The 115,343-nt window shown below is 72.7% G+C and carries 94 protein-coding genes, 1 tRNA gene, 1 rRNA gene, 3 pseudogenes and 3 riboswitches (1 of these 102 running past the window's edge); of the genes and pseudogenes, 60 read left to right on the top strand and 39 right to left on the bottom strand.

Annotated features, from left to right (window positions below; genetic code table 11):
- On the bottom strand, positions 1-155 hold the 5' portion of the coding sequence (locus HS99_RS06535; RefSeq protein ID WP_046387291.1) for an SRPBCC family protein. It extends 340 nt beyond the left edge of the window; the window shows 155 of its 495 coding nt (coding positions 1-155); its start codon is at positions 153-155; the stop codon falls past the left edge of the window.
- Between the two features lie 235 nt (positions 156-390).
- Here HS99_RS06535 and HS99_RS06530 point away from each other — a divergent pair, with 235 nt between their 5' ends.
- The 3 genes from HS99_RS06530 to HS99_RS06520 all read left to right on the top strand — a co-directional run bounded on the left by HS99_RS06530 (position 391) and on the right by HS99_RS06520 (position 7,061).
- Positions 391-1,197, top strand: a complete 807-nt coding sequence (locus HS99_RS06530) for an SAM-dependent methyltransferase (protein WP_030281169.1) — start codon at positions 391-393, stop codon at positions 1,195-1,197.
- A 172-nt stretch (positions 1,198-1,369) separates the two neighbouring features.
- Positions 1,370-3,490 (top strand): putative bifunctional diguanylate cyclase/phosphodiesterase, encoded by a 2,121-nt coding sequence (locus HS99_RS47675; RefSeq protein WP_050366434.1) that lies wholly within the window; start codon positions 1,370-1,372, stop codon positions 3,488-3,490.
- Positions 3,491-3,710: 220 nt separating this feature from the next.
- Entirely contained in the window at positions 3,711-7,061 is a 3,351-nt protein-coding gene (locus HS99_RS06520) for a protein kinase domain-containing protein (RefSeq protein WP_063737799.1), read from the top strand.
- 109 nt (positions 7,062-7,170) lie between these two features.
- On the opposite strand, the gene HS99_RS06515 is transcribed toward HS99_RS06520, so the two are convergent.
- Positions 7,171-7,836, bottom strand: coding sequence for a GTP cyclohydrolase II (locus tag HS99_RS06515; protein WP_030551449.1), 666 nt, complete (start codon positions 7,834-7,836; stop codon positions 7,171-7,173).
- A gap of 321 nt (positions 7,837-8,157) precedes the next feature.
- On the opposite strand from HS99_RS06515, the gene gdhA reads away from it, so the two are divergent.
- The 4 genes from gdhA (at position 8,158) to HS99_RS06495 (ending at position 12,652) form a co-directional block, all read left to right on the top strand.
- Entirely contained in the window at positions 8,158-9,555 is a 1,398-nt protein-coding gene (gene gdhA / locus HS99_RS06510) for an NADP-specific glutamate dehydrogenase (RefSeq protein ID WP_030551451.1), read from the top strand.
- A 181-nt stretch (positions 9,556-9,736) separates the two neighbouring features.
- Positions 9,737-10,612: an AraC family transcriptional regulator gene (locus HS99_RS06505; protein ID WP_030551453.1), complete on the top strand. Its 876-nt coding sequence runs from the start codon at positions 9,737-9,739 to the stop codon at positions 10,610-10,612.
- A gap of 217 nt (positions 10,613-10,829) precedes the next feature.
- Positions 10,830-11,738, top strand: coding sequence for an NADP-dependent oxidoreductase (locus HS99_RS06500; RefSeq protein WP_030551455.1), 909 nt, complete (start codon positions 10,830-10,832; stop codon positions 11,736-11,738).
- A gap of 149 nt (positions 11,739-11,887) precedes the next feature.
- On the top strand, positions 11,888-12,652 hold the full coding sequence (locus tag HS99_RS06495; RefSeq protein WP_030551457.1) for a VOC family protein: 765 nt from the start codon (positions 11,888-11,890) through the stop codon (positions 12,650-12,652).
- Positions 12,653-12,673: 21 nt separating this feature from the next.
- Here the strand turns inward: HS99_RS06495 and lnt are convergent, their stop codons facing one another.
- Both lnt and cobN read right to left on the bottom strand, forming a co-directional pair.
- On the bottom strand, positions 12,674-14,278 hold the full coding sequence (lnt, locus tag HS99_RS06490; RefSeq protein ID WP_078938482.1) for an apolipoprotein N-acyltransferase: 1,605 nt from the start codon (positions 14,276-14,278) through the stop codon (positions 12,674-12,676).
- A 75-nt stretch (positions 14,279-14,353) separates the two neighbouring features.
- Positions 14,354-17,983, bottom strand: a complete 3,630-nt coding sequence (gene cobN / locus HS99_RS06485; protein ID WP_030551461.1) for a cobaltochelatase subunit CobN — start codon at positions 17,981-17,983, stop codon at positions 14,354-14,356.
- Positions 17,984-18,140: 157 nt separating this feature from the next.
- A riboswitch (cobalamin riboswitch) is annotated at positions 18,141-18,226 on the bottom strand.
- 200 nt (positions 18,227-18,426) lie between these two features.
- Between cobN and HS99_RS06480 the strand changes: the two genes are divergently transcribed.
- From HS99_RS06480 to HS99_RS06470, 3 genes are read left to right on the top strand one after another with little or no spacing between them, the layout of a single operon-like run.
- On the top strand, positions 18,427-19,713 hold the full coding sequence (locus tag HS99_RS06480; RefSeq protein WP_191898842.1) for a ferredoxin-like domain-containing protein: 1,287 nt from the start codon (positions 18,427-18,429) through the stop codon (positions 19,711-19,713).
- A complete protein-coding gene (locus HS99_RS06475) occupies positions 19,710-20,336 on the top strand; it encodes a precorrin-8X methylmutase (protein WP_030551464.1) in 627 nt (208 codons plus the stop codon). The genes HS99_RS06480 and HS99_RS06475 overlap by 4 nt, the downstream gene beginning before the upstream one ends.
- Positions 20,333-21,850 (top strand): precorrin-2 C(20)-methyltransferase, encoded by a 1,518-nt coding sequence (locus tag HS99_RS06470; protein ID WP_030551466.1) that lies wholly within the window; start codon positions 20,333-20,335, stop codon positions 21,848-21,850. Before HS99_RS06475 ends, HS99_RS06470 begins: the two co-directional genes overlap by 4 nt.
- Before the next feature lie 114 nt (positions 21,851-21,964).
- Here HS99_RS06470 and HS99_RS06465 read toward each other — a convergent pair whose 3' ends face one another.
- The gene (locus HS99_RS06465) at positions 21,965-23,704 is read right to left on the bottom strand and encodes a TIGR03767 family metallophosphoesterase (protein WP_030551467.1); all 1,740 of its coding nucleotides are present in this window, start codon (positions 23,702-23,704) and stop codon (positions 21,965-21,967) included.
- A 326-nt stretch (positions 23,705-24,030) separates the two neighbouring features.
- Here HS99_RS06465 and HS99_RS06460 point away from each other — a divergent pair, with 326 nt between their 5' ends.
- A complete protein-coding gene (locus HS99_RS06460; protein WP_030281199.1) occupies positions 24,031-25,176 on the top strand; it encodes a cobalt-precorrin-5B (C(1))-methyltransferase in 1,146 nt (381 codons plus the stop codon).
- Between the two features lie 227 nt (positions 25,177-25,403).
- Positions 25,404-26,933 carry a UDP-N-acetylglucosamine 1-carboxyvinyltransferase gene (locus HS99_RS06455; protein WP_094742883.1) on the top strand — a complete coding sequence of 510 codons (1,530 nt, stop codon included), beginning with the start codon at positions 25,404-25,406 and terminating at the stop codon, positions 26,931-26,933.
- 19 nt (positions 26,934-26,952) lie between these two features.
- Here HS99_RS06455 and HS99_RS06450 read toward each other — a convergent pair.
- The 6 genes and pseudogenes from HS99_RS06450 to HS99_RS06425 all read right to left on the bottom strand — a co-directional run.
- A pseudogene (locus HS99_RS06450) lies at positions 26,953-27,183 on the bottom strand (dual specificity protein phosphatase family protein); the annotation flags it as partial.
- Positions 27,184-27,202: 19 nt separating this feature from the next.
- Entirely contained in the window at positions 27,203-27,589 is a 387-nt protein-coding gene (locus HS99_RS06445; protein WP_305953099.1) for a DinB family protein, read from the bottom strand.
- A 246-nt stretch (positions 27,590-27,835) separates the two neighbouring features.
- Positions 27,836-28,588: a cobalt-precorrin-6A reductase gene (locus HS99_RS06440; RefSeq protein ID WP_030281210.1), complete on the bottom strand. Its 753-nt coding sequence runs from the start codon at positions 28,586-28,588 to the stop codon at positions 27,836-27,838.
- Positions 28,585-29,346, bottom strand: coding sequence for a precorrin-4 C(11)-methyltransferase (cobM, locus tag HS99_RS06435; protein WP_030281213.1), 762 nt, complete (start codon positions 29,344-29,346; stop codon positions 28,585-28,587). The genes HS99_RS06440 and cobM overlap by 4 nt, the downstream gene beginning before the upstream one ends.
- Positions 29,343-30,581, bottom strand: a complete 1,239-nt coding sequence (locus HS99_RS06430) for a bifunctional cobalt-precorrin-7 (C(5))-methyltransferase/cobalt-precorrin-6B (C(15))-methyltransferase (RefSeq protein WP_030281215.1) — start codon at positions 30,579-30,581, stop codon at positions 29,343-29,345. Before HS99_RS06430 ends, cobM begins: the two co-directional genes overlap by 4 nt.
- A gap of 76 nt (positions 30,582-30,657) precedes the next feature.
- Positions 30,658-31,101 (bottom strand): gamma-glutamylcyclotransferase family protein, encoded by a 444-nt coding sequence (locus tag HS99_RS06425; RefSeq protein WP_232543104.1) that lies wholly within the window; start codon positions 31,099-31,101, stop codon positions 30,658-30,660.
- Positions 31,102-31,233: 132 nt separating this feature from the next.
- On the opposite strand from HS99_RS06425, the gene HS99_RS06420 reads away from it, so the two are divergent.
- A complete protein-coding gene (locus HS99_RS06420; protein ID WP_050366431.1) occupies positions 31,234-32,247 on the top strand; it encodes an EamA family transporter in 1,014 nt (337 codons plus the stop codon).
- A gap of 134 nt (positions 32,248-32,381) precedes the next feature.
- Here the strand turns inward: HS99_RS06420 and HS99_RS06415 are convergent, their stop codons facing one another.
- On the bottom strand, positions 32,382-32,945 hold the full coding sequence (locus HS99_RS06415; RefSeq protein ID WP_030551479.1) for an EF-hand domain-containing protein: 564 nt from the start codon (positions 32,943-32,945) through the stop codon (positions 32,382-32,384).
- A gap of 75 nt (positions 32,946-33,020) precedes the next feature.
- Positions 33,021-33,755 (bottom strand): annotated as a pseudogene (locus HS99_RS06410) (ATP-binding cassette domain-containing protein); the annotation flags it as partial.
- A gap of 209 nt (positions 33,756-33,964) precedes the next feature.
- Positions 33,965-34,059, top strand: a riboswitch (ZMP/ZTP riboswitch).
- A gap of 20 nt (positions 34,060-34,079) precedes the next feature.
- Here HS99_RS06410 and HS99_RS06405 point away from each other — a divergent pair.
- A complete protein-coding gene (locus HS99_RS06405; RefSeq protein ID WP_030551483.1) occupies positions 34,080-35,564 on the top strand; it encodes a glycine hydroxymethyltransferase in 1,485 nt (494 codons plus the stop codon).
- A 32-nt stretch (positions 35,565-35,596) separates the two neighbouring features.
- Here the strand turns inward: HS99_RS06405 and HS99_RS46320 are convergent, their stop codons facing one another.
- Both HS99_RS46320 and HS99_RS06395 read right to left on the bottom strand, forming a co-directional pair.
- The gene (locus HS99_RS46320) at positions 35,597-35,836 is read right to left on the bottom strand and encodes an aldehyde dehydrogenase family protein (protein WP_030551484.1); all 240 of its coding nucleotides are present in this window, start codon (positions 35,834-35,836) and stop codon (positions 35,597-35,599) included.
- 77 nt (positions 35,837-35,913) lie between these two features.
- Positions 35,914-36,444 carry a DUF6624 domain-containing protein gene (locus HS99_RS06395; protein WP_046385646.1) on the bottom strand — a complete coding sequence of 177 codons (531 nt, stop codon included), beginning with the start codon at positions 36,442-36,444 and terminating at the stop codon, positions 35,914-35,916.
- Between the two features lie 386 nt (positions 36,445-36,830).
- Here HS99_RS06395 and HS99_RS06390 point away from each other — a divergent pair, with 386 nt between their 5' ends.
- Entirely contained in the window at positions 36,831-37,805 is a 975-nt protein-coding gene (locus tag HS99_RS06390) for a class I SAM-dependent methyltransferase (protein ID WP_037828738.1), read from the top strand.
- Between the two features lie 196 nt (positions 37,806-38,001).
- Here HS99_RS06390 and HS99_RS06385 read toward each other — a convergent pair whose 3' ends face one another.
- Positions 38,002-39,660 carry an APC family permease gene (locus tag HS99_RS06385; protein WP_037828739.1) on the bottom strand — a complete coding sequence of 553 codons (1,659 nt, stop codon included), beginning with the start codon at positions 39,658-39,660 and terminating at the stop codon, positions 38,002-38,004.
- Positions 39,661-39,954: 294 nt separating this feature from the next.
- Positions 39,955-40,039 (bottom strand) — tRNA-Leu (locus HS99_RS06380).
- A gap of 454 nt (positions 40,040-40,493) precedes the next feature.
- Between HS99_RS06380 and HS99_RS06375 the strand changes: the two genes are divergently transcribed.
- Positions 40,494-41,003, top strand: coding sequence for an ATP-binding protein (locus HS99_RS06375; protein ID WP_030281232.1), 510 nt, complete (start codon positions 40,494-40,496; stop codon positions 41,001-41,003).
- A 92-nt stretch (positions 41,004-41,095) separates the two neighbouring features.
- On the opposite strand, the gene idi is transcribed toward HS99_RS06375, so the two are convergent.
- A complete protein-coding gene (gene idi / locus HS99_RS06370; protein WP_078656438.1) occupies positions 41,096-41,746 on the bottom strand; it encodes an isopentenyl-diphosphate Delta-isomerase in 651 nt (216 codons plus the stop codon).
- A gap of 486 nt (positions 41,747-42,232) precedes the next feature.
- Between idi and HS99_RS06365 the strand changes: the two genes are divergently transcribed.
- From HS99_RS06365 to HS99_RS06295, 15 genes are all read left to right on the top strand, one after another.
- Complete coding sequence (locus HS99_RS06365) at positions 42,233-42,988, top strand: phosphocholine cytidylyltransferase family protein (RefSeq protein ID WP_030281235.1); 756 nt, start codon at positions 42,233-42,235, stop codon at positions 42,986-42,988.
- On the top strand, positions 42,976-44,037 hold the full coding sequence (locus HS99_RS06360) for an iron-containing alcohol dehydrogenase family protein (protein ID WP_030281237.1): 1,062 nt from the start codon (positions 42,976-42,978) through the stop codon (positions 44,035-44,037). The genes HS99_RS06365 and HS99_RS06360 overlap by 13 nt, the downstream gene beginning before the upstream one ends.
- Positions 44,038-44,128: 91 nt before the next feature.
- Positions 44,129-44,866, top strand: coding sequence for a CDP-alcohol phosphatidyltransferase family protein (locus tag HS99_RS06355; RefSeq protein WP_167344914.1), 738 nt, complete (start codon positions 44,129-44,131; stop codon positions 44,864-44,866).
- On the top strand, positions 44,863-45,765 hold the full coding sequence (locus tag HS99_RS06350) for a glycosyltransferase family 2 protein (protein ID WP_030281241.1): 903 nt from the start codon (positions 44,863-44,865) through the stop codon (positions 45,763-45,765). The genes HS99_RS06355 and HS99_RS06350 overlap by 4 nt, the downstream gene beginning before the upstream one ends.
- A gap of 144 nt (positions 45,766-45,909) precedes the next feature.
- A complete protein-coding gene (locus HS99_RS06345) occupies positions 45,910-46,851 on the top strand; it encodes an ABC transporter permease (RefSeq protein ID WP_030551489.1) in 942 nt (313 codons plus the stop codon).
- A complete protein-coding gene (locus tag HS99_RS06340) occupies positions 46,844-47,653 on the top strand; it encodes an ABC transporter ATP-binding protein (protein WP_167344913.1) in 810 nt (269 codons plus the stop codon). The genes HS99_RS06345 and HS99_RS06340 overlap by 8 nt, the downstream gene beginning before the upstream one ends.
- 329 nt (positions 47,654-47,982) lie before the next feature.
- Positions 47,983-48,930: a squalene synthase HpnC gene (gene hpnC, locus HS99_RS06335; protein ID WP_037828741.1), complete on the top strand. Its 948-nt coding sequence runs from the start codon at positions 47,983-47,985 to the stop codon at positions 48,928-48,930.
- Between the two features lie 41 nt (positions 48,931-48,971).
- Entirely contained in the window at positions 48,972-49,829 is an 858-nt protein-coding gene (gene hpnD / locus HS99_RS06330; RefSeq protein ID WP_046385645.1) for a presqualene diphosphate synthase HpnD, read from the top strand.
- Positions 49,830-49,977: 148 nt separating this feature from the next.
- On the top strand, positions 49,978-51,411 hold the full coding sequence (gene hpnE, locus HS99_RS06325) for a hydroxysqualene dehydroxylase HpnE (protein WP_043387976.1): 1,434 nt from the start codon (positions 49,978-49,980) through the stop codon (positions 51,409-51,411).
- A 197-nt stretch (positions 51,412-51,608) separates the two neighbouring features.
- Complete coding sequence (locus tag HS99_RS06320; RefSeq protein WP_030281253.1) at positions 51,609-52,697, top strand: polyprenyl synthetase family protein; 1,089 nt, start codon at positions 51,609-51,611, stop codon at positions 52,695-52,697.
- Between the two features lie 7 nt (positions 52,698-52,704).
- Positions 52,705-54,786: a squalene--hopene cyclase gene (gene shc / locus HS99_RS06315; RefSeq protein WP_232543105.1), complete on the top strand. Its 2,082-nt coding sequence runs from the start codon at positions 52,705-52,707 to the stop codon at positions 54,784-54,786.
- Positions 54,783-55,463, top strand: coding sequence for a 5'-methylthioadenosine/S-adenosylhomocysteine nucleosidase family protein (locus HS99_RS06310; protein ID WP_063737800.1), 681 nt, complete (start codon positions 54,783-54,785; stop codon positions 55,461-55,463). Before shc ends, HS99_RS06310 begins: the two co-directional genes overlap by 4 nt.
- Positions 55,464-55,465: 2 nt before the next feature.
- Positions 55,466-56,494 (top strand): adenosyl-hopene transferase HpnH, encoded by a 1,029-nt coding sequence (hpnH, locus tag HS99_RS06305; RefSeq protein ID WP_030281258.1) that lies wholly within the window; start codon positions 55,466-55,468, stop codon positions 56,492-56,494.
- 138 nt (positions 56,495-56,632) lie between these two features.
- On the top strand, positions 56,633-58,543 hold the full coding sequence (gene dxs, locus HS99_RS06300; RefSeq protein ID WP_030551495.1) for a 1-deoxy-D-xylulose-5-phosphate synthase: 1,911 nt from the start codon (positions 56,633-56,635) through the stop codon (positions 58,541-58,543).
- On the top strand, positions 58,533-59,933 hold the full coding sequence (locus tag HS99_RS06295; RefSeq protein ID WP_030281260.1) for an aspartate aminotransferase family protein: 1,401 nt from the start codon (positions 58,533-58,535) through the stop codon (positions 59,931-59,933). Before dxs ends, HS99_RS06295 begins: the two co-directional genes overlap by 11 nt.
- Positions 59,934-59,991: 58 nt before the next feature.
- Here the strand turns inward: HS99_RS06295 and HS99_RS06290 are convergent, their stop codons facing one another.
- Positions 59,992-60,264: a DUF6343 family protein gene (locus HS99_RS06290; RefSeq protein ID WP_033348395.1), complete on the bottom strand. Its 273-nt coding sequence runs from the start codon at positions 60,262-60,264 to the stop codon at positions 59,992-59,994.
- Positions 60,265-60,340: 76 nt separating this feature from the next.
- On the opposite strand from HS99_RS06290, the gene HS99_RS06285 reads away from it, so the two are divergent.
- Positions 60,341-60,544: an I78 family peptidase inhibitor gene (locus HS99_RS06285; protein ID WP_030281262.1), complete on the top strand. Its 204-nt coding sequence runs from the start codon at positions 60,341-60,343 to the stop codon at positions 60,542-60,544.
- Positions 60,545-60,564: 20 nt separating this feature from the next.
- Here the strand turns inward: HS99_RS06285 and HS99_RS06280 are convergent, their stop codons facing one another.
- The gene (locus HS99_RS06280; protein ID WP_223885910.1) at positions 60,565-61,407 is read right to left on the bottom strand and encodes a phosphatase PAP2 family protein; all 843 of its coding nucleotides are present in this window, start codon (positions 61,405-61,407) and stop codon (positions 60,565-60,567) included.
- Between the two features lie 232 nt (positions 61,408-61,639).
- A complete protein-coding gene (fabG, locus tag HS99_RS06275) occupies positions 61,640-62,407 on the bottom strand; it encodes a 3-oxoacyl-ACP reductase FabG (protein WP_030551498.1) in 768 nt (255 codons plus the stop codon).
- Positions 62,408-62,809: 402 nt separating this feature from the next.
- On the opposite strand from fabG, the gene HS99_RS06270 reads away from it, so the two are divergent.
- Positions 62,810-63,676 (top strand): MarR family winged helix-turn-helix transcriptional regulator, encoded by an 867-nt coding sequence (locus tag HS99_RS06270; protein WP_158714003.1) that lies wholly within the window; start codon positions 62,810-62,812, stop codon positions 63,674-63,676.
- Between the two features lie 223 nt (positions 63,677-63,899).
- On the opposite strand, the gene HS99_RS06265 is transcribed toward HS99_RS06270, so the two are convergent.
- The gene (locus tag HS99_RS06265) at positions 63,900-64,763 is read right to left on the bottom strand and encodes an aldo/keto reductase (RefSeq protein ID WP_030281266.1); all 864 of its coding nucleotides are present in this window, start codon (positions 64,761-64,763) and stop codon (positions 63,900-63,902) included.
- 449 nt (positions 64,764-65,212) lie between these two features.
- Between HS99_RS06265 and HS99_RS06260 the strand changes: the two genes are divergently transcribed.
- The 12 genes from HS99_RS06260 to HS99_RS06205 all read left to right on the top strand — a co-directional run bounded on the left by HS99_RS06260 (position 65,213) and on the right by HS99_RS06205 (position 77,320).
- Entirely contained in the window at positions 65,213-66,973 is a 1,761-nt protein-coding gene (locus HS99_RS06260) for an ABC transporter transmembrane domain-containing protein (protein WP_043387979.1), read from the top strand.
- A gap of 43 nt (positions 66,974-67,016) precedes the next feature.
- Positions 67,017-68,789 (top strand): ABC transporter ATP-binding protein, encoded by a 1,773-nt coding sequence (locus tag HS99_RS06255; RefSeq protein WP_030281268.1) that lies wholly within the window; start codon positions 67,017-67,019, stop codon positions 68,787-68,789.
- A 141-nt stretch (positions 68,790-68,930) separates the two neighbouring features.
- A complete protein-coding gene (locus HS99_RS06250) occupies positions 68,931-69,176 on the top strand; it encodes a LapA family protein (protein ID WP_030281269.1) in 246 nt (81 codons plus the stop codon).
- A gap of 47 nt (positions 69,177-69,223) precedes the next feature.
- Complete coding sequence (locus HS99_RS06245) at positions 69,224-69,952, top strand: amino acid ABC transporter ATP-binding protein (protein ID WP_206267854.1); 729 nt, start codon at positions 69,224-69,226, stop codon at positions 69,950-69,952.
- A gap of 10 nt (positions 69,953-69,962) precedes the next feature.
- Complete coding sequence (locus tag HS99_RS06240) at positions 69,963-70,886, top strand: glutamate ABC transporter substrate-binding protein (RefSeq protein WP_063737801.1); 924 nt, start codon at positions 69,963-69,965, stop codon at positions 70,884-70,886.
- Positions 70,887-70,898: 12 nt separating this feature from the next.
- Entirely contained in the window at positions 70,899-71,543 is a 645-nt protein-coding gene (locus HS99_RS06235) for an amino acid ABC transporter permease (RefSeq protein WP_030281275.1), read from the top strand.
- A complete protein-coding gene (locus HS99_RS06230; protein WP_033348401.1) occupies positions 71,540-72,406 on the top strand; it encodes an amino acid ABC transporter permease in 867 nt (288 codons plus the stop codon). Before HS99_RS06235 ends, HS99_RS06230 begins: the two co-directional genes overlap by 4 nt.
- Positions 72,407-72,572: 166 nt before the next feature.
- Entirely contained in the window at positions 72,573-73,478 is a 906-nt protein-coding gene (locus HS99_RS06225; protein WP_030281279.1) for a LysR family transcriptional regulator, read from the top strand.
- Positions 73,479-73,587: 109 nt separating this feature from the next.
- Entirely contained in the window at positions 73,588-74,169 is a 582-nt protein-coding gene (locus HS99_RS06220; RefSeq protein WP_030551505.1) for a cysteine dioxygenase family protein, read from the top strand.
- Positions 74,170-74,183: 14 nt separating this feature from the next.
- The gene (locus tag HS99_RS06215) at positions 74,184-75,257 is read left to right on the top strand and encodes a YeiH family protein (protein WP_046386504.1); all 1,074 of its coding nucleotides are present in this window, start codon (positions 74,184-74,186) and stop codon (positions 75,255-75,257) included.
- Between the two features lie 158 nt (positions 75,258-75,415).
- Positions 75,416-76,126 (top strand): spermidine synthase family protein, encoded by a 711-nt coding sequence (locus HS99_RS06210; RefSeq protein ID WP_033348403.1) that lies wholly within the window; start codon positions 75,416-75,418, stop codon positions 76,124-76,126.
- Between the two features lie 129 nt (positions 76,127-76,255).
- A complete protein-coding gene (locus tag HS99_RS06205; RefSeq protein ID WP_232543106.1) occupies positions 76,256-77,320 on the top strand; it encodes a TetR/AcrR family transcriptional regulator C-terminal domain-containing protein in 1,065 nt (354 codons plus the stop codon).
- Between the two features lie 109 nt (positions 77,321-77,429).
- Here HS99_RS06205 and HS99_RS06200 read toward each other — a convergent pair whose 3' ends face one another.
- The 3 genes from HS99_RS06200 to HS99_RS06190 form a co-directional block, all read right to left on the bottom strand.
- Positions 77,430-79,343: a hypothetical protein gene (locus HS99_RS06200; protein WP_030551514.1), complete on the bottom strand. Its 1,914-nt coding sequence runs from the start codon at positions 79,341-79,343 to the stop codon at positions 77,430-77,432.
- Positions 79,344-79,482: 139 nt separating this feature from the next.
- Positions 79,483-80,370 carry a TetR/AcrR family transcriptional regulator gene (locus HS99_RS06195; protein WP_078867172.1) on the bottom strand — a complete coding sequence of 296 codons (888 nt, stop codon included), beginning with the start codon at positions 80,368-80,370 and terminating at the stop codon, positions 79,483-79,485.
- Positions 80,371-80,433: 63 nt separating this feature from the next.
- Entirely contained in the window at positions 80,434-80,997 is a 564-nt protein-coding gene (locus HS99_RS06190; RefSeq protein WP_046386334.1) for an NUDIX hydrolase, read from the bottom strand.
- Positions 80,998-81,082: 85 nt separating this feature from the next.
- Here HS99_RS06190 and HS99_RS06185 point away from each other — a divergent pair, with 85 nt between their 5' ends.
- The gene (locus HS99_RS06185; RefSeq protein WP_030281300.1) at positions 81,083-82,303 is read left to right on the top strand and encodes a serine hydrolase domain-containing protein; all 1,221 of its coding nucleotides are present in this window, start codon (positions 81,083-81,085) and stop codon (positions 82,301-82,303) included.
- A gap of 18 nt (positions 82,304-82,321) precedes the next feature.
- Here the strand turns inward: HS99_RS06185 and HS99_RS06180 are convergent, their stop codons facing one another.
- From HS99_RS06180 to HS99_RS06170, 3 genes are all read right to left on the bottom strand, one after another.
- On the bottom strand, positions 82,322-82,645 hold the full coding sequence (locus HS99_RS06180) for a nuclear transport factor 2-like protein (protein WP_030281302.1): 324 nt from the start codon (positions 82,643-82,645) through the stop codon (positions 82,322-82,324).
- A 263-nt stretch (positions 82,646-82,908) separates the two neighbouring features.
- A complete protein-coding gene (gene exaC, locus HS99_RS06175) occupies positions 82,909-84,432 on the bottom strand; it encodes an acetaldehyde dehydrogenase ExaC (protein ID WP_030551516.1) in 1,524 nt (507 codons plus the stop codon).
- A 269-nt stretch (positions 84,433-84,701) separates the two neighbouring features.
- Positions 84,702-85,649 (bottom strand): terpene synthase family protein, encoded by a 948-nt coding sequence (locus HS99_RS06170; RefSeq protein ID WP_046386335.1) that lies wholly within the window; start codon positions 85,647-85,649, stop codon positions 84,702-84,704.
- A 335-nt stretch (positions 85,650-85,984) separates the two neighbouring features.
- On the opposite strand from HS99_RS06170, the gene HS99_RS06165 reads away from it, so the two are divergent.
- Entirely contained in the window at positions 85,985-88,984 is a 3,000-nt protein-coding gene (locus HS99_RS06165; protein WP_078938802.1) for an ATP-binding protein, read from the top strand.
- A 259-nt stretch (positions 88,985-89,243) separates the two neighbouring features.
- Positions 89,244-90,320: an aldose epimerase family protein gene (locus HS99_RS06160; protein ID WP_030281310.1), complete on the top strand. Its 1,077-nt coding sequence runs from the start codon at positions 89,244-89,246 to the stop codon at positions 90,318-90,320.
- Here the strand turns inward: HS99_RS06160 and HS99_RS06155 are convergent.
- The gene (locus HS99_RS06155) at positions 90,313-90,825 is read right to left on the bottom strand and encodes a GNAT family N-acetyltransferase (RefSeq protein WP_030551520.1); all 513 of its coding nucleotides are present in this window, start codon (positions 90,823-90,825) and stop codon (positions 90,313-90,315) included. The two genes, HS99_RS06160 and HS99_RS06155, sit on opposite strands and share 8 nt — an antisense overlap.
- 310 nt (positions 90,826-91,135) lie before the next feature.
- Between HS99_RS06155 and HS99_RS06150 the strand changes: the two genes are divergently transcribed.
- The 5 genes from HS99_RS06150 to HS99_RS06130 all read left to right on the top strand — a co-directional run bounded on the left by HS99_RS06150 (position 91,136) and on the right by HS99_RS06130 (position 97,258).
- The gene (locus HS99_RS06150) at positions 91,136-92,416 is read left to right on the top strand and encodes an extracellular solute-binding protein (RefSeq protein WP_030281315.1); all 1,281 of its coding nucleotides are present in this window, start codon (positions 91,136-91,138) and stop codon (positions 92,414-92,416) included.
- A gap of 79 nt (positions 92,417-92,495) precedes the next feature.
- Positions 92,496-93,497, top strand: a complete 1,002-nt coding sequence (locus HS99_RS06145; RefSeq protein ID WP_030281317.1) for a carbohydrate ABC transporter permease — start codon at positions 92,496-92,498, stop codon at positions 93,495-93,497.
- A gap of 39 nt (positions 93,498-93,536) precedes the next feature.
- Positions 93,537-94,442, top strand: a complete 906-nt coding sequence (locus HS99_RS06140) for a sugar ABC transporter permease (protein WP_030281319.1) — start codon at positions 93,537-93,539, stop codon at positions 94,440-94,442.
- A gap of 55 nt (positions 94,443-94,497) precedes the next feature.
- A complete protein-coding gene (locus HS99_RS06135) occupies positions 94,498-96,213 on the top strand; it encodes a glycoside hydrolase family 13 protein (RefSeq protein WP_030551522.1) in 1,716 nt (571 codons plus the stop codon).
- A 25-nt stretch (positions 96,214-96,238) separates the two neighbouring features.
- The gene (locus HS99_RS06130) at positions 96,239-97,258 is read left to right on the top strand and encodes a LacI family DNA-binding transcriptional regulator (RefSeq protein ID WP_191093550.1); all 1,020 of its coding nucleotides are present in this window, start codon (positions 96,239-96,241) and stop codon (positions 97,256-97,258) included.
- A gap of 249 nt (positions 97,259-97,507) precedes the next feature.
- Here the strand turns inward: HS99_RS06130 and HS99_RS47670 are convergent, their stop codons facing one another.
- Both HS99_RS47670 and HS99_RS06120 read right to left on the bottom strand, forming a co-directional pair.
- Positions 97,508-98,779 (bottom strand): transglycosylase family protein, encoded by a 1,272-nt coding sequence (locus HS99_RS47670; RefSeq protein WP_050366428.1) that lies wholly within the window; start codon positions 98,777-98,779, stop codon positions 97,508-97,510.
- Between the two features lie 7 nt (positions 98,780-98,786).
- Positions 98,787-98,949: riboswitch (cyclic di-AMP (ydaO/yuaA leader) on the bottom strand.
- Between the two features lie 461 nt (positions 98,950-99,410).
- Positions 99,411-100,361 carry a sirohydrochlorin chelatase family protein gene (locus tag HS99_RS06120; protein ID WP_063737802.1) on the bottom strand — a complete coding sequence of 317 codons (951 nt, stop codon included), beginning with the start codon at positions 100,359-100,361 and terminating at the stop codon, positions 99,411-99,413.
- Positions 100,362-100,920: 559 nt separating this feature from the next.
- Between HS99_RS06120 and HS99_RS06115 the strand changes: the two genes are divergently transcribed.
- Positions 100,921-101,184 (top strand): DUF397 domain-containing protein, encoded by a 264-nt coding sequence (locus tag HS99_RS06115; protein WP_030281329.1) that lies wholly within the window; start codon positions 100,921-100,923, stop codon positions 101,182-101,184.
- A gap of 316 nt (positions 101,185-101,500) precedes the next feature.
- On the opposite strand, the gene HS99_RS06110 is transcribed toward HS99_RS06115, so the two are convergent.
- Positions 101,501-102,064, bottom strand: a complete 564-nt coding sequence (locus HS99_RS06110) for an ATP-binding protein (RefSeq protein WP_232543107.1) — start codon at positions 102,062-102,064, stop codon at positions 101,501-101,503.
- A 448-nt stretch (positions 102,065-102,512) separates the two neighbouring features.
- Between HS99_RS06110 and HS99_RS06105 the strand changes: the two are divergent.
- Positions 102,513-103,350: pseudogene (locus HS99_RS06105) on the top strand (Sco1979 family transcriptional regulator).
- 68 nt (positions 103,351-103,418) lie between these two features.
- Here the strand turns inward: HS99_RS06105 and HS99_RS06100 are convergent.
- Positions 103,419-103,997 carry a TetR/AcrR family transcriptional regulator gene (locus HS99_RS06100; RefSeq protein ID WP_223885907.1) on the bottom strand — a complete coding sequence of 193 codons (579 nt, stop codon included), beginning with the start codon at positions 103,995-103,997 and terminating at the stop codon, positions 103,419-103,421.
- A 256-nt stretch (positions 103,998-104,253) separates the two neighbouring features.
- Complete coding sequence (locus HS99_RS06095; RefSeq protein ID WP_030551530.1) at positions 104,254-105,768, bottom strand: MFS transporter; 1,515 nt, start codon at positions 105,766-105,768, stop codon at positions 104,254-104,256.
- A gap of 87 nt (positions 105,769-105,855) precedes the next feature.
- Here HS99_RS06095 and HS99_RS06090 point away from each other — a divergent pair, with 87 nt between their 5' ends.
- On the top strand, positions 105,856-106,302 hold the full coding sequence (locus HS99_RS06090) for a MarR family winged helix-turn-helix transcriptional regulator (protein ID WP_046386823.1): 447 nt from the start codon (positions 105,856-105,858) through the stop codon (positions 106,300-106,302).
- A gap of 49 nt (positions 106,303-106,351) precedes the next feature.
- On the opposite strand, the gene HS99_RS06085 is transcribed toward HS99_RS06090, so the two are convergent.
- The 5 genes from HS99_RS06085 to HS99_RS06065 form a co-directional block, all read right to left on the bottom strand.
- On the bottom strand, positions 106,352-107,299 hold the full coding sequence (locus tag HS99_RS06085; protein ID WP_030281341.1) for a M56 family metallopeptidase: 948 nt from the start codon (positions 107,297-107,299) through the stop codon (positions 106,352-106,354).
- A 226-nt stretch (positions 107,300-107,525) separates the two neighbouring features.
- Positions 107,526-108,092 (bottom strand): DUF5134 domain-containing protein, encoded by a 567-nt coding sequence (locus tag HS99_RS06080; RefSeq protein WP_030551532.1) that lies wholly within the window; start codon positions 108,090-108,092, stop codon positions 107,526-107,528.
- A gap of 339 nt (positions 108,093-108,431) precedes the next feature.
- Positions 108,432-109,190 carry an amino acid ABC transporter ATP-binding protein gene (locus tag HS99_RS06075; protein ID WP_030281345.1) on the bottom strand — a complete coding sequence of 253 codons (759 nt, stop codon included), beginning with the start codon at positions 109,188-109,190 and terminating at the stop codon, positions 108,432-108,434.
- Positions 109,187-110,065: an amino acid ABC transporter permease gene (locus tag HS99_RS06070; RefSeq protein ID WP_030281347.1), complete on the bottom strand. Its 879-nt coding sequence runs from the start codon at positions 110,063-110,065 to the stop codon at positions 109,187-109,189. Before HS99_RS06070 ends, HS99_RS06075 begins: the two co-directional genes overlap by 4 nt.
- Positions 110,066-110,172: 107 nt before the next feature.
- On the bottom strand, positions 110,173-111,066 hold the full coding sequence (locus HS99_RS06065; protein WP_030551534.1) for an ABC transporter substrate-binding protein: 894 nt from the start codon (positions 111,064-111,066) through the stop codon (positions 110,173-110,175).
- A gap of 548 nt (positions 111,067-111,614) precedes the next feature.
- On the opposite strand from HS99_RS06065, the gene HS99_RS06060 reads away from it, so the two are divergent.
- The 4 genes from HS99_RS06060 to HS99_RS06045 all read left to right on the top strand — a co-directional run.
- A complete protein-coding gene (locus HS99_RS06060; RefSeq protein ID WP_030551536.1) occupies positions 111,615-113,015 on the top strand; it encodes a DUF6421 family protein in 1,401 nt (466 codons plus the stop codon).
- Positions 113,012-113,773 carry an SDR family NAD(P)-dependent oxidoreductase gene (locus tag HS99_RS06055; protein ID WP_030551538.1) on the top strand — a complete coding sequence of 254 codons (762 nt, stop codon included), beginning with the start codon at positions 113,012-113,014 and terminating at the stop codon, positions 113,771-113,773. The genes HS99_RS06060 and HS99_RS06055 overlap by 4 nt, the downstream gene beginning before the upstream one ends.
- Positions 113,770-114,846, top strand: coding sequence for a threonine aldolase family protein (locus tag HS99_RS06050; protein ID WP_030281354.1), 1,077 nt, complete (start codon positions 113,770-113,772; stop codon positions 114,844-114,846). Before HS99_RS06055 ends, HS99_RS06050 begins: the two co-directional genes overlap by 4 nt.
- Before the next feature lie 430 nt (positions 114,847-115,276).
- Positions 115,277-115,343: ribosomal RNA gene (locus HS99_RS06045) — 16S ribosomal RNA — on the top strand; the annotation flags it as partial.

Below are 115,343 nucleotides of genomic sequence, written 5' to 3'. Positions count from 1 at the left end.
ACCACCTCCCCGCTGTCGGGGCCGGTCTCCCGGGTCTCGCGGATCTCGGGCCACCACAGCGGGTAGCCCCGGACGTCCTCCAGCGCCGCGTACACCGCCGACGCGGGCGCCGCGAGCCGCCACACGCCCCGGAAGCGGTAGTGGTTGGGATCCACGCGCCCACCCTAGTCGGGCACCCGCCGCCCGAGGGGTGAACGAGGGCGAGCGGGCGCGAACCGCGGAGCGAACGCCCGGTGATTCCGGGCAGAGAGCGCGGACCCCGGGGAAGTGCGCACTCCGCTTGCACCCGTTCGGGGTGCGGGGGAGGATCTGCTGGGCTTGTAGTCTCATCAGTCACGGCAGCATCTCCAGGCGCTGCACCCCCGGAACCGGAGTGAAGGAGTCACAGGCATGCGGCGACCGAGCTGGGTACCGGAAGGTACGGACCTGGACAAGCCGAACGCCGCGCGGGTGTACGACTACTACCTCGGGGGCTCCCACAACTTCGAGGTCGACCGCGAGATGGCCCGCAAGGCGCTCGCCCTGTGGCCCGAGCTGCCCCAGATCATGCGCTCCAACCGCGCCTTCCTGCGCCGTGCCGTGACCTTCCTCGCCGAGCAGGGCATCACCCGCTTCCTGGACATCGGCTCCGGCATCCCCACCTTCGGCGCCGTGCACGAGATCGCCCGCGCGATCCGCCCCGGGGCGAAGGTCGTCTACGTGGACCGCGACCCGGTCGCCGTCGCCCACAGCCGCCTGCTGCTGGAGGACGACCCGGACAGCGCCGTCGTCCAGGCCGACCTGCGCGACGTCGAGGACCTGCTGGACCGCTCCGAGGTGGCCGCACTGCTGGCCGAGGGCGAGCCGGTGGCCGTCCTGCTGGTGGCCGTCGCCCACTTCGTCAGCGACGACGAGAACCCGTCGAAGCTGATCGCCACGATCCGCGACCGGCTCCCGGCGGGCAGCGCGCTGGCCCTCTCGCACGCCTCCCTGGAGGCCCGCCCCGACCAGGCCGAGGACCACCAGAAGCTCTACCGGATGACCCCGACCCCGCTGACCATGCGCACCAACCAGCAGGTCACCGCCATGTTCGCCGGCTTCGAGCTGGTCGAGCCGGGCGTGGTCCCGCTGCCGCGGTGGCGCCCGGACCAGCCGGGTACCGTCGGCGAGCACCCCGAGCGGATCGCCGGGGTGGCGGGCGTGGGGTTCCGTTCTTGAACGGTCGCACCGGGCGCGCAACCGACGGCCGTACGCCCCGTGGGACGGCCGCCGGACGCCCGGGCCTGCGCACCACCGGGCGACCGGGCCCGCGCACCACCGGGCGACCGGGCCCGCGCACCACCGGACCCGGCACGGCCCGAAGCACGCGACACAGAACCGGGGCGGCCGGATGAGCGGCACGACCCCGGTGAACGGCAGCGCCGAGCGGTTCCACGAGGACTGGTCCCGGCTGCTCTCCGCCGACCACGGCATCGCCGTCCACCCCGGACTGCTCGGCCGGCTGGTCGCGCGGACCGCCGCGCTGCTGCACCGCGCCCAACTGGACGAGCCCTTCCAGCCCCGGCTGGCCGCCCAGGCCGGCGCCGAGCTGGTCGACGCGCACTTCACCGACCCCGTCCTGCTCGCCCGCGCGGTCGAACTGCTGCAGTCCCAGCCGATCGGCGACGACCGCGGCCCCGCTCTCACCGGCGCCTTCGCGGCCGGCTGGGCGAACGCCCTGCGCGAGCGCACCCTGAGCGAGCAGGAGGCCATCCGCACCGCCGCCGACGCCGCCCGCAAGGAGGCCGAGCGCGCGCTGCGCGCCTCCGAGGCCAGGTTCCGCGCCCTGTTCGAGAGCGCCGCGATCGGCATCGGCATCGGCGACACCGACGGCAACATCCTGGCCGTCAACAAGGCCCTCCAGGAGCTGTTCGGCGCGGCCCCGGCGGACATGGTCGGCCGCCGGGTCGGCGATCTCGTCCACCCCGAGGACACCCCGGGCGTCTGGGAGGCGTACGAGGAGCTGATCAGCGGCAAGCGGGAGTACTTCCAGTTCGACAAGCCGTACTACCGCCAGGACGGCGAGATCATCTGGACCCACCTGACCGTCTCGCTGATCCGCGACGACGACGGCGTCCCGCAGTACCAGGTCGCGATGCTGGAGGACGTCACCGACCGTTACCGGCTCCAGGAGCGGCTGCGCCACCAGGCCACCCACGACCCGCTGACCGGCCTGCCCAACCGCGCCGCCTTCTTCGAACGGCTGGAGAAGCTGTTCGAGAACCCGGAGCCGGGCGCCCGCTTCGGCCTGTGCTACGTCGACCTCGACGGCTTCAAGGTGGTCAACGACAGCCTCGGCCACGACATGGGCGACCAGCTGCTGTCCGCCGTCGCCGCCCGGCTGAAGGCCGCCCTCACCCCGCTCGGCCACCTGGTCGCCAGGCTCGGCGGCGACGAGTTTGTCGTCCTGCTGGAGAACTGCCGCGGCGAGCAGGAGGCGGTGGCCGCCGCCAAGACGGTGCTCAAGGCGCTGGCCGGGCCGGTGCTGATCGGCGACCACAAGCTCGCCGTCGGCGCCAGCGTCGGCGTGCTGGAACGGCGGGTGTCCACCACCACCCCCGGCGCCGCCGTCCGGGCCGCCGACCTGACGCTGTACCGCGCCAAGGAGGCCGGCCGCGGCCGCTGGACGCTGTTCGACCCCAAGGAGAACGCCCGCGCGGTCAGCCGCTACGCGGTGTCGGTCCGGATGCCGGCCGCCCTGGACCGCGGCGAGTTCTTCATCGACTACCAGCCGCTCTACCGCCTCGCCGACGGCCGGATGACCGCCGTCGAGGCGCTGGTGCGCTGGCGCCACCCGCAGCTCGGCGTGCTCGGCCCGGACGAGTTCGTCACCACCGCCGAGGAGACCGGGCTGATCATGCCGCTCGGCCGCTGGGTGCTGGAGCAGGCCTGCGGCCAGGCCGCCGAGTGGATCAAGCAGTACGGCGACGCCGCACCGCAGTTGAACGTCAACCTGGCGGTACGGCAGGCGCGCAGCGCCGCGCTGGTCACCGACCTCGGCCGGATCCTGGACAGCACCGGCCTGGACCCGGCCCGGCTGCAGCTGGAGATCACCGAGTCGACCGTGGTCGGCCCCGAGGACGAGGCGCTGCGCACCCTGCACGGGCTGGTCGACCAAGGGGTGTCGCTGGCGGTGGACGACTTCGGCACCGGCTGGTCCAACCTCGCCTACCTGCGCGACCTTCCGGTCTCCGGGCTGAAGATCGCCGGCTCCTTCGTCGGCGACCTCCACGACCCGGCGAAGGACGGGGCCACCGGGTGGCGGATCGTCAGCGGCCTGGTGTCGATGGCGCACACGCTCGGACTGAACGTCACCGCCGAGGGCGTGGAGACCCGCAAGGACGCCGAGCGGCTGCGCGAGATGGGCTGCGACTGGGCGCAGGGCTGGCACTTCGGCCGCCCGGTGCGGCCCGCCGAGATCGCCCGCCGGATCGTCGAGGAGCCGAAGGGGCGCCCGGTCGAGGAGCGGTGACCCCCGGGCCGCGTTCCCGGCCGTCCCTGGTCTCACTCCCGGCTGTTGTTCCGGTCCGGCAACCGTTCCGGAAGCGTTGCGGAAAGCCCCTCCGGTCCTGACCGGTATGCGGGATGATGACGCGTCAAAATCACCACCCGGCACCGGTGCGCCCGCAGTCAAGGCCCTCGCAGTCACGGCCCTCGCACCGGCCCCGGGGCACGGGGAGGGGAACGCCGCCATGGGCGCAACGGAGGACGCCGGGCCGGTCGGGGAGGACCGACGCCAGGGGACGCCGGGGGAGCCGCCGCGGACCAGGGTGGACTGGGGGTCGCGGGAACGGGGCTCGCGGTTCCGGGGGTCGTGGGACCGGCGGCGCGGTGCGCGGGCCGGTACGGAGGCGGGCGCGGACGGGGCGTCCCGGCTCGGCGCCCAGCAGACCGCCGCGGTGGACCCGGAGGCCGCCACCCGGCGGATGCCCGGCCCCCGCCACGACCCGGAGGCCGCGACCAGGGTCCGGCCCGGCACACCGGGCCGGTACGACCCGGACGCCGACACCGAGGTGGTGCGGCCCCGGGCCGCGCAGGGACCGTCCTGGCAGGACAGCATCGGCCCCGGCCCCAGCCCGAACGGCGGCCCCGGGCCCGTGGGCGCCGCCGCCCCGGACGGGGCCGCCGCGCACGGCGGCCCGTGCGAGGGCGGGGACCCGTCCGAGGACGGCTTCCCCGACGCCCTGCGCGCCCGCTTCACCCCGCTCGGCAAGGCGGGCGCCGGCGCGGAGGGCACCGTCTGGTACGTCCGGCGCACCGACGGCGGCGCCGACGCCGCGGTCAAGGTGTCCGTCGTCGGCCAGCCGATGGACCACGAGCTGCTCGCCCACCTGCGCAACGACGGCTTCCGGCGGCACGTACCGCACCTGATCGACTTCGGGCGGGTGCGCCACCACGGCGCGCTGGTCGACTGGGTGGCGATGGAGTACCTGCCGGTCACCCTCTCCGCGCACGTCGCCGAACTGCGCCGCAGCGGCGCCCACACCGACCCGCGGACCGCCGAGCAGATCGTCTACGAGCTGGTCTCGCTGCTGGAGTTCTGGCAGCGGCGGATCCAGCGCAACCCACTGGACTTCAAGCCCGCCAACATCCTGGTTCGGCCCGGCCGGGGGCCCGGGGAGTTCGTGATCGCCGACTTCGGCGGCGTCGACCGGCTCACCGACAGCCGCCGCTTCACCTCCGCGATGATGGTCACCGTCGCCTACATGGCCCCCGAGCAACTGGCCGGCAAGAACCATGAGGCCGGGCCCTGGTGGGGGCTCGGCAACGTGCTGTACGAGCTGTTCGTCGGCCGCCCCCGGTTCGTCGGGCCGGACGGCCGGCGGGCCGCCGACCACGACCTGGAGCTGGAACTGGTCATGGGCGAGGAGGTGGACCTCGCCGCCGTCACCGACCAGCGCCAACTCCTCCTGCTTCAGGGCCTGTTCACCAAGAAGCCGGAGGACCGCTGGACCGCCCCGGAGGTCCGCAGCTGGCTGGCCGGCGGCAGCCCGGAGGTGGTCCGGCGCCGCCCGCAGGCCCGTCGGCCGATCACCTTCCTCGGCGACCCGTTCACCGACCCGGTCCGGCTCACCGAGGTGCTGCTGCGCAACTCCGGTGCGGCGGCGCGGTGGTTGGCGGCGGTGGGGGCGGAGCGGCTGCGGGACTGGCTGCGCGACGATGTCAAGGACTCCGTGTTCGACCTGCACTACCTCACGGACGTGGTCCGCGCACCCGGCCCCCGGCGCGAGGCGGTGGCCGGCGTCGCCGTGCTCGCCCTCGGCGCGGCCTACGCGCCGTCCGCCGTCCCGCACTACCGCGACCGTCCGATCGACCCGGCCGGACTGGAGCGGATCGCCACCGAACCGGACGGCGCCGCCTTCGTCGACGAACTGGTCCGCGGCGGCGCCCCGGCCGTCGCCGCGCGCTACGACTGCTTCCATCCCGAGTGCTCCGGCGAGCACTGTTCGCGGCTGCTCGCCCTCGCGGCGCTCCCGGACGTGCTCGCCGAGGTGGAGCGCACGGCCCGTACGGTCGGCGGCGGGCGCCGCGGTGGCGGCGGGCTCAGCCCCGAGGAGCGGGAGGAGGCGCACCGGCTGGCGGTCTGGCTGAGCATCCGCCCGGAGGAGCGGTACCGGCTGCTCGCCCGGCTCTCCCCGCTGCCCGCCGCACTGCATCGACTGCCGCTGCCCGCACGGGTTTCGGAGCTCGCCGCAGTGGTGGCGGCGGCGGTGGTGGACGGGGCGCTGACGGCGGGCGCCGGGGCGCGTTCGGCGGTGCGCTCGGTGGCCCGCCGGCGCAGGGCCGACCAGGGGCAGGTCTCGGGACGGGCGGCGATGGTGGCGGCGGAGGCGCTGCGACGGCGCGGCCGCGGGCGGCCCGAGCAGCCCGAGCCGGAGGCGGGCATGCTGCGGGAGGGACGGGCCAGGGCCGGACGGGCGGCCCGGCTGTGGCGGGAGCGGCGCCGACGGCCACCGGTGGACTGGGCGGCCCGGCTGCGGCTCTGGTGGCCGTACGCCCGCACCATGCTGCCGCGCCGGGTGGCGGCGGTCGCGCTGCTGGTGGTGGGTCTCGGGCTGCTGCTGTGGGCGGGGGCGGTGCTGCGCCTCCCGGTCGAGGGCGGGCACCGGCTCGACCTCTCGCCGGACCTGTTCGGCGGGCCGCTGCACTCCGCCGGGAAGCATGCGGCGGAGCAGGTGGTCGGCAAACTGGGCGCGGCCTTCGTGGCGGCCGCCGTGCTCGCCTTCTTCCCGGCCCGGGTCGGCTTCGGCACGGGCCTGCTGACCGGCGTGGGCGCCCTCACGATCGGCTACCTGCGGCTCGGACCGCCGATGACGGCGGTGGAGGCGCCGCAGCCGGTGGCCCAGCGGGTGGTCATGTTCGAGGGCGGTATGGGGAGTTGGGCCGGGATCGTGGCGGTGATCGCGGTCGTGGTGGCCTTCGTGCTGATCGAGCGGGCCTGCGACCGGCTGCTCAAGCCTGCCCAGCAGGCCCGGCGGCAGGTCCGGGAGGGCTGGCGGGACCTCGACCGGCGCGCCGCGCGGGTCTCGCGGGCCGCAGGGGCCGATGGGCAGCCGCGGCGGGAGGCGGCCGCCTCCGGGGCGTGGCGGGAAGGCCGGGCGGGGACGCGCGACCGGCTCCGGTTCGCGCTCGGCAGCACCGGGGTGCTGGTGCTGCTGCTCTGGGCGGTCGTGGAGGTGCGGCTCGCGGCCGCCGGGGTGCACCGGACGCCGGACTCCTGGGGGACGGGTCAGACCGGTGCGTCCTACCAGGCGGGGTTCGTCATCCTGCTGGCGGCGGTGTCGCTGTTGAGCACTCTCGGGACGCCGGTCACCGCGCGGGTGCTGTTCGTCGGCTGGATCCTCGGAACGCTGTTCCTGGGGGCCTGGCCCGGGGCGTTGGGGCCGGTGGAGGCGCTGCGCATCCCGGTGTTCGAGGGGCTGTTCGGCGCGGTCGCGAACTGGTGGGGGCACGGGGCCTTCTGGGCCGCGCTGCTGGTGGTGCTGCCGCTGGCGGCGTACGGAGTGCTGCGGACGGTGCGGGGGCGGGGGACCGGCAACTGACAGATGACAGCAGACAGATGACAGCGGACAGCTTTCGAAATCTGTCTGCTGTCATCTGTCATCCGTCGGCTGTTACCTGTTCGCCGCGCGCCGGCCGCCGCCACCCTGCTCAGCCCACCAGCCGGGAGAGCTCGATCGAGTGCCCGGTCCGCTCCACCTTCGCCGTCAGGTACCGGACATTGCTCGCCGACAGGTGGACGCCGGTCGGCACCCGCCGCCGGACGGTGACGCCGAGCCTGCCCAACTGGGCGGCCTTGTCGGGGTTGTTGCTCAGCAGGTCGATGCCGCCCGTGCCGCCCGTGCCGCCCGTGCCGCCCGTGCCGTCGATGCCGAGCGCGGCGAGCATCTGGGCGGCCGCGGTGTAGTCCCGGCCGTCCTCGGGCAGGCCCAGCGCGGTGTTGGCGTCGTACGTGTCCAGGCCGGAGTCCTGGAGGGCGTAGGCGTCGAGCTTGTTGTACAGCCCGATGCCCCGGCCCTCCTGGCGCAGGTAGAGCAGGTAACCGCCGGCCCCGCTGATCAGCTCCACCGACTCGCGCAGCTGCGGGCCGCAGTCGCAACGGTCCGAGCCGAAGACGTCGCCGGTCAGGCACTCGGAGTGCAGCCGCACCAGCGGCGTCCCGCCGTCCGGGACCGCGCCGAGGGCGAGCGCCAGGTGCTCGGCGCCGTCGGCGAGGCCGTGGAAGGTGAAGACCTCCGCCTCGGCGCGGTAGCCGTCGGGGAAGGTCAGCGGGATGCGCACACGCGAGCGCACCGTGGCGGAGCCGGGCTGCGGCATGGGTGGGCCTCCGTCGTCGGGGGTGGGCCGGGTCGGACCGGGTTGGACCGAGTGGGATCGGGCGGATCCGAATGGATCGGGTGTTGACCGTACTAGGTTGTTCCAATTTGAACAACTGGATGCGAGTGGTGCCCGGCTCGACACCGGAGGCACAACCGGAGGCGCAGAACGCCGCACCCGCCCCGTGTGTTCCCGCTGCGGCGTTCCAGCATGTGGAAGGGTGGGAACCGAGGTGTGGACGGGTGCGACACTGCCTCCCGTTTCCTGGGCACGGGAACGCCTCGCGCACGACCACCGACGACCACGGAAGGTCTTGATCAGATGCCCACGAGCCGCGCCGGCGCCCCCACCTCCGCCCCGCAGTCCCGCTTCGACGCCGAGCAGCGCGCGATCGAGACGCTCTACGCGGACGTCGTACGCCGCAACAAAGGCGAGGAGGAGTTCCACCAGGCCGTGCACGAGGTGCTGGAGACCCTCGCCCCGGTGCTCGCCCACCGCCCCGAACTCCTCGACGCCCGGCTCATCGAGCGGATCTGCGAACCCGAGCGGCAGCTGATGTTCCGGGTGCCGTGGACGGACGACTCCGGCGACGTCCACGTCAACCGCGGCTTCCGGGTGGAGTTCAGCAGCGCCCTCGGCCCGTACAAGGGCGGCCTGCGCTTCCACCCCTCGGTGAACCTCGGCATCATCAAGTTCCTCGGCTTCGAGCAGATCTTCAAGAACGCCCTCACCGGGCTGGCGATCGGCGGCGGCAAGGGCGGCTCCGACTTCGACCCCAAGGGGCGTTCGGACGCGGAGATCATGCGGTTCTGCCAGTCCTTCATGACCGAGCTGTACCGCCACCTCGGCGAGCACACCGACGTCCCGGCCGGAGACATCGGCGTCGGCGGCCGGGAGATCGGCTACCTGTTCGGCCAGTACAAGCGGATCACCAACCGCTACGAGGCCGGCGTGCTCACCGGCAAGGGCCTCGGCTGGGGCGGCGCGCAGGTCCGCACCGAGGCGACGGGCTACGGCTGCGTGCTGTTCACCGCCGAGATGCTGCGCAGCCGGGGTGAGGGCCTGGAGGGGCGCCGGGTGGTCGTCTCCGGCTCCGGCAACGTGGCGGTGTACGCGATCGAGAAGGCCCAGCAGTTCGGCGCGACCGTGCTGACCTGCTCCGATTCCTCCGGCTACGTGGTCGACGAGAAGGGCATCGACCTCGAGCTGCTCAAGGAGGTCAAGGAGGTCCGGCGCGGCCGCGTCTCCGACTACGCCGAACTGCGCGGCGGCCACGTGAAGTTCGTCGAGGGCCCCGGTGTGTGGAGCGTGCCCTGCGAGGTCGCGCTGCCCTGCGCCACCCAGAACGAGCTGACCGAGGCCGACGCGCTCGCCCTGGTCCGGAACGGGGTGCTGGCCGTCGCCGAGGGCGCCAACATGCCCACCACCCCCGACGCGGTGCGGGTCCTCCAGAAGGCCGGGGTGGCCTTCGGGCCGGGCAAGGCGGCCAACGCGGGCGGCGTCGCGACCAGCGCGCTGGAGATGCAGCAGAACGCCTCGCGCGACTCGTGGACCTTCGAGCGCACCGAGGAGCGGCTGGCCGGGATCATGAAGCACATCCACGACTCCTGCTTCACCACCGCCGAGCGCTACGGGCACCCGGGCGACTACGTGGTGGGCGCGAACATCGCGGGCTTCGAACTGGTCGCGGACGCGATGCTGGCCCAGGGCCTGGTCTGAGCCCTCGCCCTTGCCCTCGCCGACACCCGGCGACCGACACCCGGCGACCGGCACCCGGCGATCGGCACCCGGCGACCGGTATCCGGCGATCGGCACCCGACCGCATCGGGCACCGATCGTCGGGTACGGCAGGGTGGGTCCTTCCTACGGTGGTGATCAGTAAGGGAAGGACGGGGGCGGAGTGCTGGAGCACCTGAACCGGGCGATGGAGGACATCGAACGGAACCTGGACCAGGAGATCGACGTGGCCGAGCTGGCTCGGACCGCGATGACGTCGGAGTACCACTTCCGACGGCTGTTCTCGATGCTCGCCGGGATGCCGTTGTCCGAGTACGTCCGGCGTCGGCGGCTGACCGTCGCCGGGGCCGAAGTGCTTGACGGCGGAAGGACGTTGCTCGACATCGCGGTCCGGTACGGCTACACCTCGGGAGAGGCGTTCGCCCGGGCGTTCCGGTCGATGCACGGGGTCGGGCCCGGGGCGGCCCGGCGCGACGGAGCGGTGCTCGTCTCCCAACCCCGGATGTCCTTCCGGCTCATCGTGGAGGGAAGCAGCAGCATGGAGTACCGGATCATCGAGAAGCCGGCGTTCCGGATCGTAGGGAAGAAGGCCCGGGTGCCGCTGATCTACCTGGGCGTCAACCCGCACATCGCCGAGTTCATCAAGGGACTCGGCGCGGAGACCGTCGAGCGGATCACGGCGCTCACCGGCGAGGACCCGCTCGGCATCGTGTCGGTGACGGACGACTTCTCGCCCAACCGGGAGGAGAGGTCCGAACTCGACTACTGGCACGCGGTGGTGGCGCGCGAGGACGCCGTCGTCCCGGAGGACCTGGAGGTTCTGCACGTCCCGGCCGGGACGTGGGTGGTGTTCACCAACACCGGGCCGTTCCCGCACGCGCTGCAGGAGATGTGGGGGGACACCTACAGCCAGTGGTTCCCGTCCAACCCGTACGAGACCCGGCCGGGCCCGGAGATCCTGCGGACCCGCTTCATCCCCGGGACGGGCGACGCGGAGGCGGAGCTCTGGATGCCGGTGACGCGGACCACACGCGGCTGACGGCCGACACATGGCCGCTGACGGCTACGGCTGACAGATCACAGGCAACAGATAACAGCGGACAGCTGACAGATTTCGAAATCTGTCAGCTGTCCGCCGTCGATTGTTCGCCCACCCCCGTTCGGCCCACCAGCGCCCGCCCCCATCCCGCCGCGCCCCGCATGCTGGGGCGGGGGAGCAGGGGCCGCAGGCCGTACCCGAGGAGTGGGATCAACCGATGGCCAAGGCATTCGGCTTCGTCGACTACGGCGGAGCGGAGGTGCAGGAGTTCCTCGACCGTCCGGTGCTCGCCCCCGGCCCCGGTCAGCTGGCGATCACGGTCCGGGCTGCCGGGGTGAACCCGGTCGACTGGAAGATCCGCCGGGGCCACCTGGGCCGTGAGCGCGAACTCCCCGCCGTCATGGGGCAGGAAGCCTCCGGAGTGGTGCAGCAGGTCGGCCCCGGAGTCACCGCGTTCACCCCGGGGGACGAGGTGTTCGGCCTCGTCGCCGCCGGCGGCTTCGCCGAACAGACCCTGTTGCGTGCCGAGTTGAGCGCCCTCAAGCCCGAGGCCGTCGACTTCGACCGGGCCGCCGTGATCGGTGTCTCGGTCGCCACCGCCGACGACGCCCTGCGCCAACTCGCCCTCGGCGCGGGCCGGACGCTGCTGATCCTCGGCATCGCCGGCGGGGTCGGCAGCGCCGTCGCCCAGCTCGCCCGTCGCCAGGGCCTCAATGTGCTCGGCACCGCGAGCGACGCCAACCGCCCGTTCGTGGAGTCCCTTGGCGCCACCCAGGTCCGCTACGGCGACGGCGTCGCCGAACGGATCGCCGCGGCCGCCCCCGACGGCGTCGACGCCATCCTCGACCTGGTCGGCGGCGACGCCCTGCGCGCCGTGGCCGCCGTCCGCACCGACCGCACCGAGCTGGTGAGCACCGCCGACCCCGCCACCGCCGCCGAACTCGGCGGCAAGCCCGTCGACCGCTCGACGACCTCCGAGACCCTCGCCGCGCTCGCCGCCCTGGTCGCCGTCGGCGACCTCGACCCGCACATCACCGGCCGCCACCCGCTCGCCCGGGCCGCCGAGGCGGTCGCCGCGGTCGAGTCCGGGCACGTCCGCGGCAAGGTCGTCATCGAAGTCGCCTGACAGCCATCCCCCTTGGCGAACTGGACGAGCCGGACGAGTCGGACGAGCCGGACGAGCCGGTCCCCGGACGAGTCGGTCGAGCCAGACCAGCCCGACGAGCCAGACGAACCAGAACCCCATCCCCTCGACCACCCCGGAGAGTCGGAGCCATGAAGCAGACCACCGTCACCACCAACGCCCCCTGCTGGGTCGAACTGGGCACCGACGACCCGCCCGCCGCCCGGACCTTCTACACCGAACTGTTCGGCTGGCGCCCCGACAGCGGAGCCCGCCCGGAAGCCGAGGGCTACACCCAGATGTTCGTCGGCGACGCCCCGGCCGCCGCCATCACCCCGCGGTACGCGCCGCAGCAGCCGACGGCCTGGACGGTCGCCTTCGCGGTCGCCGACGCCGAGGTCACCGCCTCCAGGATCAAGGCCGCCGGCGGCAAGGTCATAAAGGAGCCCACCGACGTGCTCGACCACGGCCGCTTCTCGGTGTCCGCCGACCCGTCCGGCGCGGTCTTCATCCTCTGGCAGCCCCGCGGCTTCAAGGGCGCCGGGGTGTTCAACGAGCCCGGCGCGCTCGGCTGGGTGGAGCTGGCCACCCGTGACACGGCCGGCGCGAGGGACTTCTACCCGGAGGTCTTCGGCTGGTCCGTAGCGCCGTCCGAGCACTACACCCAGTGGGGCCTGAACGGCCAGGACTTCGGCGGCATGCTGGCGATGGACGACCGCTTCCCGCCCCAGGTGCCGCCGCACTGGCTGCCGTACTTCTCGGTGGCCGACGCCGACAACACGGTCGGCCGGGCGGTCGCCATGGGCGGGGACGTGTTGGTGCCCGCGGTCTCCATGCCGGGCGGCCGGCGGACCGCCGTGCTGCGCGACCCCCAGGGCGCCACGTTCGGCATCTACCGCGACGCCACCGAGGGCTGAGCGGGAGCGCCGGAGGCCGGGTTAGGCGGCGGGCCGAGTGCCCGGCCCGGCCGCCGCCCGTCCGGCGGCGGTGCGCGAGCGCCAGGCGGGCACCGCTGCGCCCGCCGTGACCAGCAGGGCGCCCATCGGCACCACGTCGCCGATCCGGTCGTACCAGGTCAGCGTGCCGGGCGCGGCGAGCGGCAGCCGGACGGTCAGCGCGCCGGTGCCGTCGGTGCCCAGCCGGGCGAGTTCCCGGCCCTGGGCGTCGAAGGCCGCGGAGACTCCGGTCAGCGAGGCCTGGACGGCCGGGCGCCCGGTCTCGGCGGCCCGGATCGCCGCCAGCGAGACGTGCTGCTCGGGCGCCCAGGTGTGCTGGAAGGTCGAGGTGGAGGACTGGTAGACCAGCACCCGGGCGCCGTCCCGGGCCGCGGTGCGCGCCATGTCCGGGAAGGCCGACTCGAAGCAGATCAGCGCGCCGACCGGCAGTGGCCGGCCGGCGCGGTCGGTGGCGGGCAGCACGTGGAAGTCGCTGCCGGACGCCCGGTTCTCGCCCGCCGCCCGGCTGACCCCGGCAATCCAGCCGAGCACCGGCCGCAGCGGGATGTACTCGCCGAAGGGCACCAACCGGATCTTGCGGTAGCGGTCGACCACCCCCACCGGGGAGACCAGCACCGCGTCCTTGGAGATCCGCCCGTCCGCCTTGCGGGCGTCCTCCCCGGCCATCACCTCGGCGCCGGTGGTGGCCGCGAGCCGGCGCAGTTCGTCCAGCGCGGCCGGGTCGCGGTCCAGGTCCGCGGTGGTGCTGCTCTCGCCCCACACCACCAGGTCCACCGGCTGCCCGACCAGGGCGGCGGTGTCCCGCGTGCTCGCCTCGAACCGGGCCTGCGGGTCCTCGACGATGCCCGGCTGGACCAGCGCCACCGTCACCGCCCCAGCCCCCGCCGGTGCCGGGCGCAGCGCGAACAGCAGCGGACCGGCGGCCAGCACCAGGACGGTCACCAGCGCGGCGGCCGCCCGGGGGCGCCAGTGCACCGCGGTCAGCGCGATCAGCGCCCCGGTGTTCACGGCCGCCACCGCCGCGCTGACCAGCCAGATGCCGCCCGCCGAGGCCAGCCCGAGGATCGCCGGGTGCTGCCACTGGGTGGCGCCGAGCAGCGCCCACGGTCCGCCGAGCGCGTGCCAGGACCGCGCGTACTCGGTGCTCACCCACGCCGCCGGGACGACCAGCAGCGCGAGCAGCGCCCGACGGGTGGTCAGCGGCGGGTGCAGCAGCCGGTGCACCGCGTACCCGACGACGGACTGAAGTGCCCCGAACAGCACCGCGAGCACCGGCAGCGCCGGCCCGATCGACGGCACCAGCCAGTACATCGCGGTCAGGATGAACCCGGCCCCGAACCACCACCCGCGCACCGCCGCCTCCCGCCCCGACGGTGCCCGCTGAATCAGCGACAGCCCCGGGACCAGCGCGATCCAGGCCAGCCACGCCAGCCCCGGTGCCGGGAAGGCCACCACCGGCACGGCCCCCGCCGCCAGCGCCCCGAAGCGCGCCCGGTACCGGTGCGGCGCGCGCGGCTGCCGCTCCGCCGTGGGTGTCGTGCGGGTCGTGCTCGGGGCGGGGCTGGCGGGAGCGATGCGGCGCGACATGCCCCGTATTGTCCGCCCGGGTGGCGGCCGGTGCCAGACGACGTAACGCGTGGTTGACACCGGCCCGCCGGCGGGTCAGCCCTCGTCGCCCTCCGGGTCGCCGCCCTCGAGGTCGCCCTCGGTCTCCAGGAACGCGGCCTGCAGCTGCGCGATCAGCTCCGGGTCCGGCTGCTCCCACAGCCCGCGGCTCGCCGCCTCCAGCAGCCGCTCGCTGATCCCGTGCAGCGCCCACGGGTTGGCGCCCGCCAGGAACTCGCGGTTGACCGGGTCGAGGACGTACTCCTGGGTCAGTTTCTCGTACATCCAGTCCGCGACCACGCCCGTCGTGGCGTCGTAGCCGAACAGGTAGTCGACCGTCGCGGCCATCTCGAAGGCGCCCTTGTAGCCGTGGCGGCGCATCGCCTCGATCCAGCGCGGGTTGACCACCCGGGCGCGGAAGACGCGGGCGGCCTCCTCGGTCAGGGTGCGGGTACGAACCGTCTCCGGGCGGGTCGAGTCGCCGATGTAGGCGGTCGGGGCCTTGCCGGTGAGGGCGCGCACGGTGGCCACCATGCCGCCGTGGTACTGGAAGTAGTCGTCCGAGTCGGCGATGTCGTGCTCGCGGGTGTCGGTGTTCTTCGCGGCGACGGTGATCCGCTTGTACGCGGTCTCCATCTCCTCGCGCGCCGGACGGCCGTCCAGCCCGCGGCCGTACGCGTAGCCGCCCCAGACGGTGTAGACCTCGGCGAGGTCGGCGTCGGTGCGCCAGTCCCGGCTGTCGATCAGCTGGAGCAGGCCGGCGCCGTAGGTGCCCGGGCGGGAGCCGAAGACGCGGACGGTGGCCTTGCGTTCGTCGCCGTGCACCGCGAGGTCGGCCTGCACGTGCGCCCGGACGTAGTTCGACTCGGGCGCCTCCTCCTGGGCGGCGGCCAGACGCACCGCGTCGTCCAGCAGGGCGACCACGTGCGGGAAGGCGTCCCGGAAGAAGCCGGAGATGCGCAGCGTGACGTCGATGCGCGGGCGGCCGAGCTCGTCCAGCGGGATCGGCTCCAGGCCGGTGACCCGGCGCGAGGCGTCGTCCCAGACCGGGCGGACGCCGAGCAGGGCGAAGGCCTCGGCGATGTCGTCGCCGGCGGTGCGCATCGCGCTGGTGCCCCAGAGCGAGAGCCCGACCGAGGGCGGGTAGGCGCCGTCGTTGTCGGCCCGGTAGCGGTCGACCAGCGAGCTCGCGAGTGCCTGGCCGGTCTCCCAGGCGAGCTTGCTCGGGACGGCCTTCGGGTCGACGGAGTAGAAGTTGCGGCCGGTCGGCAGCACGTTGACCAGGCCGCGCAGCGGGGAGCCGGACGGACCGGCCGGGACGAAGCCGCCCCGGAGCGCGTGCAGCACGGCGTCCAGCTCGTCGGTGGTGGCGGCCAGCCGCGGCACCACCTGGGTGGCGGCGAAGGCCAGCACCTCGCCGACCGCCTCCGGGAACCCGGCGGCGACCTTCTCCACCGCCTCGGGCGCCCAGTCCTGCGCCTCCATCGCCTCGACCAGCGCGCGGGCCTCGGCCTCGGCGGCGTCGGTGGCGCCCAGGGTGAGGGCCGCCTCGTCCAGGCCCAGCGCCTCGCGCAGGCCGGGCAGTGCGCTGACACCGCCCCAGATCTGCCGGGCGCGCAGGATGGCGAGCACGATGTTGACCCGGTCGGTGCCGACCGGGGCCTGGCCGAGCACGTGCAGGCCGTCGCGGATCTGGGCGTCCTTGACCTCGCACAGCCAGCCGTCGACATGCAGCAGGAAGTCGTCGAAGCCGTCGTCCTCGGGGCGCTCGTCCAGGCCGAGGTCGTGGTCGAGCTTGGCGGCCTGGATCAGGGTCCAGATCTGGGCGCGGATCGCGGGCAGCTTGGCCGGGTCCATCGCGGCGATGTTGGAGTGCTCGTCGAGCAGCTGCTCCAGGCGTGCGATGTCGCCGTAGGAGTCGGCGCGGGCCATCGGCGGGACGAGGTGGTCGACGAGCGTGGCGTGGGCGCGGCGCTTGGCCTGGGTGCCCTCGCCCGGGTCGTTGACCAGGAAGGGGTAGATCAGCGGGAGGTCGCCGAGGACGGCGTCCGGGCCGCACTCGGCGGACAGCGCGGCGGTCTTGCCGGGCAGCCACTCCAGGTTGCCGTGCTTGCCGAGGTGGATCACGGCGTGGGCGCCGAAGCCGCCGTCCTCCTGGGCGGCCTGGATCCAGCGGTAGGCGGCCAGGTAGTGGTGGCTCGGCGGCAGGTCGGGGTCGTGGTAGATGGCGACCGGGTTCTCGCCGAAGCCGCGCGGCGGCTGGATGAGCACCAGCAGGTTCCCGGAGCGGATCGCGGCCAGCACGATGTCGCCGTCCGGGTTCTGCGAGCGGTCGACGTACAGCTCGCCGGGGGCCGGGCCCCAGTGCTGCTCGACCTGGTCGCGCAGGCTCTGCGGGAGCGTGGCGTACCAGCGGCGGTAGTCGGCGGCGGGGATGCGGACCGGGTTGCGGGCCAGCTGGTCCTCGGTGAGCCAGTCCTGGTCGTACCCGCCGGCGGCGATCAGCGCGTGGATCAGCGCGTCGCCCTCGTGGCTGTCGTCCGTGCCCCCGTCCAGACCGGGAAGGTCGTTCCCGAGGTCCATGCCCTCCTCGCGCAGCCGGTGCAGCAGCCGGACGGCGCTGGCCGGCGTGTCCAGGCCGACGGCGTTGCCGACCCGGGCGTGCTTGGTCGGGTAGGCGGACAGCACCAGGGCGAGGCGGCGCTCGGCGGCCGGGACGTGGCGCAGCCGGGCGTGGCGGACGGCGGTGCCGGCGACGCGGGCGGCGCGCTCCGGGTCGGCGGCGTAGACGGTCAGGCCGTCCTCGTCCAGCTCCTTGAAGGAGAACGGAACGCTGATCAGGCGGCCGTCGAACTCCGGGACCGCGATCTGGGTGGCGGTGTCCAGCGGGGACAGGCCGTCGTCGCTGGCCTCCCACTGGGCGCGCGACCAGGTGAGGCAGAGGGCCTGGAGGATCGGGCGGTCGAGGGCGGCCAGCGCGCCGGCGTCCCAGGCCTCCTCGTCCCCGCCGGCCTGGGCGTCGGCCGGGCGGGTGCCGCCGGCGGCGAGCACGGTGGTGACGATCGCGTCGGCGGCGCCGAGTTCGGCCAGCAGCTCGGGGTCGGCACCGCGCAGCGAGGCGCAGTAGTAGGCCCGGGCGCGGGCGCCCTGGTCCTCGACGGCGCGGCAGAGCGTCTCCACGAAGGCGGTGTTGCCGCTCATGTGGTGGGCGCGGTAGTAGAGCACCGCGACCGTCGGGCCTTCGTTCGTACGGGCTTCGCGCTCCAGCGGGCCCCAGGCGGGGGCGGAGGCGGGCGGGGCGAAGCCGTGGCCGGTCAGCAGCACGGTGTCGGAGAGGAAGGCGCCGAGCTCGGCCAGGTTGGCCGCGCCGCCGTGGGCGAGGTAGGCGTGCGCCTCGGCGGCGATGCCGGCCGGGACGGTGGAAAGCTCCATCAGCTGGGCGTCGGGGGCCTGCTCACCGGTCAGCACCACCACCGGGCGGGGGCCGGCCAGCAGCGCGTCCAGGCCCTCCTGCCAGGCGCGGCGCCCGCCGAGCAGACGGACCACGACCAGCTCGGTGCCCTCCAGCAGCGCGGGCAGGTCCTCGGGGGTCAGTCGGGCCGGGTTGCCGAGCCGGTACGGGACCGGGCCCGTCGAGGCGCGGGCACTGAGCAGGTCGGTGTCGGACGTCGACAGCAGCAGGATCATGCGAAGGCCCTCCTGGCCTCGTCGGTGGCCAGGATGGCCGCAGTGGTGGCCGGGGCGGCCGCGGCGGTGGCCGCGGGAACGGGCGCGGGCATGCGACAGCGCTGGTGCATTTCTGCCTTCCTCGGGGTCCGCGCCCCGGGCCGGTGGAGGACGGCGGGAGTTCCTGGCTCCCGCGGCCGACCGGCTTCCCGGTGAACCGCGGTCACAGTGGCGGGACCGCACCGGGCTTGCACCGGTTTCCTCCCCTGCGCCGTCGCTGGCGTGGACGGCCCGCTGGGGACCGCCCGCCAGCATCGTACGGGGTGCGGCTGACCTGGGGGAGAGCCAGCTCGGCCTCGCCCGGCGCACGGGTGGGCGCACGGAACCCACGGGCGCCGGGCGGTGGGCCGGGCGTGCTGCCGGGTGTGACGCAGCGGACGGAGGCAACCGATCGGATCATCTGTATGCTCGCCGCCATGCCACCGACACCCGACGTCACCGCGCCGGGCGCCGCCGTGCCCGACCGGGGGCGCGCGGACGCCTGCCCCGGGGCCCTTCGCCTGCACACCGCCGACGACGGCGGCCTCGCCCGGGTCCGGCTGCCCGGCGGACTGCTGACGGTTCGTCAGGCAATTGCGCTGGCCGAGGCGTCGCAGGCCCTGGGCGACGGGGAGTTGGAGACCACCTCGCGCGGCAACGTCCAACTCCGCGGCCTGGCCCCGGACTGCGGGGCCGAACTCGGCGAGCGCCTGCGCGCCGTCGGACTGCTGCCCTCGGACACCCACGAGCGGGTGCGCAACATCGTCGCCTCGCCGCTGGCCGGGCTGGACACCCTCGGCAACGCCGATGTGCAGGCCTGGGTACGGGAACTGGACGCGCGGCTGTGCGCGAGCGACTGGGCGGCCGGGCTCTCCGGCAAGTTCCTGTTCGCGCTGGACGACGGGCGGGGCGACGTCGCCGCGCTCGACGCCGATGTGACATTGATCGCAGCCCGGGGCGGCCCTGCCCTGCTGCGCCTCGGACGGGCCGAGCACGGGCACCCGGTGGAGGCCGGCCAGGAGGTGACGGCCGTGCTGGACGCGGCCCGCGCCTTCCTGGACGCGCTGCGCGGCAGCGGCCGCAAGGCCTGGCACCTGCGCGAGGTCCCCGACCTGCTCCCGGCCGGCACCGTGCCGCTGCCGACCGCCTGCGTTCCGTCCGCCTCCGGTTCGGTGGGCGCGCTGCCCGGCGGCCTCTCGGTGGGCATGCGCTTCGGACGGGCGAGCGCCGCGCAGTGGCGCGCACTGGTCGCCGCCTCGGCGGGCGAACTGCGGCTGACCCCCTGGCGGGGCGCCGTGCTGCCCGGCGTCCCGGCCGACCGGCTGCCCGCACTGGCGGCGGCCGGGTTCCGCACCGAGCCGGGCTCCGCCTGGGAGCGGGCCACCGCCTGCACGGGACTGCCGGGCTGCGCCAAGTCGCTCGCCGACGTACGGGCCGACGCGGCCCGGGCCCTGGACACGGGCGCGGGGGCCGGTTCGGGTGCGGTGTCGGGCGCCGGGGCCGGTGCGGGGACCGGCGGACTGCCGGTCCACTGGTCCGGCTGTGAACGGCGCTGCGGTCACCCGGCCGGGCGATGGGTGGACGTGCTGGCCACGGGGCACGGCTACCGGGTGACGGTGAACGGGCCGACCACGACCGCGGGCGCACCCGTGGACGTGAGGAACGAGGAGATGGCCGAGGCGGTCGCCGAGGCCAGGAGGACCACAAAGTGATCGAGTACGAGAAGGACGGCGCGTCCATCTACCGCCAGTCCTTTGCCACCATCCGTGCGGAGGCCGATCTGGCCGCCCTCCCGGCGGACGTCTCCCAGGTCGCGGTGCGGATGATCCACGCCTGCGGGATGACCGACCTGGTCGAGGACCTGGTGTACTCGCCCGGCGTGGTCGCCTCGGCGCGCGCTGCGCTGCACGCGGGTGCGCCCATCCTCTGCGACGTCAACATGGTCGCGAGCGGCGTCACCCGCAAGCGGCTGCCCGCCGACAACGAGGTGATCTGCACCCTCACCGATCCGTCGGTGCCCGAACTCGCCCGAGCGATGGGCAACACCCGCAGCGCGGCCGCCATGGAGCTGTGGCTGCCGCGACTGGAGGGCGCGGTGGTCGCCGTCGGCAACGCGCCGACCTCGCTGTTCCGGCTGCTGGAGATGATCGAGGCGGGCGCGCCGCGCCCGGCCGCGGTGATCGGCGTCCCGGTCGGCTTCATCGGCGCCGCCGAGTCCAAGCAGGCCCTGGCAGAACACCCTTCCAGCCTGGAGCACTTGGTGGTGCGCGGTCGGCGTGGTGGCAGTGCGATCGCCGCCGCCGCCATCAACGCGATTGCGAGCGAGGAAGAGTGACGGATCGACAGACGACCACGGGCCGGCTGTACGGCGTCGGGCTCGGCCCCGGCGACCCGTCGCTGGTGACCGTCCGTGCGGCCGAACTCATCGGCAAGGCCGATGTGGTGGCGTACCACAGTGCCCGCCACGGCAGGTCCATCGCCCGCTCGATCGCCGAGCGCTACCTGACGGGTAGTCAGATTGAGGAGAAGCTGGTCTACCCGCTCACCGTCGAGACCACCGACCACCCGGGCGGTTACCGGGGCGCGCTGGACGAGTTCTACGAGGAGGCCGCCGCCCGGCTGGCCGCGCACCTGGACGCCGGGCGCGACGTGGTCGTCCTCGCCGAGGGCGACCCGCTGTTCTACGGCTCCTACCAGCACATGCACAAGCGGCTCGCGCACCGCTACCCGACCGAGGTGGTGCCCGGCGTGACCTCGGTCAGCGCGGCGGCGGCCCGCCTCGGGCAGCCGCTGACCGAGGCGGAGGAGACGCTCACCGTCATCCCGGGCACGCTGCCCGAGGAGGAGCTGACCGCGCGGATCGCCTCCGCCGACTCCGCCGTGATCATGAAGCTGGGGCGTACCTTCCCGGCTGTCCGGCGGGCGCTGGAGCGGGCGGGCCGGCTGGACGACGCCCAGTACGTCGAGCGTGCCTTCATGGACGGGGAGCGCATCGCGCCGCTCACCGAGGTCGACGACGAGAGCGTCCCGTACTTCTCGGTGGCGGTGCTGCCGAGCAGGGTCGCCCCGCTGGAGCCGGTCGTACGGCCCGCGGACGGCGTGGGCAGCGTGACCGTGGTCGGCACCGGGCCGGCCGGGCCGCTCTGGCTGACCCCCGAGGCGCGCGGCGCGCTGGCCGAGGCCACCGACCTGGTCGGCTACACCACCTACCTGGACCGGGTGCCGGAGCGGCCGGGACAGCGGCGGCACGGCTCGGACAACAAGGTGGAGTCGGAGCGCGCCGAGTTCGCCCTGGACCTCGCCCGACGCGGGCACCGGGTCTGCGTGGTCTCCTCGGGCGACCCGGGCGTCTTCGCGATGGCCACCGCCGTGCTGGAGGTCGCCTGCGAGCCGGACTACCGGGACGTGCCGGTGCGGATCGTCCCCGGGATGACCGCCGCCCACGCGGCCGCCTCCCGGGCCGGCGCCCCGCTGGGGCACGACTACGCGGTGGTGTCGCTCTCGGACCGGCTCAAGCCGTGGGACGTGGTGGCCAAGCGGCTGCGCGCCGCGGCCGAGGCGGACCTGGTGCTCGCGCTGTACAACCCGGGCTCGAAGTCCCGCACCACCCAGGTCGGCCAGGCCCGGGACGTGCTGCTGGAGTACCGCGCGCCGGAGACCCCGGTGGTGATGGCCCGTGACGTCGGCGGGCCGACCGAGCGGATCCGGATCGTCCGGTTGGGCGAGCTGGACCCGGCACTGGTCGACATGCGGACCATCCTGCTGATCGGCTCCTCGCAGACCCAGGCGGTCGAGCGGGGCGGCGGCGTGGAGGTCGTCTGGACGCCCCGGCGGTACCCGGAGGAGTGACGGCGGACGAATGACAGATGACAGCTAACAGATTTCATCATCTGTTAGCTGTCATCTGTTTTCTGTCTTCCGTCCGCTGTTACCTGTTATCCGTCACCCACCACCCGCCACCCGTCACCGGGTCGGCTTGGTGATCAGCAGCTCGGTGTTGTGGTCCTCCCCGGCGCCGAGCAGCGCCGAGACCCGCCCGTTCGGGTCGTTGTACGACAGCTCGCGGTACAGCGCCGCCAGGTTGGCGTCCGAGGTGCTGCCGAAGTCCGTCGTGTACGGCGCCGAGGACTCGATCAGCGTGGTGAACAGCGACAGCGTGCCGTCCCCGTTGTCCGCGATCTCGATGATGCGGCCGTGCTGCGGGTAGTCGATGTGCGAGGCGGTGTTGATCTCCCAGAACGCCCGTTCCGGAACCGCGTGCCCGTGCGCCGTGATCTTGTTCATGTGGGTGTGCCCGTTCACCCAGGCGACCACGTTCGGGTAGCGCTGCAGCAGCGCGACCAGCTCGTTGCCGTCGTGCCGCTTCTCGAAGACGTTGCGCGGGTCCGGCAGCAGGTTGCCCATCGAGCCGCTGGTGTGGTGGCTGAAGAGGAGGATCACGTCGTCGGTGCTGCCGCCCGTGACCTTGTTCCCGTTGGTGTCGTACCAGTGCCCGCTGTGGTCCTTCAACTGCTGCTCCAGCCAGCGCACTTGCGTGGTGCCGAGTGAACCGTCGGCGAACCCGGCCTGGTTGGTGGTGTCCAGGCTGATGCCGACGACCTTCTCCGAGATCCGGAAGGTGTAGTAGAGCTTGCCGCTGCCCACCATGTCCGAGGTGAAGCCGTGCCCGAACGGACCGGCGCCGGTGACGGCCGGGTTGAGGTGGGCCTTGGCGAACTCCTTGAGCGTGAACGGGTGTCGGCGCTCGTCCGGGGTCACCCGGCGCACCGCCTCGCCGTTCGCGAGCAGCTTGGCGAGCAGCAGCACGGCGCCCGCCGGGTCCCGGCGCAGCGAGTCCATCAGCTGTGCGGCGGTCGCGTCGTCGCAACCCTCCAGCTTGAGCCCGCCCGTGTAGAGGTCGTTCAGCAGCCCGAAGTCCGGCAGCGAGCCCTCGATGCTGTCGTCGTGGTTGCCGACGGTGGTGTACCAGGGGGTCTTCAGGCCCGGCGCGTCGAAGGGCCGACCGGCCGCCGACAGGAAGCCGGGCACCTGCGGGAAGCCCTTCGCCTTGTAGACGTCGCTGTAGGCGATCTCGGGGTTCCAGAAGGCCGAGTTGCCGGAGTTCTGCACGCCCTCGTAGCGGGACGGGTCACCGGTGTTCTGGGCCATCCGCCCGCCGCCCATGACGGTGAGGTACCAGTCGAGTTCGGCCAGCTCGTGGTTGTCGGTGTTGTCACCGGTGGCCATCACCATGCTGAACGGCAGCCCGGTGTACGGGCCGCCGGAGAGCGAGTTGACCCGCTCGACGAGCGCCGAGACACCCCGGGCGTTCAGGGCCTCCTGCGGCCGGTAGGCGCTGTCGTTGTACTTGGCCAGGAACTCGAAGCGCACCGGGGACTCGGTGTCCACCAGGTGCAGGTCGCTGAACTGGACGAAGCTGGCCAGCCCGGTGCGGCGGTCGTCCCGCCCGGCGCCCGGCGCCGCGAGCTCCCCGCGCACCACCAGCGGCCACCCCGGCCCGGCGGTCAGCCGCTTGTAGGCGCCGGTGCCGGACGGCGTGGCCACCTGCTCCAAGGTCGTCCCGGCGACGTCGACCGCCCGCGCGGCCGTGGTCGCCAGTGCCCGGTCCCGCCCGGCGGCCGAGGCGAACTGCGCACCGCCGATCGACAAGGCCGACCAGGCGGCGGCCACCGACGTACCGGTGATGAACGTACGTCGTTTCATGCCTGCCACAAAAACCCCCACATGCTGACGGCCCGGCCGGGAAGAGCGCCCCGCCCACCGGACCTGAGTGTCATGAACCCGCTTCTGGCGGACCGCCAGATTACCCACCGGTAGCCACCGTGCGTTAGGCCCGGGTGGAGAACTCTTCGGGAACACGGGCCGGCGCACCCCTGCGCCGGCCCGTCGGCTGTGGGGCCGGCCGCCACCCCGGTCGGGGCGGAGCCGGACGGATGGGGGAAAATCGGCGGCGACGGCCGGTGCGGCCGCCGACGGGACGAGGGGCGGTGCGCGGGCGCCGCCCCGGCAGCGCGGAAACGAGGCGCAGGGTGGCCGCAGCGGGAGCCGAGGCGGGAGGCCGGGCCGGCCAGCTGAAGAGCAGCGGGCTGCGGCACGGCTGGACGACGGGCGCCTGCGCCACCGCCGCCACCAAGGCCGCGTACACCGCGCTGCTGACCGGCGAGTTCCCGGACCCGGTCACCATCACCCTCCCCAAGGGCCAGCAGCCCGCCTTCGCCCTCGCCGCCGAGCAGCTCACCACGGAGAGCGGGGTGCCGGCCGGCGCCATGGCGGGCGTGGTCAAGGACGCCGGCGACGACCCGGACGTGACCCACGGCGCACTGATCCGCGCCACCGTCCGGCCCGGCGGACCCGGCACCGGAGTCGTGTTCCGGGCCGGCCCCGGAGTCGGCACGGTCACCAAGGCGGGCCTGCCGCTGGCGGTCGGCGAGCCCGCGATCAACCCGGTCCCCCGGCAGATGATCCGCGACGCCGTGGCCGAAGCGGCGGCGGCGCACGGCGGCAGCGGGGACGTGGTGGTGGAGATCTCGGTGGACCACGGCGAGGAGATCGCCCGCTCGACCTGGAACCCCCGCCTCGGCATCCTCGGCGGGCTGTCCATCCTCGGTACCACCGGGATCGTCGTCCCCTACTCCTGCTCGGCCTGGATCGACTCGATCCGCCGCGGCGTCGACGTGGCCCGGGCGGCCGGGCGCACCCATGTGGCGGGCTGCACCGGTTCGACCTCGGAGAAGGTCGCGGTCGCGGTGCACGGACTGCCCGAGGACGCGCTGCTGGACATGGGCGACTTCGCCGGGGCCGTGCTCAAGTACCTCAAGCGCCACCCGGTGCCCCGGCTGACCATCGCGGGCGGCTTCGCCAAGCTCTCCAAGCTCGCCCACGGCCACCTCGACCTGCACTCGGCGCGCTCCCAGGTGGACAAGGGGTACCTGGCCGAACTGGCCCGTCGCGGCGGGGCGGACGAGGAGTTGGCGGCCGCGGTGGCGGTGGCCAACACCGGGCTGGAGGCCGTGCAGCTGTGCCGGGCGGCCGGGGTGCCGCTCGGGGACCTGGTGGCCGAGGCGGCCCGGGCGACGGCGCTCGGCGTGCTGCTCGGCTCGCCGGTCGCGGTGGACGTCATCTGCATCGACCGCGCCGGAACGGTCGTCGGCCGGGCGGAGCCGCTCGGGCCCTGAACCCTGAACGTACGGGCGGAACCGCTCGGGCCCTGAACGTCCGTGGGGAACCGCCCGGGCCCTGCGCGGCGTCCAGTTGAGCGTGCCGCCCCGCTCAGCGCAAGCTCAGCAGTTTCGTACGGTGATGTGAAGATCCGGCGCTCATACGGGGTGAGAAACGGACAAAAGTGGCGTCGCGCCCATCCATGGTTCTGGCGTCATCTCAACCATGAGATATGGTCTGCCGAGTGACAGGCGACTACCTCACCCGTATCGGCACCCTCATCCGTACCGCGCGCCAGCACCGCGGCTGGTCCCAGGCGCAGCTCGGAGAGGCCCTCGGCACCAGCCAGAGCGCGGTCAACCGCATCGAACAGGGCAAGCAGAACGTCAGCCTTGAGATGATCGCCCGCATCGGCGAAGCCCTCAACAGCGAGATCGTCTCCCTCGGCTACTCCGGCCCGATGCACCTGCGCGTCACCGGCGGCACCCGCCTCTCCGGCGCCATCGACGTCCGCAGCAGCAAGAACGCCTGCGTCGCGATCCTGTGCGCCTCGCTGCTGACCACCGGCCGCACCACGATCCGCAGCGTCGCCCGGATCGAGGAGGTCTACCGCATCCTCGAGGTGCTGACCAGCATCGGCGTCAAGAGCCGCTGGCTCAACGACGGCCGCGACCTCGAACTCACCCCGCCGGCCGAGCTCGACCTCGCCGCGATGGACGTCGACGCCGCCCGCCGCACCCGTAGCGTGCTGATGTTCCTCGGCCCGCTGATGCACCGCGCCCAGCACTTCGCCATCCCGTACGCGGGCGGCTGCGACCTCGGCACCCGCACCGTCCAGCCGCACCTGACGGCGCTGCGCCGCTTCGGCCTGGAGGTCGCCACCACCGGCGGCGCCTACCACGCCTCGGTCGAGCCGGGTGCCCCGCTGGACCGCCCGATCGTGCTGACCGAGCGCGGGGACACCGTCACCGAGAACGCCCTGCTGGCCGCCGCGCGGCACGACGGCGTCAGCGTCATCCGCAACGCCTCGCCCAACTACATGGTCCAGGACCTCTGCTTCTTCCTGGAGAAGCTGGGCGTCAGGATCGAGGGCATCGGTACCACCACGCTGACCGTCCACGGTGTCCCGCAGATCAGCCGCGACGTCGACTACACCCCCGCCGAGGACCCGGTGGAGGCGATGAGCCTGCTCGCCGCCGCCGTGGTCACCTCCTCCGAGCTGACGATCCGCCGGGTGCCGATCGAGTTCCTGGAGATCGAGCTCGCGGTGCTGGAGGGCATGGGCCTCGACTACGACCGGAGCCCCGAGTACCGGGCCCACAACGGCCAGACCCGCCTGGTCGACCTCACCGTGCGCCCGTCCAAGCTGAGCGCGCCGATCGACACCATCCACCCGATGCCGTTCCCCGGCATCAACATCGACAACGTGCCGTTCTTCGCCGCCATCGCCGCGGCCGCGAACGGCACCACGATGATCCACGACTGGGTCTACGACAACCGCGCGATCTACCTCACCGAGCTGACCCGGCTCGGCGCGGACGTCAAGCTGCTCGACCCGCACCGGGTGCTCGTCCAGGGCCCGACCCGCTGGCGCGCCGCCGAGATGATGTGCCCGCCCGCGCTGCGCCCGGCCGTGGTCATCCTGCTCGCGATGCTCGCCGCCCAGGGCACCTCCGTCCTGCGCAACGTCTACGTCATCAACCGCGGTTACGAGGACCTCGCCGAGCGCCTCAACTCGATCGGCGCCCAGATCGAGACCTTCCGCGACATCTGACCGACGAGTTGGCGTTCCGTCAGTTCACCGATCGGCCCCACTCGCTGAGGCCGGTCAGCAGTACCGCCACGTCCAACCCGGTGTTCAGGTAGTCCACGAACACCGGGTTGTTCAGCGCCCAGGGCGAACGCCGCTCCCGCACCAGCCGGACCGCCTCCTCCGTGCCGTGCCCGAGCTCGACCAGCGCCTGGGCCACCACCAGGCCCGAGCGGTTGTAGCCCGAGTGGCAGCGCACCAGCGTCCGACGGCCCCGTGCGCCGGCGCGGCCGCTACTCGCCGGTGGTGCCGTCGAGGTGCTCGCGCAGGAGGTCGGCGTGGCCGTTGTGGCGGGCGTACTCCTCGATCATGTGGGTGAGGATCCAGCGCAGCGAGAAGACCTCCTCGCCGTGGTGGCCCAGGACGTCCAACGACGGTGCGGCGGCGACGAGTTCCCGGGTGTGGTCGCACTCGCGGCGCCAGACGGCGAAGGCCTCCTCCGGGTCGGCGGTCTCGACGTCGAACTCGGCGAAGGTGCCGTCCGGGTGCTTCCAGAAGCCGCGCCGGCCTTCGCCGTCCAGGACGTTGCGGAACCAGCTGCGCTCCACCTCGGCGAGGTGGCGGACCAGCCCGAGCAGGGAGAGCCCGGAAGGCTCCAGCACCCGGGTGCGGAGCTGCAACGGCGGTCAGGCCCGCGCACTTCATGGCCAGGGTGTCGCGCTGGTGGTCCAGGAAGCTCGCCAGGGTGGCCCGTTCATCGGCCGTGCGCAGGGTCGTCGTGCGCGAGCTGGCCGTGCGCGAGCCGGCCGTGGGCAGGGTCGCGGTCCGCGGGGCGGCAGTGGTCTGGTCATCGGTCATCGGGCCATCCTGACCGCCCGCCCGCGTGACCGCCCGGTGAATTCCACGGACCGGACGCGGGCCTGGACTCAGACCGTCCGCTCCAGCCAGTGCACCGCGCCCGCCACGTCCGCCGCGACCGGCACGCCCTCCGGCACCGGCGGGCGTTCCACCACGACCACCGGCAGGCCGAGTTCGCGGGCCGCGGTGAGCTTGGGCGCGGTCGCGGCGCCTCCGCTGTCCTTGGTGACGACCACGTCGATCCGGTGGTCGCGCAGCAGCGCCCGCTCGCCGTCGAGGGTGAACGGGCCGCGGTCCAGCAGGACTTCGAGCGACGGCGGCAGCGGCGGCTCCGGCGGGTCCACCGAGCGGGCGAGGAAGTGCAGCCCGTCCAGGTGGGCGAAGGCGCCGATGCCCTGCCGGCCGGAGCTGAGGAAGACCCGCCGCCCGAGCCCGGGCAGCAGCTCGGCGGCCGCCGGGAGCGAGGGCACGGGGTGCCAGCGGTCCCCGGGGACGGACGCGAAGCCGGGGCGGCGCAGCACCAGCAGCGGCACCCCGGTGGCGGCGGCCGCCAGCGCGGCGTTGCGGGACATCCCGGCGGCGAACGGGTGGGTGGCGTCCACCACGGCGGCCACCCCTTCGGCGCGCAGCCAGGCGGCCAGCCCGTCCGGGCCGCCGAAGCCGCCGACCCGCACCTGCCCGGCGGGCAGCCGGGGCCGGGCGACCCGTCCGGCCAGCGAGCTGGTGACCCGCAGAGACGGGCGGCCGTCCAGCGCGGCGGCCAGCGCCCGGCCCTCCGTCGTGCCGCCGAGGACCAGGACGTGCGCCGGGGCCCCGGTCATGCGCCGCAGGGCTGGTGCGGGCGCTCGCGGTCCGCCGAGTAGAGGTGGCTGTCGCGGAACTGCTCGGCGGCGAGCGTGCGGCCGACGATGATGACGGCGGTGCGCACCACGCCCGCCTCCTTGACCTGCCCGGCGATGTCGGCGAGCGTGCCGCGCAGCACCAGCTCGTCGGGGCGGCTGGCCATCGCGACCACGGCGGCCGGGCAGTCGGCGCCGTAGTGCGGGAGCAGCTGCTCGACCACGTCGTCCACGTAGCCGGCGGCCAGGTGCAGCACCAGCAGGGCGCCGCTGCGGCCGAGGGTGGCGAGGTCCTCGCCCTCGGGCATCGGGGTGGCGCGCTTGGCGATCCGGGTGAGGATGACGGTCTGGCCGACGGTCGGCACCGTCAGCTCGCGCTTCAGCGCGGCCGCGGCGGCGGCGAAGGCGGGCACGCCGGGGACCACCTCGTAGGGGACGCCGGCCGCGTCCAGGCGGCGCATCTGCTCGGCGACGGCGGAGAAGACGGACGGGTCGCCGGAGTGCAGCCGGGCCACGTCCTGGCCGGCCCGGTGCGCGGCGACCAGCTCGGCGGTGATCTGGTCCAGGTTGAGCTGGGCGGTGTCGATCAGGCGGGCGCCGGGCGGGCACTCCTCCAGCAGCTCGCGCGGGACGAGGCTGCCGGCGTAGAGGCAGACCTCGGCACGGGCCAGGACGCGCTGGCCGCGCAGGGTGATCAGGTCGGCGGCGCCCGGGCCGGCTCCGATGAAGTAGACGGTCACGAGGCGTTCTCCTGGGGGGTGTTGGGCTTGACGGCGGACCACTGGGTGACCGGCATCGCCTGCCGCCATCCGGTGAAGCCGCCCACCGGGACGGCGTGGGCGACGGCCAGCTTGACCAGCTCCCCGCCGTGCCGCCGGTACCACTCGGTGAGCAGTGCCTCGGACTCCAGCGTCACGGTGTTGGCGACCAGCCGCCCGCCGGGGCGCAGCGCGGCCCAGCAACGGTCCAGCAGGCCGGGCGCGGTGAGGCCGCCGCCGATGAACACGGCGTCGGGGGTGGGGAGTTCGACGAGTGCGGCGGGTGCCGGGCCGGTCACCACCCGGAGCCGGGGCACGCCAAGCGAGGCGGCGTTGCGGGCGATCCGCTCGGCCCGGAGGGGATCGCGCTCGATGCTGACCGCCCGGCAGTCCCGGTGGGCGCGCAGCCACTCGACGGCGATCGAGCCGGAGCCGCCGCCGACGTCCCAGAGCAGTTCGCCGGGGGAGGGGGCGAGCACGGCCAGGGTGGCGGCGCGGACGTGCCGCTTGGTGAGCTGGCCGTCGCTCTCGTACGCGGCGTCGGGCAGGCCGGGGACGAGGGAGCCGCGCGGGCCGTCGCCGAGTTCGACGGCGATGAGGTTCAGCGGGTTGCCGGGCGGGTGCGGCCAGTCGTCGGCGCGGCCGTCGAGGCGGCGCTCGTCCGGGGAGCCGAGTTGTTCCAGCACGTGCAGTCGGGCGGCCCCGAAGCCGCGTTCGGTGAGCAGTGCGGCGACGGCGGCGGGGGTGGCGGCGTCGGCGCTGAGCACCAGCAGGCGGCGCCCGGGGTGCAGGGCGAGCGTGAGGGTGTCCAGCGGTCGGCCGACCAGGCTGACCACCTCGGTGGCCTCCAGCGGCCAGCCGAGCCGGGCGCAGGCGTAGGAGACCGAGGAGGGGTGGGGCAGCACGCGCAGCCGGTCGGCGCCGACGGTTTCGGCGAGGGTGCGGCCGATGCCGAAGAACATCGGGTCGCCGCTGGCCAGGACGGCGAGGCGGCGGCCGGCGTGGTCGGCGAGCAGCCCGGGGAGGGCCGGGCGCAGCGGGGACGGCCAGGCGACGCGCTCGGCGCCGACCTCGCCGTGGGGGAGCAGCGCCAGCTGCCGGGGGCCGCCGATGACCACCTCGGCGGACTGCAGCGCGGCCCGGGAACCCGCGGCGAGGCCGGACCAGCCGTCGGCCCCGATCCCGACGACGGTGATCGGAGGTGGCAGCTCGGGCACCGGGTGGCTCCTCGTCGTTCGTTCCTGCTGGCCGGGGCAGCCTACCTGGCGGTATCCGGGCCGGAACCGGCCGCCCTCACCTGTCCGTCCAGTCCCCCGAGGCGATCAGCGCCGGCCGTGCCCGCAGCCGTGCCGCGGCCGCCGGACCGGCGAGGTAGACCCATGCCTCGCGCCGCTCGCCCGCCGCCGTCCGCACCGCCATCCGGCGCCGCAGGTAGAGCCCCGTCCCGTCCGCCCGGCAGTCCTCCAGCCGGTCCAGGTCCGCGAGCACCCCGGCGTACGCGCCCGGGCGCACGGTGACCAGCTCACCCACGATCCGGCGCCCGGGCGTCGCGTCCGGCACCGCGTACGGGTACCCCGGTCCGTCGTGCAGGGCGGCGCCGTCCAGCACGGCGGGCAGGATCCCGTCGCAGCGTCCGGCCAGGTGGACGGCGTGGTTGCGGCCGCCGCTGCGCAGGGTGCCGTACACGAAGAACGGCAGCGCCGCCTCGACCGGTGGGGTCTGCTCGGACGCTGACACTTGTTCGACCTCCTCGCCGGGGAGCGCCAACGGTACGTTCTGCGGACCGATCCGTGATACCCACTGGCGCGCCGGGCCGTCGATGCGCTGTCATGTCGGGTGTTCAGCCAGCACCGTCCAAGGGGGACACGCATGACATCGCCCGCCTCGCCGCCACCGGCGACGACCCCCGACAGCAGCACCTCCGCCATCCCTTCGACCGCCCCCGCCCCTTCCCCCGCCCGGCTCTCCGGCGCCGTCTGGCTCGCCCTCGCGGTGGTCTACGTGGTCTGGGGCTCGACGTACCTCGCGATCCGGATCGCGGTCGAGACGATGCCCTCCTTCTTCTCCGCCGCCGCCCGCTTCCTGACCGCCGGCCTGCTGCTGGTCGGCTACCTGCTGGTCCGCCAGGGCCCGGCCGGCCTGCGGGTGAGCGGGCGCCAGCTGGCCTCCGCCGCCCTGGTCGGCGTGCTGCTGCTGACCGGCGGCAACGGCCTGGTGGTGCTCGGCGAGACCTCCGTCCCGTCCGGCCTGGCCGCCCTGCTGGTGGCCGCCGTCCCGCTGTGGATGGTCGTGCTGACGGCCGTCGGCGGCGGCGAGCGCCCCAGGCGCGCAGAGCTCGCCGGGGTGCTGCTGGGCCTGGTCGGCCTCGGTGTGCTGTCCGCCCCCGCGATCGGCGGGTCGGTGGAGCCGCTCGGCGTGGTCCTGATCATCTGCGCCACGCTGGCCTGGGCGGCCGGTTCCTTCGCGAGCAAGAAGATCCCGATGCCGGGCAACGTGCTCGCCGCGAGCGCCTACCAGATGCTGGCGGGCGGCCTGTGCAACGTGCTGATCGGACTGGCCCGTGGCGAGCAGCACGGGCTGGACCTCGGGGCGGTGTCGGGCCGGTCCTGGCTGGCCCTCGCCTACCTCGTCCTGTTCGGATCGCTGCTCGCCTTCACCGCGTACGCCTGGCTGCTGCGGTCGGCCCCGCTGACCCTGGTCGCCACCTACGCGTACGTCAACCCGGTGGTCGCGGTGCTGCTGGGCTGGCTGATCCTGGCCGAGCCGCTGACCGGCCCGACGCTGGCGGGCGGGTCGATCGTGGTGGCCGGCGTCTGTCTGGTGGTCAGCGTCAGCCGGCGGCAGGGGCGTCCGTCGAAGGCGGGGGCGGCGGCGCGCAGGTGAGGGCGACGGCGGCGCGCAGGTGAGCACGACCGAAACCCGGTCCGCCGGATCACCCCGGCAGTGCGCCGAGCAGGCGAAGAGCCTCCGCCGGTCCTGAACGGATCGGCGGAAGCTTGTGTGCCGGAGCGCGCGGATCAGAGCGCGTGGGGCGGCTTCCCCGTCCACCAGTTCCCCGGCGCCTCAGGGTCGCGGCTGGTCCAGTACTCGATGATCGCGTTGGTGAACTCGTCCGCCGACAGCGTTCCGTCACCGTCCAGGTCGAGGTGGCGGAAGGCCTCGTCGGCGTCGTCGCGGGAGAGTCCGGCGAAGTGGCCGCGCTGGAAGACGAAGAACTCGCCGGCGTCCACCGTTCCGCTGTGGTCGGCGTCAGCGACGGCGAGGAAGGACCCGGCCAGGGCGCCGAAGATCTCCCGGGCGGCCACCGGGTCGTCGGCGAGCGCGCCGGTCGAGGCGACGAACTGCTCGCGGGTGATCGCCTCCGTTCCGGTGGGCTTTCCGGCGAGGTGGAGGTCGTGCCAGACGGTCAGGTAGGCGCGGACGATCACGGCCTCGGCCTCCGAGCCCTCCTGGTGGCCGAGCGAGCGGGCCACCGAGTGGCCCATCAGCACGTGGTCCCGTTCGGTGAGCAGCCCGTCCCCGTCGGCGTCGAGGTGGTCGAAACCGTGATTGATCTTCGAGAAGAGCAGGTCGTCCGACAATGTGCCCCCTCCGGTGGCGATCTCGCGGCTCAGGGAGGGCCGCGGCACGTTGAGCGACGTCGCGTCGCCAGCACGCTAACGCGTGGAACCGCGCCCGCGCAGCCGAACGAAGGGCGAACAGCGGCGCCCGGGCGCAGCGATCAGTGCGCCGCGGCCGCTGCCCGGTACGGAGTCCGTCCGCAGCGCCGCCCCCACCAGTGCCCGGGTGTACGGCGCGCGCGGCGCGGCCAGCAGCTCGCCGGTCGGCGCGGACTCGACCTCGGAGCCGTCGCGCAGCACCAGCGTGCGGTCCGTCGTCCCCGCGACCACGCCCAGGTCGTGGCTGACCAGCAGCACCGCCGTGCCGTGTTCGCACTGCAACTCGCCCGGAAGGTCGAGTACTTGCCGCTGGACCCGGGCGTCCAGCGCGGTGGTGGGCTCGTCCGCGATCAGCAGCCGCGGCTCGTTCATCAGCGCCATCGCGATCACCACCCGCTGCCGCGTCCCACCGGAGAAGCGGTGCGGGTGGTCGCGCAGCCGGGCGGACGGGATGCCGACCCGGTCGAGCATCTCCGCCGCTCGCCGGCGGGCCTCGGCGCGCCCGGCCCGCGGGTGGTGCAGCCGGTACGTCTCGGCGAGTTGGGCGCCGACGCCGTGGAACGGGCTGAGCGAGGTCAGCGCGTCCTGGAGGACCAGCGCGGCCCGGCCGCCCCGAACCCCGCGCAGCAGCGGCTCCCCGGCGCCCACCAACTCCTGTCCGTCCAGCCGGATCGAGCCGCTGACGGTGGTGGTGCGCGGGTCGTGCAGGCCGAGCACGGCCAGCCCGACGGTGGACTTCCCGGAGCTCGGACGCGTTCCGGTATCCGCAAATCACCGGAAGTCGCTCCGGAGGAATTCCTCCCGGACTGTTTCGGGGATTGTGGCAGCTTCGTTTCCCGGCAACACGGCCGCCACAGAGGAACGAAAATATATTGGCGAACCGGGCGGCCCGTCCCGCATTCTGAGACCTCCGCCACAGTCCCCGCGGTCTTGGTACGATCCCGGTGGACCGCGACTGGCGCGTAGGGATGGAATCGACCATCGGGAAGCGGTCCCGTGGATCCGCACGTCGTTGCCGAGCGCCTGGGCCGCCCGCATCCCCACCAGGAGACCGCCATGGCCCAGCCCGAGCAGCCCCAGCAGACCCCCGCGCAGCCGCACACCGCCGCGAGCGCCGCCGCCGACACCGCCTTCCGCAGTGCCCTGGACGTCGTGGCCGGCGTCGAGCCGCGGATCGCCGCCGCCATCGGCAGGGAACTGGAGGACCAGCGCGCCTCGCTCAAGCTGATCGCCAGCGAGAACTACGCCTCCCCGGCCGTCCTGCTCGCCATGGGCAACTGGTTCAGTGACAAGTACGCCGAGGGCACCGTCGGCCGCCGCTTCTACGCCGGCTGCCGCAACGTCGACACCGTCGAGGCGCTCGCCGCCGAGCACGCCCGCGAGCTGTTCGGCGCCGAACACGCCTACGTCCAGCCGCACTCCGGCATCGACGCCAACCTCACCGCCTTCTGGGCGGTCCTCTCCCAGCGGGTCGAGAGCCCGGCCCTGGAGCGCGCCAAGGTGCGCAACGTCAACGACCTCACCGAGCAGGACTGGGCCCAGCTGCGCCAGGAGCTCGGCAATCAGCGCATGCTGGGCATGTCCCTGGACACCGGCGGCCACCTCACCCACGGCTTCCGGCCCAACATCTCGGGGAAGATGTTCGAGCAGCGCAGCTACGGCACCGCCCCGGAAACCGGCCTGATCGACTACGACGCGCTGCGCGAGACCGCCCGCGAGTTCCGCCCGCTGATCCTGGTGGCCGGGTACTCCGCCTACCCGCGGCTGGTCGACTTCCGCAGGATGCGCGAGATCGCGGACGAGGTGGGCGCGACCCTCATGGTCGACATGGCGCACTTCGCCGGCCTGGTCGCGGGCAAGGTGTTGACCGGCGACCACGACCCGGTGCCGCACGCCCACATCGTCACCACCACCACCCACAAGTCGCTGCGCGGGCCGCGCGGCGGCATGGTGCTCAGCAACGCCGAGCTCGCCGAACACGTCGACCGCGGCTGCCCGTTGGTGCTCGGCGGCCCGCTCTCGCACGTCATGGCCGCCAAGGCCGTCGCCCTCGCCGAGGCCCGCCGCCCCGAGTTCCGCGCCTACGCCCGCGCCGTGGTCGACAACGCCCAGGCGCTCGCCGAGGGCCTGCTGCGCCGCGGCGGCAAGCTGGTCACCGGCGGCACCGACAACCACCTGGTGCTCACCGACGTCTCCGGCTACGGACTGACGGGCCGTCAGGCGGAGGCGGCACTGCTGGACTCGGGCATCGTCACCAACCGCAACTCCGTCCCCCAGGACCCGAACGGCGCCTGGTACACGTCGGGCGTCCGGCTCGGCACCCCGGCGCTCACCACCCGTGGCCTGGGCACCGCCGAGATGGACGAGATCGCCGCCCTGATCGACACCGTCCTGCGCGGCACGACTCCCACCACCACCGCCAACGGGGCGCCCTCCAAGGCGAACTACGCCCTCGACGAGTCCCTGCGCGACGGCATCGCCAAGCGCGCCGCCGACCTCCTCGCGCCCTTCCCGCTCTACCCGGGCGTCGACCTGGTCTGACCGGGACGGCGCGGGCCGACCGCAACCCGGGGCTACCGAAGAGCTGTTCGGCAGCCCCGGGCCCGAGCCGGGCAGTACTGCAGTGGCTTGTACTGCAGGAACCGGGTGGTGGCTGCCCAGCCCGGGGCCGCCCGGCGGGCCGCCGTCACCGCGGCGTCGACGTCGGCCGCCCCGCCCGCCGGTACGGTGGTGAGCACCCGCTCGGTGGCCGGGTTCAGTACGGCGACGGGGATCCGTAGTCCCCGGAGGGCCGCCAGGAACCGTCGACGCACTGGTCGCCGTACTCCGCGTGCTCCTGCACGGGTCGTCCCGTCGGCTGGTCAGCGAACCCGCCGCGTGGACCGGCTGGTTATCGCGGAGCGAACCGCGCGGTGTACTGGTCGAACGGTTCGATCCCGACCTGCGCGCGACGCTCGTCCAGCCGCTCCGGGTCCTCGCACGGCCACGGCACCGGGCGGCCGTCCGCCACCGCGCCGATCTGGGTGCCGTAGCGCTGCGGGCGCCCCTCGTTGACGGCCAGCCGGTCCCGCAGGAAGCCCAGGTCCCGGGCGCTCGCCGCGCCGTCCGCCACCGCCTCCGCCATCAGCTGCACCGCCCGCCGCTGGACCTCCAGTTGGCGGTCCGCGTGCTGGGCGACCAGCCAGGCCGCCCGGGCGGCATCGGCGCCGACGGTCCGCTCGGTCGGCCAGCCGTGCTCCGCCATGATCTCCGAAAGCCGGTCGCCGTGCCGGGCGGTGAGCCTTCGCCAGACGGCCTGTTCGGCCAGGTCAGGGCTGTGCGCCAGCCGCGCGGCCGTGTTGTCCTCAGCCATCATCGCCGTCAATTCGACGGAGAGTGCGTTCGCCTGGGTTTCCGTCCGGTCACGCTCTGCTGCTGTCATGCCGATCCGTTCCTCGCCTCGAGGCCCTTGTCGGGCCGTCTGCCACCACGGTAGGGGTGGAAGTGGCGACGAAGATCATTCGCGAGGCCGGTGACGCGGGGCGGCCGATCGGGGCACAATTGGACGTAGCCCAGCCGCCAGGCCGTGTTCACCTCCGGTTGCGAAGAGCCGTGTTCCGCATTTCGGCAATTGGGCACCCGAGAGCCCTCCTCATCGCCCGGGTCCCGCTGTAGATTGCAGCGAACTCCGTGGTGGGGCCTACTGGCGGTGGGGGGCGACTCGCGTACGGCCGGGTGACCCGGCCGTCCCCGGGCCCGAGCAGGCTGCCACCGCGCCGAGACGTGGCCCAGGACCCGCAGGTCACCCGTACCGCTAAGGAGCATCCCGTGACCGACACCGCGTTGCAGGGCGAATCGCAGCAGCCCGGCGAACCCGCCGTGTTGGAGGACGTCCCGGGTTGGTTCTGGGACCACGACCGGCACTCCTTCGAGTGGTTCCTCGACCGGCAGACCGAGCGCGGTGTGACCGGCGACCTGCTGGAGATGGGTGCCTACCTCGGCCGCAGTGCGATCGTGATCGGCGAACACCTCCAGCCCGGCGAGACCTTCACCGTCTGCGACCTGTTCGACTCGGTCGCGCCGGACGAGGAGAACTCCAAGGAGATGGACACCTCCTACCGGAAGACGCTGACCCGGTCGGCCTTCGAGGCCAACTACCTGTCCTTCCACGACGAGCTGCCGGACATCATCCAGGCCCCGACCTCCGTACTGGCCGGCGGGCGGATCGCGGCCGGGGCCTACCGCTTCATCCACATCGACGCCTCGCACCTCTACGAGCACGTGGTGGGCGACCTCCAGGTGGCCCGGGTCGCGCTGCAGGAGCAGGGCGTCGTGGTGCTGGACGACTACCGGGCCCAGCACACCCCCGGCGTCGCGGCCGCGACCTGGGAGGCGGTGTTCAACCACGGTCTCAAGCCGATCATGCTCACCGAGTGCAAGTTCTACGGCACCTGGGGCGACCCGGAGCCGTTCCAGCGCGACCTGCTCGACCGGGTGCATCTCGCGTCCGGCTGCCACCTCAGCACCGAGACCCTGAACGGTCGGCAGGTGCTGCGGATGACCGGCAGCTCGGAGGGCATCCAGCCGTTTCGCGCCTCCCGTCACCGGCGGCGCCCCGCCGTCGAACCGTCGCAGTCCCGCGACGCGCTCCGCGCCGCCCAGGACGAGGCCGCGCTCGACCTCGCCGTGCGCCGCGCCCGCGCCGCGGAGGCGCGCCGCCCGGTCAACGTCGCCAAACGCGCCGCGAAGGACCTCCTGCCGCCGGTCGTCACCTCCGCCATCCGCCGTGCTCGTCGCGGCTGACCAGCCTGACGGGCGGCGGTCGGCGGTCGGCGGTCGGTGAACCGATGACGGCGGCGGCGAACAGCTGACAGCGGACAGATGACAGCGAACAGATAACAGATGACAGATTTCAGTCTCTGTCATCTGAACCCCCTCCTCGCACCAACGCCGAAGGGCCGGTCGGAAACCCGACCGGCCCTTCGAAACGCGTATCCGCTCAGACCCGCGAAGGCTCCGCAGTCCCCGCGGCGTCACCCGACGCCTCGGCCGCGGCCTCGGTCTCCAGCTCGCGTCGCACCTCGGCCAGCGAGGGGTTGACCCAGGAGCTGGCGACGCCCCAGTAGTAGAACGCCAGCCCGATCGCGGCCACGATCAGCAGGTCCCAGCCCTCCGGCAGGTAGCCGTGGCCGCCGAAGTCGGTGCTGCCGGCCCAGGAAATCCCGGCCATCACGAACAGGTAGGCCACCATCCAGGCGCCCGCCTTCAGGTGCGGCTTCAGCTCGGCGAACGGCTTGCGCAGCTCGTAGAAGGCCCAGATCGGCAGACCGGCGGCCATCAGCAGGATGACCTTGCCGGTGAGCGGCCAGCGGGCCCAGTACAGGACGAGCGAACCGAACACCATCGCGACCGGCGCGATCACCGGCATGGCCTTGAGCCGCACCGGACGCTTCAGGTCCGGGGCGAGGCGGCGCAGCGACATCACGGCGACCGGGCCGGTGATGTACGAGATCACGGTGGCCACCGAGACGATCTCGGCCAGCGAGCCCCAGCCGCGGAAGACCGCGAGGAACAGGAAGGCGACCAGCAGGTTCAGCAGCAGCGCCGGGCGCGGGATGCCGGTCTTGGCGTCGACCTTGCCGAAGATCTTCGGCAGGTGGCCGTTCTCCTGCACGCCGTGGATCATGCGCGAGGTGGTGGCGGCGTAGATCATGCCGGTGCCGGACGGCGAGACGAAGGCGTCCGCGTAGAGCAGCAGCGCGAGCCAGTTGATGCCCCAGGCGATCGCGAGGTCGGCCAGCGGCGAGGTGTAGGAGAGGCTGCTCCAGCCCTTCGACAGATCGGCGGCCGGGATGGCGCCGATGAAGGCTATCTGCAGCGCGACGTAGATCACCAGGGCGATCAGGATCGAGCCGATGACGGCCTTCGGCAGCGACTTGCCGGGGTTGCGGGCCTCGCCGGCCATGTTGAGCGGGGACTGGAAGCCGTTGAAGGCCCAGACGATGCCCGAGACGGCGACGGCGGTGAACACGGCGCTCCAGCCGTTCGGCGCGAAGCCGCCCTGCTGGGTGAAGTGCGAGGTGTCGAAGTGTGCGAGGAGCAGCGCACCGGCGGTCAGCGTCGGCACGACGACCTTGAACACGGTGATGGCCGTGTTGGTCTTGGCGAACAGCGTGATCGCGAACCAGTTCAGGGCGAAGTACACGACGAGCAGCACGCTGGCGAGCGCCACACCGCTGACGGTGAGCTCCTTGCCGTCGTACAACCCCTTGGCCCAGCCGAAGTGCCAGGAGCTCATGTACTGGACGGACGCGGTGGCCTCGCCCGGGATGACCGAGACGATGGCGATCCAGTTGGCCCAGGCGGCCAGGTAGCCGGCCAGCGAGCCGTGCGAGTACTGGCCGTACCGGACCATGCCGCCGGCCTTGGGGAACATCGACCCCAGCTCGCTGTACGTGAGGGCGATGGTCAGCGCCACGGCGGCGCCGATCACCCAGGCGAGGATCGAGGCGGGCCCGGCCAGCTTGGCCGCCCGCTCGGCACCGAACAGCCAGCCGGATCCGATGATCGAACCCAGGCCGACCGCGGTCAGGCTGATCGTCCCGAGCGATCGGCGGTAGTTCTGGTGTGATGCCGTCGACGAAGCGGGCTCACTCAACGTATCGGTCCTCTCGCTCGGGGTTCAGCGGATGGTGTCGGTTCTTTTACGGTTTTGGTCGGCATTCCGGACAAACGCCAGAAGCCTATGGTTCGAAAAGGGGCGAATACCTCAGAGGAAGCTCAAACTGCCCGATCGTTGCCATCTCGTGTCCGGTTTCCGGACGACTGGACCCTGCAGCGAGACGGACGCCACACCGCCGGACGGCAGTGGATCACGGGGGGAGCCGGGCTCGGGCCGGGAAAAGGAAATTCCCCGTGGATTCCTTTCGGATTCCACGGGGAATTTCGACTGTGTCCGAGGGGGGACTTGAACCCCCACGCCCGATAAAGGGCACTAGCACCTCAAGCTAGCGCGTCTGCCATTCCGCCACCCGGACGGGGTGTGTGCTCCGGGGTTTTTCTCGCCCCCTCGGCGACAGAGAGAACATTACCAGGGTTCTGGAGTGCTTCTCACCTGCGTTTCCTCGGCCCCGCCCCGCGGCGGCCGCGCGCCCGGGCCTCGCGGCCGTCCGGGCCCGCCGTGTGCTCCGGTTGCCGCCCGGGCCCCCGCCCTGCCTGGATGGGACGGGGGGCCCGGGCGGACTGGCTGGAACGCTTCGCGAGGGCGCTCGAACCCCGGCCGAAGCGGTGAGGGAGCGCTAAGCAAACGATCGGTTTCGCCCCCACTCACGATCGATCCCGATCCGAACCGATCCGACACGGGCAACTTGTCGACGGTGCCCCGGCCGCGCCGACCGCTCTCCTAGCCTCTGTGGACCGAGGGCGCCATGAGCGGATCGCCTGATTCCCGGGTCGCCTGATTCCCGGGTCGCGGACGAAGGGCGGCTGGACGTGGAGCAGATCAGCGGGTCGGCGAAGGCCGGCCCGAGACCCGGCAGCCGGCCGGGCGGGCGGCAGGCCGCCGACGGCCCCGTGGAGGGCGTGTGGCGCTTCCGGGTGCCCGCCGTCGAGGCCTCCGTGCCGCGCACCCGCCATGCGGTGCGCGACCGCCTGCTGGCCCAGGGCATGACCGGTGTGCGCTACCAGGAGCTGGTCGACGACCTGCTGCTGATCGTCTCCGAGCTGGTCGGCAACGCGGTGCGGCACGCGGCCGAGCTGTCACCCGAGGTGACGACGGAGCTGTCGGTGCGCCGCGGCTGGGTGCGGGTCTCGGTCGAGGACGGCGATCCGTACCGGCCGAAGGCCCTGGAGAGCGACACCGCCCGGACCGGCGGGCGCGGCCTGCTGCTGGTGAAGAGCGTCACCCTGCAGGCCGGCGGGGTGTGCGACGTCGAGCAGACGGGGGAGGGCGGCAAGGTCATCTGGGCCTCGCTGCCCGTCCCCCCGGGGCCCGCGCACTGACGGCCGCCCCTGGGAGGGCGACCGCCCCCGGGGAAGGTGACCGCTTCCGAGAGGGCGGCGGCGGGACGGCCGTCCGCGCGCAGGCGCGGCCGCTACCAGTCCCGCCCGGCGATCTCCCGGATCCCCGGCAGCGCCGCCTCGAAGACCGTCTCGAACCAGACCGAGAAGGGCCGGTCCGCCCGCAGCTCGCGCAGTTCCTGCGCGGTCACGAAGGCGAAGTCGTCCACCTCCTCCGGGTTCGGCTCGACCGGCGCGGTGACCAGCCCGACGAACAGGTGGTTCCACTCCCGCTCGATCAGCCCCGAGGCCTCGTCCGGGAGGTCGTAGCGGACCGTCCCCGCCTCGCAGAGCAGCGCCGGCGCGACGCCCAGCTCCTCGGCGGTGCGCCGGGCGGCGGCGACGAACGGCGGCTCGTCCGGGTACGGGTGCCCGCAGCAGGTGTTCGACCAGACGCCGGGGGAGTGGTACTTGCCGAGCGCCCGGCGCTGCAGCAGCAGCCGGCCCTGGCGGTCGAAGAGGAACACCGAGAAGGCCCGGTGCAGCCGGCCCGGCTGCTGGTGGGCCCAGTGCTTCTCGGCGGTGCCGATCGTGACACCCTCGTCGTCGACCAGTTCCAGCAGGATCTCGGCACCGGAGGCGGCGGCGGAGGCCCGTGGGTCGACCGTCACGTCGGTCTCGACGTCGAGACCGGTGTCGATCTCGGCGGCGAAGTGCGTCGGGTCGGTCGGCAGACTCTGGGGCATGGGGCCTCTTTCGGGAGCGGGAGCAACGGAAGCACCGGGTGCGTCCCGTGCACCGGGTGGAGGGCACGGAACACAGCGGGGGCACCGGCGCCGGCGTCGGGCTCCAGTCTGCCGTATGGGTGGCGGTCGGGACGGGTCCCACGCACAACCGGGCGGATCATGACCCGGGGGAGTCCCGATCCGGGCAGAGAAGGCCCCGGGAAGCCCCCGGACGGTCATTGGACCCGCAGGCCAGTTCGATATCCGTTCCAATCACGTTCGATCACGGCTCCTCCACCGGGCCGTCACCTTGCCGCCTCCGGCCGCGTTCGGGAGGGTGGTCCGGGTCGCCTACCATCACTAACGACACGCTGCCCGGATCTGTGCCGGTCCGGCGCGCCGCCCCCGGGCCCGGCCGAACGCCGCTCCGGGGCGATACAGCGCCGCCGCGCCCGTCGGCACATCCCGCGCGCACCGCACGACGCACGACGGATCAGGAGACCCCGCATGATCGGCCTCGTTCTGGCAGCCGGCGCCGGCCGCCGGCTGCGCCCGTACACCGACACCCTGCCCAAGGCACTGGTGCCGGTCGACGGGGAGCGGACCGTCCTGGACCTCACCCTCGGCAACTTCGCCGAGGTCGGCCTGCGCGAGGCGGCGATCGTCGTCGGCTACCGCAAGGAGGCGGTCCGCGACCGCAAGGACGCCCTGGAGAGCAAGTACGGCGTCAAGCTCCACCTGGTCGAGAACGACAAGGCCGAGGAGTGGAACAACGCGTACTCGCTCTGGTGCGCCCGCGAGCTGTTCTCCGAGGGCCTGCTGCTGGCCAACGGCGACACCGTCCACCCGGCCTCGGTGCAGCGCACCATGCTGGAGGGCAACCGGCAGCTCGCCGAGGCCGGCCGGGCCCCCGGCATCCTGCTCGCCCTCGACACGGTGAAGAAGCTCGCCGACGAGGAGATGAAGGTCGTCGTCGACCCGGCCGCCGGCATGCGCCGGATCACCAAGCTGATGGACCCGGCCGAGGCCACCGGCGAGTACATCGGCGTCACCGTGATCAACCCCGCCGCCGCCGCCGACCTGACCGACGCGCTGCGCGCCACCTACGAGCGCGACCCGCAGCTGTACTACGAGGACGGCTACCAGGAGATGGTCAACCGGGGCCTGCGGATCGACGTGCAGCCGATCGGCGAGGTGTCCTGGGTCGAGGTCGACAACCACGACGACCTGGCGAAGGCGCGGGAGATCGCGTGCCAGTACTGACCCGACTGGTTCCGTCGCCGCTGTTCGCCGAGATCCGCCCGGGCGCGCTGGACGCGCTCGGCGGCATCCTGGCGGACCAGCGGCTGTCGGCGTCGGGCCGGATCGCGGTGGCGATCAGCAACGGCTCCGGCGCCGCGATGCGCGAACGCCTGGAGCCGGCCCTGCCCGGCGCCGACTGGTACAACGTGGACGACGGCAGCCTCGACAGCGCGGTGCGCTTCGCCGAGGAGATGCGCGGCCGGCACTACGACGCGGTCGTCGGCCTCGGTGGCGGCAAGATCATCGACGCCGCCAAGTACGCCGCGGCCCGGGTCGGCCTGCCGGTCGTCGCGGTGGCCACCAACCTGGCCCACGACGGCATCTGCTCGCCGGTCTCCACCCTCGACAACGACGCCGGCCGGGGCTCCTACGGGGTGCCCAGCCCGATCGGCATCATCGTCGACCTGGACGTGATCCGGCAGGCCCCGCAGCGCTTCGTGGCGGCCGGCATCGGGGACGTCGTCTCCAACATCTCGGCCTGCGCGGACTGGGAGTTGTCCCACACCGTCACCGGCGAACCGGTGGACGGACTGGCCGTGGCGATGGCCCGCTCGGCTGGCGAGAACCTGCTGCGGCACCCAGGAAGTACTCAGGACCAGGACCTCCTGACGGCCCTCGCGGAAGCCCTGGTACTGTCCGGCATCGCGATGAACATCGCGGGCAGTACCCGGCCCTCGTCGGGCGCCTGCCACGAGATCTCGCATGCCCTGGACGTGCTGTACCCCAAGCGTTCCGCCCAGCACGGCGAACAGGTGGGCCTCGGCGCCGCGTTCGCCAGCTTCCTGCGGGGCGAGCGCGAGCTGACCGGCCTGGTCGTGGAGCGCCTGGCGCGCCACGGCCTGCCGGTGACCGCAGCTCAAATCGGCTTCACCGAAGCGGAGTTCACCGAGGCGGTGCACTACGCTCCGAACACCCGCCCGGGCCGCTACACCATCCTGGAACACCTCGACCTCTCCCCTTCCGCAATCAGGGACGCGTACGCCGACTATGTCCAAGCCGTCAACAGCTGACCCCTCCACCGCGGGCGCCGAGCGGCCCCCGGTTGACCTGACCCGCCGGCCCTCGATCGAGGAACTGCGCGCGGTGATCCACCCGGAGGGCATGCTCCAGCGTCGCAGCGCCGAGCACTGGGCCGGGCGCCTGTACATGCGGAAGATCTCGCTGCGGATCACCCGCGTGCTGTCCACCATGACGGCGATCACGCCCAACGGCCTGACCTACCTGATGATGTTCACCGGCATCCTGGCCGGTGCCGCACTGGTCGTGCCGGGCATCACCGGCGCGGTCCTGGGCGCCCTGCTGATCCAGGTCTACCTGCTGCTGGACTGCGTGGACGGCGAGGTGGCCCGCTGGCGCCGGCAGACCTCGCTCACCGGCGTCTACCTGGACCGGGTCGGCCACTACATGTCCGAGGCGGCCCTGCTGACCGGCCTCGGCCTGCGCGCCACCGACCTGCTGCACCGCGAGGGCCGCGGCTCCCACTGGGAGTGGGCGTTCCTGGGCACGCTGGCCGCGCTCGGCGCGATCCTGATCAAGTCCGAGACGGACCTGGTGGACGTGGCCCGGGCCCGCAGCGGCATGACGGCGGTCGAGGACAGCGCCTCGGTTCCGCGTTCCTCCTCGGTGGCCAAGGCGCGCCGGGTGGCCTCCTTGCTGAAGTTCCACCGCCTGGTCGGCGCGGTCGAGGCCTCGCTGTTCATCCTGGCGGCCGGGATCGCCGACGCCGTGCACGGCGGGCTCCTCCTCACCCGGCTCGCCGTCGTGGTGCTGGCGGCGATCGCCATGCTGCAGACCGTCCTCCACCTGCTGAGCATCGTCCTTTCGAGCAGGCTCCGATGACCACTACCACCACCACCGCGGACAGCTTCCGCCTCGGCGTCGTCATCATCACGATGGGCAACCGGCCCGCCGAGCTCAACGCCCTGATCGAGTCCGTCCGCGCCCAGGAGGGCCCGGCGGTCGAGCTCGCCGTGGTCGGCCAGGGCGTCGAGCTGCCGCCGCTGGTCGAGGGCGTGCGCACCGTCGAGCTGCCGGAGAACCTCGGCATCCCGGGCGGGCGCAACGTCGGCATCGAGCTGTTCGGGCCGGACGGCCGGGAGGTGGACGCCGTCCTCTTCCTGGACGACGACGGGCTGCTGCCCCGCACCGACTCGGCCCGCCTGCTGCGCGAGGCCTTCACCGCCGATCCGGAGCTGGGCATCGTGTCCTTCCGGATCGAGGACCCGGACACCGGCGTCACCCAGCGCCGGCACGTCCCCCGGCTGCGTGCCAGCGATCCGATGCGCTCCTCCCGGGTGACCACCTTCCTGGGCGGCGCCAGCGCCGTGCGCTGCAAGGTGTTCGAGCAGGCCGGGCAACTGCCCGCCGAGTTCTTCTACGCCCACGAGGAGACCGACCTCGCGTGGCGCGCGCTGGACGCCGGCTGGGCCATCGACTACCGGGCGGACGTGGTGCTGCACCACCCCGCCACCTCGCCGGCCCGGCACGCCGCCTACTTCCACAACGTGGCCCGTAACAGGGTCTGGCTCGCGAGACGGAACCTTCCGGCCCCGTTGGTGCCTCTCTATCTGGGAACCTGGTTCCTGCTGACCCTGGCCCGACGTCCCTCCGCGGAGGGACTGAAGGCCTGGATGGGCGGATTCCGGGCGGGCTTCCGCGAACCCTGCGGTCCGCGGAAGCCCATGCGGTGGCGTACCGTCTGGCGACTGACCAGGATGGGCCGTCCTCCGATCATCTGATTGGATCGAGTGATCGATCGCCTCGGCCGGTGACCACACACCGGCCGGAACCTCCCCCGTGATCCCAGTGGATCCCCATCGGCGCAAGGCCGGCGGACCCCCGCCGACCGGCCGCCCCGACCAGATCCCGCGCGAAGGACGAATGTGTCGACAGTGAGTGAACCCGTCAGCCTCTCAGCCCCGAGGGGGGCGGACGCGGGCCTGACCCCCAAGCAGCTTGCGGACAAGTACGGCCTGTCGGTGAGCGGCGCGCGCCCCGGGCTGTTCGCCTACACCAAGCAGCTCTGGGCCCGGCGCCACTTCATCTGGGCCTTCGCCACCGCTCGCCTGGTGGCCCAGTACACCGACGCCAAGCTGGGCCAGCTGTGGCAGGTCGTGACCCCGCTGCTCAACTGCGGTGTGTTCTACCTGGTCTTCGGTGTGATCCTGGCGAGCAAGCAGGGCTTCCCCGGTCACACCTACATCTCCTGGTTGTGCATCGGCGTATTCGTCTTCCAGTTCACCCAGAACGCGGTGCAGTCCGGCACCCGGGCGATCTCCGACAACCTCGGCCTGATCCGCGCGCTGCACTTCCCGCGCGCCAGCCTGCCGATCGCCTTCACCGTGATCCAGCTCCAGCAGCTGCTGATCTCGATGGTGGTCCTGGTCGTCACCGTGCTGGCGGGCGGCATCAAGCCGGGCAAGACCTGGCTGCTGGTCATCCCGGCACTGCTCCTGCAGACGCTGTTCAACACCGGCATCTCGCTGATCTTCGCCCGGATCGGCTCCAAGACCAGTGACATCTCCCAGCTGATCCCGTTCGTGATGCGGGCCTGGATGTTCCTGTCCGGCGTGATGTTCAGCATCCAGGACAAGATCCAGACCTGGCCGCACTCCATCCAGACGATCATGGCCCTCAACCCGGCCTCCGTCTACATGGACCTGCTGCGGCACGCCTTCGCGCCGATCATCTACAACAAGCACCAGGCCGTTCACCAGACCCTTCCGCCGCACCAGTGGACGTACGGCATCGGCTGGGCGATCGGCATGTTCGTCATCGGATACGTCTTCTTCTGGAAGGCCGAGGAGGAGTACGGCCGTGGCTGACACCGACCTGATCAAGCGCGACGCCGTCCCGGCCGTCAGCGTGGCCCGTGAGCCCACCGTGGTCGTCGACGACGTGCACATCGTCTACCGGGTGCACGGCGCCGGCTCCGGCAAGGGCAGCGCCACCTCGGCGATGAGCCGCATCCTCAGCCGTAAGCGCGGCGCCGGCGTGCGCGAGGTGCACGCGGTCAAGGGCATCAGCTTCACCGCGTACAAGGGCGAGGCGATCGGCCTGATCGGCTCCAACGGCTCCGGCAAGTCGACCATGCTGGCCGCCATCGCGGGCCTGCTGCCGACCGAGAAGGGCGGCATCTACACCAACGGCCAGCCCTCGCTGCTGGGCGTCAACGCGGCCCTGATGAACGAGCTCACCGGCGAGCGCAACGTCATCCTGGGCTGTCTGGCGATGGGCATGACCCCGGCCCAGGTGAAGGAGCGCTACCAGGAGATCGTCGACTTCTCCGGGATCAACGACAAGGGCGACTTCATCTCCCTGCCGATGCGCACCTACTCCTCCGGCATGGGCGCCCGGCTGCGCTTCTCGATCGCCGCCGCCAAGACCCACGACGTGCTGCTGATCGACGAGGCGCTGGCCACCGGTGACCAGGCCTTCCAGCAGCGCAGCAAGAGGCGCATCGACGAGCTGCGCGGCTCCGCCGGTACGGTCTTCCTGGTCAGCCACGACAACAACTCGATCCGCGAGGTCTGCGAGCGGACCATCTGGATCGAGGCGGGCGAGCTGGTCATGGACGGCCCGACCGACGAGGTCGTCGGCCGGTACGAGCGCGGCGAGCGCCCGTAGGCTCAGGCCCCCGAAAACCCCTGGCTCCCGAGGGCCGGCACCGGAACACTCCGGAGCCGGCCCTTCGGCGTGCGCCCGCTGATCCGACGTCATCCGAAAGACACGCCCTAGTCCGGCTGGCCGTCCCCGCGGGGGTGAGCGCCACCGTGCGCCGGGCGGGGCACTCTTCTCGGGCGCGTCGCGTGGTGTCAGGCTGGGGGCGCGGGGGCGATGTGCCCTGCGTGACGCCCGCGCTCGGACGCGTGTCCGAGTCGGACCGGTGGTACCCAGCGGTGTAGAACGGGGGAGTGACTGCAGTGTCGGCTTCGGCCCAGCCCAGAGATACGCCGGTGAACCCTTCCGCGGGACAGACCCTGGAGAAGGCGGGTGCGGAGAACTTCCCGGTCGCCCCCTTCTTCCTGCCCGCGGCCTGGCGCGACGACCTGATGGCCGTCTACGGCTTCGCCCGGTTGGTCGACGACGCCGGCGACGGCGACCTGGCCGACCCGGCCGCCACCGCTGCCCTGCTCGGGGTCGAGCGGCGGCCCGCCGCCACCCCTTCGGCCCAGTCCGGCCGGCCGAGCCCGGCGGAGGCCGCCTTCCGCCTCGCGCTGCTCGACGGGCTGGAGCGCGATCTCGACCGGGTGTTCGAGACCGCCCTGCACTCCGCCGACGCCGAACGGCCCCGCCACCCGCTGATGACGGCGCTCGTCCCGCTGGTCGACCGGCACCAGCTGACCCCCGAGCCGTTCCGGCGTCTGATCGAGGCCAACCGGGTGGACCAGACCACCACCCGCTACGCCACGTACGACGACCTGGTCGGCTACTGCACGCTCTCCGCCGACCCGGTGGGCCGCCTGGTGCTGGCCATCGCGGGCGTCTCCACCCCCGAGCGGATCGCCCTCTCCGACGCGATCTGCACCGCCCTCCAGGTGGTCGAACACCTCCAGGACGTGGCCGAGGACCTCTCCCGCGGCCGGATCTACCTCCCCACCGAGGACCTCGAACGCTTCGGCGTCACCGAGGAGGAGCTCGCCGCCCCCCGCGCGACCGGAGCGGTTCGGGAACTGATCGCCTTCGAGGCCGAACGGGCCCGCACCCTGCTCGACCGCGGCGCACCATTGGTAGGTACGGTTCGGGGGAGGCTTCGACTGCTACTGGCGGGATTCACCGCAGGCGGCTACGCGGCCCTGGCGGCCGTCGAGGACGCCGGGTACGACGTGCTCGCCCGGCAGGCGAAGCCGGACAAGCGTCGCCTCGCAGTGAAGGCGGCGGCCATCTTCGCGAAGGGAAGGTGAACGCCCGAGTGGCGGCATCACCACTGGCGTCGGCCCAGGTCATGGCGGCGTACCGGTACTGCGAGGCAGTCACCGGACTGCAGGCGCGCAACTTCAGCTACGGCATCCGGCTGCTGCCCGAACCCAAGCGGCTGGCCATGTCGGCCCTGTACGCGCTGGCCCGCCGGGTGGACGACATCGGCGACGGCGACCTCCCGGCCGACCGCAAGGCCGAGGCGCTGGTGCGCACCCGGGAACTGGTGGACGAGGTCCGCTCCGGGACGGTCGCCGAGGACGACACCGACCCGATCAAGGTCGCCCTGGCCGACGCGGCCCGGCGCTTCCCGATCCCGCTCGGCGGCTTCGACGAGCTGATCGACGGTGTGGAGATGGACCTCAAGGGCGCCGAGTACCAGACGTACGAGGAGCTGAAGATCTACTGCCGTTGCGTGGCCGGAGCCATCGGCCGGCTCTCGCTCGGCGTCTACGGCTGCGAGGACCCGGAGCGCGGCGCGCGCTACGCGGACACCCTGGGCCTGGCCCTGCAGCTCACCAACATCCTGCGCGACCTGCGCGAGGACGCCCTGAACGGCCGCACCTACCTGCCCACCGAGGACCTGGTCCGGTTCGGCTGCGAGCAGGGCTTCGCGCTGTCCAAGCCGCCGGTCGGCGCGGACTTCACCGGTCTGGTGGCCTTCGAGGCCGCCCGTGCCCAGGCCGCCTTCGAGGAGGGCCTGCGGCTGCTGCCGATGCTCGACCGCCGCAGCCGCGCCTGCACCGCCGCGATGGCCGGGATCTACCACCGGCTGCTCGGCCGGATCGCCGCCGATCCCGAGTCGGTGCTGCGCGGCCGGGTCTCGCTGCCGGGCTGGGAGAAGGCGTACGTGGCGCTTTCCGGGCTCGCCGGGGGGCGTTCTTGATTCTCGTCACGGTTCTGTCACGCTGTGTCAGCGGGGAATCACATCCGGGTAGAGCCGCGTTGACCACGATGCTGACCATGACGGTGCCGGCCGCCAGCGCGCCGGCCACACCGACCGCCACCGGGCGGTCGAGCGAGGGGGAGGGCCGATGACCGGGCGAGCCGATGCCGCGCGCCCGGCCGCCGTCGTGGTCGGCGGCGGCCTGGCCGGGATCACCACCGCGCTGCGGCTGGCCGAGGCCGGCCACGACGTCACCCTGGCGGAGGGGCGTCCCCGGCTCGGGGGCCTGGCGTTCTCCTTCCAGCGCGGCGAGCTGACCGTCGACAACGGCCAGCACGTCTTCCTGCGCTGCTGCACCGCCTACCGCGGGCTGCTGGAGCGCCTGGGTGCTGCCCGGATGACCCATCTCCAGGACCGCCTGGACGTCCCGGTGCTCTCCGTCGCCGGCACCGAGCAGGCCCCGGTGCGCACCCTGGGCCGACTGCGCCGGGCCGGCCTGCCCGTTCCGCTGCACCTGGCCGGCAGCCTCGCCCGCTACCCGCACCTGTCACCGGCCGACCGCGCCCGGGTCGTCCGCGGCGCGCTCGCCCTGAAGGGCCTGGACCTCGCCGACCCGGCGCTGGACCGGCTCTCCTTCGGCGAGTGGCTGCGCCGCAACGGGCAGAACGCCGCCACCACGGCCGCGCTCTGGGACCTGGTCGGCGTCGCCACCCTGAACGCCCGGGCCGACGAGGTGTCGCTGGCGCTCGCCGCGATGGTGTTCAAGACCGGCCTGCTCTCCGAGCCGGGGGCCTCCGACATCGGCGTGCCCGCCGTCCCGCTCGGAGTGATCCACCACGACCGGGCGCTCGTCGAGCTGGAACGCGCCGGCGTGCGGGTGCTGCTGCGCGCCCGGGTCGCGGAACTCAAGCCCGCCGCGCCCCAGCACGCCGTCCGGCTGGAGGACGGGCAGCTGCTCACCGCCGACACCGTGGTGCTGGCCGGTGCCCAGGACACCGCCGCCGCTCTGCTGCCCCCCGGCGCCGTCCCCGGGCAGGAGCGGCTGGCCGGGTTCGGCACCACGCCGATCCTCAACGTGCACGTGGTCTACGACCGCAAGGTGCTGCGCCGGCCCTTCTTCGCCGCGCTCGGCAGCCCGGTCCAGTGGGTATTCGACCGCACCACCCACTCCGGCCTGGCCGGCACCGGACTCGGCCGCGCCCACCCCGGCGCCCAGTACCTGGCACTCTCGCAGTCCGCCGTCCGGGACGAGATCGACCTGCCGGTGGCCGAGCTGCGCCGCCGCTACCTGCCCGAGCTCGCCCGGCTGCTCCCGGCCGCCGCGGGCGCCGAGGTGCTGGACTTCTTCGTCACCCGGGAGCGCACCGCCACCTTCGACGGGGCGCCCGGCAGTGCCGAGCTGCGGCCCGGAGCCGGGACCGGCGTCCCCGGCCTGCTGCTGGCCGGTGCGTGGACCGCCACCGGCTGGCCCGCGACCATGGAGGGCGCCGTGCGCAGCGGCCACGCCGCCGCCGACGCCGCGCTGGCCGCGGCCGGAGCCCGGGTGCCGGTGGACCGGGGCGACGGGCGGTGGCCCAGGTGACGGCGGCTCCCGTCGCCGGGGAGCCCGCCAGAGCCGACGGGCGTACCGTCGGCCCCGTCGGCCGTACGGACACCGTTCGCGCCGCCACCACCAGCATCGACAGCACCAGCATCGACCGCACCGGCATCGACACCAGCGGCACCGACAGCACCCGGCCGCCCCGCGCGGTCCGGCACCACGAGGGAGAGGGAACGCACGTGGAGTCACGCACCGGCTTCGCCGTCGGAGGCACGGCGCACGCCGAACCGGTCTCGGTGCCGGAGCTGCTCGCCCGCAGCCGTACGCTCTGCACCCCGCCGCTCCGGGCCACCGTCGCCCGTCTGGCCGCACCGATGGACACCGTCGCGGCGTACCACTTCGGCTGGATCGACCGGGACGGCACCGCGGTGGAGGGGGACGGCGGCAAGGCCGTGCGCCCGGCGCTGGCGCTGCTCTCGGCCCAGGCCGCCGGTGCGGCGGCAGAGGTGGGCGTGCCCGGTGGGGTGGCTGTTGAACTGGTGCACAACTTCTCCCTGCTCCATGATGATCTGATGGACGGTGACGAGACCCGGCGGCACCGGGCCACCGCCTGGACGGTCTTCGGTCCGGCCCAGGCGATCCTGGTCGGCGACGCCCTGGCGACGCTCGGCACGGAGGTGCTGCTCGACGCCGGGGACACCGGCGGCGCCAGCCCCGCCGACGCGGCGCGTGCCGTCCGGCTGCTCACCACGGCGACCCGCCACCTGATCGACGGCCAGGCCATGGACGTCGCCTTCGAACAGCGCGACAGCGTCACCGTCGCCGAGTGCCTGGAGATGGAGGGCGGCAAGACGGCGGCCCTGCTGGCGGCCGCCTCGGCGATCGGCGCCGTACTGGCCGGGGCCGACGACAAGGTGTCCGGCGCGCTCCAGCGCTACGGCCACCACCTGGGCCTGGCCTTCCAGGCGGTGGACGACCTGCTCGGCATCTGGGGCGCGACCGAGGTCACCGGCAAGCCGCACTGGGGCGACCTGCGCCAGCGCAAGAAGTCCCTGCCGGTCGCCGCCGCGCTCGCCGAGGGCGGGGCGGCCTCGCGCAGGCTCGCCGAGGAGCTCGCGGACCCGAAGGGCCGGGGCGAGGAGCCCGAGCCCGAGCTCGCCGCCCGGGCCGCGCTGATCGAGGAGGCCGGCGGCCGCGCCTGGACCCAGGAGGAGGCCCGCCGCCAGCACACGACTGCCCTCGCCGCCCTGGACGAGGTGCCCATGTCCGACGCGGTGCGCGAGCACTTCGTCGCACTCGCCGAATTCGTGGTGGTACGAGAGAGGTGACGTTACGTTGACAGCAACCGCGGACGGCCGGCTCGACCCTGAGTACGATTCCGAGCCGGTCGCGGTGGGCGACCGCCCCCCGGCCCTGCTGGGCGCGGGGCGGTGGCAGCCCGAGGACACCGACCGGCCGCGGCCGGCCGGTGAGGCGGACCGGCAGCCCGGCGACGCGCGCGAGGCGCTGGCGCGCGCCACCACCCACCTGCTCTCGCTGCAGTCCTCCGAGGGCTGGTGGAAGGGCGACCTGGAGACCAATGTCACCATGGACGCCGAGGACTTACTGCTCCGCCAGTTCCTGGGCATCCGAACGGAGGAGCAGACCCGGGCCACCGCCCAGTGGATCCGCTCCCAGCAGCGGGAGGACGGCACCTGGGCCACCTTCCACGGCGGGCCCGCCGAACTGTCCACCACCGTCGAGGCGTACGTCGCCCTCAAGCTCGCCGGCGACGACCCCGACGACCCGCACATGCTGGCCGCCGCGCGGTACGTCCGCTCCGCCGGGGGCATCGCGGCCGCCCGGGTGTTCACCCGGATCTGGCTCGCGCTCTTCGGCTGGTGGCCCTGGGAGCGGCTGCCCGAGATGCCACCCGAGATCATCTTCCTGCCCAAGTGGCTGCCGCTGAACATCTACGCCTTCGGCTGCTGGGCCCGCCAGACCATCGTCCCGCTGACCGTCGTCTCGGCCCACCGTCCGGTGCGTCCGGCCCCCTTCGCGCTCACCGAGCTGCACACCGACCCGGACCACCCGTACCCCGACCGGCCGCTCGCCCCCGCCACGAGCTGGGACGGCCTGTTCGAGCGCCTGGACAAGGTGCTGCACGCCTACCACCGCCGGGCCTTCCGCCCGCTGCGCCGGCTCGCCGTCGCCCAGGCCTGCCGCTGGATCGTCGAGCGTCAGGAGGCCGACGGCTGCTGGGGAGGCATCCAGCCGCCGGCCGTCTACTCGCTGATCGCCCTGCACCTGGAGGGCTACGAGCTCGAGCACCCGGTGATGAAGGCCGGGCTCGCCTCCTTCGACCGCTTCACCGTGCACACCGAGGATGGCATGCGCTGGATGGAGGCCTGCCAGTCCCCGGTCTGGGACACCTGCCTGGCCACCATCGCGCTGGTCGACGCAGGGCTTCCGGCCGACCACCCGGCGCTGGTCTCCGCCGTCGACTGGATGCTCGGCGAGGAGATCCGCAAGCGCGGCGACTGGGCCGTCCAGCGGCCGGACCTGCCGGCCGGCGGCTGGGCCTTCGAGTTCGAGAACGAGACCTACCCCGACATCGACGACACCGCCGAGGTGGTGCTCGCGCTGCGCCGGGTCGCCCACCCGGACCCGGCCAGGGTCGACGCGGCGGTGGACCGGGGCGTGCTGTGGAACCTCGGCATGCAGTCCAAGAACGGCGCCTGGGGCGCCTTCGACGTCGACAACACCAGCCTGCTGCCGAACAAGCTGCCGTTCTGCGACTTCGGCGAGGTGGTCGACCCGCCGTCCGCCGACGTCACCGCCCACGTGGTGGAGATGCTCGCCGAGACCGGCCGGGCCCGGGACCCGCGGACCAGGCGCGGCATCGAGTGGCTGCTGCGCAACCAGGAGGCGGACGGCTCCTGGTTCGGCCGCTGGGGCACCAACTACATCTACGGCACCGGCTCGGTGCTGCCCGCCCTGGTCGCGGCCGGGGTCCCGGACGAGCACCCGGCGATCCGCCGGGCGGTGCGCTGGCTGGAGGACCGGCAGAACACCGACGGCGGCTGGGGCGAGGACATGCGCTCCTACGAGGACCCGGCGCGCTGGGCCGGGCGCGGCGAGTCCACCGCCTCGCAGACCGCGTGGGCGCTGATGGCGCTGCTCGCGGCCGGCGAGGGCCCGGAGGGCCGGGCCAACCCGGCGGTGGAGCGCGGCGTGGACTGGCTGGTGCGCACCCAGCTGCCCGAAGGTACCTGGGACGAGCCGCAGTTCACCGGCACCGGCTTCCCGTGGGACTTCTCCATCAACTACCACCTGTACCGGCTGGTCTTCCCGGTCACCGCGCTCGGCCGCTACCTCAACGGCGCCCCGGGCATGGTGAAGCCCGGCGGTACCCCGGCGATCGGCGCGGCGCGGTGACCACCGCACCCCTGCTCGTGCTCTGCGCGCTGGGCCCCGAGGTGTGGGCCCTGCGCGGCGGTGACTGGCGCGGCGCGGTCGGCGGACCCCCGGTGCTGGTACGCACCGGGGTCGGCCGACGGCGCGCCGGGACGGCCGTCCGCCGGCTGCTCAACTCCGCCCGGGGCGGCTACGGCGCGGTCGTGGTGGCGGGCTTCGGCGCCGCCGTCGGGCCGGGCGTGGCACCGGGCGACGTCGTCGCCGCCGACGGCGTGCGCGACGCCGAGGGCCACCTCTACCCGGTCGACTCCGGGCCGGAGCTGGCCCGGGCGCTCAAGGAGCAGGGCCTCACCGTGCACATCGGGGTGCACCACACCGCCGACCACGTGGTGCGCGGCATCGAACGGCGCGCCCTGCACCTGCAGGGCGCGCTCGCCGTCGACATGGAGGCCGCCGCGGTGCTCGCCGCACTGCGGGAGGTGCGCCCGGTCCTGCCCGTCGCCGTCCTGCGGGTGGTGGTCGACACCCCCGAGCACGAGCTGCTGCGCCCCGGGACCCTGCCCGCCGGGGTGCGCGCCTGGCGGACCCTCCGGGCGACGGTACCCGCCCTGGTCGACTGGTACCGGCAGGAGCCCGTCGACGGCTCCGCAGACCTGAACCACCCCACATCCTCGACGCTCCCCCAGGAGGCGAGCTAGCCATGGCCATGCCGTTGCGCCAGACCGTGCGGGTCGGCACCTACCTGATGCAGCAGAAGCTGCTCAAGCGACGGGACAAGTTCCCGCTGATCGTCGAGCTGGAACCGCTGTTCGCCTGCAACCTCGCCTGCGAGGGCTGCGGCAAGATCCAGCACCCGGCGGGCGTGCTCAAGCAGCGGATGCCCGTCGCCCAGGCGGTCGGGGCGGTCCTGGAGTCGGGTGCCCCGATGGTCTCGATCGCCGGCGGCGAGCCGCTGATGCACCCGCAGATCGACGAGATCGTCCGGCAGCTGGTGGAGCGCCGCAAGTACGTCTTCCTCTGCACCAACGCGCTGCTGCTGCGCAAGAAGATGGACAAGTTCAAGCCATCGCCGTACTTCACCTTCGCCGTGCACATCGACGGCCTGCGGGAGCGGCACGACGAGTCGGTGGCCAAGGAGGGCACCTTCGACGAGGCGGTGGCGGCGATCAGGGAGGCCAAGCGGCGCGGCTTCCGGGTGACCACCAACAGCACCTTCTTCAACACCGACACCCCGCAGACCGTCATCGACGTCCTCGACTACCTCAACGACGAGTTGAAGGTCGACGAGATGATGATCTCCCCGGCCTACGCCTACGAGAAGGCCCCCGACCAGGAGCACTTCCTCGGCGTCGAGCAGACCCGGGAGCTCTTCCGCAAGGCCTTCGCCGGCGGCAACCGCAAGCGCTGGCGCCTCAACCACAGCCCGCTCTTCCTGGACTTCCTGGAGGGCAAGGCCGACTTCGAGTGCACCCCCTGGGGCATCCCCAACTACTCGCTGTTCGGCTGGCAGCGGCCCTGCTACCTGATGGCCGACGGCTACGTGCCGACCTACCGCGAGCTGGTCGAGAAGACCGACTGGAGCAAGTACGGGCGCGGCAAGGACCCGCGCTGCGAGAACTGCATGGCCCACTGCGGATACGAGCCGACCGCCGTCCTCGCGACCATGGGCTCGCTCCAGCAGTCGCTGCGCGCGATCACCGAGACCGTCAGCTCCAGCCGCGGGCACTGAGACCGGGCCGGCCGCGCCCGGTTCCGAAGCCGTACCGCCCCGAGTTCCCGTCCGGCCCGGGCCACCGTGCCCGGGCCGGCTTCCCGCCCACGCCGGGCGGAGGCACCACCGCACCGCTCCGAGTCGTGAGGTGTACCCATGTCACTGCTCTCCCGCGTCACGTCCCCGGCCGAGCTGCGCAAGCTACCCGCGCCCGAACTGCCGTTGCTAGCCGACGAGATCCGCGACTTCCTGATCGACGCCGTCACCCGCACCGGGGGCCACCTCGGGCCCAACCTCGGCGTGGTGGAGCTCACCATCGCGCTGCACCGGGTCTTCGACTCGCCGTACGACCGGATCGTCTTCGACACGGGCCACCAGAGCTACGTCCACAAGCTGCTGACCGGCCGCCAGGACTTCTCCCGGCTGCGGATGAAGGACGGGCTGTCCGGCTACCCCTCGCGGGCCGAGTCCGAGCACGACCTGGTCGAGAACTCGCACGCCTCCACCGCCCTCTCCTACGCCGACGGACTGGCCAAGGCCGCCCAGCTGCTCGGCCAGCACGACCGGCACACCGTCGCGGTGATCGGCGACGGCGCGCTCACCGGCGGGCTCGCCTGGGAGGCGCTCAACAACATCGCCGACGCCAAGGACCGGCCGCTGGTCATAGTCGTCAACGACAACGAGCGCTCCTACGCCAGGACGATCGGCGGCCTCGCCCACCACCTGGCCACCCTGCGCACCACCCAGGGCTACGAGCGCTTCCTCGCCCTCGGCAAGGAGGCGCTGCAGCGCACCCCGCTGGTCGGGCAGCCGATCTTCGACGCGCTGCACGGGGCCAAGAAGGGCTTCAAGGACGCCTTCGCCCCGCAGGGCATGTTCGAGGACCTCGGGCTGAAGTACCTCGGGCCGATCGACGGCCACGACGTCGGCGCGGTGGAACAGGCGCTGCGGCAGGCCCGGAACTTCGGCGGACCGGTCATCGTGCACTGCCTGACCGTCAAGGGGCGCGGCTATCTGCCGGCCGAGCAGGACGAAGCGGACCGCTTCCACGCCGTCAACCCGATCGACCCGTACACCTGTCTGCCGATCTCGCCGAGCGCCGGGATCTCCTGGACCTCGGTGTTCGGCGAGGAGCTGGTCGCGCTCGGCGCCGAGCGGCCCGACCTGGTGGCGATCACCGCCGCGATGCTCCAGCCCGTCGGGCTGGAGCCGTTCGCCAAGGCCTACCCGGACCGGACCTTCGACGTCGGGATCGCCGAACAGCACGCCGTCACCAGCGCGGCGGGCCTGGCCACCGGGGGGCTGCACCCGGTGGTGACGGTGTACTCGACCTTCCTGAACCGGGCCTTCGACCAGGTCCTGATGGACGTCGCCCTGCACCGGCTGGGCGTCACCTTCGTACTGGACCGCTCCGGGGTGACCGGCCCGGACGGGGCCTCGCACAACGGCATGTGGGACATGTCGATCCTCCAGGTCGTCCCCGGGCTGCGGCTCGCCGCGCCGCGCGACGCCGAGCAGCTGCGGGCCCAGCTGCGCGAGGCCGTCGAGGTCCGGGACGCGCCGACCGTGGTCCGCTTCCCCAAGGGGAATGTCGGCCCGGCTGTTCCGGCGGTCGAGCGGATCGGCGGGACGGACGTGCTGCTGCGCACCGGACCGGCGCCGGAGATCCTGCTGCTGGCCGTCGGCAGCACCGCCTCCGCCTGCCTGGACGCCGCCCGGCTGCTGCTCACCGAGGGCTTCACCGCGACCGTGGTCGACCCGCGCTGGGTCAAGCCGGTCGATCCGGCGCTGCCCGAACTCGCCGCCGCCCACCGGCTGGTGGTCACCGTCGAGGACAACGGCCGTACCGGCGGAGTGGGTTCGGCCGTCTCCCAGGCGCTGCGCGACGCCGACGTGGACGTCCCGGTGCGGGTGCTCGGCCTGCCGCAGGAGTTCCTCGGCCACGCCGCACGCGGCGAGATCCTGGAGGAGGCCGGCCTGACCGGAACCGGGGTCGCGGCCCAGACCGCCGTCTTCGCCAAGAACCTGCTACCGACCCGAGGAGCGAACCCGCGCCATGCCGGCTGAACCAGACCGCCCCGCCTTCGACCTCGCCGCGCTCCTCGCCGAACGCGGTGGCGAGCGATACGAGCTGCACAGCCGCTACCTCAACCCGCAGCTGCCCCGGATGCTGCGCACCATCGGCTTCGACAAGTACTACGAGCGCGCGGAGGGCCAGTATTTCTACGACGCCGAGGGCAACGAGTACCTCGACATGCTGGCCGGCTTCGGCATCTTCGCGCTCGGCCGGCACCACCCGGCGGTGCGCGCGGCGGTCCGGCAGGTGATGGACCTGGAGCTGCCCGACCTGGTCCGCTTCGACTGCTCGCCGCTGCCCGGGCTGCTGGCCGAGCGGCTGCTGTCCCACGCACCCGGGCTGGAGCGGGTGTTCTTCGGCAACAGCGGCACCGAGGCGGTGGAGACCGCGCTGAAGTTCGCCCGGTACGCGACCGGCCGCAAGCGCGTCCTCTACGCCGACCACGCCTTCCACGGGCTCACCACCGGCTCGCTGTCGGTCAACGGCGAGAGCGGCTTCCGCAAGGGCTTCGACCCGCTGCTGCCGGACACGGCCATCCCGCTCGGCGACATCGGGGCGCTGACCAAGGAGCTGAAGCGGGGGGACGTCGCGGCGCTGATCGTGGAGCCGATCCAGGGCAAGGGTGTCCAGGCGCCGCCGCCCGGCTGGCTGCGCGCCGCCCAGGCGCTGCTGCACGAGCACAAGGCGCTGCTGATCTGCGACGAGGTGCAGACCGGGATCGGCCGCACCGGCGAGTTCTTCGCGTACCAGCACGAGGAGGGCGTGCTGCCCGACCTGGTGTGCGCGGCCAAGGCGCTCTCCGGCGGGTACGTGCCGATCGGGGCGACGCTCGGCAAGAGCTGGATCTTCGAGAAGGTGTACTCCTCGATGGACCGGGTGCTGGTGCACTCGGCCAGCTTCGGGTCCAACGCCCAGGCGATGGCGGCCGGGCTGGCGACCCTGGAGGTGATGCGCGAGGAGAAGGTGGTGGAGAACGCCCGGCAGGTCGGCGACCGGCTCCGCGAGCGGCTCACCGAACTGGTCGACCGGTACGAGCTGGTCGCCGAGGTGCGCGGCCGCGGGCTGATGACCGGCATCGAGTTCGGTCGGCCCAGGTCGCTGAAACTGCGCACCGGTTGGACGGCCCTCCAGGCGGCGCGCAAGGGGCTGTTCGCCCAGATGGTGGTCGTCCCGCTGCTGCAGCGGCACCGGATCCTGACCCAGGTGTCCGGGGACCACCTGGAAGTGATCAAACTGATTCCACCGCTGATCATCACCGACCGGGACGTGGACCGGTTCCTGGACGCCTTCACGGAGATCATGGACGAGGCCCACCGGGGCAACGGCCTGATGTGGGACTTCGGCCGGACCCTGGTGAGACAGGCGGTGGGGAACCGGTAGCGCGGCGCGGGGTGGGAAGTCGGCCCGGCCGACTTCCCACCCCGCGGGAGACACCGCGTCAGAGCTCGGTCCGGCGACGCCGGATGACCACCACGAGGTCGACGACGGCGAACAGGGTGACCAGCCCGAGGGCGATCGCGAAGCCGGTCAGGGTGCCCCGGCTGGGTGCGCCGTCCACCGGCGAGGAGGCGGCCCAGAGCGCGAAGCCCGCCGTCCCCAGCGCGAACAACGGGGTGAAGGTCACTGCGAGCAAGTAGCGGAGCTTGAGGTCGCTGCGGGCGGTGGCCGGCTCGGTGCCGCTGCGCCACCGTCGCGGGGTGGTGGTGCGCATCGCCGTTCACCTCCGGGTCGCGCGGGTGGGGCTACGATTCCAGCGTACGTCGGGGGCGGAGAGCCGGGGAGGCGCGATGACGGGGTCGGACGTGGCGGGGGAGGACGCCGAGGGGTACGCGGGGCTGCGGATCGAGCGGGCCCGGGAGCTGGCCCGGCGGCACGGCTGGGCCTCGGTCCGGGTGCTGGAGCCGGGGCAGCTGATCACCTTGGAGTACCGGGAGGGGCGGCTCAACCTCGCGGTGCGGGACGGTGTGGTCGAGCGCAGCTGGGAGGGGTAGCCCTCCCCGTGGTGCGGGGCTCAGCGCGCGAACCGCCGGTTGAGCCGCTGCTCGGCGACGGCGACCAGGGGTTCCAGCAGCGGCAGGCAGAGCAGCACCAGCAGCCCGGCGGCCCAGCCGGCCAGCACGTCGGAGACCCAGTGGGTGCCCAGGTAGACGGTGGTCAGGCCGATCGAGCAGGCGGTGGCGGCGGCGATCACCGCGCCGGTGCGCCGCCAGCGGACGGCGAGGTAGGCGAGCACGCCCCAGGTGACCACGGCGTTGGCGGTGTGGCCGGAGGGGAAGATGGTGCCGCCGGAGAACAGCTCGGGTGAGCCGACGTACTGGGCGTAGTGCGGGCCGAGCCGGCCGGTGACGATCTTGACCGCGCCGACCGTGACGTTGAGCAGCAGCAGGGCGACGCCCATGACCAGCAGCGGGCGCAGCCGGCCGAGCCGACGGGCGCGCCAGAGCAGCCAGGCGAAGGCGGCGATGGCGCTGGGCCCGCGCTGGCCGACCACGACCCAGGCGTTGAGCACCGGTTCCAGACTGGGCCACCGCTCGTACGGGCGCAGCAGGCGGACCGACCAGTCGAGGTCGACCAGGTCGGTGTTGAGCAGCACCCCGGCCAGTACCAGCAGGTAGACCGCGAAGGTCCCGGCGAACAGGGCGGCCCGGCGGCGGCTCATCGGGGGCCAGCCGGGCTCACCGCGGTCGCGGCCGGTCGGGCAGGGTCCGGTCGAGCCGGGGCCGGTCAGGCCGGGGCGGGTGGGGCCGGGCACGCGGGCCGGGGCGCGGTCGGGGACCGGGAGTTCCCCACGGTCGCCGGTCCGGTTTTCCGGCTCCTGCCGCGGAATGCGAGCGGCGGTACTTCTGGATTGCACGGGGTGACCATACCCATCCGACCGGGGGCATCCCGGAGCGAATTTGTCATTTTCCCGGGAAATCGACAATTAGGGCGCCGCCGGGTGACCCGGGGAGTGATTTCCAGTATTCCAGGATCGAATGTCCGTGTGGTCTTCGAATGATTCTGCAAAAGCCCCGGTAAAGAAAACGGAGCGGGAGGCCGGTCCGTCCGGCTCCCCACTCCGTGGTAACCCTGTGTAGGTTCCGTGCTCAGTCGAGGGGGCCGCCCGCGACGTAGATCACCTGGCCGGAGACGAAGCCGGCGCCCTCGCCGGCGAGGAAGGAGATGGTGTTGGCGACGTCCTCCGGCTCGCCGACCCGCTGGACCGGGATCTGGGAGGCCGCGGCGCGCTTGAAGTCCTCGAAGTCCACGCCGACCCGGGCGGCGGTGGCCGCCGTCATGTCCGTGGCGATGAAGCCGGGGGCCACCGCGTTGGCCGTGATGCCGAACTTGCCCAGCTCGATGGCCAAAGTCTTGGTGAAGCCCTGCAGACCGGCCTTGGCGGCGGAGTAGTTGGCCTGGCCGCGGTTGCCCTGGGCGGACGAGGAGGACAGGTTGACGATGCGGCCGAAACCGGCGTCGACCATGTGCTTCTGCACCGCGCGGGTCATCAGGAAGGCGCCGCGCAGGTGAACGTTCATGACCGTGTCCCAGTCGGACTCGGACATCTTGAAGAGGAGGTTGTCGCGGAGCACCCCCGCGTTGTTGACCAGCACGACGGGGGCGCCGAGCTCGGCGACCACCCGGTCGACCGCGGCCTGGACCTGCTCGGCGTCCGAGACGTCGGCGCCGACGGCCAGGGCGCGCCCGCCGGCGGCGGTGATCCGGTCGACGGTGTCCTTGCCCGCCGCCTCGTCCAGGTCCAGGACCGCGACCGCGTAGCCGTCGGCGGCCAGCCGGACGGCGGTGGCGGCGCCCAGTCCGCGGGCGGCGCCGGTGACGACCGCGACCCGGGGGGCGGTGCTCTGCTCGGTCATGCTCGCTCTCGTCTCTCTCGGGGGTGCCTCCGGGGAGTGCCCCCGGAGAGGGTGCCCACACCCTACCGGCGAGTAGGGGCGGCGGCCAGGGTGGAGAGGCGCAGGTGACGGTCGGTAAGGACCGACCGGTCGGCTTTCTGCTGAGAACGGGTTACTGCAAGGGCGTGGCAGCGCGTAAATATGCCAATGTTGCCGAACCTGCGTCTACTATCCGCCCCTGCCTGCCAGCAAGGGCCTGCCGTTTGTATAGTGTCCGCCAGCAGCCACCGGCTGCACGGCTGGAGCGCCCTCCCTCATAGCTGGACGCCCACTCGCCGTTACTGCCCCACCCGGGTGTCCCACACACACCGGGTGTGACATCGGGACGGATACATGGTGCTGGGGGAGATCCCGACAACCCGCGTGTCCGCGCGACTGCAGCAGTCGCCCGGACACCTCATTCGCGTTGCACAGCAGGTCCACACCCGTCTGTGGTCCGAGCACGTCGGAGCCGATCTCACGGCTCCGCAGTTCGCGGTCCTGCTGGTGCTCGCCCTCGAACCGGGCGCGGACCAGCGGACGGTCGGCGAGCGTGCCTCGCTCGACAAGGCCACGATGGCCGAGATGGTCGCGCGGCTGGTCCGCCGCGGCCTGGTGCTGCGGAGGCGTGACCCGGCCGACGGCCGGCGCAAGCTGCTCGCCCTCTCGCAGAGCGGCGCCCAGGCGGTGCGTGAGGCCACCGGTGGTGTGGTCCGCGTCCAGCGGGTGCTGTTCGAGCCGCTCACGCCGGAGGAGCAGGTCGAGATCGTCCGGGTGATGGCCAAGATAGCCAGGCTGGAGCCCGCGGCGGTGGCCGTCTTCTCCGACGCGCGGCCGATACTGGACGCCCAGCGGGCGATCGGCTACCTGATCAGGGTCGGCCAGCAGGTGCACACCAAGCTCTGGTCGGAGCACGTCGGGGCGGAGCTCACGGCTCCGCAGTTCGCCGTGCTGGACGCGCTGGAGCTGGAACCGGGTGCGGACCAGCGCACGGTCGGCGAGCTGGCCTCGCTGGACAAGGCCACGATGGCCGAGATGGTCAGCCGACTGGTGCGGCGCGGTCTGGTGCAGCGCCGGCGCGACCCCTCGGACGGGCGGCGCAACCTGCTCTCGCTCTCGCCGGCGGGGCAGGACCTGTTGCACCGCTCGGCCGCCGGGGTGGCCGAGGTCCAGCGGCTGCTGCTCGCGCCGCTGGAGGAGGAGGAGCACGAGGCTGCGCTCGCGCTCATCGCCAAGGCGGCCAGGCTCTAGCCCAAGCTTTGGTAACAACAGCCAAAACGATTCACCAAAGCTCCTCAACTCCTCGGGTGTCCGCATCGGCCGACCGTGGACGCGGGTGAATCAGGGCGCACCGAAGTGCCGCTCGTCCATGACCGGAACGAGCGGTACTTCGATATGACCGACTGTCAGATTCGCTCGGACTGTCGTTGTCGGGGGCGCCGGGCCGGCTCGGCCGGCGCCCCCACGGCCGGCATCAATTCCAGTCGAACCCCTGCGGGTCCGGGCCGATCCGCTTGCCGGTGGCGACACCGGCGATCGCCGCGAGGTCCTCGGTGTCCAGCTCGAAGCCGGTGACCGCGAGGTTCTCCCGGATCCGGGACGGGGTGACCGACTTCGGGATGGCGATCACGCCGTTCTGCAGGTGCCAGCGGAGCACCACCTGGGCGACCGTGCGGCCGTGCTTCTCGGCGATCCTCGCCAGCTCCGGCTCGGCCAGCAGCTCCCCGCCCTGGCCCAGCGGGCTCCACGCCTCGGTGGCGATGCCGTGCTGGGCGTGGAAGGCGCGCAGCTCTCCCTGCGGGAAGTACGGGTGCAGCTCGACCTGGTTCAGCGCCGGGACGACGGAGGCCTCGTCGAGCAGGCGGGTCAGCTGCTCGGTGCCGAAGTTGGAGACGCCGATCGACTTGACCCGGCCGCCCTCCTTCAGCTGCTCCAGGGCCTTCCAGACGTTCAGGAAGGTGCCGTGCATCGGGCGCGGCCAGTGGATCAGGTACAGGTCGATGTACTCGAGGCCGAGCTTGTCCAGGGAGGCGTCGAACTCGCGCAGCACCGCGTCGCGGCCCTGCTCGCCCGACCAGTCGCGGGTGCCCGAGTTCCACAGCTTGGTGGTGACGTAGAGGTCCTCGCGGGCGAGGCCGCCCGCAAGCGCCTCGTTGATGGCCGCGCCGGTGCCGGTCTCGTTCTCGTAGATCGCGGCGGTGTCGATGGAGCGGTAGCCGGCCTCGATCGCGGTGCGGACCGCCGGGGTGGCCTCGGCGTCCGGCACCTGCCACACGCCGAATCCGAGCTGCGGGATCTGCGTGCCGTCGTTCAGGGTGACGCTGGGGATGTTGCTCACGGGAAGGGGTGCCTTCCTGGTCGTCCGTTGGTTCCAGAGGGGCAACTGGTGCCCCGGCACGATTGTTCCCGCCGTTCGGGCGAATCTCCGGCGAAGCTTTACGGCGGCGTGGCGAGTGGCTGGGCGCCGCCGGCCGGGGTGGCGCGGGCGGAGCGGCGGGGGCGGCGCGGCGGGGCGGCGGAAAACCTGTTGCGTGGATCACAGCGGGCTTGGCAGGCTCACGGACATGACCTCCTGAGACCAGGGTCCTTCGTACCCTTCCGCGGTCCGGCCGCCGTCGCCGCCGGACGTTCCGACGTCGGCGCACCTTCGCGCCGCGCGTCCTCCGCCCGTCCCCGTGCGTCGGCGGGGCGGCACCGCCGTACGGCCGAGTGCCCGTGCTCTCCCCGCACCCTCCGCGACTCCTGCTCCCGCACTTTCGTGCTCCGCACCCCTCGTATCGGAGAGTCATGCCGCTCATCCCCCTGCCGCTGGCCGACCCCGGCAGTCCCGACCTCTCCTCACCCCTGGCCTTCCTGCGCTGGTTGCAGCGCGCCCAGCGGCGCGGGCAGGTCCGCGCCACCTGCTGGGCACTGGTCCAGATGGGCTCCCAGGCCGCGGCGCCGGTGGCGCTCGGGCGCGGCGTCCAGGCCGCCGTGGACGGCGACGCCGGCGGCATCTGGTGGGCGGGCGCGCTCGCCCTGCTGCTGTCCGCCACCGCCGCGCTCGGCAGCGTGCTGCTGCACCGGCAGGCGGTGTGGAACTGGATCCACGCCGCCTGCCAGTTGCGGCAGTTGGTGGCGCGTCAGGCCTCCGACCTCGGGGCCGGGCTGTCCCGCCGGATCGCCACCGGCGAGGTCGTCGCGGTCGGCAGCGGCGACGTCGAACGCATCGGCTGGTACGTCGAACTGGTCGCCCGGGTCCGGGCCGCGGTGATCTCCTGGCTGGCCGTCAGCGCCGTGGTGCTGGTGGTCGAGCCGGTACTCGGGATCGGAGTGCTGCTCGGTGTCCCGGTGCTGGCGGCCTCGGTCTGGCCGCTGATCGGGCCGTTCGAGCGGCGCTACCAGGAGCAGCGTGAACTCGGGGGAAAGGCAACTGAGTTGGCTGCCGACACGGTGGCCGGACTGCGGGTGCTGCGCGGCATCGGCGGCGAGGAGCTGTTCCTGGAGCGGTACCGGGCGGCCTCCCAGAAGGTCCGCGCCGCGGCTGTGCGCTCGGCCCGGCTGTGGTCCCTGATGCAGGCCCAACAGGTGCTGTTGCCCGGCGTGTTCGTGGTCGCGGTGACGTGGTACGGCGCTCGTCTGGTGGTGTCCGGCGAGCTGGGTGTGGGCACCCTGATCGCGGTCTACGGAGCCACCGCCTTCCTCGCCTCGCCGCTGCGGATCTTGGGCGAGGCGGCGCACGCCTGGAGCGTCGCCCGGGTCTCCGCCGGACGGGCCGTGCGGGTGCTCTCGCTCAGCCGGACCGGCGGCACGGCCCAGGGCGTGCTGGCCCGGCCGGACAGGTCCGATCTGCACGACCCGGCCACCGGCCTGACCGTCCGGGCCGGCGAGTTGACCGCGGTGGTCTGCGGGGACCCGGACTTCGCCGGGGCGCTCGCCGAACGGCTCGGCGGCCACGTCCCGCTGGCCGCGGGCGAGTCGGGACCGCCCTCCGTCCGGCTCGGTGGCACCGAGCTGGACACCGTGCCGCTGGCCGAGGCCCGGGCGGCGGTACTGGTCCACGACAAGGAGCCGGTGCTGCTCTCCGGCACGCTGGCCGAACTGCTGGACGTCCCGGCCTCCGGCCGGGTGCCCGTGACCGAGGCGCTCGCCGCAGCCCGCTCCGAGGACGTGCTGGAAGCCCTCGTGGACGGCTCGCCCGAGTGCGGGGGCGATCCGATGCTCGCCCGGATCACCGAGCGCGGGCGCTCGCTCTCCGGCGGGCAGCGCCAGCGGCTCGCCCTGGCCCGGGCGCTGGTGGCCGACCCGCCCGTGCTGGTGCTGGACGAGCCCACCAGCGCGGTGGACGCCCACACCGAGTCCCGGATCGCCACCGGGCTGCGCGACGTCCGGGCGGGCCGCACCACCGTGGTGTTCGCGACCAGCCCGCTGCTGCTCGACCAGGCGGACCGGGTGGTGCTGCTGCGGGACGGCCGGGTGGCCGCGGCCGGCCGCCACCGCGAGCTGATGAGCACCGAACCGGCCTACCGGGCCGTGGTCACCCGGGACGAGGAGGCCGCGTCGGTATGAGCACCGTCGCCAACCGTCCGGCCCCACGAGCGAGGAGTACGTCATGAAGCCCCCCGTCCATCAGGAACAGGGGCCGGCCACCACCCTGCCGGTCGGCTCCCCGGCCGCCGTGCGCGGCTACCTCGGGCTGCTGGCGCGCCGGCACCGGGGCGGGTTCGCCACCGTGGTGGCGCTGCACTCGGCGGCCACCCTGGCCGGGCTGGTAGGGCCCTGGGTGCTCGGCAACCTGGTCGAGTCGCTGGCCACCGGCACCGCCGGGGGCACCATCGCGGTGGCGGTCGGCTGGTACCTGCTGGCGCTCGCGGTGCAGTCCGCGTTCACCGGCTGGTCGCGGATGCGCGGGTCGGTGCTCGGTGAGCGGGTGCTGGCCGACCTGCGCGAGGACTTCCTGGTCCGCTCGGTCGCGCTGCCGACCGGTGTGCTGGAACGGGCCGGCACCGGGGACCTGGTCTCCCGGGGGACCACCGACATCGACCGGCTGGACAAGTCGGTGCGCGAGGCGGTGCCCGAACTCGCCGTCGCGGTCGTCTCCTTGCTGCTGGTGATCGGCGCCCTGCTGGTCACCTCACCGGTGCTCGCGCTGACCTCGCTGGTCGGGCTGCCGCTGCTGCTGGCCAGCTCCCGCTGGTACTTCCGCCGCGCCCCGCAGTCCTACCGCAACGAGTCGGCCGGGTACGCGGCGGTGAGCAACGTGCTGGCCGAGACGGTGGACGCCGGGCGGACGGTCGAGTCCCTGCGCCTGGGGGAGCGGCGGGTCGGGCTGACGGACCGCAAGCTGCGCGAGTGGCTGGCCTGGGAGCGCTACACCCTGTGGCTGCGCTCGGTCTGGTTCCCGACCATCGAGGTGGTCTACACGGCGGCGGTGCTGACCACCCTGGTGGTCGGCGGGCTGTTCACCCTCAGGGGCTGGCTGACCGTCGGGCAGTTGACCACCGGCGTGCTGTACGCCCAGATGCTGATCGGCCCGGTGGACCTGATCCTGCGCTGGTACGACGAGCTGCAGATCGGGCAGGCCTCGCTGGCCCGGCTGGTCGGCGTGCACGAGGTGCCGGAGCACGACGGGGACGAGTCGGCCCGGCCGGAGGGCCGCCGGGTCGAGGCCCGGGAGGTCCGCTTCGGCTACCGCGAGGGCGCGGACGTCCTGCACGGGATCAGCCTGGACGTCGCCCCGGGCAGCCGGGTGGCGCTGGTCGGGCCGTCCGGGGCGGGCAAGTCCACGCTCGGCCGGCTACTGGCCGGGATCTACGCGCCCGGCCGTGGCAGCGTCACCCTCGGCGGGGCGGCGCTGTCCCGGATGCCGGCCGAGCGGGTGCGCTCGCAGGTCGCCCTGGTCAACCAGGAGCACCACGTGTTCGTCGGCACCCTGCGGGACAACCTGCGGCTGGCCGCGCCCGGGGCGGACGACACCGAACTGCGGGCCGCGCTGGACGCGGTGGAGGCCGGGGCCTGGGTGAACGCCCTCCCCGAGGGGCTGGACACCGAGGTCGGCTCCGGAGGCGCCTCGCTGACCCCGCCTCAGGCCCAGCAGCTCGCCCTGGCCCGGCTGGTGCTGGCCGACCCCCACACCCTGGTGCTGGACGAGGCCACCTCGCTGCTCGACCCGCGTGCCGCCCGGCACCTGGAGCGCTCGCTGTCCAAGGTGCTGGAGGGCCGGACGGTCATCGCCATCGCCCACCGGCTGCACACCGCGCACGACGCGGACGTGATCGCGGTGGTCGAGGGCGGCCGGATCAGCGAGTACGGCAGCCACCCGGAACTGGTCGCGGCGGGCGGCCCGTACGCGGCGCTCTGGCGCTCCTGGCGGGACGAACGCTGAGCGCGCCGGCCCGTGAGGGCGCGGCAGTGTAACGGGGATTCGAAACCCGTACGGGGCAGGATTGCCCCGTACGGGTTACCTCATGGCCCGGAAGGGCGCGTAACCGGGCAAACCGCCGGCCCCGGCCAGCAGACTGCACCGGTGACCAAGATTTCGGACGGCTCGTCCCGCCCCCAGCGCAGCGAGATCGGCGGGATCCCCACGCGGTACATCGGGATCGGCGTCATCGTCGTCCTCGCGGTGTGGTTCCTCTTCGCCAACCTCGACAAGGTCAAGATCCAGTTCTGGGTGTTCACCGTGACCGCGCCGCTCTGGATCGCGCTGCTGGCGACGCTGGTCGCCGGCGGTGCGATCGGCTGGCTGTTGAAGGGACGGCGCGCCCGGTGAACACCGTTCCCGAACCTGCACCGCCCGGTAACCCGGCCTTCGCCCCACTGATCGAGATGCGCGGGGTCAACAAGCACTTCGGCGAGCTGCACGTGCTGCAGGACATCGAGCTGACGGTCGGCCGCGGCGAGGTCGTCGTGGTGGTCGGCCCGTCTGGCTCCGGCAAGTCCACGCTCTGCCGGGCGATCAACCGGCTGGAGCCGATCGAGCGCGGCACCATCCTGATCGACGGCCAGCCGCTGCCCGCGGAGGGCAAGGGGCTGGCCAAGCTGCGCGCCGAGGTGGGCATGGTGTTCCAGTCCTTCAACCTGTTCGCGCACAAGACCGTGCTGCAGAACGTCTCGCTCGCCCAGATCAAGGTCCGCGGCCGCGCCAAGGCGGAGGCGGACGCCAAGTCCCGCTCGCTGCTGGAGCGGGTCGGCCTCTCGGCGCACGCCGACAAGTACCCGGCCCAGCTCTCGGGCGGCCAGCAGCAGCGGGTCGCGATCGCCCGCGCGCTGGCGATGGACCCCAAGGCGTTGCTGTTCGACGAGCCGACCTCGGCGCTCGACCCCGAGATGATCAACGAGGTGCTGGACGTCATGCGCCAGCTCGCCAGCGAGGGCATGACGATGGTCGTGGTCACCCACGAGATGGGCTTCGCCCGGGCGTCCGCGAACCGGGTGGTGTTCATGGCCGACGGACGGATCGTCGAGGACCGCGCCCCGGAGGACTTCTTCAGTGCCCCCGAGAGCGCGCGCGCCCGGGACTTCCTGTCCAAGATCCTGAAGCACTGAGGGCGGCGCCGTGAACCGTACGACCACGCCCGCCGCGCGGGCGCGCGGCCGCCTGACCGCCGCCGCCCTGCTGCTCGCACTGCTGGCCGCCGGCTGTGGCAAGGCCGGCACCCCGCCGCCCAAGGGCCCCCAGCCCAGTGCGCTGCCCAGTTACCAGGTGCAGGACGCCTCCTCGATCACCGGCTCGCCGACCCTGGACGCCGCCCGCAGCCGGGGCCACCTGGTGGTCGGCGCCAAGGAGGACCAGCCGTACCTGGGTCAGAAGAACCCGGCGACCGGTGAGTACTCCGGCTTCGACATCGAGATCGCCAAGATGGTCGGCGCCTTCCTCGGCTTCCCGCCGGAGCGGATCCAGTTCAAGACCATCGCCTCGGCCAACCGCGAGACCGCGCTGCAGAACGGCCAGGTGGACTACTACGTCGGCACCTACACCATCAACGACAACCGCAAGAAGCTGGTCGGCTTCGCCGGGCCGTACTTCATCGCCGGGCAGTCGCTGCTGGTGCGGAAGAACGACGACAGCATCCACGGGCCGCAGGACCTGGACGGCAAGAAGGTCTGCTCGGCGTCCGGTTCGACCCCGTACCAGCGCATCCAGTCGCAGTACCCCAAGGCGCACCTGATCGGCTACGACACCTACTCGGCGTGCGTGGACAACCTGATCACCGGCCAGGTCGACGCCGTCACCACGGACAACGCGATCCTGCTGGGCTACGCGGCCAAGGTGCCGGACGAGCTCAAGGTGGTGGGCCCGCTGTTCTCGACCGAGCCGTACGGGATCGGCACGCCGAAGAACGACACCGTGCTGCGCGGGGCGCTGAACGACGCGCTGGAGCACCACGAGCAGAACGGTGACTGGAAGAAGGCCTTCGAGGCGACCCTCGGCCTGTCCGGGGCACCCGCTCCGACCCCGCCGAAGATCGACCGGTACTGAGAGGGCCGCGCCGTGAAAACGCTGACCGACAACTGGTCGACCTACTGGGACGGCTTCCTCGGCACGCTCTCGCTGTTCGCGGCGAGCGCCGTGCTGTCGCTGGTGCTGGGGGTGCTGATGGCGGGCTTCCGGGTCTCGCCGGTCCGGCCGCTGCGGGTGTTCGGAACGGTGTGGGTGACGGTGCTGCGCAACACGCCGCTGACCCTGCTGTTCTTCATCGTGGTGCTGGGCCTGCCCCGGTTCGACATCACCCTGCCCTTCTACACCTTCGCCGTTCTCGCCCTCGGCTGCTACACCTCGGCCTTCGTCTGCGAGTCGATGCGCTCGGGCATCAACACCGTGCCGTCCGGGCAGGGCGAGGCGGCCCGCAGCCTGGGCATGAGCTTCGGGCAGACGATGAGCCTGGTGGTGCTGCCGCAGGCGTACCGCTCGGTGGTGGCGCCGATCGGCAGTGTGATGATCGCGCTGGCGAAGAACACGGCGATCGCCGGCTCGTTCAGCGTCACCGAGCTGCTGGGCACCTACCGGACCATCAACGAACTGGGTTACAGCATCATCTGGACCTTCTTCTGGATCGCCGTCGGCTACCTGATCATCACCCTGGCCATCAGCGCCGTCTTCAACCTGCTGGAACGACGAGTGGCGGTGTCCCGATGACCGGTGAATCCTCGGCGCTGTACGACATCCCCGGCCCCAAGGCGCTGGCCCGGCACCGGCTCTACGGCGGGATCGCGCTGCTGCTGATCGCGGCGCTGATCGGCTGGGTCGTCTACATGCTGTTCCACACCCAGCAGTTCACCTACGCCAAGTGGGAGCCCTTCACGTACCAGGGCGTGCAGGACCTGTTGCTGCGCGGCCTGGGCAACACCCTCCGGGCCTTCGGCTGGACGGTGCTGTTCGCGCTGCCGTTCGGCGCGCTGTTCGCGGCCGGGCGGCTGTCCGACCACCGGGTGGTGCGCTGGTTCGCCACGCTGGTGGTGGAGTTCTTCCGGGCCATGCCGCTGCTGGTGATGATCTTCTTCGTGTTCGTCGCCCTCAGGGTGCAGCCGCTGTGGGCGCTGGTGGCCGGGTTGGTGCTCTACAACGGCTCGGTGTTGGCCGAGGTGTTCCGGGCCGGTGTGCTCGCGGTGCCCAAGGGGCAGCGGGAGGCCGCGTACGCGCTGGGCATGCGCAAGACCCAGGTGATGACGTACGTGCTGGTGCCGCAGGCCAACCGGGCGATGCTGCCGGCCATCATCAGCCAGCTGGTGGTCGCGCTCAAGGACACCTCGCTGGGATTCCTGATCACCTTCGAGGAGTTCCTGCACGCGGGCAAGCTGATCGCCACCAACCTGGACTACGACCTGCCGTTCATCCCGGTGGTGATCGTGATCGCGCCGATCTACATCGGCATGTGCCTGCTGCTGTCCTGGCTGGCCCGCTGGGTCGAGCGGCGCAGCCGCCGCAGCCCGAGCGTGCGGGGCGGGGCGCCGGTGGCCAAGGCCGGAGTGGCGATGGGGTTGCCGCCGTCGGCACAGTAGTGAGCGGTGCGCGCTGTGAGCCCCGGCGCGCTGTGGGCCCGTGGCAGGTAAGGCTGGTTCGCGTCTGAACCATAGGTGCGGGTGGGATCGGGGCCGGGACCTCCAAATTCCTCTTATGATTGCGAGGGCAGGCGACAGACGACCGGGCGGAGGGGCCATGGAGCCGGTGTTCGACTCGCGGCACATCAGGACGTTCCACGAGGTCGTCCGGGCCGGTTCCTACTCGGCCGCGGCCCGGGAGCTCGGCTACACCCAGCCCGCCATCACCCAGCAGATGAAGGCCCTCGAACGCACCGTCGGCGTCCCGCTGTTCACCCGCGCCGGGCGCGGCCTGCGGCTCACCGAGGCGGGCGAGGCGCTGTCCCGGCACGCCGAACTGATCCTCGGCAGCCTCTCCGCCGCCCAGCAGCAGCTCGCCGCGCTCGCCCGGCTGCGCGCCGGACGGGTACGGGTCTGCGCCTTCCCCAGCGCCAACGCCACCCTGATACCGGAGGCGATGGCCCGGCTGCTCGCCGAGCACCCCGGCGTCCGGGTCGAGCTGCTGGAGGCCGAGCCGCCGGACTCCGTCCAGCGGCTGCTGCGCGGCGAGTGCGACATCGCGCTGGCCTTCCGCTATCCGGGCCAGGCCACCGAGGTGCCGGACGGGCTGGACGAGATCCCGCTGATGGAGGACCTGCTCACCGTGCTGCTGCCGGTCGGGCACTCGCTCGGCCGTCGGCACGCCGTCCGGCTGGCCGACCTCGACGGTGAGCGCTGGATCGCCGGCTGCCCGCGCTGCCGGGCCAACCTGCTGCACGTCTGCGCGGAGGAGGGCTTCGCGCCGGACATCGTGTTCTCCACCGACGACAACCTCGCCGTGCAGAGCTTGGTCGCCGCCGGGGTCGGGATCGCCCTGATGCCCGCGCTGGTGCTCTCCTTCATGTGCCACCGCAAGGTCACCGGGCGGGCCGTCGAGCCGCACCTGCGGCGGCAGGTGAGCGCGTACGTGCTGCGCGAGCACCGGCGGATCCCCGCCACCGCGCTGGTGCTGGACCACTTGCGGCAGGCAGCGGCGAGCCGGGTCGGGTGCTGAGGCCGCGGCTGCTGCGCCGCACCTGCTGCTCGACCCATAAGCATGAGTGAGGGTGATGCTTAGGAACCCTCGTTGGACGTGATAGGTCGGTCGGTCCCAGCCTGCTGGTATGACACCCCCAGCCACGGTCGGCAGCGACCGGCTCACGGAGCGGATGGCCGCGCTGGTCAGCGAGATCCGCGCCGTCGTGGACCGCGGACTGCCACCCGAACTCACCGCGTACCTGGTCGGCGAACGCCTCGCCCCGCACCTGCTCACCGCCCCCGACGGGTCCGACGCCCTGCTCACCCCCGCCCAGCGCGAGGGCGACCCCCAGCGCTACCGCCAGCACGTCCTGCACGCCGAGGCGGACGGCAGCTTCTCCGTCGTCGCCCTGGTCTGGCTGCCCGGACAGCACACCCCGATCCACGACCACGTCTCGTGGTGCGTGGCCGGGGTCCACCAGGGCCAGGAGAGCGAGACGCGCTACCGGCTGGTCTCCGACGGGCGCAGCTCCCGGCTGGTCGAGACCGAGCACGTGGCGGGCCCCGCCGGGACGGTCGCCGCCTTCGCCCCGCCCGGCGACATCCACCTGGTGCGCAACTCCTGCAGCACCACCGCCATCTCCATCCACGTGTACGGCGCGGACGTCTCGCGGCTCGGCACCAGCATCCGGCGGGTCTACCGGCTCCCCGCCGACCAGGAGCGGTGAGCGGCGACGTGGCACTGACCCTCCGGGAGCGGGCCGCCCGCACCCGCTCACTTCCCCCGCTCGGCGGGGACGCCCCCGGCCTGCTGCTCGCGGCGGTCGGGGTGGCCGCCGCGATCGCCGTCCACGCGGCCGTCCCGGCCGTGCCCGAGCTCACCGCCGCCGTCGTGCTCGGCATGGCGGTGGCCCACCTGCCCGGGCTGCGCCCGGTGGTCCGCGGAGTCGCCCGGCCAGGGCTGTCGACGGCCGGGAAGCGGCTGATGCGGCTCGGGATCGTCCTGCTCGGGCTCAAGCTCAGCCTGGACGACGTGCTCGGCCTCGGCTGGGCCACCGTCGCCATGGTGCTCACCGTGGTCGCCGCCACCTTCGCCGGCACGCTCTGGCTGGGCCGGCGGCTCGGCCTGCCCGGCGACCAGTCGCTGCTGGTCGCCACCGGCTACTCGATCTGCGGGGCCTCGGCGATCGGCGCGGTCAGCCAGGCGGCCGGCAGCGAGGAGGAGGACGTCGCCTCTTCGGTCGCGCTGGTCACCCTGTGCGGGACGTTGGCGATCGCGGTCCTGCCGCTGCTGCAGCACCCGCTGGGGCTCGGCGAGATCGAGTTCGGGCGCTGGGTCGGGGCGAGCGTGCACGACGTCGGACAGGTGGTCGCCACCGCGCAGACCGGGGGCCCCGGCGCCCTGCGCGAGGCGGTGCTGGTCAAGCTGATGCGGGTGATGCTGCTGGCGCCGCTGGTCGCGGGCGTCGCCGTGGTGGCGCGGCGCAATGCGCGCGGGGCCGCGGCCGGCGGTGCTTCGGCCGACGGGGCGGACGGTGTCGCCAAGAGCGGAAACCGGCCGCCGATCGTGCCGCTGTTCGTGGCCGGGTTCCTGGTGATGATCGTGCTGCGCACCACCGGGGTGCTGCCCGAGCGGGCGCTCACGCTGGCCGGGGACGCGCAGGAACTGCTGCTCGCGGCCGCGCTGTTCGGGCTGGGGAGCGCGGTGCACCTGCCCACGATGGTGCGGACCGGCGGGCGGCTCGCGCTGCTCGGTCTCGGCTCGTGGGTGGTCGTCGCCGGTGTGTCCTACGCGGGCGTGCTGATCACGACCTGACGGGGCGGGGTTGCGTCCGGGCCGGGTCCCTTCGGGGCCCGGCCCTGTCCGTGGGGGCCGTTTATTCACGGGCCGGACGAGTGCGGACTCGGTTATCGTCGGGCGGAAGATCGCCCGTACCGGGACGATCCTGCTGCCGAGTCCGTCGAGGAGGACGCATGACCACCGCACTGCCCGAACGGGACGGCCACGAGGCCGTCGTCACGCTCGACCGACGGGAGGGGCCGTTCGGCGAGGTGGTGTTGCGGCAGCGCGGACGGCACTACGAGATCATCGCCAACGGGTGCTTCCTGATGGACACCGCCGACGGACGCTCCGAGCGGCTGCTGGTCCAGGCGGCGCTGGACGAGCTGGACCGGACCGGCGCCGCCGTGACCGCGCCGTCGGTGCTGATCGGCGGGCTCGGGGTCGGCTTCTCGCTCGCGTACGCGGTGGCCGAGCCGCGCTGGGGGCGGATCGCCATCGTGGAGCGGGAGAACGCGATCATCGACTGGCACCGCAGCGGCCCGCTGGGCGGCTTCTCCGGCGGTGCGCTGGACGACGAGCGGGTCGAGGTGATCCACACCGACCTGCTGGGGTACCTGGCGGCGTCCGACGGCGAGCGCTACGACGCGCTCTGCCTGGACATCGACAACGGGCCGGACTGGACCGTCACCGACTCCAACTCCGGGCTGTACGGGGCGGACGGGCTCGCGGTGCTGTGGCACCGGCTGCGGCCCGGCGGAGTGCTGGCGGTGTGGAGCGCGCAGCCGTCGCCGGACTTCGAGGAGGCGCTGCGGGCCGCGGGTTTCGCGGACGTGGTCAGCCGGGAGGTGCCGGTGAGCCGGGGGGTGCCGGACGTGGTGCACCTGGCGCGGCGCTCCGGCTGAACCGGGCCGCTGCGCGGACCTGTTGGCGACGGCGGCCGTCAACTGGCCGGCGGGGCGTGCGGTTTGGGTTCACCTCGCGGCCGAGTGACCGACTGCTAGCGTGGGTGCCTGCAGTGCACTAGTGCGTTAGTGCGGTCGGTCGAGCGGGCGGTGGTGGTTGTGGTGGACGGCGGAACGCCTTCGGAGCGGATCGCGGCCGAGCTCCGACGCCGGATCGCGGCAGGGGAGTTGAAGCCGGGTGCCCGGGTGCCCTCCACGCGGCGGATCATGCGGGAGTGGGGCGTGGCGATGGCCACCGCGACCAAGGTGCTGAACCGGCTGCGGGAGGACGGGTTGGTGCGGGCCGTCCCGGGGGTGGGGACGGTGGTGGCGGCCCGGCGGGCTCCGGCGGGCGCTCCTGCGCAGGGCCGTGCGGTCGCGGGCCGGGAGGCGGGTCGCGAGGTGGGCCGGGAGGCGGAGCGGGTGCCGGGTGCGGCGGGCGTCGTACAGCGGGCGAAGGGCGGGGAGCGGGAGCTCGGCCGGGAGCGGATCGTCGAGGCCGCGGTGCGGGTCGCCGACCACGAGGGGCTGGCGGCGCTGTCGATGCGCCGGGTCGCGACCGAACTGGGTGTCGCCACCATGTCGCTCTACCGCCATGTGCCGGGCAAGGACGAGCTGTTGCGGCTGATGACGGACAGGGTCTTCGGTGAGCAGCCGCTCGCGGCAGCACCGGCCCCGGCCTGGCGGCCGGGACTGGAAGAGGTCTCGCGGTTGCAGTGGCGGATCTACCGGAGCCACCCCTGGCTGGCGTCCACGATGTCCTTCACCCGGCCGGTGCTGGCGCCCGACGCGGCGCTGCACACCGAGCGGGCGATCTCCGCGCTTGCGGGGCTCGGGCTGAGCTGGGAGGAGATGGCCCAGGCCTCGGTCAGCCTGGCGGCCTTCACCTGTGGGCTGGCCGTCCACTTCGAGCGGGAGGCGCAGGCGGAGCAGGACAGCGGGATGTCCGCGGAGGAGTGGATGGAACGGCTCGACGACGAGGACCACGACCGGCTGATGTCGGACCCGGAGCGCTTCCCGATGTTCGACGCACTGAACCGGGGACCGGAGATCGACCTCGGCCTCGACGCGCTGTTCGAGTTCGGGCTGGCGCGGATGCTGGACGGGGTGGGGGCGCTGATCGCGGCGCGGGGAGGGGCGACGGGTAACAGCTGACAGATGACAGATGACAGATTTCAGCTTTCGTTCGCTGAAGTCTGTCGGCTGTCATCCGTCAGCTGTCATCTGTTACCGGCCGCCGCGGTCGGCGGCGGGCTGCCCTCCGTCAGCCGAACGGCCGGTGCTCCGGCTCCGCCTCGGCGTCGGCTGCGGCCTCCGCCTGCGGTTCGTCCGAGCTCGCGGCCAGGCCCGAGATGCCGAAGGGGTCGAAGTCCGGTGGCGGGATCATCACCGGAGTGCCCTTGCGCTTGGCAGGCTCGTCCGCGTTCGCCGCAGGTGCGCCCGCCGGAGCAGCCGCCGGGGCGGTCGGGGCCGGGATCAGCGGCGGGGCCGAGGGCGGCGGCGGGACGGCCGGCCCCTTGGCGGCGACGGTGGTGCCGAAGGGGTCGGGCTTCTGCTCGGCTGCGACCGTCGTTCCGAACGGGTCGGGCGCAGCCGTACCGGCGCCGGCGGCCGGCGCAGCGGTTCCTTCCGCGGTCGGGATCGTGCCCCCGATGCCGAAGGGGTCGAAGTCCGGCGGCGGGATCATGACCGGCGTGCGCTTGCGTTCGGCCGGCTCCGCGCGGACGGCAGCGGCAGCGGCGTCCGCCGCCGCCTCCTCCTGCGCGACGGGCGCGAAGGGGTTGAAGTCCGCGGGCGGGATGCGCACCGGCGTCCCGCGCAGGTGCACCGGCTTCTCCTCCGGCTCCTCCGCCACGGCCGCAGCGGTCGGCGCAGCGGTCGGAACGGCGCTCGGCGCAGTGGTCGGAGCGGCAGGAGGGGCCACGGGAGGCGGCACCGGCACCGGTGGGGCCGCCGCCGCGGGCGCGACCGCAGCCGTGAGCGGTACGCCGTCCCAGCCGAACTGGATGCTCTTCAGCAGCTCCGCGAAGGCCTCCGTGTACAGCTCCCAGTCCTCCGGCCGGGCGGTGGAGAGCTGGGCGCACAGAACCGTTCCGCCGTCCGGCAGCGGCACGAACGCCTGGACGACCGAGGTGACCACCCAGCGGCGCTGCCCGTCGGCGGCCAGCGGTCCGGGCACCGGGACGGTCCGCCCCTCGACCAGGACGGCGGCCGGCCCGGCGGGCAGCAGCACCGTCCAGACCTCGGCGTGCCGCCGTACGGTGGCCAGCTCGGTCGCGAACGCGGTGATCGGCAGCGGGTGGCGGGCGAGCGAGACGACGAGCGTGGCCTCGGTGGCGCGCCCGTCGACCTCCAGCGCGCACACGCCCGCGTAGCGGACGCCGGCGTCCTGGACCAGGTCGGTCAGGGTCGCGGAGATCACCGCGAAGTCGCGGCGCGGCTCCGGGCCGGTGGCGCTGAACAGTTCCTCGGCGACCTCCGCCAGGTGCCCGGTCAGCTCCGTGGCGGCCGCCACGGAGGCGCGGTCGGTCCCGTCGGCGTCCGCGGTTCCGTGGGTGTCCGCGGTTCCGTCACCGCCGCCGCCCGGAAGCGGGGGCACCGTACGGGCGGAGGCCCCGGCGGGCCCGCCGGGGGAGGTCAGCGAGTGGAAGCCCGGCGGGACGACCAGCCGGACCTCGGTGCCCGCGCCGGTGGCGAGTTCGACCGGCTGCCGGGTCTGCCGCCCGGCCGCCAGCGCGGCCAGCGCCGGGGCGAACGGCGGGCGAAGCTTGGCGTCGGCGAACTCGCCGGTGACCGGCAGCTGGAACAGCGCGGCCGAGGTGGTGCCCCGGTCGGCGATGGCGCCGCGCACGGCTCCGCCGCCGTAGCGGTGGTGCAGCGCGGCCGTCACCCGGTCGGCGATCCGCGCGCCGGTGCCCGGTCGGGCCGTGCCGGCGGTGATCACCGTGCCGAGCCGGTCGAGGGCCTGGTGCACCGGCCCGTTGGGGGCCAGCGGCAGGCCGAACAGCGCCTCGGCGGCGGGGTGTTCGGCCGGTTCGAGGGCGCTCAGCGCGGTCGCCGGGTGGCGCGAGGTGTGCTCGTCGAAGAGGGCGTCGGTGAGGGTGCCGAGGGTCGCGCAGACCTGCTCGGCCGCCGCGAAGGGGTTGGCCTCCGCGCTGAACTGGACGTCCTGGGTCAACTGGTGAGCCCCCCGCTCTGCTCCGTCTGCCGTCGGTGGTTCGGGTGGGACCGGGCCCCGCCCGGCGGCGGGTCGTCAGGTCCCCGCCCATTCCTATCAGAGCCCACCGTCGTCGCCGAACCGCAGGATCACCTGATGATCACTCCGCGGGGGCCCCGGCAGTGCCCTCCGTGGCCTGCGCGGACGCTTCGTCCACCGGCCCGACGGTCTGCGGCCCGACGGTCTGCGGCCCGGCGGCCAGGGCGGTGACCGCGTCGAGGATGCCGGGCACCGCGAACAGCCCGGCGAGGTCCTGGACCAGTCGCCCGGTCGGCCCGTCGGGCCGCTCGTCGGCGAAGAAGGAGGCCAGCTCGGCGGCGAGCGCGGGCTCCCGGGCGGCGGTCAGGGTGAGCGAGGCGACGAACTCCTGCACCAGGTGCAGCTGCAGCTCCTCCAGCGGAACGGACCGCTCGGCCAGCCACTCCAGGGAGGTGATCTCGGCGTTGGCGATCCAGGCCCGGACGGTCAGCCGCAGTCCGGGGCTCGGAGCGGGGATCGCCAGGTGGCTGAGGATCTGGTCGTGCGCGGCCCGGCGCACCTCGTCGATCACCGCCGAGGTGCCCGCGCTGGCCGCCACCGAGCCGCCCCGCAACAGCGCGGCGAAGCCCGGCCCGTGGCTCTGCACGAAGTCCAGGTAGCGGCCCATCACCCGGTACAGCCGCTCCGACAGCGGCCCCTCCATCGGCTCCTCGAACCGGGCCGAGAGTTCCCGCCCGGCACGCCGCAGCGACGCCTCGTAGAGCGCCTGCTTGCCGGGGAAGTAGTGGTACACCAGCGGCCGGGAGGCGCCCGCGGCGGCGGCGATGTCGTCGATCGACACCTCCTCCGGCGGGCGGCGGCTGAACAGCTCCAGCGCCACGGCGATCAGTTGCTCCCGCCGCTCGTCCACGCTCAGCCGTCGGCGCGGCCGTTCACCCGCGGCGCCCCGGTCGGGGGCGGCGGTCCGTTCTGCGCGGTCGGCCGTCGGCGACGGCGTACGGGAGGCCATGCGCGTCAGCCTATCCGTCGGCCGCCCGCGGGCCCATGCGGCCCGGCCTGCGCTCCCCTGCCCTCATGCGCTGCCCGAGGCCGGTTCGGCACGGTCCGCCGGACGGCCCTTACTCTCCTGGCGCTCCAGGTAGCGGCGGTAGGCCTCCAGGCCGTCGGGCACGAAGGTGTCGCGGGCGAGGCGCTCGGAGAGTTCGGCCGGGGTGAGCCAGGCGTGCCAGGCGACCTCGGACTCCTGCGGGGAGACCGGGCCGTCCCACTCCGCCTCGTACATGTCGCACCACCAGGAGAGCTTGCCGCCCTCCGGCTCCCTGAAGAGGAACTTGAAGATCGGCCGCGGGGCGATGCCGCGCACCCCGAGCTCCTCCTCGGCCTCGCGGACGGCGGCCTCGGCGTATGTCTCGCCGGAGCCGACGACGCCGCCGACCCACATGTCGTACGCGCCGGGGGCGAACAGCTTGGTGTCGGTGCGGCGGTGGACGAAGATCCGGCCGGCCGGGTCGCGGACCATGATGAAGACGCACCGGTGGGTCAGCCCCTGCCGGTACACCTCCCCGCGCAGCGCGGTACCGATCACCCGGTCGTTGTCGTCGACGATGTCCAGCAGCTCTTCGGCAGGGTTGGTCATGAACGACAGGTTAGGGTTTCGGAGCCCGCTTCGAACGCGGGATCGATCAGCTGGGCGGCGACGAACGACCTGAGGACGGCACGCGGTGGTGGAGATCTGGGGCGAGACGGCCGAGGGGTTCGAGCCCGTACGGGAGGCCTTCGCGCGGAACTTCGCCGAGTACGGCGAGCTGGGCGCGGCGTTCGCGCTGTACGTGCGCGGGCGCAAGGTGGTCGACCTGTGGGGCGGGGACGCCCGGCCCGAGGTCGGCGGGCGGCCCGCGCCCGCGGTGCCGTGGACGGCGGACACCGCCCAGGTGCTGCGCTCGGTCACCAAGGGCCTGACCGCGGCCACCGCGCTGCTGCTGGTCGAGCGCGGCCTGCTCGACCTGGACGCGCCGGCGGCCTCGTACTGGCCGGAGTTCGCGGCGGCGGGCAAGGGCGCGGTGCCGGTGCGCTGGCTGCTGTCGCACCAGGCGGGGGTGCCGGCGCTGGACGTGCCGCTGCGCCTGGAGGACGTGCTGACCTGGGAGCGGGCGGTCGCCGCGGTGGCCGCCCAGGCGCCCGCCTGGGAGCCGGGGACGGCGCACGGCTACCACCCGTACACCTTCGGTTGGCTGGTCGGCGAGGTGGTGCGCCGGGTGAGCGGCCGTACGGTCGGCCAGTACTTCGCCGAGGAGATCGCCCGGCCGCTCGGGCTCGACCTGTGGATCGGGCTGCCGGCCGGCGCCGCGCCCCGGGTCGGCAAGCTGGTCGACCTGCCCGCCCCGGAGGCGGCCCGGACCGGCCCGAGCGGGCTGCGGCTGCGGCCCAAGCAGTCCGTGCGGGACGCCTACCAGGACCCGACCTCGCTGACCGCCCGCGCCTTCGCCTCGGTGCTGCCCGGGGTGAACATGAACGACCCGGCGGTGCAGGCCGCCGAGATCCCGGGCGCGGGCGGCATCGGCACCGCCCGCTCGGTGGCCCGGTTCTACGCGGCGCTGATCGGCGCCGCCGACCGCCCGGACGGGTCCGGCGCGCTGCTGCCGCCGCTGTTCGGCCCGGAGGTGCTGGCCCGCGCGGTCGGGCCGGTGGTGAACGGCCCGGACCGGGTGCTGATCGTCAACTCCACGTTCGGCCTGGGCTTCTGGCGGCACGGACCGACCGCGCCGATGACCTCGCCGACGAGCTTCGGCCACCCGGGCCGGGGCGGCTCGCTGGGCTTCGCCGACCCCGAGCTCGGGCTCGGCTTCGGGTACGTCACCAACGGCATGCAGCCGGGCGTCACCGGGGACGTCCGCTCGCGCAACCTGATCCGCGCGGTGCGGGGGTGCCTGGGGCTGTCCTGAGGCCGGTCGGGCACCGGGTCACGCCTGGCCGGTCTCGAAGCGGCTGATCCTGCCGCCGTCGACGGTGAACCGCCAGGCGGTGCGCATCTCGCCCCAGGTCTCGTTGGTGAAGTTGGCGACCAGCGCGTGGCCTCCGGAGGACTCGCTCTGGACGTCCATGCGGCCGTTGGGGCCGAAGATCTCCCGGTCCACCCACTCGTCGAGGTCGCGGTCGGAGCCGTCGTCGGACATGGTCGCGTCCGGGGCGAGCACGTGGAAGAAGGCCTCGCGGTCGCCCGCGTTGACCGCGGTGACGAAGGCACGCACGGTGGGGTCGGTGAGCTTGGCGGGGGCGATGGTCATGCCGGACTCCGTGGGCGGGATCGGGAACGGGGAGTCCTGTCTACGGCGTTCGCGGGGGCCGTTCGGGCATGTCGGCGGCGCGTCGGGAAAATCAGCCGATTCACGTGCTTAGATCCCGAACCAGGTGAAATTCCCGGAACACGGGATTGGCCCCGAGAGCCCGCCGCGGGGAGTGGCGGTGGAGCGGGGGACCGGACGAGGTCTCCCGCTCCACTTCTGTCGGGCCCCCGGACTTCCGTCGGGGCCTACCGGGGCCCTGGGGCCTAGAAGAAGCCGACCGCGTCGGGGGAGTAGCTGACCAGCAGGTTCTTGGTCTGCTGGTAGTGCTCCAGCAGCGCCTTGTGGTTCTCCCGCCCGATGCCGGAGTTCTTGTAGCCGCCGAAGGCCGCGTGCGCCGGGTAGGCGTGGTAGCAGTTGGTCCAGACCCGGCCGGCCTGGATGGCGCGCCCGGCCCGGTGGGCGGTGTTGATGTTGCGGGTCCACACGCCCGCGCCGAGCCCGTACTGGGTGTCGTTGGCGAGCGCGACCGCCTCGTCGAAGCCGTCGAAGCGGGTGACCGAGACGACCGGGCCGAAGATCTCCTCCTGGAAGACCCGCATGCTGTTGACGCCCTCGAAGACCGTCGGCGTCACGTAGTACCCGCCGGCCAGCGGGCCGCCGAGGTCGGCGCGCTCGCCGCCGACCAGGACCTTGGCGCCCTCGGCCTGGCCGATCTCGAAGTAGGAGAGGATCTTCTTCAGCTGTTCGGCGCTGGCCTGCGCGCCGACCTGGGTCTCGGTGTCCAGCGGGTCGCCCTGGCGCATGGCGCGCACCCGGCCCAGCCCGTCGCCGAGCAGCCGCTCGTAGACCGGGGACTCGATCAGCGCGCGGCTGGGGCAGGTGCAGACCTCGCCCTGGTTGAGGGCGAACATCGCGAAGCCCTCGACGGCCTTGTCGTAGAAGGCGTCGTCGTCGGCGGCGACGTCCGCGAAGAACAGGTTGGGGCTCTTGCCGCCGAGTTCGAGGGTCGCCGGGATCAGGTTGTCGGCGGCGGCGCGGGCGATCAGCCGGCCGGTGCCGGTCTCGCCGGTGAAGGCGAGCTTGCGGACCCGCTTGCTGGCGGCCAGCGGGGCGCCGGCCTCCTCGCCGAAGCCGGTGACGACGTTGAGCACGCCCGGCGGCACCAGGTCGGCGGTCAGCTCGGCCAGCAGCAGCACCGAGGCCGGGGTCTGCTCGGCGGGCTTGAGCACCACCGCGTTGCCGGCCGCGAGTGCCGGGGCCAGCTTCCAGATCGCCATCAGGATCGGGAAGTTCCACGGGATGATCTGGCCGACGACGCCCAGCGGCTCGTGGAAGTGGTACGCCACGGTGTCCTCGTCCAGTTGGGAGAGGCTGCCCTCCTGGGCGCGCAGCGCGCCGGCGAAGTAGCGCAGGTGGTCGACGGCGAGCGGGAGGTCGGCGGCCAGCGTCTCGCGCACCGGCTTGCCGTTCTCCCAGCTCTCCGCGACGGCCAGCTGCTCCAGGTGGGCCTCCATCCGGTCGGCGATCCGCAGCAGGACCTGCGCCCGCTCGGCGGCGGAGGTGCGGCCCCAGGCCGGGGCGGCGGCGTGCGCCGCGTCCAGGGCGGCCTCGATGTCCTCGGCGGTGCCGCGGGCGACCTCGGTGAACACCTCACCGGTGACCGGCGTCGGGTTGCCGAAGTACTCGCCGCGCACCGGGGGCGCCCATCCGCCGCCGATCCAGTGGTCGTACCGGGAACGGTAGGCGACGATGCTGCCGGGTGTGCCGGGCGGCTGGTAGACCGTCATGCTCTGTGCTCCTCGCGACGTCGGGCGCCCCTGGCGCCGGTCGGACCGGGGGCGGCACGCCGGGCCGCCCGGTCAGGGGGCGGCTCGGCGGGAGGGTGCGGACACGCAGTCGGGCGGCGCCCCGCCGGGGCGCCCGCCGACGAGCACGATAACCGCCGGGTGCGCGCTGCGGCTACGGTCCGTACGCCGGCCCGGTACGGAGGGTCCGCGTTCCGGCCGTTGCCGGGCGGCCGCGCCCGGTGGTGCTCCGACGTCCGAGGGACGGGGCCTCAGACCGCGTGGTACCGGCCGGTGCGGGCCTCCCAGCTCAGGTACCCGGCCAGCCAGGTGATCAGCCCGTCGGCGTACCGCTGGGCGATCGTGCGTTCGATCCGGGACAGGCCCAACTCCAGGAAGACGTCGGGCAGTCGCTCGTGCAGCTCGGCGCAGCGCTCGACCATCAGCTGCGCCTCCGCCATCACCGCGGAGCAGGCCTCCTCGGCCGAGCAGTGGCGCTCGCGCTGGACGATCATCACCAGGTTGTTGACGTCGCCGCGCGGGGCTTCGAGCGGGAAGGACCGCACGTCGTTGCTGAGGGACGGTATGTCGGCGGCCAGCTGGCGGATCTGACGGAGCACCGGATGGTGCAGCACGGAGGCGGGGACCTCGAACTGGCCGATCCGTTCGACCATGTCGAAGATGGTCTCCATCGCCGCGGTGCCCCGTCTGAGTTCCAGGTAGCCGTCCCGGTCCGGCGGTCGGGCGGAGATCCGGCCGGCCGCCTCGGCCGGGTGACTGGCGAAGTAGTACTCCCAGTTGTAGGCGGCCCGGGCCTGCCAGCGGGCGGGCATGCCGCGCACGCTGCGGGCCCACAGGTCGGCGAAGGCCGTCTCGACCGGGGAGTGCTGGTCGGGCCGGGCGCCGTGCAGGACGGCGATCAGGCGCTCGCAGATCGGGGCGACCTCGGTGGGGCGGCGACCGAGCGGCCCGTCGAACTGGTCGTCGAAGAGGAAGTAGAAGCCCATCAGATCGGCCGCCAGTGCGAGTTCGTCCGGACCGGCGTCCGGGTAGCCGAGCGCGGCGAGGTCGACCACCTCCCAGTGCGCGTACCCGGGGTGGTCGGCGTCGGGGAGCAGCGGGTGGCGGATCAGCCAGTCCCGGTGCAGTGCGGTGGCGTACGGTCCGTGCGGACTGCGGCGGTACGGGAACGGGATCTCAAGTGATGTGTCGTCAGACATCGGACTCCCGGTGCAGCGGAGGGTGGGGGCGCTTGTGGTTCGAGCACTTCTGGTGGGGGAGTTGACGTGACGGGGCGCGGCGGGTGAGGGTGGTTTACGCAAGATCATCCGCGCCTCGCGGGCCGTAGGGTATCTGATGCAATGATCGGACGTTAGGGATATAGGGCAATTGCCCTTGGCAAGCCGCCCGAACCCTCACCGTCCGCCCCAGCCTGCACGAATGCCTCACGGGAAGTCCTACACGGCGCTAACCTCGGCTCCACGAACAGTGATGGACCGGCTCCCCCGTGCGGCGGCGGAGCCGTGCCGCGAGCGGGTGAGGCGGAGGCGCGACGGTGACCGATCAGGGCAACGAACTTCGGGCGGGAACCGGGTCCGGCCGGGGTGACGGCGGACCGGCGGCCCGGGTCCGGCTGCGCGACCGCGACGCCGAACTGCGCTCCGTCGAAGCGGCCGTCGACCGCCTCTGCCGCGAGTTCGCCGCCGGCGGCACCGAGATCGGCGAACTGCTCGCCTTCTCCGGCCGCCCCGGCATCGGCAAGACCAGCCTGCTGCACGAGGTCCGACGGATCGCCAGCCTGCGCGAGGGCGCCACCGTGCTGTTCGCCCGCGGCGGCGAACAGCAGTTCAAGGAGCCGTACCACGTGCTGCGCCAGCTCCTGCAGCCCGTCCTGACCAAGCTCGAGGCCGACGAGTTCCGCCAGGTCATGGGCACCTGGGAGGAGGTCGTCGGACCGGCCATGGGCCTCAAGCAGCCCAAGGCCGGCGCCCGCCGCCTGGACCCCCAGGGCGTGCGCGACGGCCTCGACTACGTCCTCACCCAGCTCGCGCCGCGCCGCGCGCCGATGGTGATGATCGTCGACGACCTGCACTGGGCGGACGCCGAATCCCTCTCCTGGCTCGCCAAGTTCGCCGTCCGCTCCGGCGAACTGCCCGTGCTGCTGGTCTTCGCCTTCCGCGAGGACGAGAACGACTGGCCCACCGAGACCCAGGGCCTGCGCCGGGGCGTCCTCGACCTCGCCAGCCGCAAGCACGAGCTCAGCCGGCTCACCCTGAGCTCCGTCACCGACATGATCCGCGCCGAACTCGGCGACAAGGCCGAGGACGCCTTCTGCTACGAGTTCTGGAACGTCGTCAACGGCAACCCCTTCGAGGCTGGTCGCCTGCTCGACCAGGTGCGTGAACAGGAACTCGAGCCGGTCGAGGAGAACTCCCGACAGCTGCGGGAACTCGCCGTCGACGCCACCGGGATGACCCTCAAGAGCTGGCTGGACCGGCTCGGGCCCGCCACCCTGCGCTTCGCCTGGGCCTGCGCCATGCTGGGCACCGACATCCGGGTCGACCTCGCCACCCGGATCTCCACCCAGAGCACCGAGGGCGCCCGCGAGTCCATCAAGCAGCTGCGCAAGCAGCGGGTCCTCACCCAGGCCCCCAACGGGAACCTTGAGTTCGTCCACCCGCTGATCGCCAGCTCGATCTACAACACCATGCCGGACGCCACCCGCCTCGGCATGCACGGCATCGCCGCCGTCGAGATCGAGAACGCCGGACTCGGCCTGCTCGCCGCCTCCCGCCACCTGGTCGAGACCCACTCCGGCGAGGGCGACGACCGGATCGTCAAGAAGCTGCGTCGCGCCGCCGTCGAACACCAGCTGATCGGCGCCCCGGAGGCCGCCCAGCGCTGCCTGCACCGCGCGCTCAACGAGCCGCCCGCCGACGACATCAAGGCCGAGGTGCTGTACGAGCTCGGCTGCTCCGCACTGCTCACCGACCCCGGGGCCACCGTCAACCAGCTCCGGCTGGCCCTCGACCCCGACGAGGGGCCGCTGCGCCCGGAACTGCGGGTGGACGCCACCTTCCGGCTCTCCGAGGTGCTCGCCCACAGCGGTGAGCTGGGCCAGGCCGCCCTGGTCTGCCAGGAGGAGGCCGAGCAGACCGCCGAACCGGCCCGGCGCCAGCGGCTCCAGGCGGCCTCGTTCATGTGGCACGCCTTCCGCAAGTCCGAGGAGGACGGCCCCGGCCGCTCCGCCCGGCTCGCCGAAATGTGCCGGAACCTGACCGGCCGGGAGGCCGCGGACCGGGCCGTGCTCGCCATGCGCGCCTGGGACCTGACCCTGCGCGGCGCCTCCTCCGCCGAGGCGCTGGCGCTCGCCGACGAGGTCCTGGACGGCGGCCGGCTGCCCAAGGGCCTCGGCTGGACGGACACCACCTGGGGCTTCGAACTGCCCTCGATGCTCTGCCTCACGTACATCTACAACGACCGCATCGCCCAGGCCGAGCGGCTGGCCGCGGACGCCATCATCCAGTTCGAGGTGGCCGGTTGGAGCGGTGCCCACCGGGGTTTCGCGTACTTCCTGATGGGGCTCGCCCGTTTCCGCCGCGGACTGCTCGCCGAGGCCGAGGACTTCCTGCGCCGGGCCTACCGCATCTCCGAGCGGATCGGGGCCAAGCTGCCGCTGGCCTGGGGCGCCGTCGGCGTGCTGGTGGACACCCTGATCGCCCGCGGCCGGGTCGAGGAGGCCTGGGAGGAGGCCAACCTGTTCGGCTTCCACCCGCCGTACCACCCGACCGCCATGGTGCTGCCGGACGCCGCCTCGCTGTACGGCAAGCTGCTGGTCGCCAAGAACCGGCACGCCGGGGCGGCCGCCTCGCTCACCGAGGCCGGGGCCCAGCTGGAGGTCCGCGGCTGGCGCAACACCGTCTGGGCGCCGTGGGCCGGACACCTCGCGATCGCGATCGCGTCCGACGAGCCCGAGCGCGCCCGCGAGTACGCCCAGAAGGCCGTCAGGGACGCCCGCACCTTCGGCACCGCCTCGGCGATCGGCAGCGCGCTGCGGCTGCAGGCGCGGATCGAGGACGGTCAGCAGGCGGTCGAACTGCTGGAGCAGGCCGTGGAGCACCTAGGGCAGTCCCCGGCCGGGTACGAGCACGCCGTCGCGCTGGTCGACCTCGGCGCCGCGCTGCGCCGGGTCGGACGGCTGGAGGACGCCCAGGAGTACCTGTACCAGGGCATCGAGCTGGCCCAGCACTGCTCGGCGGAGAAGCTGGTCGACCGGGCCCGGCGGGAACTGGCCAACTACGGGCTGCGGCCCAACCGGCTGGGGCTGCACGACTTCCAGGAGACCCTGGAGACGCTCAGCGGGCCGGAGCGGGAGGTCGCCAACCTGGCGGTCAAGGGCGTGCCGCCGCAGCGGATCGCCGAGCAGCTCGGGGTGCACCTGAGCCTGGTCAACCGGCGGCTGGCGGCGGTCTACCGCAAGGCGGGCACCGGGCCGGACGGGCTGGCCTCGGCACTGGGGCTGCAGCAGCGGCTGGAGGAGGAGCCGGGGGAGTAGTGGCGCGCGCGGCAGGGCGACGGCCTGCGGACGGGCGAGACGGCCCGCCGAGGGCAGCAGGGCAGCGGCCGTGAGGGGCGGGCGGCCGTTGGCGTTCGGCGGCCGGTAGCGTTCGGGCGGCGCGCGGAGGCGTGGAAGCGCCCCCGCGGGCGCCGCCCTCGCTAGGCTGACGGACACCACGGGGGCCGCCGCTACGCTCCCTGGACGGACCGGGACCGGGCGGAAGTGGCGCACTGCCGCCGCCAGTGAGGAGCAGGCCATGCCGAGCGAGGCCACCACGGTGCGCCGAGAACCCCTCGACCCCTCGGGTGCGGGCGCGGCGATCCAGCGCTGGACGCTGACGGCCGGTCCGTACGAGGCGAGCGTGCTCACCCTCGGTGCCACCCTGCACACCCTCAGCGGGCCGGACCGGTCCGGTCGTACGGCCCAACTGCTGCTTTCCACCGACGAGTTGGCGCAGATCCTGGGCCCCGCGCGGCACTACGGCACGGTGGTCGGCCGGTACGCCAACCGGATCGACGGTTCCAGCGTCACCATCGACGGCCAGAACCACCCGCTGGCCCCGACCGGCGGCGGGATGACCATCCACGGCGGCCCGGACGGCTTCGCTCAGCGGATGTGGGCGGCCGAGCCGGTCGAGGGCGGGGTGCTGCTGCGGCTGCACAGCCCGGACGGCGACCAGGGCTTCCCGGGCGCGCTGGACGTCACCGTCTCCTACACCCTGTCGTACGCCCCGGGGGCGGGCGGCGAGCTGGTGATCGACTACCGGGCCGTCACCAACAAGCCGACCGTCGTCAACCTGACCAACCACGCCTACTTCAACCTCGCGGGTGAGGGCAGCGGTGACGTCCTGGGCCACCTGCTCACCCTGGACGCCGACGAGTACACCCCGGCCGACGAGCGGCAGATCCCGTACGGGCGGACCGAGCCGGTGGCCGGCACGCCCTTCGACTTCACCGTGGCCACCCCGATCGGCAAGTCGCTGCACGACGACCACCCGCAGCTGGCCGGCCCGGGCGGCTACGACCACAACTGGGCGCTGCGCGCCCGCCCGGCGAGCGGCGGCCCGGCGCGGGCGGCGCTGCTGGAGGACCCGGTCAGCGGCCGCACCCTGGAGGTGCTGACCACCGAGCCGGGCCTCCAGGTCTACACGGCGAACAAGTTCCAGGGCGCGGTCACCGGAGCGAGCGGGGTCCCGTACGGGCCGTTCGCCGGGATCGCGCTGGAGACCCAGCACTTCCCGGACTCCCCGCACCACCCGGCCTTCCCGAGCACGGAGCTGCGGCCGGAGGAGGAGTTCCGCTCGACCACCGTTCTGCGGCTGGGGGTCAGCTGACCCGTCGGACGAGGTCCCGCCGCATGCAGAGCCGGGGCCAGCGGTCGAGGCCGTGCTCGGCCTCCTTGCGGCGGATCTCGCGCAGGCCGGGGGTGAGCTCGGCGTCGGCCAGCGGGCGGAATCCGCAGCGGGCGTAGTAGGGGGCGTTCCACGGGACGTCCGCGAAGGTGGTCAGGGTGAGCGCGGGGGCGTCGGTGCCCTCGGCGAGGTGCTCGATCAGCGCCCGGCCGATGCCCCGGCGCGCGTGGTCGGGGTGGACCGAGACCTGTTCGACGTGCAGTGCGCCGTCCACCGGCTCGGCCAGCAGGTAGCCGGCGACGGTTCCGTCGGGGGCCTCGGCGACCAGCGCGGTGCCGTGCTCCAGGTAGCGGGCCAGCTCCTGCGGGGCGGGGGGTTCGTCCTCGGCGATCTCCGGCATCCCGATCTCGGCGAAGGGGGCCCCGGCGGCCCGCTCCAGTTCGCCCAGCAGGGGCAGTTCGTCCTCGGTGACGGCTCTGATGCGCATCCGTCCAGTCTGCTGCAAGCGCCTTTCGGCCACCCAGGGTGGTCGCGTCGGCCACCCCGCACCGGGGTGGAAACGGACGAAGTCGGACATTGCACCGCACTGTCAACTACCGCACGGCCACGTCCAGGACACGCGGGAGTAACGATCGCCGTTTCTTGCAGAAACTTGCTGCAAGGACTTTCCGTCACTGTTGCGCCGCTGTTAACTTCCTTCCGAGCCCGACGGCAGCAACGGTGCGGTCGGCACGAGGCAGCCATTATGCGCCTGTCTCCGAACATCTCGGGCACCCCCACCCTCCCAAGGAGTTCTCATGCGGCGTGGCATCGCGGCCTCTGCCCTCGTTGTGGCCCTCGCGGTCTCGATGGCTGCCTGTGGCAGCAGTGGCGGCTCCGGCTCGGACAGCAAGGCCGACGGCCCGGTCACCCTCACGTACTGGGACACGTCGAACGCCACCAACGAGGCTCCGAACTACCAGGAACTGGCCAAGAAGTTCGAGGCGGCCAACCCGAACATCAAGGTCAACTTCGTCAACGTGCCGTTCGACCAGGCCCAGAACAAGCTGCAGACGGCCATGGGGGCCAAGGGCGCACCGGACGTGTTCCGCTCCGACGTCGGCTGGACCGCCGCCTTCGCCAAGGCCGGCTTCCTGGAGCCGCTGGACGGCACCCCGGCCGCCGCCGACACCTCCGCCTTCCAGCCCAGCCTGATCCAGCAGGCCAAGTACGACGGCAAGCTGTACGGCGTCCCGCTGGTCACCGACACCCTCGGCTTCCTCTACAACAAGGACCTGTTCGCCAAGGCCGGCATCACCGACGCCCCCAAGACCTGGGACGAGCTGAAGACCGACGCCGCCACCATCAAGGACAAGGCGGGCGTCGACGGCTTCTGGCTGAAGGCCGCCGACGGCTACTACGCGATGCCGTTCCTGTTCGGCGAGGGCACCGACACCGTCGACGCCGCCAACAAGAAGATCACCATCACCTCGCCCGAGGCCGTCAAGGGCATCGAGACCTACAAGTCGATGTTCACCTCGCCCGGCACGGCCAAGGCCGACGTCACCACCGACGCCTACGCCCACATGATGGACGCCTTCAACAGCGGCAAGGTCGCGGCGATCATCCAGGGCCCCTGGGAGATCACCAACATCTACAAGGGCTCCGCCTTCGCCGACAAGAAGAACCTCGGCATCGCCCCCGTCCCGGCCGGCTCCGGCGGCAAGGCCGGTGCCCCCACCGGCGGCCACAACATCGCCGTCTACGCAGGTGCCGACAAGGCCCACAAGGCCGCCGCCGAGAAGTTCGCCGCCTTCATGACCTCGGCCGAGAGCCAGGCCTTCATCGCGCAGAAGAACTCCACCCTGCCGACCCGCTCCGACGCCTACACCGCCGACGTCAAGGCCGACCCGGGCATCGCCGGCTTCCAGGCCATCCTCGGCAGCGCCAAGCCGCGCCCCGAACTGCCCGAGTACGGCTCGCTGTTCGACTCGCTCGGCACCAACCTGGGCAAGGCCGTCCAGGGCACCAGCACCCAGGACGCGCTGAACACCGTGGCCACGGACTACGCCAAGCTCCTGCCGGGCTTCGCCAAGTAGTCCCCGCAGCCCGGCCCGCCGACACCGGCGGGCCGGGCCGTCGGCTCCCCCGAGACTTCCCCCCGAGAAGGTGCAAACGATGTCAGTCGCCGTGCAGGGCGCCACCGGCAAGGGCAGCCGGGAGCGCGATCAGCGTCCGGGCCTGCTGGAACGCCTCAAGCGCTCCTACGCCAGGCACTGGTACGCCTACGCGATGATCGCCCCGGTCGTGCTGGTGCTCGGCGTCCTGGTGTTCTACCCGCTCGTCCAGGGCATCTGGCTGACCCTCACCGACGCCAACAGCCTCAACGTCGCCCGCCACATCGGCGTCAACGAGATCCCGGCCAGCTACCAGTACATCGGCTTCCACAACTACGCCGACATCCTCTGGGGCCCCGGCTCGTACGACCGGTTCTGGTCCCACTTCGTGTGGACCATCGCCTGGACGGTCATCTGCGTCTGCCTGCACTACACCCTCGGCCTCGGCCTCGCCGTCCTGCTCAACAAGAAGCTGCGCGGACGCGCCGCCTACCGGATGCTGCTCATCCTCCCGTGGGCCGTACCGACCTTCGTCACAGTCTTCTCCTGGCGCCTGATGCTCTCCGACGGCGGCGTCGTCAACACCGTGCTGTCGGGCCTGCACCTGCCCGAGCCCGGCTGGCTCACCGACCCGTGGGCGCAGAAGGCGGCCGCGATCCTGGTCAACACCTGGGCCGGCGTGCCGTTCATGATGATCTCGCTGCTCGGCGGCCTGCAGTCGATCCCGGCCGAGCTGTACGAGGCCGCCGAGATGGACGGCGCCACCCGCTGGCAGCAGTTCCGCCACATCACCCTGCCCGGGCTGCGCAGCGTCTCCTCCACCGTCGTGCTGCTCGGCGTGATCTGGACGTTCAACCAGTTCAACGTCATCTTCCTGCTGTTCGGCAAGGGCGCGCCCGACGCCCAGCTGCTGGTCACCTGGGCCTACCGCCTCGCCTTCGGCCAGATCCCCCAGGACTTCGCGCAGTCCGCCTCGTACGGCGTGATCCTGCTGTCCATCCTGATCGTCTTCACCGCCTTCTACCGGCGCTGGCTCGCCCGCAACGAGCAGGCCAACGGCTGAGGCCCCGGACCCAGTTGACCCACGAAGGCAGGTAACCCGATGAGCACCACCACCGAACGCCCCGCCGCCGCGGCGACCGCGGTCCCGGCCGCCCGGCCGGCCAAGTTCCGGCCGCGCGGCGAGAGCAGCCCGCTGTCCAAGGCGCTGTCCCACGGCGTCCTGATCCTGGCCAGCCTGATCGCGCTGTTCCCGGTCGGCTGGATCCTCTTCGTCTCGCTCGGACCGGACAAGACCGACTACCTCCACCCGGGCCAGATCTTCGGCAAGCTCACGCTGTCGAACTACCAGCACGTGCTGGCCGACACCGACTTCTTCACCTGGTTCGGCAACGCCCTGCTGGTCTCCGGCGTCACCACCGTGTTCGGCGTGCTGCTGGCCGCCACCACCGGCTACGCCGTCTCCCGGATGAAGTTCCCCGGGCACAAGCCGCTGATGTGGTCGCTGCTGGTCACCCAGATGTTCCCGATCGCGGTGCTGATCGTGCCGATGTACACGATGCTCTCCGAACTCGGGCTGCTGGACAGCTACACCGGCCTGATCCTGGTGTACTCGACCACCACCGTGCCGTACTGCGCCTGGCTGCTGAAGGGCTACTTCGACACCATCCCGGTGGAGATCGACGAGGCCGGCCGGGTCGACGGGCTCAGCCCCTTCGGCACCTTCTGGCGGCTGGTGCTGCCGCTCGCCCGCCCGGGCCTGGCGGTTGCCGCCTTCTACTCCTTCCTCACCTACTGGGCCGAGGTGCCGTTCGCCTCCACCTTCATGCTCAGCTCCGACAAGTACACGCTGGCCGTCGGCCTGCAGAGCTTCGTCAGCGAGCACGACGCCCAGTGGAACCTGATGGCTGCCACGGCGGTGCTGATCGCGATCCCGTCCGCGGCCTTCTTCTACCTGGTGCAGCGCCACCTGGTCACCGGCCTGACCGCCGGTGCCTCCAAGTCGTAACGCTCCCGCACCCCTCAGCGCTCCTCGCTCCTCTAGTCCCCAAGGGATTCCGTCCATGACCCAGAACCTGGCCGACACCTCCCGGCCTGCCGCCGACACCGCTCACGAGGCGGCCCCGCTGGCTCCTGTGACTGGCGGCGCGTCCAGAGGCTGGTGGCGGGACGCGGTCATCTACCAGGTGTACCCGCGCAGCTTCGCCGACTCCAACGGCGACGGCATGGGCGACCTGCCCGGCATCCGCAGCCGCCTGCCGTACCTGCGCGACCTCGGCGTGGACGCCGTCTGGCTCTCCCCCTTCTACGCCTCGCCGCAGGCCGACGCCGGGTACGACGTCGCCGACTACCGCGCCGTGGACCCGATGTTCGGCACCCTGTTGGACGCCGACGCGCTGATCCGCGACGCCCACCAGCTGGGCCTGCGGATCATCGTCGACCTCGTCCCCAACCACTCGTCGGACCAGCACGAGTGGTTCCAGCGCGCCCTGCGCGAGGGCCCCGGCTCCCCGCTGCGCGAGCGGTACCACTTCCGCCCCGGCAAGGGTGAGCAGGGCGAACTGCCGCCCAACGACTGGGAGTCCATCTTCGGCGGCCCCGCCTGGACCCGCACCGAGAACCCTGACGGCACCCCCGGCGACTGGTACCTGCACCTGTTCGCCCCGGAGCAGCCCGACTTCAACTGGGAGAACCCGGCGGTCGCCGACGAGTTCCGCTCGATCCTGCGGTTCTGGCTGGACATGGGCGTGGACGGCTTCCGCATCGACGTCGCCCACGGCCTGGTCAAGGCCCCCGGCCTGCCCGACCTCGGCGGCGCCGACCAGCTCAAGCTGCTCGGCAACGACGTCATGCCGTTCTTCGACCAGGACGGCGTGCACGAGATCTACCGCAGCTGGCGCCGGATCCTCGACGAGTACCCGGGCCAGCGGATCGGCGTCGCCGAGGCCTGGACCCCGACCGTCCAGCGCACCGCGAACTACGTCCGCCCCGACGAGCTGCACCAGGCCTTCAACTTCCAGTACCTGGGCACCGACTGGGACGCCGCCGCGCTGCGGGAGGTGATCGACCTCTCGCTCGACTCGATGCGTCCGGTCGACGCCCCCACCACCTGGGTGCTGTCCAACCACGACGTCACCCGGCACGCCACCCGCTTCGCCAACGAGCCCGGCCTCGGCACCCAGATCCGCACCCCCGGCGACCGCGAGCTCGGCCTGCGCCGCGCCCGTGCCGCCACCCTGCTGATGCTCGCGCTGCCCGGCTCCGCGTACGTCTACCAGGGCGAGGAGCTCGGCCTGCCGGACGTCACGGACCTGCCGGACGAGGTCCGCCAGGACCCGTCCTTCTTCCGCCAGGCCGGCCAGGACGGCTACCGCGACGGCTGCCGCGTCCCGATCCCGTGGTCCGGCACCGAGGCCCCGTACGGCTTCGGGCCGGTCGCGGGCGGGCCGTCCTGGCTGCCGCAGCCGGCCGAGTGGGCCGAACTGAGCGTCGAGGCGCAGACCGGCGACCCGTCCTCCACCCTGGAGCTCTACCGCAGCGCGCTGGCCGTCCGACGGGCACAGCCCGACCTCGGCGCCGGCACCGAGGTCGAGTGGCTGGACAGCCCCGAGGGCACCCTCGTCTTCCGGCGCGGCTCCTTCGCCTGCACGGTGAACACCACCGGCGAGCCGGTGCGGATCCCCGCCCCGGGCCGGCTGCTGCTCGCCTCGACCGAACTCGTGGTGGACGGCGGCGAGACGGTGCTCGCTCCGGACGCCACCGGCTGGTGGGCGGTCTGACGTGGTTGCAATAGGCTCTGGGACCGTGACTACGGCGCGACTCTCAGACATCGCGGCACAGGCGGGGGTCAGCGAAGCCACCGTCTCCCGCGTGCTCAACGGCAAGGCGAACGTCTCCGCCGCCACCAGGCAGACCGTCCTGGCGGCGCTGGACGTGCTCGGCTACGAGCGGCCGACCCGGCTGCGCCAGCGCAGTGCCGGGCTGATCGGGCTGATCACGCCGGAGCTGAGCAACCCGATCTTCCCCGCGCTGGCGCAGGTGATCGAGCAGGTGCTCAGCCGGCACGGCTTCACGCCGGTGCTGTGCACCCAGACCCCGGGCGGGTCCACCGAGGACGAACTGGTCGAGATGCTGGTCGACCGGGGCGTGGCGGGCATCGTCTTCGTCTCCGGGCTGCACGCCGACTCCACGGCCGACCACGACCGCTACGCCCGGCTGGCCGGGCGCGGGGTGCCGTTCGTGCTGATCAACGGCTTCAGCGAGAAGATCGACGCGCCGTTCATCTCGCCGGACGACCGGTCCGCGATGTGGATGGCCGTCCAGCACCTGGCCGAACTCGGGCACGAGCGGATCGGCCTGGCGGTCGGGCAGCGGCGGTACGTGCCGGTGCTGCGCAAGATCGAGGGCTTCACGGCGGCGATGCGAGAGGTGCTCGGGCTGGGGCAGGAGGAGGCGGAAGGCCTCGTCCACCACACGCTGTTCAGCGTGGAGGGCGGGCACGCGGCAGCCGGCGCGCTGCTCGACAAGGGCTGCACGGCGATCGTCTGCGGGAGCGACATGATGGCGCTCGGGGCGATCCGGGCGGTGCGGCAGCGCGGGCTGTCGGTGCCGCACGACGTGTCGGTGGTCGGCTTCGACGACTCGCCGCTGATCGCCTTCACCGAGCCGCCGTTGACCACGATCCGCCAGCCGGTCGAGGCGATGGCGACGGCGGCGGTGGACGCGCTGCTGGAGGAGGTCGGCGGGAACGCCGCCCAGCGCGGGGAGTTCATGTTCCAGCCGGAGCTGGTGATGCGGGGCTCCACGGGGGCCTGTGCGCGCTGAGCCGCGGCCGTAGGTACCAACTGACGGGCCCCGGAGGGCGGTTGCTCTCCGGGGCCCGTCGGCGTGCGCGTGCCCGGTGGTCGCGCGGTACCAGTTCGGCGGCGTCCGGGGGTTCTGGCCGCGGAGAGCAGCATCGCGTCGATCGCGCGGGTACGCCGAAGCCCCGGGGAGGAGCGCTCGGACTCTCCCCGGGGCGGTCAGCCGTCAGCCGTCAGCCGTCATCTGCCGTCTGTTCGGTGTTCGCGGCGCTCAGACCCGGCCGGCGAAGTCCGGGGCCCAGTTGGCGATGGTCTGGAGGCGGACGCCCACGCTCGGGTTGGCGGCCTCGACGTACTGGCCGCCGCCGACGTAGATGGCGACGTGGTAGACGCCGGAGTTCTGACCGTTGTTCGACCAGAAGAGCAGGTCGCCCGGCTGCAGGCTGTCCAGCGACACGTGGGTGCTGGCGGCGGCCTGGTCGGCGGCGACCCGCGGGATGTTGATGCCCGCGGCGCGCAGCGCGGCCTGGGTCAGGCCGGAGCAGTCCCAACCGCCGTTGCCGGTGCCGCCGTAGACGTACGCCTGGCCGACCTTCGACTCGGCGAAGGAGACGGCGGCGGCCATGCTGCCGGTGGCGGCCGGGGCCTTGGTCTGCGCCTGGGCGGCCGGCTTCGAGGCGGGGGCCGTGGTCCGGGCGGTCGGCTTGGCGTTCACGGCACCGCCGTTCGAGGCCTGGCCGGACTTCTGCGAGCGGTCGAACCAGGTGAAGTCCGAGCCGGACTTGGTGGCGGTGGAGGACCGGTCGGCCTGGGCAGGGGTGCCGTCACCCAGGGTCAGCTGCTGGCCCGGGTAGATGGTGTCCGGGCCCTCGGTGAGGGTGCCGCGGTTGAGCTCGTACAGGTGCTGCCAGCCGCCCTGGACGTTGTGCTTCTCGGCGATCGAGGACAGCCAGTCGCCCTCGACGACGGTGTAGTCGCCGGCCTGGGTCTGCGCCGGACGCTGCTTCGCCCAGCCGCTGGTGGCGGACTTGGCGGCGGAGGCCGAGGCGGAGTCACCGGAGGCCTGGGCGGGCGCGGACGGCACGGCGGGCTTCGCGGCCGGGGCCTGGCTCGGGGCCGGCTTGGCGGCGGGCTTGGCGGCCGTCGAGGTGTCGACGGCGGCCGCGGCGCCGCCCTGGGTCAGACCGGCCTGGACCGAACAGACCGGCCAGGCGCCGGGGCCCTGGGAGGCGAGGACCTTCTCGGCGACGGCGATCTGCTGGTCCTTGGTGGCGAGGTTGGCCTGCGGGGCGAAGGAGGTGCCGCCGAAGGCGGCCCAGGTGCTGGAGGTGAACTGCAGGCCGCCGTAGAAGCCGTTGCCGGTGTTGATGCTCCAGTTGCCGCCGCTCTCGCACTGGGCGACCTTGTCCCAGGTGGCGACGGAGGCGGCGTTGGCGGTGCCGGTGGTGAGGCAGGGAACGGTGAGGCCGACGCCCACGACGCCGAGGGCGGCGATCACGCGACGGGTACGGCTGGACAGGCGGTTGCCGTTGGAAGGCAGCATGAAGACGCGGTCCTCTCCCACGCCTGCGAGGTGAGCTGTCGGATTCGGGCTGGAGTTGCCCGGCCGCGCTGTGGCACGGCTTCACCCCTAGCCCAGGACCGTTTCCGGGAAGCGGTCCGGGGCGACTTACCTGTGGTTCCCCCGCTCCTGCCGTGATGCGTTTTCGCGCTGCCAGGACATCCGACGGCAGGACTCGGCGTCGCGGATGAACTGGGTCCGTGTGGTCACGAACGGGGAGCACGTTAAGCAGACTTAAGTTCAAACTGCAAATATCTGTGATGCGCATCACGGTTTACGGAAAAAGGCCGAATGGCTCGCATTTCATGATCGGAAATGATCGTTCATCGGCAATCCCGCGAGGAATTCCGAAAACTGGCTACGCCTCAGGAGTGATGTGACGGAGCGTTGGAGCGGGAGGGGGGCGTGCCTGTCGGATCGGGGGGTGCCGGGAATTCGAGCGCCCCTCGATGCGCCGACTATTCATCGACAAATTGCACCAGAACGGACATTGCTGGCAATGGCCGCTTAATGCCCCAGCGGGGCAATCCGAACAAGCGCGAAGGACCCGGAACACAGTCGTTCCGGGTCCTTCGGTGGTGTGGGTGGGCGCGACAGGGGGTGGGTGGGCCCGTCAGTCCTCCACGGGCCCCTCAGTGGCCGCGTGGGCGCGTCGGGAGCCCTCGCCGGCCCCCACGGTGGCGGCGGCCTCCGCCTCGGCCTCGGCCAGCTCCTCCGCCGACGGCGTCGGCAGCGCGGCGAGGTAGGTGGAGGCGATCAGCTGGCCGACCGTCGGGTACGCGCCCAGCGGCGCCGCCGACGGGCAGCCGGTCTCCTCGGCGGCCGTGGCGAGCAGCTCGGAGTCCGCCTCCGGGCCGATGACGAGCGGGGCCAGCGCCGGGCGCTGGGAGCCGGTCTCCTTGAGGTGGTTGACGGCCCCGGCGACGGAGCCGGGCACGTCGAGCGCCGCGGCGACGACCGGCACGGCCAGCCGGGCCGCCAGCAGCACGCCGGTGATGCCCGCCGCGGCGGCCGCGTCCTCACCACCGACGGTGGTCAGCACGACGCCGTCGGCGGCGGTCGCGATGGCGAACAGCCGGGCCCGGTCGGCCCGGGCCAGTCCGGCCTCGGACAGTCGCACGTGGACGGCCTCGGCGAGCAGCGGGTGCGGGCCCAGCGCGTCGGTGACGGTCGCGCCGTACTCCGCGGCGAGGGCGTGAAGCCCGGTCAGGAAGTCGTGCGGACCGGGCACCAGCGGCACCACGACGGGCGTCGGCAGTCCGGCCTCGGCGGCGGCCGCCAGCAGCTCCGCCACGGTGCGGTCCTCGGATCCGCCGTCCTCGGCGCCGTCGGCCGGGAGGTAGCCGACCGCGGCCTGGACGCCGGCGTGTTCGCTGCGGACGATCGACAGCAGCTCCTCGACGACCGAACGGGACTCGGGCCCCGCGGTCGCGGGAACGGCGAGCACCAGGGCCGGCGAGCCGGTGCGGATCTCGGGGCGCTCGGGGCGGCGGTGGCGCCCCCGCGCACGGGAGCCTGGAGTGCGGACGGGCAGTGGCGCGCCCGGGATGGCTGCGGTGCTCATGCCGGAGATCGTAGGACATCGGCCCGTCGGGCCTGCAGTCGGCTGCCGTACGGGTTTCGGGTGGTCGTGGTGCGGAGGCCGTGTCGCCGCCGCACCGGTCCGGGCGATTTGCCTACAATCCGGACATTCCTCGCGCAGTGCCCCCGCGGGCGCACACAGTTGCCCTGACGCGTCCCGAGGGGCGGCGCGTTGCATCCGGGGCGCGTGAGATGTCTCACAGCCGGGAGGTGGCCTGACGGAGGGTCACAGCGGTGCGACTCCCGGCATTCGAAGATCAACATTTAGCGGGGGGCCGCTCACGGCCGGTTATGGAAGAGCCGACGATTCCATCGGCTATGTCCGTTTACGTACCGTCAGGAGAAGGGTCCGTGAAGAGTTCGGCGCGACCGACAAAAGGCACCGTGCACCTGCAATGTCCCGTGCTGATGCACGTGCACTGCAGCTATCATCGCGTCAAGTGAGGCGTTGTGCCGGGCCGGTACGGGGCCGGTCCGTTCATTCGGCGGGTGCCGGGGGCGCCGCGCTGGACGACAACTCCGGAGCTCTTCGGGAGACTTCTATGCACGACTCGCAGAACACGCACGGCTCGAACCACACATACAACGGGATGGCCGCCGCCGACCTCAGGGGGGTGGTCTGGCAGAAGAGCCGGCACAGCAACTCCCAGGGCAACTGCGTCGAGTTCGCGGCCCTGCCGGGCGGCGACGTCGCGATGCGCAACTCGCGCTTCCCGGACGGCCCGGCGCTCATCTACACCCGGGCGGAGATCGCCGCCCTGCTGCTGGGGGCCAAGGACGGGGAGTTCGACCACCTGGCGGTCTGACCGGCCGCTGCTCCACCATCGGGGGGCCGTCGTGGGTGCTGACACCACGACGGCCTTTGTCTTTGTCCGGCCGTGTTCCCTTCCCCGTTCCGTCCGGTCCCGTGGTGGACCGTGCGGCGAGGGCCGCCGGGGGTGCCGGGGACGCTCCTGCGGGCGGCCCGCCGTCTCCGGAGCCGGAGCTGTCGGCGAGGCCGGAGTTGCCGGTGCGGGTAACCGGTGCCGGGGCTGCGGTCCGGTCCGGCACGGGGGCCTGGCTGAAGAGCTCGGGGCGTGGTCCACCCGGGTCGTCCCGCGGTCGGCCGTGCGCCGTGCGGCGCTAGGCCGAGCGCCGGTGCCGTCCACCGATTTCGACTCGTCCGCCCAGCCCGTCCAACGCGTGGCCGTCGAGCCTGCTGGCGCCGGCCGGCTCCGCCTCGAACACGGCCCAGACCACCTTGCCGCTGCCCAACGGATGCCAGCCCCAGGAGCGGCTGAACGACTCCACCAGGTGCAGTCCGCGGCCGGACTCGGCGACGAAGTCCGCCTCCCGAGCCACCGGGCCGGTGCTGCTCGGGTCGCTCACCGCGCAGACCACCTGGGGCGCGCGGTGCACCAGGCTTATTCGGATCGGCAGCCGTCCCTCCGGGGACGGTTGTGTGGGAAAGTCGTACTCGCCCGGGGCGCCGCCCGACGGGTCGGGCCGTGCGCCGACCGCATGCCGGAGCGCGTTGGTCACGAGTTCCGAGGCCACCAGCGCGACGTCGTCGAACAGCTCCATCAGGCACCAGCGCTGAAGAGCGGTCCGGGCGAAGTCGCGCGCGGTTCTCACGGCTTCGAAGCGAGGAGCGAGCGTACAGGTGACCACAAGGGGGTCAACCGCCAAAGCCGTACCGGTGCTCATGAAGAGCTCCTCCCATAAGGGGGCGGACACGGCTGGACCCGCCGGGGTCATGCCGGTCACCTCCGACTCGCTCGGCCGCTCGGCCGCCCCCTCGACCACGCGCGCGCGCACTCGAACGCCCGATGACGCGGGGGACGCCGTCGGGCCGGTGCACGGAGTCGCGCGTGGGGTCGACGCGGAGCCCGCGGGATTGCCAGGGATGTGCAGGTGCACGTGCACCATGGTGGTGTGCGCTCACTGCAGATGCAAGAGTCGATTCACGTGCAGTCGCACTATTGGCATATGCAAGCGCCGGATGCACGTGCATCCTGGTGTGCGGAGTGCAGAACTGATAGGAACATCCGTCAGTATCGGCACCGTGAGCGCTCAACTGATGGCAGACTGTGCGCTGTTTGCCCTAGGTGGAGGTTTCGACCGCATGACCACAGTTCAGCCGGGCGGCGGCTCGATGGTCCGCCGGATCCTCCTCGGCTCGCAAGCTGCGCCGCCTGCGCGAGGCGCGCGGGATCACCCGTGAGGACGCGGGCTACGCGATCCGCGCGTCCGAGTCCAAGATCAGTCGCATGGAGCTCGGCCGGGTCAGCTTCAAGGAGCGCGACGTCGCGGACCTGCTCAGCCTCTACGGCGTCGACGACGGCCTGGAGCGGGAGGCCCTGCTCGGCCTGGTCCGCGAGGCCAACAAGTCCGGCTGGTGGCACAGTTTCAACGACGTGCTGCCGGGCTGGTTCCAGACATACGTCGGTCTGGAGGAGGCCGCCCAGCTGATCCGCACCTACGAGGTGCAGTTCATCCCCGGACTGCTGCAGTCCGAGGAGTACGCGCGGGCGGTTTTCGGCCAGAGTCGGCCGGTCATCAGCGAGGAGGAGGTCGAGCGGCGGGTCAGCCTCCGCCTGCGCCGCCAGAAGCTGCTGACCGAGGGCGCCAGCCCGCGGCTGTGGGCGGTCATCGACGAGGCGGCGCTGCGCCGGCCGGTCGGCGGTCCCAAGGTGATGCGCGGTCAGGTGCAGTACCTGATCGACGTCGCCGAGCAGGCCAACGTGGTCATCCAGGTCATGCCGTTCCGCTTCGGCGCGCACGCCGGCGAGTCCGGGGCGTTCACGATCCTGCGCTTCCCGGAGCAGGACCTCGCGGACGTGGTCTACCTGGAGCAGCTCACCAGCGCGCTCTACCTGGACAAGCGGGACGATGTCGACGCATACGTCCAGGTCATGGAGCGGCTCTGCGTGGACAGCCTCACGCCCGAGCGCACGATAGACCTGCTCGCCTCGATCCTGAAGGAGCGCTGAGCGACCCCGGGCGGGGCCCGGGAGACGTTCGGTAGCAGATCGTCCTTCGAAGGCCGGCCGACCCGCCGTCAACCGCGGGTCGGCGGCCGTTCGCGTTCCGGCGGCAGCGGCTGCGGCGGGCGGCCCAACTCCCAGGCGAGGCCGTAGCGGCCGAACAGGTCGGCCCGGATCGGCGCCAACGGGACCTCCGCGCCCGGCAGCAGCACCCCGATGCAGCCGCCCATCAGCGCACTGCGCAGCACCCCGTGCTCGGCGACCGGATCCGGCGCGCCCCAGTCCTCCAGCAGGCCCTGCAGGATCGCGCCGACCTGCTGCTGCTCCGGGTCCTGGACGAAGGCGCCGGTGTCCGGGTCGAGGATCAGCGCCAGGTGGGAGCGCATCACCCGGGGGTGGTCCATGGCCAGGCCGAGGACGGTGTCGATCGCGCGGGCCAGCCTGGCCTCGGGGGAGGCGCCCGGCGGCAGTTCGGCCAGTGCGCCGGAGAGCGCCTGGTGCATCATCCGGTGCGTGGCGGACTGCATCAGCAGTCGTTTGCCGTCGAAGTAGTACGAGAGCAGGCCGCGGGCGAGTCCGGCCCGCTCGGCGATGTCGGTCAGCGTGGTGCCCGCGTAACCGCGCTGGTCAACGAGATCGATGGTGGCTCGCATGATGCGGCGACGGGAGCGTTGCCGCATCTCCTCATTGACCGAATCCCCGCGAGGTGCCATCGTGACTGCTCCGAACGTTCGTTGGCTCCGGGCCAATATACTTGCGGAGCCGGCAGCCGCACCGTGGAACCGTGCCCTTGCGGGCGCCGCCCGGGCGGCCCGTACAGAGACGGCCGGCTCCACCAACACGGGGGTTTGGTGGAGCCGGCACCGGTACCCGGCGGTCAGGGGTCGACCGTGGGTGGGGGCCAGTGGGTCAGTGCTCGGTCAGGACTTCGGTCCGGGCCACGGGCGACCCGGCAGACGGATAATCATAATCCGGCACCGACATGGGAGCTGAACTCCGGCGTCGGTCCACCAGGGCACCCACCGAGGCGACGAGCAGCCCGACCAGCGCGACCGCGGTGACCAGGACCAGGGCCGGCCGGTAGCCGTCCAACTGGGCTCGGGCACTGTCGCCGCCCGCACTCCCGGCGGTGATCATCGCCGTCGCCCCGGCCAGCACCACGGCCGTGCCGACCTGGATCGCGGTGTTCACCAGACCGGAGGCCAGTCCCTGCTCCTCGTCGGCCACTCCGTCGGTGGCGGCGATGTTCACCGAGGGGAAGGCCAGGGCGAAGCCCACGCCGAGCAGCAGCATCGACGGCAGCACCAGGACCGGGTACGAGCTGTGCTCGTCCAGGCGCAGGAACAGGGCGAAGGCGCCGGCCAGGGCCAGTAGGCCGACCGGCAGCAGCCGGGCGGTGCCGAAGCGGTCCACGATCGGGCCCATGAACGGCGCGGACAGGGCGATGAAGGCGCCGGCCGGCAGCAGTCCGAGGGCCATCTGCAGGGCCGACCAGCCGAGCAGGTGCTGCAGGTAGAGCGTGACGACGAACTGGAAGCCGCCGTACGCGCCGGTCATCGTGAAGGCGACCACGTTGGCCCGCGCCACCGAGCCCTTGCGGAAGATGCCGAGCCGGACCAGCGGGTGGGCGGTTCGGCTCTCGACCAGCAGGAACGCGGCGGCCAGCGCGGCGACCACGACCAGCGAACCGAGGGTGCGCAGGCTCAGCCAGCCGGCGCCCTGGGCCTCGGTCACGGTGAACACCAGGAGCAGGACGGTCGCGGTGCCGGTGATCGCGCCGAGCACGTCGTAGCCGCCCTCGGCGGGCTCCTCGACCGGGCGGGGGAGCAGGCGCACGGCGAGCACCACGGCGAGCAGCGCGACCGGGACGGGCATCAGGAAGGTCCAGCGCCAGCCGACCGAGGTGAGCAGGCCACTGAGCACCAGTCCGAGCGAGAAGCCGCTGGCGCCGCAGGTGGTGTAGATCGACAGCGCCCGGTTGCGGGCGGGGCCCTCGGCGAAGGTCGTGGTGATGATGGACAGACCGGCCGGGGCGGTGAAGGCGGCGCCGACGCCCTTGAGGAAGCGGGCCGCGATCAGCAGGCCGCCGTCGTTGACCAGGCCGCCGACCAGCGAGGCGGCGGCGAAGGCGCTGAGGGCGACCAGGAAGACCCGGCGGCGGCCGAGCAGGTCGGCGGCGCGTCCGCCGAGCAGCAGCAGGCCGCCGTAGCCGAGCACGTAGCCGGAGACCACCCACTGCAGGGTGGAGGTCGAGAGGTGCAGTTCGGAGCCGATGGAGGGGAGGGCCACGCCCACCATCGAGACGTCCAGGGCGTCCAGGAACATGGCGGCGCAGAGCACGACGAGGGTGCCCCAGAGGCGGGGTGTCCAGTGCAGGCCGCTGGTTGACGGGGCGTCGGGTGACGTGACGGTCGCGGTGGTCATGGGAAGGAGAGTACATGCACACGCATTCAATGCACATGAATAAGATGTGAACGCATAAGTTTACGATGCACGTGCTAGTCTGGCGGCGTGGCTGAACTCGACTCCCTCGAAGCCTCGGCGGAGGCCGGTCTCATCGCGGAATGGCGCGAGCTGCTGGCCCGCCATGCCGCGGCCGTCTGCGCGCTCGACCGTGAGCTCGGCGAGAAGTACGGGCTGGGCATGAGCGAGTTCGAGGTGCTGGAACGGCTGGTGGAGGGGTGTGAGGCCGAGGCCCGGCACGCCCTGCGGGCGAGCGAGCTGGCATCCATCGTCCATCTGAGCCAGAGCGCGCTGTCCCGGCTGATCGCCCGCCTGGAGAAGGCCGGACTGGTGACCCGGGAGATGTGTCCGAGCGACCGGCGGGGGATCATGATCGCCCTGACCGAGGCCGGGCGGGAGCGCTACGAGCAGGCCCGGCCGCTCCACCGTGCGGTGCTCGGGCTGACGCTCGGCGGGCGGTTCGCTCCGCTCTGCGGGGATCCGGCGAGCGGCTGACTTCGGCTCAACCGCTATGCCGCTGTTGCTGGTTGAACCGTGACATTCGTCAGAGGAGCGAGTGGAGCCCCGGGGCGACGGCCAGCAGGACGGCCCCGACGGGTGCGGCCAGGGCGACGGCGGTGAGTCGCAGCCGCTGCGGGACGGACAGCCGGGGGCGCCCCGCGAGCAGTCGGTCCACCCGCTTCGGGGACTGCGCCAGGCCGGGCGGACAGGAGCCGAACACCCCGCGGTCCAGGTTGAGTTCAGCCAGCGCGAGGGCGGTGGTGTGCCGGCCGTGTCGGCGGGCGGCCCGGTCGTCGGCGGCCAGCTCGACCAGCTCCGCCACCTGGTCCCGGAAGGCGCGGAAGACGCCGATGCCGGGAAAACCGGAGGCGAGTGCCTGGGCGAACTGCTGGAGCCAGTGGTGCCGGGCCCGGACGTGTCCTCGCTCGTGGCTCAGCACGGCCGCCAACTCCCGGTCGGTGAGCTGCTGGAGGGCGCCGGTGGTGACCACCAGACGGGAGTTCGGGCCGGGCAGCGACCAGGCCTCGGGGCGGACGTTCTCCAGCACCACCAGCCGCTCCCGGCGGCTCCGGGCGGACTCGATCGCCTCGGGCAACTCGGGCGCCCGGGTCGCCAGTTGGGCGTGCCGGCGGTTGCGCAGAGCCTTGGCCGTACGGACCTCGCGGGTGAGTGCCCGCACCGTCTGGAGCGCGCCCGCCGCCAGGACCGCGGCGCACAGCCGGCCCCAGCCCTCGGCGTCCTGGAGACCGTAGGCGTCCTCCACGCCGTGCGGGGCGCCGGAGAACACCCAGGCGCGCAGCTCGGGCTCGGCGGCGGAGGCGGCGAGGAGCAGGCCCAGTGCGCAGCACAGCAGGACGGCCACCACGATGCACTGCCACACCAGCAGGGCCAGTACCGGTTCGCGCTCCACCCAGCGGGCCCGGGCCAGCAGCCGGGGCACCACGGTGGAGAGCAGCAGGCCGAGCAGCAGCAGGCCGATCAGGGCAGTCATCGCATGGGCTCCCCGAGTACGCACGGAACGCGACAACGCGCTCCCTGCCAACCTATGCGCTGGCGGCGTCCGGTGGAACGGCTTTCGACCGGCCAGTGACCAACGCCACGCGGGGGAGCGGGCTTTGGTGGGCCCCGGCGGGGCTTCGGTGGTCGTGGGGGAGTGGCCGGGGTGGGGTGCGGGCGTGGGCGTAGCGGGGGTGCGGGCGGGGCCCGTACCGGAGGGGCTACATCGTCAGGAGCATGGCGAACATGCCGATGCCCATGGTCAGTCGGCAGGCCCGGGGCAGACCGGTGGTGCCGAGCACGAGGGTGCCGGCCGGGGTCCGCAGCAGCCGGGCACCGGCCCACAGGGAGTAGCCGCCGAAGTAGAGCAGCAGGGTACCCGTCAGTAGAGGGGTACCGAGGGCGGTGGCGTGGTGGTGTCCGCCGGGGGAGGCGGTCATCGCGAGGGCCATGTACGTCATGGCGAGCGCGCCGACCGCGTGGTGCAGCCGGTGCGCCCGGCCGGCGGGCGCGTGCAGGGCGGCGAGCAGGAAGGCGGCGGCCGGGAGGCCGAACAGACAGGCCCAGACGGCGGCCGGGACGGTGGCGCCGGTGACGGCCATCGCCGCCATGCCGAGCCCCATCAGGGCTTCCGCGGCGTCCGATTCACGGGCAAGTGGCGGGTTGGTCGGGCCGGTGCCCGGGGCGGCGGTGGCGCAGGGGGCGTGCCGCAGGCGGGTCAGGCAGTAGGCGCCGGCGGTGGCGGTGAGGAGGGCGAGGAGCCAGTTGACCAGGGTGGGTCCGTGCAACGGCGGCCTCCCGGGGGTGGCGGGCGGCGAACGACGGGCGGCTAACAGCTGACAGAAGACAGATGACAGATAACAGAGAACAGAAATTGAAATCCGTCATCTGTCAGCTGTCAGCTGTGCGCCGTCCTCCGTTCCCCCGTCGTCCCTCCGCCACGGCGACGATCGTCCCCTCCACGATCACCGCTACGCCCCTGCCGCGGCCAGGGCGCGTGCAGGGGCGCACAGTGGTGACCGCCGTGGTGCGGCCCACCTCGCACCACCCGCCGGTGAGCTGTGAGCCGTGAGCCGTGAGCGTGAGCCGTGCATCGTGAGCGGTCAATCGAGAACAGGGGACGCCGCTCAGCCCTGGAGCCGCCCGGAGGCCACGACCCGGCTGAGGAACTGCCGGGTCCGCTCCTCCTGCGGATCGCCGAAGACCTGCTCCGGCGGTCCCTGTTCGAGCACCACCCCGCCGTCCAGGAAGCAGACCCGGTCGGCGACCTCGCGGGCGAAGCCCATCTCATGGGTGGAGAGGACCATCGTCATCCCCTGCTCCTTGAGGTCCCGCACGACCATCAGCACCTCCCCGACCAGCACCGGGTCGAGCGCCGCCGTGATCTCGTCGAGCAGCAGCAGGCGGGGCCCGGTCGCCAGCGCGCGCACGATGGCGACGCGCTGCTGTTGCCCGCCGGAGAGCCGGTCCGGGTACTCCTTGGCCTTGGCCGCCAGCCCGAGCCGGTCCAACAGTTCCAGCGCCCTGGCCTCGGCCTCCGCCCGTCCGACGCCGTGCACCCGGCGCGGCGCGAGCGTGATGTTCTCCAGCACCGTCATGTGCGGGAACAGGTTGTACGACTGGAACACCACCCCGATCCGGCGCCGCACGGCGTCCACGTCCGCGCGCGGGTCGGTGATCTCCGAGCCGTCCAGGAAGATCGCCCCGTCGTCGATCCCCTCCAGCAGGTTGACGCACCGCATCAGCGTGGACTTCCCGGAGCCGGACGCCCCGATCAGCGCCGTCACCGAGTGCTCGGGCACGGCGAGGTCCACGTCGCGCAGCACCACCTGGCTGCCGAAGGTCTTGCGCACCGACTCCAGCCGGAGCACGTCGGTCCCGCTCACACCGCACCTCCCTGCAGCTGCCGACGGTTCATCCGCCCGGTCAGCCAGTCGGCGAACCGGGTCAGCGGAATGGTCAGCACGATGAACACCAGCCCCGCCAGCAGGTACGGCGTGAAGTTGAAGGAGTGCGCCGCGATGATCTTCGCCGCGTACACCGCGTCGATCGCGCCGCCGATCGAGACGAGCCCGGTGTCCTTCTGCAGGCTCACCAGGTTGTTGATCAGCGGCGGCACCACCCGCCGGACCGCCTGCGGCAGCACCACGTACCTCATCGCCTGGGCGTTGGTCAGCCCCAGCGACCGCGCCGCCGCCCGCTGGCTCGGGTGCACCGACTCGATGCCCGAGCGGAACACCTCCGACACGTACGCCGAGTACGTCAGCACCAGCGCCGCCCCGCCGAGCAGCAGCGGATCGGTGGTCACCCCGGTGAGCCGCAGCGCCGGCACCCCGGTGATCATCACCAGCAGGCAGATGATCATCGGCAGCCCGAGGAAGAAGTCCACGTAGGCGGTGGCCAGCAGCCGCACCGGCAGGAACACCGGCCCGCGCAGCGTCCGCAGTACCGCGAGCAGCAGCCCGAACACCAGGATCAGCACCCCGCAGCCGAGCATCAGCTCCAGGTTGAGCCGCAGCCCCCGCAGAACCTCGGGCAGTGCCTGGCGGGCGTAGTCCAGGTTGAAGAAGGTCCGCCGGGTCACCTCCCAGCCGGGGGAGTTGACGACCAGCAGGTACAGCGCGACCGCCGTCAGCACGGTCGAGGCGGTGGCGATCAGCGCCGAGCGGCGGGCGCGGGAGCGCCGGTACGCCTCGTGTGCCAACCGCCGCTCGGACGGGCGGTACCCGTCCTGCTCCGCCCGAGTCGCGAAGGCCTCCACCCCCGTGGGCTCGGTCGCCCCCGTCGGGTCCTTCGCGCGCTTCGGGCCCTCCGGCCCCACCGGCTCCTTCGCGACCTCGACCGGCCCGGCCGCGCCCGCCTCCCCGGTCACTTCAGCACCGGTGCCGAGACGGCGTCCGACAGCCACTGCTTCTCCAGCTTCTCCAGCGTCCCGTCCGCGCGCAGCGCGTCCACCGCCCCGGACACGCACGACGTCAGCCGGGAGCCCTTGTCCAGCACCAGGCCGAACTGCTCGCCCTGCGCGGCCGATTCGAACTGCCCCACCACCTGAGCCTCCGGCACCTCGGCGCCGGTGATGTAGAAGGCCGTCGGCAGGTCGACCACGAGCGCCTCGACCTGACCGTTCTTCAGCGCAGCCTTCGCCAGGTCGTTGGAGTCGAACACGGCCGGCTGTCCGCTGGGCTTGATGGCGTTGGTGATGGTGTCCAGGCTCGTGCTGCCGATCTGCGCGCCGAGCTTGGCGTCCTTGAGGTCGGCGATGCTCTTCGCACCCGCGGCCTTGGAGCCCTTCAGCGCGATGACGGCCTGGCGCACGGAGTAGTAACCGGAGGAGAAGTCCACTGCCTGCCGGCGCTCGTCGCTGATGGACACCTGGTTGATGTCGAAGTCGAAGTCCTTGGCCCCCGGCGCGGTGGCCTTGCCGAACGGCGCGACCACCCAGCCGACCTTGTCCTTCGGGTATCCCAGCTTCTCCGCCACGGCGTACGCCACCGCCGACTCGAAGCCCTTGCCGTTCGCCGGCTCGTCCCCGGAGAACCACGGGTCGTACGCCGGCTTGTCGGTGCCGATGGTCAGCTTTCCGGCGGTCCGCGTGGCCAGTGCGCCCGGCGCGCAGCCCGCCGCGGTACGGGCCGACCCCGAGGCGCCGGACGCGGCGGCCCCGTCGGACTTGGCGTCCTGCGGCGCGCACCCCGTGAGCGCGGCGGCGGCCACCACCAGCGCGGCGAGGGGCAGGACGGCGGACGGCTTGCGCAGGCTCATGGCAGGACTCCAGGGAAGGGCCGGACGGGTAACGGGGAGGGGCCGGGCAGGCGGCGACGGCACGGGCCGGACGGGCCGCTTCCCGGCGGGTCACTTCCCCCGGTGGCGGCGCCGGAACACACACGGCATGGTCGGCGTACGGGCCCGCGTCCGCGGCGCCCCGAGCCGGATCAGCGGCAGCCGGTGAGCCGCGGCCGGGTCGAGGGCCGCGGCGGTCGGGTCAACGACAGCGGCGACAGCGGCCGTGCGGGCGGCAGCGGCAACGACAACAGGCCTGCTGACGGGAGGGCACCCGGAGCGGGCTGTCGTGGCGCTCGGCCACCGTGATCACCGTCGGGAGCATGCGGGGAGGTTCGCATCAGACCCGCGCATCTGTCCAGAGCATCCAGGACACCGTCCACATGTCGGACAAGCGCTGTTCCGACGCAGGTTTTGGGGCCGGAACGGCGGCACGCCGGATGTTTGTCGGTCCAGACCCCCTTGAACGGGAGAACCTTTCGTACTTATGGTGTCCTCGTTGAAATAACTCCTGTCGAAGTGAGTCCACGATGCAGAATCTTTCGCCAAGGCTCGCAGCGGCGGCCGACGCCCCGGTCTCGACCCTCGCCGCCCACCCGGCGTGGCTGCGCCTGAAGGAGGCCGTCGAGAGGCTGCGCCCGCTGCAGTCCAAGGACGGCTCGATCGACCTGTCCGCCGTCCAGCGGCAGACCGTCGACCCGCTGGTCGCCACCGTCCGGGCCTCCGTCGAGGAGCTCGCCCCGAACTTCCCGCACGACGCCGCCTACCTGGCCGCCGTCGACGCAGACCTCGCCAAGTGGGCCGACACCGGCTACCGCGAGCCCGACTTCCTGGACTCCCTGCTCGCCTTCCAGCCCGCCGAGCAGCGGGAGGACGGTCTGGAGCACCTGGTCGTCTTCCCGATGTACACCCAGAACGGCAACCCGGACCGCAACCTCGAAGCGGTCCTGCTGAGCGTGGTGTGGCCCGAGTGGCTGGACGAGCTGGAGCGCACCCGCTTCGACAACCCGATGTTCGTGCCGATCACCTTCACGGACTTCACGGCGGGCTACGACACCAACTCCGCCGTCCTCTTCCCCGAGACGGTCGCCGTGCGCAAGGCGCCGGAACGTTTCACCTGGGGCGGCATCTTCTGCGACCGCGAGGCCGCCCGCTTCCGCGCGGTCTCCACCAGCGCCATCGACCAGCTCGGCCTGGAGATCCCGGCCGACGCCGAGGGCCTGCTCAAGGACCAGCACCGCGCGCAGGAGACCTTCGTCCTGTGGGACCTCGTCCACGACCGCACCCACAGCCACGGCGACCTGCCGTTCGACCCCTTCATGATCAAGCAGCGCAGCCCGTTCTGGATGTACGGCCTGGAGGAGCTCCGCTGCGACCTCACCACCTTCAAGGAGGCGGTGAAGCTGGAGGCCGAGGGCAACCCGCACGCCCGCGACGTCCAGTACGCGATCCTCTTCGACCGCCTGTTCCGGTTCCCGGTCAGCGGCGACCGCGTCCGCAACTACGACGGCCTCGGCGGCCAGCTGCTCTTCGCGTACCTGCACAAGCACGACGCCCTGCGCTGGCGCGACAACCGCCTGACCATCGACTGGGACCGCGCCCCGCAGGTCACCAACGCGCTCTGCGGCGAGATCGAGACCCTGTACCGCGACGGCATCGACCGGCCCAAGCCGGCTCACTGGATCGCCGCCTACGAGCTGGTCTCCCGCTACCTCACCCCGCATCCGGCCTCCACCTGGGCCAAGGGCCCGGAGGCACTCCCGCTCGACATCACCGACGGCAAGGCCCTGAACAAGGCGCTGTGCGACGCCGTGCTCCCGGACGAGTTCCCGCTGAGCATGTTCTACGAGGCCCTGTCCAAGAAGCTCCGCGGCGTCATCGCCGCCACCGCCGGCATCACCGGCGCCGGTATCCAGGGAGTCGCCGCGTGACCACCACCACCCCCTCCACCAAGCTGGCCGGCAAGGTCATCGCCGTCGCCGGAGCCAGCGGCCCGGCCGGCCAGGCGGTGCTGCGCCGCCTCACCGCCGACGGCGCGACCGTGATCGGCGCCGACATCGACGCCCAGCGCCTGGAGTCCGCCCTGGACGCCACCCGCGTCGCGGTGCGCGGAGCCAAGGTGAGCGGCCAGGTGATCGACCTGCTCGACCCGCAGGAGGTCCACGACTGGGCCGACCACCTGGAGGCGGAGCACGGCCACGTCGACGGCCTGTTCCACCTGGTCGGCGGCTGGCGCGGCAGCAAGACCTTCTTCGACACCCGCCTGGACGACTGGGACTTCCTGCACGACACCGTCGTGCGCACCCTCCAGCACACCTCGCTGGCCTTCCAGCCCGCGCTGGTCCGCAGCCTGGCCGGCCGCTACGCCATGGTCTCCGCCTCGGCCGCGCACAAGCCCACCGCCGGCGGCGCCGCCTACGCGGCCGCCAAGGCCGCCACCGAGGCCTGGACCCTCGCCATGGCCGACTCCTTCAAGAAGGAGACCACCTCCCCGGACGGCGAGCCCACGGCGGCGGCTGCGATCCTGGTCATCAAGGCGCTGGTCAGCCCCGAGATGCGGGCCGAGAAGCCGGAGGCGAAGTTCGCCGGCTTCACCGACACCGCCGACCTCGCCGGACACCTGGCGGACCTCTGGGACCGCCCCGCAGCAGAACTGAACGGACAGCACCTGTGGCTGACAGCCCGATGACCGACCTCACCCGTACGGACGCGGTACGGCGGCACGACCCCGCCGTCCGCGGCTTCGCCAGCGACAACTACGCCGGCGTGCACCCCGAGGTCCTCGCCGCGATCACCCTGGCCAACGGAGGCCACCAGATCTCCTACGGCGAGGACGACTACACGGCGCACCTCCAGGACGTCTTCCGCCGCCACTTCGGCGACAAGGCCGAGGCCTACCCGGTGTTCAACGGCACCGGCGCCAACGTGGTCGCCCTCCAGGCGCTGCTGCCCCGCTGGGGCGCCGTGGTCTGCGCCGACACCGCCCACATCCACGTGGACGAGGGCGGCGCCCCGGAGAAGATGGGCGGCATCAAGCTGCACACCGTCTCCACCCCGGACGGCAAGCTCACCCCCGAGCTGCTCGACCGCCAGGCCTTCGGCTTCGGTGACGAGCACCGCGCGCAGCCGCTCGCGGTCTCCATCACCCAGAGCACCGAGCTCGGCACCCTCTACACGATCGACGAGATCCGCGCGGTCGTCGATCACGCTCACCAGCTCGGCATGCTGGTCCACATGGACGGCTCGCGACTGGCGAACGCGGCCGCCTCGCTCGGCCAGCCGATGCGGGCCTTCACGACGGACCTCGGCGTCGACGTGCTGTCCTTCGGCGGCACGAAGAACGGCCTGCTGCTCGGCGAGGTCGTGGTGGTGCTCAACCCGGAGCGGGTGCGCAACATCAAGTACCTGCGCAAGACCTCGATGCAGCTCGCGTCGAAGATGCGCTTCGTCTCCGTCCAGTTCGAGGCCCTGCTCGCGGGGGACCTCTACCTGCGCAACGCCGGCCACGCCAACGCGATGGCCAGCCGGCTGGAGGCGGCGGTCCGGAAGATCGACGGCGTCGAGGTCGTCCGCCCGGTCCAGGCCAACGCGGTGTTCGCGATCCTCCCGCGCGAGGTGAGCGAGCGGCTGCAGAAGCGTTACCGCTTCTACTTCTGGAACGAGCACACCGGTGAGGTGCGCTGGATGTGTTCGTACGACACCACGGAGGCCGACATCGACGCCTTCGCGGCGGCCATCGCCGAGGAGATGGGCCGCGCCTGACGCTGTTCCACCAGCCGATCGTCCCGTCCTGCGCCAGCAGGGCGGGACGATTTGCATGTGGCGGGTCGGTACCCGTACAGTTCCGGAGTCGCCGCGGGAGACCGGGGTGCCAAAGCGGAAAAGCGAATCCGATGAATGAAACTCCGGAAAACGGAGCGGAAAACATCTGGTAAGCTGGAAACACGAAAGAACGAAGCGCCCGGAGGGCTCGCTGGAAGGCGGCCTGAAGGAAGCGTCCGTTCCTTGAGAACTCAACAGCGTGCCAAAAGTCAACGCCAGATATGTTGACATCCCCGGCCTCGGTCATTGCGATTGGGGTTGGAGATTCCTTTTGAAACAAACACTAGCGAGGACGCAGTGCGCGGGATCACCCTATTCCGGTGGTTGCCGTGCCGCTCAACGCGGGTGTGGACCCGATTACGGGTAAACATTCACGGAGAGTTTGATCCTGGCTCAGGACGAACGCTGGCGGCGTGCTTAACACATGCAAGTCGAAC

This window comes from Kitasatospora aureofaciens (genome assembly GCF_001188955.3).
Classification (GTDB): domain Bacteria; phylum Actinomycetota; class Actinomycetes; order Streptomycetales; family Streptomycetaceae; genus Kitasatospora; species Kitasatospora aureofaciens.
The sequence above is the reverse complement of the archived record's forward strand: the minus strand, read 5'-3'. Positions and strand labels throughout refer to the sequence as shown.

Excerpts from the sequence above, each read along its gene's own strand:
- HS99_RS06515 (WP_030551449.1), bottom strand. The coding sequence starts at position 7,836 with ATGCCGCAGCCCGGCTCCGCCACGGTGCGCTCGCGTGTGCGCATCCCG.
- hpnD (WP_046385645.1), top strand. The coding sequence starts at position 48,972 with ATGGCGGCGTACCGGTACTGCGAGGCAGTCACCGGACTGCAGGCGCGC.
- HS99_RS06145 (WP_030281317.1), top strand. The coding sequence starts at position 92,496 with ATGTCAGTCGCCGTGCAGGGCGCCACCGGCAAGGGCAGCCGGGAGCGC.
- HS99_RS06155 (WP_030551520.1), bottom strand. The coding sequence starts at position 90,825 with ATGCGCATCAGAGCCGTCACCGAGGACGAACTGCCCCTGCTGGGCGAA.
- HS99_RS06140 (WP_030281319.1), top strand. The coding sequence starts at position 93,537 with ATGAGCACCACCACCGAACGCCCCGCCGCCGCGGCGACCGCGGTCCCG.
- HS99_RS06405 (WP_030551483.1), top strand. The coding sequence starts at position 34,080 with ATGGCCCAGCCCGAGCAGCCCCAGCAGACCCCCGCGCAGCCGCACACC.
- HS99_RS06100 (WP_223885907.1), bottom strand. The coding sequence starts at position 103,997 with ATGCGAGCCACCATCGATCTCGTTGACCAGCGCGGTTACGCGGGCACC.
- idi (WP_078656438.1), bottom strand. The coding sequence starts at position 41,746 with ATGCCCCAGAGTCTGCCGACCGACCCGACGCACTTCGCCGCCGAGATC.
- HS99_RS06220 (WP_030551505.1), top strand. The coding sequence starts at position 73,588 with ATGACACCCCCAGCCACGGTCGGCAGCGACCGGCTCACGGAGCGGATG.
- HS99_RS06365 (WP_030281235.1), top strand. The coding sequence starts at position 42,233 with ATGATCGGCCTCGTTCTGGCAGCCGGCGCCGGCCGCCGGCTGCGCCCG.
- HS99_RS06530 (WP_030281169.1), top strand. The coding sequence starts at position 391 with ATGCGGCGACCGAGCTGGGTACCGGAAGGTACGGACCTGGACAAGCCG.
- hpnE (WP_043387976.1), top strand. The coding sequence starts at position 49,978 with ATGACCGGGCGAGCCGATGCCGCGCGCCCGGCCGCCGTCGTGGTCGGC.
- hpnH (WP_030281258.1), top strand. The coding sequence starts at position 55,466 with ATGGCCATGCCGTTGCGCCAGACCGTGCGGGTCGGCACCTACCTGATG.
- dxs (WP_030551495.1), top strand. The coding sequence starts at position 56,633 with ATGTCACTGCTCTCCCGCGTCACGTCCCCGGCCGAGCTGCGCAAGCTA.
- exaC (WP_030551516.1), bottom strand. The coding sequence starts at position 84,432 with ATGACGGTCTACCAGCCGCCCGGCACACCCGGCAGCATCGTCGCCTAC.
- HS99_RS06135 (WP_030551522.1), top strand. The coding sequence starts at position 94,498 with ATGACCCAGAACCTGGCCGACACCTCCCGGCCTGCCGCCGACACCGCT.
- HS99_RS06060 (WP_030551536.1), top strand. The coding sequence starts at position 111,615 with ATGCAGAATCTTTCGCCAAGGCTCGCAGCGGCGGCCGACGCCCCGGTC.
- HS99_RS06480 (WP_191898842.1), top strand. The coding sequence starts at position 18,427 with ATGCTCGCCGCCATGCCACCGACACCCGACGTCACCGCGCCGGGCGCC.
- HS99_RS06295 (WP_030281260.1), top strand. The coding sequence starts at position 58,533 with ATGCCGGCTGAACCAGACCGCCCCGCCTTCGACCTCGCCGCGCTCCTC.
- HS99_RS06110 (WP_232543107.1), bottom strand. The coding sequence starts at position 102,064 with ATGAGCACCGGTACGGCTTTGGCGGTTGACCCCCTTGTGGTCACCTGT.
- HS99_RS47670 (WP_050366428.1), bottom strand. The coding sequence starts at position 98,779 with ATGCTGCCTTCCAACGGCAACCGCCTGTCCAGCCGTACCCGTCGCGTG.
- HS99_RS06440 (WP_030281210.1), bottom strand. The coding sequence starts at position 28,588 with ATGACCGGGGCCCCGGCGCACGTCCTGGTCCTCGGCGGCACGACGGAG.
- HS99_RS06065 (WP_030551534.1), bottom strand. The coding sequence starts at position 111,066 with ATGAGCCTGCGCAAGCCGTCCGCCGTCCTGCCCCTCGCCGCGCTGGTG.
- HS99_RS06350 (WP_030281241.1), top strand. The coding sequence starts at position 44,863 with ATGACCACTACCACCACCACCGCGGACAGCTTCCGCCTCGGCGTCGTC.
- HS99_RS06095 (WP_030551530.1), bottom strand. The coding sequence starts at position 105,768 with ATGACCACCGCGACCGTCACGTCACCCGACGCCCCGTCAACCAGCGGC.
- HS99_RS06520 (WP_063737799.1), top strand. The coding sequence starts at position 3,711 with ATGGGCGCAACGGAGGACGCCGGGCCGGTCGGGGAGGACCGACGCCAG.
- HS99_RS06355 (WP_167344914.1), top strand. The coding sequence starts at position 44,129 with ATGCTCCAGCGTCGCAGCGCCGAGCACTGGGCCGGGCGCCTGTACATG.
- gdhA (WP_030551451.1), top strand. The coding sequence starts at position 8,158 with ATGCCCACGAGCCGCGCCGGCGCCCCCACCTCCGCCCCGCAGTCCCGC.
- HS99_RS06115 (WP_030281329.1), top strand. The coding sequence starts at position 100,921 with ATGCACGACTCGCAGAACACGCACGGCTCGAACCACACATACAACGGG.
- fabG (WP_030551498.1), bottom strand. The coding sequence starts at position 62,407 with ATGACCGAGCAGAGCACCGCCCCCCGGGTCGCGGTCGTCACCGGCGCC.
- HS99_RS06500 (WP_030551455.1), top strand. The coding sequence starts at position 10,830 with ATGGCCAAGGCATTCGGCTTCGTCGACTACGGCGGAGCGGAGGTGCAG.
- HS99_RS06190 (WP_046386334.1), bottom strand. The coding sequence starts at position 80,997 with ATGACCAACCCTGCCGAAGAGCTGCTGGACATCGTCGACGACAACGAC.
- cobN (WP_030551461.1), bottom strand. The coding sequence starts at position 17,983 with ATGATCCTGCTGCTGTCGACGTCCGACACCGACCTGCTCAGTGCCCGC.
- HS99_RS06290 (WP_033348395.1), bottom strand. The coding sequence starts at position 60,264 with ATGCGCACCACCACCCCGCGACGGTGGCGCAGCGGCACCGAGCCGGCC.
- HS99_RS06255 (WP_030281268.1), top strand. The coding sequence starts at position 67,017 with ATGAAGCCCCCCGTCCATCAGGAACAGGGGCCGGCCACCACCCTGCCG.
- lnt (WP_078938482.1), bottom strand. The coding sequence starts at position 14,278 with ATGTCGCGCCGCATCGCTCCCGCCAGCCCCGCCCCGAGCACGACCCGC.
- HS99_RS06395 (WP_046385646.1), bottom strand. The coding sequence starts at position 36,444 with ATGACAGCAGCAGAGCGTGACCGGACGGAAACCCAGGCGAACGCACTC.
- HS99_RS06230 (WP_033348401.1), top strand. The coding sequence starts at position 71,540 with ATGACCGGTGAATCCTCGGCGCTGTACGACATCCCCGGCCCCAAGGCG.
- HS99_RS06120 (WP_063737802.1), bottom strand. The coding sequence starts at position 100,361 with ATGAGCACCGCAGCCATCCCGGGCGCGCCACTGCCCGTCCGCACTCCA.
- HS99_RS06170 (WP_046386335.1), bottom strand. The coding sequence starts at position 85,649 with ATGTCTGACGACACATCACTTGAGATCCCGTTCCCGTACCGCCGCAGT.
- HS99_RS06050 (WP_030281354.1), top strand. The coding sequence starts at position 113,770 with ATGACCGACCTCACCCGTACGGACGCGGTACGGCGGCACGACCCCGCC.
- HS99_RS06465 (WP_030551467.1), bottom strand. The coding sequence starts at position 23,704 with ATGAAACGACGTACGTTCATCACCGGTACGTCGGTGGCCGCCGCCTGG.
- HS99_RS47675 (WP_050366434.1), top strand. The coding sequence starts at position 1,370 with ATGAGCGGCACGACCCCGGTGAACGGCAGCGCCGAGCGGTTCCACGAG.
- HS99_RS06210 (WP_033348403.1), top strand. The coding sequence starts at position 75,416 with ATGACCACCGCACTGCCCGAACGGGACGGCCACGAGGCCGTCGTCACG.
- HS99_RS06150 (WP_030281315.1), top strand. The coding sequence starts at position 91,136 with ATGCGGCGTGGCATCGCGGCCTCTGCCCTCGTTGTGGCCCTCGCGGTC.
- HS99_RS06160 (WP_030281310.1), top strand. The coding sequence starts at position 89,244 with ATGCCGAGCGAGGCCACCACGGTGCGCCGAGAACCCCTCGACCCCTCG.
- HS99_RS06195 (WP_078867172.1), bottom strand. The coding sequence starts at position 80,370 with ATGGCCTCCCGTACGCCGTCGCCGACGGCCGACCGCGCAGAACGGACC.
- HS99_RS06495 (WP_030551457.1), top strand. The coding sequence starts at position 11,888 with ATGAAGCAGACCACCGTCACCACCAACGCCCCCTGCTGGGTCGAACTG.
- HS99_RS06285 (WP_030281262.1), top strand. The coding sequence starts at position 60,341 with ATGACGGGGTCGGACGTGGCGGGGGAGGACGCCGAGGGGTACGCGGGG.
- HS99_RS06260 (WP_043387979.1), top strand. The coding sequence starts at position 65,213 with ATGCCGCTCATCCCCCTGCCGCTGGCCGACCCCGGCAGTCCCGACCTC.
- HS99_RS06420 (WP_050366431.1), top strand. The coding sequence starts at position 31,234 with ATGACATCGCCCGCCTCGCCGCCACCGGCGACGACCCCCGACAGCAGC.
- HS99_RS06180 (WP_030281302.1), bottom strand. The coding sequence starts at position 82,645 with ATGACCATCGCCCCCGCCAAGCTCACCGACCCCACCGTGCGTGCCTTC.
- HS99_RS06085 (WP_030281341.1), bottom strand. The coding sequence starts at position 107,299 with ATGACTGCCCTGATCGGCCTGCTGCTGCTCGGCCTGCTGCTCTCCACC.